Annotated in this window: 80 protein-coding genes and 2 pseudogenes; 36 read left to right on the top strand and 46 right to left on the bottom strand. The window is 71.6% G+C overall.

Translation table 11 applies throughout. From position 1 onward, the window contains the following. Positions 1-55 precede the first annotated feature (55 nt). From ACIBU0_RS30675 to ACIBU0_RS30665, 3 genes are all read right to left on the bottom strand, one after another. Entirely contained in the window at positions 56-1,318 is a 1,263-nt protein-coding gene (locus ACIBU0_RS30675; RefSeq protein WP_398824882.1) for a SufS family cysteine desulfurase, read from the bottom strand. Then, entirely contained in the window at positions 1,305-2,696 is a 1,392-nt protein-coding gene (locus tag ACIBU0_RS30670) for a family 2B encapsulin nanocompartment shell protein (protein WP_398824880.1), read from the bottom strand. The genes ACIBU0_RS30675 and ACIBU0_RS30670 overlap by 14 nt, the downstream gene beginning before the upstream one ends. Before the next feature lie 372 nt (positions 2,697-3,068). Further along, positions 3,069-3,668: a 2'-5' RNA ligase family protein gene (locus tag ACIBU0_RS30665; RefSeq protein WP_398824878.1), complete on the bottom strand. Its 600-nt coding sequence runs from the start codon at positions 3,666-3,668 to the stop codon at positions 3,069-3,071. 105 nt (positions 3,669-3,773) lie between these two features. Between ACIBU0_RS30665 and ACIBU0_RS30660 the strand changes: the two genes are divergently transcribed. The 3 genes from ACIBU0_RS30660 (at position 3,774) to ACIBU0_RS30650 (ending at position 10,671) form a co-directional block, all read left to right on the top strand. Then, on the top strand, positions 3,774-5,897 hold the full coding sequence (locus ACIBU0_RS30660) for a SpoIIE family protein phosphatase (RefSeq protein ID WP_398824876.1): 2,124 nt from the start codon (positions 3,774-3,776) through the stop codon (positions 5,895-5,897). A 267-nt stretch (positions 5,898-6,164) separates the two neighbouring features. Beyond that, complete coding sequence (locus tag ACIBU0_RS30655) at positions 6,165-10,196, top strand: SGNH/GDSL hydrolase family protein (protein WP_398824874.1); 4,032 nt, start codon at positions 6,165-6,167, stop codon at positions 10,194-10,196. 79 nt (positions 10,197-10,275) lie between these two features. Continuing rightward, complete coding sequence (locus ACIBU0_RS30650) at positions 10,276-10,671, top strand: hypothetical protein (RefSeq protein WP_398824872.1); 396 nt, start codon at positions 10,276-10,278, stop codon at positions 10,669-10,671. 27 nt (positions 10,672-10,698) lie between these two features. Here ACIBU0_RS30650 and ACIBU0_RS30645 read toward each other — a convergent pair whose 3' ends face one another. From ACIBU0_RS30645 to ACIBU0_RS30625, 5 genes are read right to left on the bottom strand one after another with little or no spacing between them, the layout of a single operon-like run. Further along, entirely contained in the window at positions 10,699-12,168 is a 1,470-nt protein-coding gene (locus tag ACIBU0_RS30645) for an HAD-IA family hydrolase (protein ID WP_398824870.1), read from the bottom strand. Between the two features lie 14 nt (positions 12,169-12,182). Next, a complete protein-coding gene (locus ACIBU0_RS30640) occupies positions 12,183-13,262 on the bottom strand; it encodes an ABC transporter ATP-binding protein (protein WP_398824868.1) in 1,080 nt (359 codons plus the stop codon). Positions 13,263-13,264: 2 nt separating this feature from the next. Continuing rightward, entirely contained in the window at positions 13,265-14,077 is an 813-nt protein-coding gene (locus ACIBU0_RS30635; protein ID WP_398824866.1) for an ABC transporter permease, read from the bottom strand. Beyond that, a complete protein-coding gene (locus ACIBU0_RS30630) occupies positions 14,065-14,961 on the bottom strand; it encodes an ABC transporter permease (protein WP_398824864.1) in 897 nt (298 codons plus the stop codon). The genes ACIBU0_RS30635 and ACIBU0_RS30630 overlap by 13 nt, the downstream gene beginning before the upstream one ends. Beyond that, on the bottom strand, positions 14,958-16,115 hold the full coding sequence (locus tag ACIBU0_RS30625) for an ABC transporter substrate-binding protein (RefSeq protein WP_398824862.1): 1,158 nt from the start codon (positions 16,113-16,115) through the stop codon (positions 14,958-14,960). Before ACIBU0_RS30625 ends, ACIBU0_RS30630 begins: the two co-directional genes overlap by 4 nt. A 227-nt stretch (positions 16,116-16,342) precedes the next feature. Between ACIBU0_RS30625 and ACIBU0_RS30620 the strand changes: the two genes are divergently transcribed. After that, a complete protein-coding gene (locus ACIBU0_RS30620) occupies positions 16,343-17,083 on the top strand; it encodes a GntR family transcriptional regulator (RefSeq protein WP_398824860.1) in 741 nt (246 codons plus the stop codon). A gap of 59 nt (positions 17,084-17,142) precedes the next feature. Here ACIBU0_RS30620 and ACIBU0_RS30615 read toward each other — a convergent pair whose 3' ends face one another. The 4 genes from ACIBU0_RS30615 to ACIBU0_RS30600 all read right to left on the bottom strand — a co-directional run bounded on the left by ACIBU0_RS30615 (position 17,143) and on the right by ACIBU0_RS30600 (position 23,187). After that, the gene (locus ACIBU0_RS30615) at positions 17,143-19,374 is read right to left on the bottom strand and encodes a peptidoglycan recognition protein (RefSeq protein WP_398825243.1); all 2,232 of its coding nucleotides are present in this window, start codon (positions 19,372-19,374) and stop codon (positions 17,143-17,145) included. Positions 19,375-19,563: 189 nt separating this feature from the next. Then, positions 19,564-20,415 carry a PaaX family transcriptional regulator C-terminal domain-containing protein gene (locus ACIBU0_RS30610; RefSeq protein WP_398824858.1) on the bottom strand — a complete coding sequence of 284 codons (852 nt, stop codon included), beginning with the start codon at positions 20,413-20,415 and terminating at the stop codon, positions 19,564-19,566. Positions 20,416-20,467: 52 nt separating this feature from the next. Beyond that, positions 20,468-21,847, bottom strand: coding sequence for an alpha/beta hydrolase family protein (locus ACIBU0_RS30605; RefSeq protein WP_398824856.1), 1,380 nt, complete (start codon positions 21,845-21,847; stop codon positions 20,468-20,470). Then, entirely contained in the window at positions 21,844-23,187 is a 1,344-nt protein-coding gene (locus ACIBU0_RS30600; RefSeq protein ID WP_398824854.1) for an MFS transporter, read from the bottom strand. Before ACIBU0_RS30600 ends, ACIBU0_RS30605 begins: the two co-directional genes overlap by 4 nt. Positions 23,188-23,316: 129 nt before the next feature. Between ACIBU0_RS30600 and ACIBU0_RS30595 the strand changes: the two genes are divergently transcribed. Then, positions 23,317-24,009 (top strand): hypothetical protein, encoded by a 693-nt coding sequence (locus ACIBU0_RS30595; protein ID WP_398824852.1) that lies wholly within the window; start codon positions 23,317-23,319, stop codon positions 24,007-24,009. Between the two features lie 352 nt (positions 24,010-24,361). Beyond that, complete coding sequence (locus ACIBU0_RS30590; protein ID WP_398824850.1) at positions 24,362-25,243, top strand: PhzF family phenazine biosynthesis protein; 882 nt, start codon at positions 24,362-24,364, stop codon at positions 25,241-25,243. Between the two features lie 14 nt (positions 25,244-25,257). Here ACIBU0_RS30590 and ACIBU0_RS30585 read toward each other — a convergent pair whose 3' ends face one another. Beyond that, the gene (locus ACIBU0_RS30585; protein WP_398824848.1) at positions 25,258-25,866 is read right to left on the bottom strand and encodes a hypothetical protein; all 609 of its coding nucleotides are present in this window, start codon (positions 25,864-25,866) and stop codon (positions 25,258-25,260) included. Between the two features lie 168 nt (positions 25,867-26,034). Between ACIBU0_RS30585 and ACIBU0_RS30580 the strand changes: the two genes are divergently transcribed. Then, positions 26,035-26,850 carry a methyltransferase domain-containing protein gene (locus ACIBU0_RS30580; protein WP_398824846.1) on the top strand — a complete coding sequence of 272 codons (816 nt, stop codon included), beginning with the start codon at positions 26,035-26,037 and terminating at the stop codon, positions 26,848-26,850. Between the two features lie 56 nt (positions 26,851-26,906). Here the strand turns inward: ACIBU0_RS30580 and meaB are convergent, their stop codons facing one another. From meaB to ACIBU0_RS30540, 8 genes and pseudogenes are all read right to left on the bottom strand, one after another. Continuing rightward, positions 26,907-27,899, bottom strand: a complete 993-nt coding sequence (gene meaB, locus ACIBU0_RS30575) for a methylmalonyl Co-A mutase-associated GTPase MeaB (RefSeq protein WP_398824844.1) — start codon at positions 27,897-27,899, stop codon at positions 26,907-26,909. Beyond that, positions 27,899-30,097 carry a methylmalonyl-CoA mutase gene (gene scpA / locus ACIBU0_RS30570; RefSeq protein WP_398824842.1) on the bottom strand — a complete coding sequence of 733 codons (2,199 nt, stop codon included), beginning with the start codon at positions 30,095-30,097 and terminating at the stop codon, positions 27,899-27,901. Before scpA ends, meaB begins: the two co-directional genes overlap by 1 nt. Continuing rightward, complete coding sequence (locus tag ACIBU0_RS30565; protein WP_398824840.1) at positions 30,097-31,905, bottom strand: methylmalonyl-CoA mutase family protein; 1,809 nt, start codon at positions 31,903-31,905, stop codon at positions 30,097-30,099. The genes scpA and ACIBU0_RS30565 overlap by 1 nt, the downstream gene beginning before the upstream one ends. A 281-nt stretch (positions 31,906-32,186) precedes the next feature. Beyond that, positions 32,187-32,579 (bottom strand): annotated as a pseudogene (locus tag ACIBU0_RS30560) (hypothetical protein); the annotation flags it as partial. 49 nt (positions 32,580-32,628) lie between these two features. Further along, complete coding sequence (locus ACIBU0_RS30555; protein WP_398824838.1) at positions 32,629-33,078, bottom strand: RDD family protein; 450 nt, start codon at positions 33,076-33,078, stop codon at positions 32,629-32,631. Positions 33,079-33,082: 4 nt separating this feature from the next. Further along, positions 33,083-33,736: a hypothetical protein gene (locus ACIBU0_RS30550; RefSeq protein ID WP_398824836.1), complete on the bottom strand. Its 654-nt coding sequence runs from the start codon at positions 33,734-33,736 to the stop codon at positions 33,083-33,085. Between the two features lie 94 nt (positions 33,737-33,830). Next, positions 33,831-34,085, bottom strand: a complete 255-nt coding sequence (locus ACIBU0_RS30545; protein ID WP_398824834.1) for an EF-hand domain-containing protein — start codon at positions 34,083-34,085, stop codon at positions 33,831-33,833. Between the two features lie 158 nt (positions 34,086-34,243). Then, positions 34,244-35,875, bottom strand: a complete 1,632-nt coding sequence (locus ACIBU0_RS30540) for a cellulase family glycosylhydrolase (protein WP_398824832.1) — start codon at positions 35,873-35,875, stop codon at positions 34,244-34,246. A gap of 265 nt (positions 35,876-36,140) precedes the next feature. Here ACIBU0_RS30540 and ACIBU0_RS30535 point away from each other — a divergent pair, with 265 nt between their 5' ends. The 4 genes and pseudogenes from ACIBU0_RS30535 (at position 36,141) to ACIBU0_RS30520 (ending at position 40,303) form a co-directional block, all read left to right on the top strand. After that, positions 36,141-37,298 (top strand): aromatic acid exporter family protein, encoded by a 1,158-nt coding sequence (locus ACIBU0_RS30535; RefSeq protein WP_398824830.1) that lies wholly within the window; start codon positions 36,141-36,143, stop codon positions 37,296-37,298. Positions 37,299-37,506: 208 nt separating this feature from the next. Then, positions 37,507-37,743, top strand: a pseudogene (locus tag ACIBU0_RS30530) (acetoacetate--CoA ligase); the annotation flags it as partial. Positions 37,744-37,970: 227 nt separating this feature from the next. Beyond that, the gene (locus ACIBU0_RS30525) at positions 37,971-39,605 is read left to right on the top strand and encodes a sigma-70 family RNA polymerase sigma factor (protein ID WP_398824828.1); all 1,635 of its coding nucleotides are present in this window, start codon (positions 37,971-37,973) and stop codon (positions 39,603-39,605) included. Between the two features lie 131 nt (positions 39,606-39,736). Further along, positions 39,737-40,303, top strand: coding sequence for a snapalysin family zinc-dependent metalloprotease (locus ACIBU0_RS30520; protein ID WP_398824826.1), 567 nt, complete (start codon positions 39,737-39,739; stop codon positions 40,301-40,303). A gap of 78 nt (positions 40,304-40,381) precedes the next feature. On the opposite strand, the gene ACIBU0_RS30515 is transcribed toward ACIBU0_RS30520, so the two are convergent. Both ACIBU0_RS30515 and ACIBU0_RS30510 read right to left on the bottom strand, forming a co-directional pair. After that, a complete protein-coding gene (locus tag ACIBU0_RS30515; protein WP_398824823.1) occupies positions 40,382-42,829 on the bottom strand; it encodes a SpoIIE family protein phosphatase in 2,448 nt (815 codons plus the stop codon). 178 nt (positions 42,830-43,007) lie between these two features. Continuing rightward, complete coding sequence (locus tag ACIBU0_RS30510) at positions 43,008-45,086, bottom strand: SpoIIE family protein phosphatase (protein WP_398824821.1); 2,079 nt, start codon at positions 45,084-45,086, stop codon at positions 43,008-43,010. Positions 45,087-45,228: 142 nt separating this feature from the next. Between ACIBU0_RS30510 and ACIBU0_RS30505 the strand changes: the two genes are divergently transcribed. From ACIBU0_RS30505 to hypA, 11 genes are all read left to right on the top strand, one after another. After that, positions 45,229-48,603 (top strand): pyruvate carboxylase, encoded by a 3,375-nt coding sequence (locus ACIBU0_RS30505; RefSeq protein ID WP_398824819.1) that lies wholly within the window; start codon positions 45,229-45,231, stop codon positions 48,601-48,603. Between the two features lie 167 nt (positions 48,604-48,770). Further along, positions 48,771-49,553, top strand: coding sequence for a cyclase family protein (locus ACIBU0_RS30500; RefSeq protein ID WP_398824817.1), 783 nt, complete (start codon positions 48,771-48,773; stop codon positions 49,551-49,553). Further along, positions 49,553-51,193, top strand: a complete 1,641-nt coding sequence (locus tag ACIBU0_RS30495; RefSeq protein WP_398824815.1) for a thiamine pyrophosphate-binding protein — start codon at positions 49,553-49,555, stop codon at positions 51,191-51,193. The genes ACIBU0_RS30500 and ACIBU0_RS30495 overlap by 1 nt, the downstream gene beginning before the upstream one ends. 146 nt (positions 51,194-51,339) lie before the next feature. Beyond that, positions 51,340-52,812: a hypothetical protein gene (locus ACIBU0_RS30490; protein ID WP_398824813.1), complete on the top strand. Its 1,473-nt coding sequence runs from the start codon at positions 51,340-51,342 to the stop codon at positions 52,810-52,812. A gap of 1 nt (position 52,813) precedes the next feature. Continuing rightward, positions 52,814-53,902 carry a hydrogenase expression protein HypE gene (locus ACIBU0_RS30485; protein ID WP_398824811.1) on the top strand — a complete coding sequence of 363 codons (1,089 nt, stop codon included), beginning with the start codon at positions 52,814-52,816 and terminating at the stop codon, positions 53,900-53,902. Positions 53,903-53,966: 64 nt separating this feature from the next. Then, a complete protein-coding gene (locus ACIBU0_RS30480; protein WP_398824809.1) occupies positions 53,967-55,760 on the top strand; it encodes a nickel-dependent hydrogenase large subunit in 1,794 nt (597 codons plus the stop codon). Beyond that, a complete protein-coding gene (locus ACIBU0_RS30475) occupies positions 55,753-56,319 on the top strand; it encodes a NifU family protein (RefSeq protein WP_398824808.1) in 567 nt (188 codons plus the stop codon). Before ACIBU0_RS30480 ends, ACIBU0_RS30475 begins: the two co-directional genes overlap by 8 nt. Next, entirely contained in the window at positions 56,316-56,912 is a 597-nt protein-coding gene (locus ACIBU0_RS30470; protein WP_398824806.1) for a DUF5947 family protein, read from the top strand. Before ACIBU0_RS30475 ends, ACIBU0_RS30470 begins: the two co-directional genes overlap by 4 nt. Before the next feature lie 40 nt (positions 56,913-56,952). Then, positions 56,953-57,159, top strand: coding sequence for a hypothetical protein (locus tag ACIBU0_RS30465; RefSeq protein WP_398824804.1), 207 nt, complete (start codon positions 56,953-56,955; stop codon positions 57,157-57,159). Between the two features lie 73 nt (positions 57,160-57,232). Continuing rightward, on the top strand, positions 57,233-57,382 hold the full coding sequence (locus ACIBU0_RS30460) for a hypothetical protein (RefSeq protein ID WP_398824802.1): 150 nt from the start codon (positions 57,233-57,235) through the stop codon (positions 57,380-57,382). A gap of 7 nt (positions 57,383-57,389) precedes the next feature. Then, the gene (gene hypA / locus ACIBU0_RS30455; protein ID WP_398824800.1) at positions 57,390-57,740 is read left to right on the top strand and encodes a hydrogenase maturation nickel metallochaperone HypA; all 351 of its coding nucleotides are present in this window, start codon (positions 57,390-57,392) and stop codon (positions 57,738-57,740) included. A gap of 55 nt (positions 57,741-57,795) precedes the next feature. Here the strand turns inward: hypA and hypE are convergent, their stop codons facing one another. The 8 genes from hypE to ACIBU0_RS30415 all read right to left on the bottom strand — a co-directional run bounded on the left by hypE (position 57,796) and on the right by ACIBU0_RS30415 (position 67,303). After that, positions 57,796-58,863 (bottom strand): hydrogenase expression/formation protein HypE, encoded by a 1,068-nt coding sequence (gene hypE / locus ACIBU0_RS30450; protein WP_398824798.1) that lies wholly within the window; start codon positions 58,861-58,863, stop codon positions 57,796-57,798. Continuing rightward, a complete protein-coding gene (gene hypD / locus ACIBU0_RS30445; protein WP_398824796.1) occupies positions 58,856-59,998 on the bottom strand; it encodes a hydrogenase formation protein HypD in 1,143 nt (380 codons plus the stop codon). Before hypD ends, hypE begins: the two co-directional genes overlap by 8 nt. Beyond that, positions 59,995-60,276: a HypC/HybG/HupF family hydrogenase formation chaperone gene (locus ACIBU0_RS30440; RefSeq protein ID WP_398824794.1), complete on the bottom strand. Its 282-nt coding sequence runs from the start codon at positions 60,274-60,276 to the stop codon at positions 59,995-59,997. Before ACIBU0_RS30440 ends, hypD begins: the two co-directional genes overlap by 4 nt. Positions 60,277-60,279: 3 nt before the next feature. Then, positions 60,280-62,613: a carbamoyltransferase HypF gene (hypF, locus tag ACIBU0_RS30435; protein ID WP_398824792.1), complete on the bottom strand. Its 2,334-nt coding sequence runs from the start codon at positions 62,611-62,613 to the stop codon at positions 60,280-60,282. Then, entirely contained in the window at positions 62,610-63,353 is a 744-nt protein-coding gene (gene hypB / locus ACIBU0_RS30430; protein ID WP_398824790.1) for a hydrogenase nickel incorporation protein HypB, read from the bottom strand. Before hypB ends, hypF begins: the two co-directional genes overlap by 4 nt. Before the next feature lie 48 nt (positions 63,354-63,401). After that, positions 63,402-63,989: a hydrogenase maturation protease gene (locus ACIBU0_RS30425; protein WP_398824788.1), complete on the bottom strand. Its 588-nt coding sequence runs from the start codon at positions 63,987-63,989 to the stop codon at positions 63,402-63,404. After that, a complete protein-coding gene (locus ACIBU0_RS30420; protein WP_398824786.1) occupies positions 63,986-65,695 on the bottom strand; it encodes a hydrogenase maturation protein in 1,710 nt (569 codons plus the stop codon). Before ACIBU0_RS30420 ends, ACIBU0_RS30425 begins: the two co-directional genes overlap by 4 nt. A gap of 162 nt (positions 65,696-65,857) precedes the next feature. Further along, on the bottom strand, positions 65,858-67,303 hold the full coding sequence (locus tag ACIBU0_RS30415) for a glyceraldehyde-3-phosphate dehydrogenase (protein ID WP_398824784.1): 1,446 nt from the start codon (positions 67,301-67,303) through the stop codon (positions 65,858-65,860). A 134-nt stretch (positions 67,304-67,437) separates the two neighbouring features. Between ACIBU0_RS30415 and ACIBU0_RS30410 the strand changes: the two genes are divergently transcribed. Together ACIBU0_RS30410 and ACIBU0_RS30405 are read left to right on the top strand one after the other, a co-directional pair. Continuing rightward, complete coding sequence (locus ACIBU0_RS30410; protein ID WP_398824782.1) at positions 67,438-68,397, top strand: LysR family transcriptional regulator; 960 nt, start codon at positions 67,438-67,440, stop codon at positions 68,395-68,397. 136 nt (positions 68,398-68,533) lie between these two features. Further along, positions 68,534-70,486, top strand: a complete 1,953-nt coding sequence (locus ACIBU0_RS30405) for a collagenase (protein ID WP_398824780.1) — start codon at positions 68,534-68,536, stop codon at positions 70,484-70,486. Here ACIBU0_RS30405 and ACIBU0_RS30400 read toward each other — a convergent pair. From ACIBU0_RS30400 to ACIBU0_RS30380, 5 genes are all read right to left on the bottom strand, one after another. Beyond that, positions 70,452-75,038: an FtsK/SpoIIIE domain-containing protein gene (locus ACIBU0_RS30400; RefSeq protein WP_398824778.1), complete on the bottom strand. Its 4,587-nt coding sequence runs from the start codon at positions 75,036-75,038 to the stop codon at positions 70,452-70,454. The genes ACIBU0_RS30405 and ACIBU0_RS30400 overlap by 35 nt on opposite strands. Before the next feature lie 109 nt (positions 75,039-75,147). Next, positions 75,148-76,422, bottom strand: coding sequence for a hypothetical protein (locus tag ACIBU0_RS30395; protein WP_398824775.1), 1,275 nt, complete (start codon positions 76,420-76,422; stop codon positions 75,148-75,150). After that, positions 76,419-76,988, bottom strand: a complete 570-nt coding sequence (locus ACIBU0_RS30390; RefSeq protein WP_398824773.1) for a sigma-70 family RNA polymerase sigma factor — start codon at positions 76,986-76,988, stop codon at positions 76,419-76,421. The genes ACIBU0_RS30395 and ACIBU0_RS30390 overlap by 4 nt, the downstream gene beginning before the upstream one ends. Before the next feature lie 272 nt (positions 76,989-77,260). Beyond that, positions 77,261-77,560: a hypothetical protein gene (locus ACIBU0_RS30385; protein ID WP_398824771.1), complete on the bottom strand. Its 300-nt coding sequence runs from the start codon at positions 77,558-77,560 to the stop codon at positions 77,261-77,263. A gap of 175 nt (positions 77,561-77,735) precedes the next feature. Beyond that, positions 77,736-79,604, bottom strand: a complete 1,869-nt coding sequence (locus ACIBU0_RS30380; RefSeq protein ID WP_398824769.1) for a hypothetical protein — start codon at positions 79,602-79,604, stop codon at positions 77,736-77,738. Between the two features lie 240 nt (positions 79,605-79,844). Between ACIBU0_RS30380 and ACIBU0_RS30375 the strand changes: the two genes are divergently transcribed. From ACIBU0_RS30375 to ACIBU0_RS30355, 5 genes are all read left to right on the top strand, one after another. After that, positions 79,845-91,856 carry a hypothetical protein gene (locus ACIBU0_RS30375; protein ID WP_398824767.1) on the top strand — a complete coding sequence of 4,004 codons (12,012 nt, stop codon included), beginning with the start codon at positions 79,845-79,847 and terminating at the stop codon, positions 91,854-91,856. Further along, positions 91,853-94,537: a right-handed parallel beta-helix repeat-containing protein gene (locus ACIBU0_RS30370; protein ID WP_398824765.1), complete on the top strand. Its 2,685-nt coding sequence runs from the start codon at positions 91,853-91,855 to the stop codon at positions 94,535-94,537. Before ACIBU0_RS30375 ends, ACIBU0_RS30370 begins: the two co-directional genes overlap by 4 nt. A 50-nt stretch (positions 94,538-94,587) precedes the next feature. Then, the gene (locus ACIBU0_RS30365) at positions 94,588-95,430 is read left to right on the top strand and encodes a hypothetical protein (protein ID WP_398824763.1); all 843 of its coding nucleotides are present in this window, start codon (positions 94,588-94,590) and stop codon (positions 95,428-95,430) included. Between the two features lie 156 nt (positions 95,431-95,586). Continuing rightward, the gene (locus ACIBU0_RS30360; protein WP_398824761.1) at positions 95,587-97,926 is read left to right on the top strand and encodes a molybdopterin cofactor-binding domain-containing protein; all 2,340 of its coding nucleotides are present in this window, start codon (positions 95,587-95,589) and stop codon (positions 97,924-97,926) included. A gap of 8 nt (positions 97,927-97,934) precedes the next feature. Then, positions 97,935-98,411, top strand: a complete 477-nt coding sequence (locus ACIBU0_RS30355; RefSeq protein ID WP_398824759.1) for a (2Fe-2S)-binding protein — start codon at positions 97,935-97,937, stop codon at positions 98,409-98,411. 51 nt (positions 98,412-98,462) lie between these two features. Here ACIBU0_RS30355 and ACIBU0_RS30350 read toward each other — a convergent pair whose 3' ends face one another. Beyond that, positions 98,463-99,425, bottom strand: coding sequence for an esterase/lipase family protein (locus tag ACIBU0_RS30350; protein WP_398824757.1), 963 nt, complete (start codon positions 99,423-99,425; stop codon positions 98,463-98,465). A 355-nt stretch (positions 99,426-99,780) separates the two neighbouring features. On the opposite strand from ACIBU0_RS30350, the gene ACIBU0_RS30345 reads away from it, so the two are divergent. Next, positions 99,781-100,992 (top strand): helix-turn-helix domain-containing protein, encoded by a 1,212-nt coding sequence (locus ACIBU0_RS30345; RefSeq protein ID WP_398824755.1) that lies wholly within the window; start codon positions 99,781-99,783, stop codon positions 100,990-100,992. A gap of 12 nt (positions 100,993-101,004) precedes the next feature. Here ACIBU0_RS30345 and ACIBU0_RS30340 read toward each other — a convergent pair whose 3' ends face one another. Continuing rightward, the gene (locus tag ACIBU0_RS30340; protein ID WP_398824753.1) at positions 101,005-101,979 is read right to left on the bottom strand and encodes a LysR family transcriptional regulator; all 975 of its coding nucleotides are present in this window, start codon (positions 101,977-101,979) and stop codon (positions 101,005-101,007) included. Positions 101,980-102,111: 132 nt separating this feature from the next. On the opposite strand from ACIBU0_RS30340, the gene ACIBU0_RS30335 reads away from it, so the two are divergent. From ACIBU0_RS30335 to ACIBU0_RS30320, 4 genes are read left to right on the top strand one after another with little or no spacing between them, the layout of a single operon-like run. Then, entirely contained in the window at positions 102,112-102,807 is a 696-nt protein-coding gene (locus ACIBU0_RS30335; protein ID WP_398824751.1) for a type 1 glutamine amidotransferase domain-containing protein, read from the top strand. 3 nt (positions 102,808-102,810) lie between these two features. Then, positions 102,811-103,374, top strand: a complete 564-nt coding sequence (locus ACIBU0_RS30330; protein WP_398824749.1) for a TetR/AcrR family transcriptional regulator — start codon at positions 102,811-102,813, stop codon at positions 103,372-103,374. Between the two features lie 47 nt (positions 103,375-103,421). After that, positions 103,422-104,924, top strand: coding sequence for a purine-cytosine permease family protein (locus ACIBU0_RS30325; RefSeq protein ID WP_398824747.1), 1,503 nt, complete (start codon positions 103,422-103,424; stop codon positions 104,922-104,924). Further along, entirely contained in the window at positions 104,921-105,469 is a 549-nt protein-coding gene (locus ACIBU0_RS30320) for a cysteine hydrolase family protein (protein WP_398824745.1), read from the top strand. The genes ACIBU0_RS30325 and ACIBU0_RS30320 overlap by 4 nt, the downstream gene beginning before the upstream one ends. Before the next feature lie 19 nt (positions 105,470-105,488). Here the strand turns inward: ACIBU0_RS30320 and ACIBU0_RS30315 are convergent, their stop codons facing one another. After that, positions 105,489-106,409, bottom strand: coding sequence for a peptidoglycan-binding protein (locus ACIBU0_RS30315; protein ID WP_398824743.1), 921 nt, complete (start codon positions 106,407-106,409; stop codon positions 105,489-105,491). A 120-nt stretch (positions 106,410-106,529) separates the two neighbouring features. Further along, entirely contained in the window at positions 106,530-107,876 is a 1,347-nt protein-coding gene (locus ACIBU0_RS30310; protein ID WP_398824741.1) for a phosphoribosyltransferase family protein, read from the bottom strand. A 185-nt stretch (positions 107,877-108,061) separates the two neighbouring features. On the opposite strand from ACIBU0_RS30310, the gene ACIBU0_RS30305 reads away from it, so the two are divergent. Continuing rightward, complete coding sequence (locus tag ACIBU0_RS30305) at positions 108,062-109,303, top strand: acyl-CoA dehydrogenase family protein (protein ID WP_398824739.1); 1,242 nt, start codon at positions 108,062-108,064, stop codon at positions 109,301-109,303. A 155-nt stretch (positions 109,304-109,458) separates the two neighbouring features. Further along, positions 109,459-109,860, top strand: coding sequence for an SseB family protein (locus ACIBU0_RS30300; RefSeq protein ID WP_398824737.1), 402 nt, complete (start codon positions 109,459-109,461; stop codon positions 109,858-109,860). Between the two features lie 83 nt (positions 109,861-109,943). Here ACIBU0_RS30300 and ACIBU0_RS30295 read toward each other — a convergent pair whose 3' ends face one another. The 6 genes from ACIBU0_RS30295 to ACIBU0_RS30270 form a co-directional block, all read right to left on the bottom strand. Continuing rightward, on the bottom strand, positions 109,944-110,333 hold the full coding sequence (locus tag ACIBU0_RS30295; protein WP_398824735.1) for a MarR family winged helix-turn-helix transcriptional regulator: 390 nt from the start codon (positions 110,331-110,333) through the stop codon (positions 109,944-109,946). Positions 110,334-110,464: 131 nt separating this feature from the next. Then, positions 110,465-110,815: a VOC family protein gene (locus ACIBU0_RS30290; protein WP_398824733.1), complete on the bottom strand. Its 351-nt coding sequence runs from the start codon at positions 110,813-110,815 to the stop codon at positions 110,465-110,467. 187 nt (positions 110,816-111,002) lie between these two features. Further along, positions 111,003-112,034, bottom strand: a complete 1,032-nt coding sequence (locus ACIBU0_RS30285; protein WP_398824731.1) for a LacI family DNA-binding transcriptional regulator — start codon at positions 112,032-112,034, stop codon at positions 111,003-111,005. Then, the gene (locus ACIBU0_RS30280; protein WP_398824729.1) at positions 112,031-112,939 is read right to left on the bottom strand and encodes a carbohydrate ABC transporter permease; all 909 of its coding nucleotides are present in this window, start codon (positions 112,937-112,939) and stop codon (positions 112,031-112,033) included. Before ACIBU0_RS30280 ends, ACIBU0_RS30285 begins: the two co-directional genes overlap by 4 nt. Further along, positions 112,936-113,859 carry a carbohydrate ABC transporter permease gene (locus ACIBU0_RS30275; RefSeq protein WP_398824727.1) on the bottom strand — a complete coding sequence of 308 codons (924 nt, stop codon included), beginning with the start codon at positions 113,857-113,859 and terminating at the stop codon, positions 112,936-112,938. Before ACIBU0_RS30275 ends, ACIBU0_RS30280 begins: the two co-directional genes overlap by 4 nt. Beyond that, positions 113,856-115,172 carry an ABC transporter substrate-binding protein gene (locus tag ACIBU0_RS30270; protein WP_398824725.1) on the bottom strand — a complete coding sequence of 439 codons (1,317 nt, stop codon included), beginning with the start codon at positions 115,170-115,172 and terminating at the stop codon, positions 113,856-113,858. The genes ACIBU0_RS30275 and ACIBU0_RS30270 overlap by 4 nt, the downstream gene beginning before the upstream one ends. Positions 115,173-115,343: the final 171 nt, after the last annotated feature.

The raw sequence follows: 115,343 nt of genomic DNA, 5'->3' as shown, positions 1-115,343 counted from the left end.
AAGGCGGTTGCTCCGGCCGGACGACCATCCGGCCGGAGCAACCGCCGCCCTGCTGTCAGCCGCTCCGTTGCAGTCTGCGCAGGGACGCGATCAGCTGGTCCACCTCCTCGTACGTGTTGTAGAGCGCGAGGGAGGCGCGCGCCGCCGACTCCAACCCGTAGTGGGCGAGGGCCGGCTGGGCGCAGTGGTGGCCGGCGCGGACGGCGATCCCGTCGCGGTCGAGCCAGTCGGCGACGGTGGCCGGGTCCTGCCCGGCGAGCGTGAAGGTGAGCACGGCGATGCGGTCGGGCGCCGAACCGATCAGCTCGAGTCCGGGCACCGTGGTGAGGGCCTCGCGGGCATAGGACATCAGGCCCTCCTCGTACACGGCCACGGCCTCGCGGTCGAGGGATGTCAGCCAGTTCAGGGCGGCGAGCAGTCCGATGACTCCGGAGATGTGTCCGGTGCCGGCCTCCATCTTGTGCGGGACGGCCGCGAACGTGGTCTCCGCGAAGTCGACGGACTCGATCATGTTGCCGCCGCCCTGCCAGGGCGCCATCTCCGCGAGGAGCTCCGGTTTGGCGTACAGGGCACCTGTCCCGGTCGGCGCGAAGAGCTTGTGGCCCGAGAACGCGTAGAAGTCCGCGTCCAGGTCCCGCACGTCGACGGGGAAGTGGGCGACGGCCTGCGCGCCGTCCACCAGGACCCTGGCGCCGTAGCGGTGGGCCAGTGCCGTCATCTCCCGGACGGGCGGGACCGTGCCGAGGACGTTCGAGGCGTGGCTGATCGCGACGAGCCGGGTGCGCGAGGACAGGAGGTCCGCGTACGCGTCCTGGTCGATCCCGCCGTCCGGCGTGAGCGGGACCGGCACGAGCCGGGCCCGGGTCTCCTTGGCGACCATCTGCCACGGCACGATGTCCGAGTGGTGCTCCAGGACCGGCACCAGGATGTCGTCGCCGGGACCGAGGTGGGCCCGGCCCCAGGTCTGCGCGACCAGGTTGACGGCCTCCGTGGTGCCGCGCACGAAGACGATGCCGTCCGGGCTCGGGGCACCGAGGAAGTCGGCCACGGCCGCCCGGCCCGCCTCGTACGCCTCGGTGGCCTCCCGCGCCATGGTGTGGGCACCGCGGTGGATGTTGGAGTTGGCGGCGCTGTAGTACGCGGTGAGCGCCTCGATGACCTGACGTGGTTTCTGGGTGGTGGCCGCGTTGTCGAGCCAGACGAGGGGGTGGCCGTTGACCGTCCGGTGCAGGATCGGGAAGTCCTGCCGCACCGACTCGGCCGTGAAGACGCCTGGTTGGCGCCAGGTCGCCGTACCCGGAACCTCAGACGTAGTCATGGTACTTGGACACCTCGACGTTCTGGAGTACGGCGATGGCGTCGTCCACCAGCACGGCGGTGTTGAAGTAGGCCGTCATCAGATAGGACGTGATGCCCTTGTGGTCCATGCCCATGTTCCGCATGGACAGGCCCGGTTCGACCTCGTCGGGCACGGCCGCGGGGCGCAGGCCCACGACGCCCTGCTCGGCCTCGCCGGTCCGGATCAGCAGGATCTCGGTGGTGCCGACGGCATCACCCGAGCCGCCCGGGCAGGGCACCTTGTCGGAGGGCAGCAACGGCACACCCCGCCAGGTCAGCAAGGGGCTTCCGAAGCGGCTGTCCGTCACCGGGGGCACCCCCCGTCGCGTACATTCGCGCCCGAACGCGGCGATCGCGCGCGGGTGCGCGACGAAAAAGGCGGGCTGCTTCCACACCCTCGCGAGGAGTTCGTCCAGGTCGTCGGGGGTGGGAGCGCCGGTGCGCGCCTGCACGCGCTGGCCGGCCGGGACGTTGTGGAAGAGCCCGAAGTCGGGATGGTTGAGCATCAGGCTCTCCTGCCGCTCGCGCAGGGCCTGGATGGTCAGGTTGGCCTGGGTCCGCGTCTGGTCCATCGGCCCGTTGTAGAGGTCGGCGACGCGGGAGTGGACCATCATCCGCGTCTGGGCGAGCGTCATGTGGTACTCGCGCGGCGCGTCCTCGTAGTCGACGTAGGTGCTCGGCAGGTCGACCTCACCCACATGACCGCCGCTGAGGTCGATGGGCGCCTCGCTCCCGGGTGCGGGCATGTCGCCCGACGCGTACGAGTCCACCGCCCCGCGCAGCGCCTCGTCGCGCTCCATGAGCCCGGCGAGCGCGGAACGCTCGGCCCGCAGGGCGACGCCGGGAGTGACGGCCTTGACGGTGTACGCCATGGGCTCGTCCTTGGTCCACGCCTCCAGGTCGAAGTACTGCCCGTCGCCGAGGACCTGGATCAGCGCCTCGTCGCCGTACCGCCCCGCGGCCCGCTTCTCGGCGCGGCCCCGGACGATCACCCACAGGTGTTCGGCGGTGTCGCCCTCCTGGACGAGCACCTGGCCGGCCTCGAAGCTCACCTCGGTGAAGGCGTCGGCCAGGTGGCCGAGAAGCGCGTCGTCGCTGTCGCGCAGGTAGGGGATCTCGCGTAAGTCGCCCGGAACGACGCGTGGCCTTCCCTCGTCGGTGTGGGTGCTGATGCGGTCGTCGCCCAGCACGTAGGTACGGCGCCGGTTGACCCGGTAGACACCGGATTCGACGTCGACCCAGGGAAGGGCGCGCAGGAGATAGCGCGGGGTGATGCCGCGCATCTGCGGGGTGGTCTTCGTGGCCGTCGCGAGTTGCCGGGCGGCATCGGGGCTGAGGCTGATGCGGTCGGTCGACACAGGGGCCTCCTCAGGCGGACTGCTCACGGATCGCTCACGGATTGCTCCGAGAGCGGACGTCTGTACGAGCGACGCCGATCGTGCAGCCGGTGTCCGGCCCTCACAAGGTGCGCGGAACACCGGTCGGCACGGCCCGGGCCGAAAACGCTCCACGTGGGAGGGGCGGGCGCGCCCCACGGCACACCCCGGCAGGCCGGTGCCGGCAAGGGCGAGCGGCGAAGGGAGGACGGCCCGGAGGGGGAGCCGGGGAGCGGCCGTCCACGCCGTCAATCGCCCATGGACGACTTGATGTGGCCCCGTATCACAGCTTTTGATCCCTTAAAGGCGTGCTTATACGAGCCCCCTTGGGGCCGTGTTTATCTGAACCCGCAATCATCCGTGGCCTTGGGGGCGCACCTCGCCCGTGCCCAGGATGATCACGGCTCGGGGCCGCATGGGCTCCTCGCCGCGTCGGGACAGCACGACGACCTCCTCGACGGACGCCGACAGGGTGCCCAGCCGGACGGCGCACTCGGCGGCCAGCGCCTTGGGGTCCTGGGTGCGGCCGAGGGACAGATGCGGGGTGAAGCGGCCGCCGCGCCCACGGCAGAGCGGAAACCGCAGGTGCAGTTCTCGGTGGAGGCGGGCCCATGGCGCCGGGTCCGCCGCGGCCGGATCGAGCCATACGGTCGCGTAGTGCCGGTGCCGGAAGTGCCGTACACCGGCCAGGCGCGCCGTGAAGGGCGTGCTCCGCGCCGCGACGGCGGAGAGCAGCGGCACGGCCCGCCCGAATTCCTCCTCCGGTACGAAGCCGAACAGCAGGTTCACATGCGGCGGCCAGCGCCGTACCTGTGGATCGTGCTCCCAGCGGATGTCCTGGATGGCAGGCCAGAGCTCTCGCGGAGGCAGCCACGCCACCGCCGTCCGGGCCGTCGGTGCCACCTCGAGCGCATCCACCGGCTCGGCCCCGCCGAAGACCGGGTCTCCGTCCACATCGTCATGCTCCCACTCGGGGCTGTCGAGGCGCCGGGTGGCGTGCCGGGTACTCGGTAGGGGCGTAACGTCCCCATAGGGACGAGGGTCCGCTGGAGGTGCCTCGTGACCAGCACGGGTGATCGGGCTGCCGCCACCGCTGAGCTGGATGCCGCGCTCGCGGAGACGGTACGCCGGACCGGTGCGGCCATCGGCGCCCTGTACCTGCTCACACCGGACGAGCAGGTGCTGCGGCTGGACGTGCTGTGCGGGGCCCCGGCCGATTTCGCCGCACCGTGGGCCAGGGTTCCGATGAGCGCTCCGGCCCCGGTGGCCGACGCCGTCCGCGACGAGCGCACGGTGTGGGTGAGCAGCCAGGAGGAGATGGCCCACTCCTATCCCCGCACCGCGATGGCGCTCCCGTACCCGCTGGCGCTGGCCGCCGCGCCGGTCACCGGCGTCCGGCAGTGGGGCACCCTGCTCCTGATGTGGCCGGCCACCCGTCCCCCGTACATGACCCGGCGGGAGCAGGGCCACATCGCGTCCAGTTGCCGCCGTCTGGCCCGGCTGCTCGAAGAAGCCGACCAGACCGGCACGTCCCCCGCCCTCGGCGACAAGCCCCGCGTGCTCCCCGCCCCCGCCGGCCGCCCGCCCACACCCCCGGCGCTGGCCGCCGCCGACTTCGTCGAACGCCTGCCCGGCGGCAGCTGCGCCCTGGACCTGACGGGGCGCATCACCTACCTCAGCTCGCAGGCCTGCGCTCTGCTGGGCCGCGACGCCGACCAGCTGCTGGGCACGCTGCCGTGGCAGTCCCTGCGCTGGCTCGACGACCCCACCTACGAGGACCGCTACCGCGCCGCGGTGATCAGCCGCGAGCCCGTCTCCTTCACCGCGTGCCGCCCGCCCGACCAGTGGCTGGAGTTCCACCTCTACCCGGACGCCAGCGGCATCAGCGTCCGCATCGTGCCCAGCGGCGCGCAGGCCCTGCCCTCCCCGGCGCCCGCACGGACCACGCGCACCACGACACCCGCCCGCGCGGGGCAGCTCTACCAGCTCATGCACCTGGCCGCGGGGCTCACCGAGGTCGTCGGCGTCCAGGACGTCGTCGACCTCGTCGCCGACCAGATCATGCCCGCCTTCGGCGCCCAGGGCCTGGTCCTGTCCACCGCCGACGCCGGCCGGCTGCGGATCATCGGGCACCGCGGCTACGCCGCCCACACCATCGAGCGTCTCGACGGCCTGCCCCTGGACACCGGGTTCACCCCGGCCGGGCGCGCCCTCAGCAGCGGCATCCCCGCCTTCTTCTCCGAGCCGGACGAGATGAGGCGGATCTATCCCGAGGCCCCGCAGGTCAGCGGCAAGCAGGCCTGGGCCTTCCTCCCGCTGATCATCTCCGGCCGGCCCGTCGGCATCTGCGTCCTCAGCTACCGGCAGCCCCACCGGTTCCCGGCCGAGGAACGCGCTGTCATGACATCCCTCGCCGGGCTCATCGCCCAGGCGCTCGACCGCGCGCGCCTGTACGACACCAAACACGAGCTCGCCCACCACCTCCAGCAGGCGCTGCTGCCCCGCACCCTTCCCACGGTCACCGGACTGCGGGTCGCCGCCCGCTACCTGCCCGCCACCCGGGGCATGGACATCGGCGGCGACTTCTACGACCTGATCCGGCTCGGCGACACCGCCGCCGCGGCCGTCATCGGCGATGTGCAGGGCCACAACGTCGAGGCCGCCGCGCTCATGGGACAGCTGCGCACCGCTGTGCACGCCCACGCGACCCTCGGCACGCCCCCCGACCAGCTCCTCTCCAGAGCCAACCGGCTCCTCATCGACCTCGGCCCCGACCTGTTCACCAGCTGCCTCTACGCCCACCTCGACTTCGTGGGCCGACGCGTGTGCCTGGCCAGCGCCGGCCATCCACCGCCCCTCCTGAGCCTCCCCGGCCGCGACCCCGGACCCCTCGACGTCCCGCCCGGCCCGCTCCTCGGGATCGACCCCGACGCGGCCTTCCCCGTCACCGAGATCCCGCTCACCGAAGGGCTGATGCTCGCCTTCTACACCGACGGCCTCGTCGAACGGCCCGGAGTCGACCTGGACGACTCCATCGCCGACCTCGCCGACCGACTCGCCCAGGCCGACGACCGCGACCTGGACCTGGTCATCGACGACCTGCTCAGTCAGGCGGGCTCCGTGGCGGGGCGCAGGGACGACATCGCACTTCTCCTGCTGCGCCTCGACACAGCCTCCGGCTGATCGAGATCTGCCGCGTACGCCGCGTACGCCGTAGGAACACGCCACCCCACGCCGCTGCCGTCACGCCGTTGCCGTCACGCCGCGCTCTTCATGCGCCGTCGCCCGCCCCGTAAGTGCGCCTGTTCCCCTGGTGGTCGGGATTGCGGAGGCGACGGAGACAGGCAGAAGAGGCTGCGCTGTCATCCTGACCCACGCCCGCCTCACCGGGTGGGCGCACGCGGTCACATGCCCACGGCGTGGGCACGATCTCCGAAAAGGGACAGGAAGTTGAGACGCAGACGCAGCATGTCGTATGCGCGCGTTCCGGTGACCATGGCCGCCGCACTGTCGGTGGCCTTCGGCGTCGGGACGACGCAGGCCTTCGCGAATCCTCTGCCTTCGGACCGGACGGCGACCGAGGAGCCGGCGCCCCGGGCCTCCTCCGCCAAGACCCCGGACCCGACGCCCAAACCCCACTCCATCCCCGAGAAGAAGCGCGCCGCGATCCTCGGCAAGGACTACCGGGCCTCCACGGACCGGGCGTTCACCACCTCCGGCGACGGCACGGGCTTCCATGTGATGGTGGCCGACGAGAAGAACGGCTACCAGTGGAAGACGGCCGCCTCGCTGTCGGAGCCCGGCTTCGAGGCGGACACCTGGATCGGCAACGCCTGTGTGACCGAGTCCGGCGCGTACGCCGCGGTGGCGTACGCGCCTCGCACGTTCACCAACAAGCCGGAGCTGATGAGCCGCGGCGCGTTCACCGCTCTGGTGAACCTCACCAACGGCGAGGTGCGCAAACTGCCGTTCACGGCCACGCTCGGCTACTTCTCGCCCGGCTGCGGCACCGGTGACCGGGCCGTGTTCACCCAACTCACCGACGAGACCACCTCCGAGAAGGTGGAGACCCGTCTCGTCACCACCGACGCCCGCACCGGCAAGGCGGCGAAGTCCACCGTGGCCGGCCAGGTCACCTCCGCCGTCCCGGTCGACGACCACATCGTGGCCGCCCGCGGCAAGGCGATCGTGCGGATCGACGGGGCGAGCGTGAAGCCCGTCGCTCCCACGCACGCCGTGCCGTTCCAGCTCAAGCCGGACGCCGACGGCGGTGTCACCTTCATCGACCGGCTGCCCGTCGCCGAGGAGGCGAGCAGGAAGTCCCCGACCGCCGACCAGGCCGCCGTCTCGCGCGTCACCGCGCAGGCCGTCGAGACGGCCGACGGCAAGGCGCGCGCCGCACAGCTCGCCCAGGGCGCGCTGACCCGCTTCGACCTCGCCCGCACCCCGGACGGCACCGTCTACGTCACCGGCGAGGCGAAGAACAGGCGCGCGTTACCGGGTGCCGTACACAACCCGGGCGGCCTCGCCAAGGACGCCCGTATCTCCAGCCGGGGCGCGGCCGCGCTGACCACGGCCTGGGCCGACGGCAAGGACTCACGGATCTCCCAGCGGGACGCCTTCTCGGCGCGCGCCGCCCGCGTCACCATGAAGGCCCTGGATACGGGCCGGACGACCGTGCTGGACGCGGCCCCGGGCAACCGGATCGGCAGCGCCGCCGCGCAGCGTGCCGCGACCGCGCCGAGCCCGGCGCTGAAGGTCAAGAAGACCGCCTCCTCCGGAGAGGTGTCGACGCTGGCGACGCCCGTCGACGAGGACCGCACCTGCTCCGTCCCGCGCAACGACCCGAAGAAGCAGGCGTTCCAGCCGACCCCGCGGCAGATCGAGTGGGCCGTGGACCAGGCGATCGTCGGCAACCTCAACGCGTCCGCGAGCAGGCCGGCGAACTGGAAGAACATGGGCATGTCGGCCTACGCGCCGCAGAGCCTGTTCCCGCTGACCCCGCTGAACGGCGGCAGCGGAGCCGACTGGCACGTCCCCGCCCAGGTGATGCTCGGCATCACCGCCCAGGAGTCCAACATGTGGCAGGCGACCCGGTTCGCCGTGCCCGGTGTCACCGCCAACCCGCTGATCGGCAACTTCTACGGCATCCAATACGCCGCCGACGGCCAGCAGACCGACCCCTGGGCCATCAACTGGTCGAAGTCGGACTGCGGTTACGGCGTCACCCAGGTCACCGACGGCATGCGGCTGCCCGGCAAGGGACAGCCCACCAAGACCGTCCAGCAGCAGGAGGCGATCGCCCTCGACTACGCGGCGAACATCGCCGCCGGGGTGAACATCCTGATCGAGAAGTGGAACCAGACCCGCGCCGACGGAATGATCGTCAACGACGGCGCGCCCAAGTACATCGAGAACTGGTTCTACGCGCTGTGGGCCTACAACAGCGGCTACTACCCGAAGGCCAACGCCGGGAACACCTCCGGCAAATGGGGCGTCGGCTGGACCAACAACCCGGCCAACCCGCTGTGGAAGGAGAACCGCACCCCCTTCCTGGAGGACGCGGCCGGCGCGGACGACTACAGCCACGCCGCGCACCCGCAGGACTGGCCCTACGAGGAGAAGGTGATCGGCTGGGCGGCCCGGCCCATCTCGGCGATGTTCAAGCCCGGCGACTTCCAGCCCGGCTACCGCGCCGCGTGGTGGAACACCAACGCCTACCGCACCAGCGCCAAGCCGCCGATCGGCCTGTTCTGCAACAGCAGCAACGACTGCGACCCGTCGAAGATCAGCGACGGCGCGACCAACAACACCGGCGGCGGCCCCTGCCTGCTGCCCGGCGATCCCAACGAGTCCGACCCGCTGTACCTGAAGTGCTGGTACCACCAGCCCGTCACCTGGAAGAACTGCACCTCCAGCGCCCAGTGCGGCAACCCCATCCACCGGTTCGACACCACCTATCCGGAACAGCCGGACGCCAACTCCTATCCGCCGCAGTGCTCCGCCGACGTCCCGTCGGGCACGTACATCGTCGAGGACCTCGCCAACGGCATCACACCCGCCGGGTCCAGTGGCCGCTCGTGCAGCTCGGTGTCGTCCGCCGGCTCGTTCGGCTTCGACTTCGGTTCGGCGTCGGCGCGCATCGACCTGCACCAGATCGGCGCGGGATACGGCAACCACTTCTGGTTCTCGCACACCAACAAGCAGGGAACCACGGACGCGAGCAGGCTGCAGACCACCGGTACCTGGACGCTGAACAAGTCCGACCGCGGCTGGATGCGCGTGTGGGTGCAGCTGCCCGACCACGGCGCGCACACCCGCCAGGCCGTGTACCGGGTGGGCGGCTCGGACTCCACCAGCCCCAACCGGGCCCTGCCGCAGCGGGTGCAGGCCAACAAGTGGGTGCCGATCGGGGTGTTCAACTTCACCGGCACGCCCACCGTGTCCCTGTCGAACGTGACCCAGGACGGCAAGGGCACCGAGGACGTGGCCTGGGACGCGGTCGGCTTCCAGCCGCTGGCGAGCAAACCCACGTACCAGATCGTCGCGATGGGCGACTCCTACTCCTCGGGTGAGGGCGCCTCGGAGAACGGCGGCGACGACTACTACCCCGAGTCCGACTACTACGACGCGCAAGCGCCGGACACCGAGAACAAGTGCCACCGCTCCAAGCAGGCCTGGTCGCGCCAGGCCGTGCTGCCGGGCAGGTCGAAGTCCATCGGTGCGATGGCGGACGACCGGGACTCGATCATGGACTTCCAGTTCATCGCGTGCTCCGGCGCCCGCCACTACAACATCCTGCGCAGCGGCCAGTACGGCGAACTGGGCCAGATCGACAAGGGGTACCTCGACCAGAACACCACGATGGTCATGCTGTCGATCGGCGGCAACGACGCCCGGTTCACCGACATCTTCATCCACTGCATCACGGCGCTGACCGTGTGCAACGACGACTCCATCGAGAACAAGGACCCCGACACCGGGCAGACGGTGGACGGGGAGACCGGACCGATGGACCAGTGGGCGCCGCGGTGGCTCCATGACCAGGTCCGGCCGCGGCTGGTCACCACGCTCAACGAGATCCACAAGCGGGCGCCGAAGGCGAAGATCGTCCTGATGGGCTATCCGGTGCTCCTGGAGGGCAACGGCCAGTGCATCCCGGGCGTCGGCACGGAGGAGGCGCCCTGGCTGAACGAGATGGCGAACGTCATGGCCGGCGAGATGCAGGGCGCCGTCAACGACGCCAACAGCCAGTACAACGCGGGCGCGGTCTTCGCCGACCCGCGCGACGAGTTCGCCGGGAAGGCGATCTGCGGTGACCCCGAGACCGTCCACGGGATCGTCCTGTCCGGTCACTCGAAGGCGGACAACCGCGACTGGGACTGGCTGCCGGGCAACGTGGCGCCGTCCATGAAGTCCTTCCACCCGAAGGTCTCGGGCGCCGGCGTGTACGCCGACGCCCTGGAGCACACGCTCGGCTGACCACCGGCGGGCGAGAACGGAACGGGGCCTGAGTACGCGTACTCAGGCCCCGTTCACCGCATCGTGAAACGGTGAGTACATGACGAAGACCAGGACCGCCCGCTGCCTGAAGGGCGTGGTGGTGTCGGCGGCGGCGGTCGCCCTCTGCTACTGGATCTGGACCTCGGCACGGGAGTGGGCCGACGACGCGCAGGCCGGCCCGGACTCCACCTTCGGCACCGGCTTCCTGGAGGCACTGCTCGCGCAGATCGCCGGAGTGGCGTCGATGCCGCTGCTGCTGTGGGCGGGGATGCGCGCGACGCGCGAGCGGGGCAACCACGTGCTGGTGCTCGGCGGGGCGCTGGCCTGGCCGTTCATCGGCGGCCACCTCGTCGAGGACGCGGGCGTGACCGCCACCGAAACCGTCCTGTACTGCGCCCTGTTCACCCTGCTCGGCGGTCTGCTGTCCCTGGCCGAGGTGCCGCCGCGGGACTGACCGGCGCATACGGGTTCCGCCTGGTCATCACTCCCTGTCCACCAGCGCGAACGTCGTGAGCACCGCCGCGTGGTCCGACGGCCAGTCGTTGTCGGCGACATCGGGCCAGTCCCGCGCCGCGCCGCTGACGACGGTACGGGCGTCGAGGGCTTTCAGGCCCCGGCCGTTGTGGAGGACGTAGTCGATGCGGTCCTGGGGTTCGGGGCGTCCGCTGCCGTCCTCGTGCTCCGGGTGGATGGGGGACCAGGTGTGGCCGGGGTCGGCGGCCGGGTCGGGGTGAATCTCACGGTAGGAGTCCCTCAGTCCGGCCTCTTCGGCGGCCCGCGTCACCGGCCAGGCGACATCCGGCCAGTCCAGGTGGGAGGGAGTGTTGAAGTCCCCGGTGAGCACCACCGGCGTGCCGTCACCGGCCGACTGCGCGATCCACTGCAGCGCCTCCCGCATCTGCGCGAGTCGGACCTCCTCGTGGGCGATCAGCTCGGCCGCGGGGAGCTTGTCGAAGGCGGCCTCGTAGGGACCGTACGGCGTGTAGTGGAGGTGGGCCGTCCAGACGTCGACCTCGCGGCCGGCCACCTCGATCCGGACCCCGGCCGCGCCGTAGAAGCCGACGCCGGGGTCACCGAGGCGGGCGGTGATCGGGTGGCGGCTGATGATGCCGAGGTTCTCGCCGGCCCGGTGGTGATGCCAGCCGAGGGCGTCCGCGAGTTCCTCGGCGGCGGTGCCGTACGTCTCCTGGAGGCCGACCACGTCCACGTCGGACTCCGTGATGATCTTGAGCTGCTTGGCCCGGTGGTCGCGGACCTTGGTGCCGCCGTACCAGAGGTTCCAGGACATGACGCGCAGTCCGTACGGCAGCAGGGCGCGCAGCCGCCGCGGGGTGACACCCTCCAGGCTGTCCAGCACGGTCCGGCCCGGTGCCGCCTCGATCGGGGCGAGGGACGGTACCGCGAGCACCGCGCAGCCCGCCGCCTCCGCCGAGGTGACGCCGGTCCGGGTGTCCTCGACGGCCACGCAGCGGGCGGGGGTGACGCCGAGGGCACGGCAGGCGGCGAGGTAGGGGTCGGGTGCGGGCTTGGTGCGGTCGGTGTCGTCGGCGGTGACGGTGACCGAGAAGCGGTGCGTGCCGAGCGCTTCGATCACCGTGTCGGCGACGGCCCGGGGGGAGGCGGTCACCAGCGCGGTGGGGACGCCTTCGCGGGCCAGGGCGTCGAGCAGGGCGAGGGCGCCGGGGCGGGGCACGATGCCGGTGCGGACGCGGTCGGCGAACTCGTGGTGGAGCGCCTCGGCGAGGTCCGCGGCGGGGATGCCCGTGTCCTCGGCCAGCCAGTGGGCGGTGTACTCGACGGGACGGCCGAGCACATGCGGCTCGTCCGCCGCACTCAGGGCCCGGCCCGCCACGCGCTCCACCGCCTCCCACCACAGCCGCTCGGTGTCGACGAGCGTGCCGTCCATGTCGAACAGGACGGCCTGGAGGGGGAGTCGGGGGTGGGGGGTCACGTCTCTCTCTTTCGTCACGGGGCAGTACGTTCCGCCACCAGCACCGGCCGCTCCGGCAGCGACACGCTCACCGCGGATCCGGTGCCCAGTCCGACCGCCTCATGCACGGGCAGGTCGGCCTTCACCTCGGTGCCGTCGCCGAGCCGCACGGTGACGCGGACGGCCGCCCCGAGGAAGGCGGTGGCCACGACCCGCGCGTCGCCCGTCTCCTCGGGCCGCACCCGAACGGCCTCGGGCCGCACCAGCACATCCACCTCGCCCTGGGCCGGCGCCTCCCCGTCGACCGGCAGCCGCCGGCCGAGCACCTCGACTTCGGCACCCTTGAGCGTTCCGGGAATCCGGCTCATCGTGCCCACGAACTCGGCGACGAAGGCGGTGGCGGGCCGCCCGTACAACTCGGCGGGCGCGGCGCACTGTTCGAGCCGCCCGGCGTGCATCACGGCCACCCGGTCGGCCATGGACAGCGCCTCCTCCTGGTCGTGGGTGACGAACAGGGTCGTGATGCCGAGCTCCTGCTGGAGCCGCCGGATCTCCTCACGGAGCGTGAGGCGCACCTTGGCGTCCAGCGCCGACAGCGGTTCGTCGAGCAGCAGCACGCGCGGGCGCAGCGCGAGGGCGCGGGCCAGGGCGATGCGCTGCTGCTGGCCGCCGGAGAGCTGGTGCGGGAAGCGCTCGCCCTTGTCGGCGAGGCCGACCAGGTCCAGCAACTCGGCTGCACGCGCCCGCCGTTCGGCGGTTCGCACCTTCCTCATCCGCAGCCCGAAGGCCACGTTGTCCAGCACGCTCAGATGCGGGAAGAGGCTGTACGACTGGAAGACCATCCCGGCGTCGCGGCGGTGGGCCGGGACCCGGGTGACGTCCTCGCCGTCCACCAGCACCTCGCCGGCGTCCGGGTGTTCGAACCCGGCGAGCATCCGCAGCGCGGTGGTCTTGCCGCAGCCGGAGGGGCCGAGCAGGGCGAGGAGCTCCCCGGGCTGCACGGTGAGGTCGAGTCCGTCGAGGGCGACGGTCGGCCCGAACTCCCGGCGCAATCCGCGGAATTCGACGGTGGCGGCCTTCTCGGTGGTCGTCTTCTCGAGCGTGGTGACGGTCATGTTCATCCCCGGGAAGTGGTACGGGTACGTCCGCCGAAGCCGGCGAGGACGAGGAGCAGCGCCCAGGTCACGAGCAGGCTGAGCACGGACACGGCGACGGACAGCTGGGCGTTGGAGCCGCTGACGGTCACGATCCACACGGCGAACGGCCGGAAGCCGAGCAGCTGGGCGACCGTGAACTCGCCGAGCACCAGCGCCAGCGTGAGGAAGGAGGCGTTGAGCAGCGCGCCGCGCAGATTGGGCAGCACGGCCTGGGCCAGCGCCTGCGGCCAGCCGGCCCCGCAGCTGCGGGCGGCCTCGACGAGGGTGCGCACGTCGATGGCGCCGAGGCCCGCGTCCAGCGCCCGGTACACGAACGGCAACGCCATCACGACGTACGCCAGCACCAGCACGACGGGAAAGTCGGGGTTCTGGATCGCCACGAACGTCTGGAACAGCGGCGTCCGCGAGAGGTGCTCGGGCCCCCACTTCAGCACGGTGACGATCCCGGCGACGAACGCGATCGGCGGCAGGACCAGCGGCAGCGAGCACACCACCTCGACGAGCGGCCGCAGCCGGGGCGCGCCGAGCCGCAGCGCGACCGTGGCGGGCACCAGCAGCAGGAGGACGACCACGATGGTGGTGGCGGCCAGCTCCAGCGAGAGCAGCAGGCTGGAGGTGAAGCCGTCGGCGGAGAAGATCTGCGTGTAGGCGTCGAAGGTGAGACCCTGCCCCGGCACGTCGATCGTGAAGATCACGGACGCGGCCAGCGGCAGCAGGAAGTACAGTCCGGCGAGGCCGAACACGCCCCACCGCCACAGGTTCAGGCGAGCCATCGCGCGCTCCGTCGTTGCAGGGGCAGGTACACGGCCATGACCAGGCCCGCGACCAGGACCATGTCGAGGCTGAGGGCGAGCGCCACGTTCTCCTGGCCGACCAGCACGTTGCCGGAGAGGGCGTCGGCGATCTGGAGGGTGACCAGCGGGACCGAACTGCCCACCATGGCCGCGGCGGTGGCGTACGCGGCGAAGGCGCTGCCGAACAGCAGCACCAGCCCGCCGAGCAGCGAGGGCAGCAGCACGGGCAGGGCGACGTGCCGCCAGTACTGCACCGTCGTCGCCCCGTTGTTCCGCGCGGCCTCGCGCCACTGGGAGCGCAGGCCGTCCAGGGCCGGGGTGATGGTGAGGACCATCAGCGGGATCAGGAAGTACAGGTAGACGATCACCAGGCCCCAGAAGCTGTAGAGGTCCCAGCCCTTGTCCGTCAGGCCCAGGTGCCGGGTCAGCACGCCCGCGTTGCCGAGCGTGGCGACGAAGGCGAAGGCCAGCGGGACGCCGCCGAAGTTGGCGAGCACCCCGGACGCGGTGAGGACGGCCTCGCGCAGCGCCCGGAACCGGGACGTCACCACGGCCTGCGCGAGCGGCAGCCCGAACACCGCGGCCAGGACGGCGGAGACGGCGGACAGCTTGACGCTGCCGAGGAGGGCCGTGAGGTAGGCGCCCTGGAGCGAGGTGCTCAGGTTCTCGGCACTGTACGCAGTCGCCGCCGTGGCCGGGTCCTTGACCGTGAAGGCGCCGTCGAGCATGGCCAGCGCGGGCAGCCCGAAGGCGATCGCGGTGAAGGCGAGCAGCGGGACGACGGCGAGCCAGCCGAGCGACCGGCGCCGCCGCTTCACCGGAGCGGCGGTCGCCGTGTCGACCCGCGGGAGGGTGGCCGTCATCCGGAGACGGCCTTCGCCCAGCCCTGTCCGAGCACCGTCTTGGCCTTGTTCTGCTGGGCCTCGGTCGGGAAGGCGGGCGTCCCCGAGACCTCGGGCAGCTTGGCCGCGGCCGTCTTGTCGAGGGTGCCGGCCTTCTCCATGGCGGGCATCAGGGCCGGGCGGGCGTACCCCTTGAGCCACAGGTTCTGGCCCTCGGCGCTGTACAGGTACTCCTGCCACAGGCGGGCGGCCGCCGGATGCGGGGCGTCCTTGTTGATGGCCTGCGAGTAGTACTGGGAGAACTTTCCGTCGGTGGGCACCGCCACCGTCCAGTCGACGCCCTTGGACTTGAACTCCTCGGCGTAGCCGGCGTTGAGGTAGTCCCAGTCGATGCTGATCGGCGTCTCGCCCTTCTCGACGGTCGCCGGGGTCGATTCGACGGGCGTGTAGTTGCCGTTCTTCTTCAGCTTGGCGAAGAAGTCGAGGCCGGGCTGGATGTCGTCGAAGGAGCCGCCGCTCGCGAGGGACGCCGCCCACACACCGCCGAAGGCGGAGCCGGACTTGGTCGGGTTGCCGTTGAGGGCGACCTGGCCCTTGTACTGCGGCTTGAGCAGGTCGGCGAAGGTCGTCGGGCAGGTCTTGACCCGCTTGGCGTCACAGCCGATGGAGATGTAGCCGCCGTAGTCGTTGTACCAGCGGCCCTGCGGGTCCTTCTGCCCCTCGGGGATGTCGGCGAAGGCCTGCACCTTGTACGGCGCGAGCAGCCCCTGCTGGGCCGCGCTCAGCGCGAAGGAGCTGCCGAGGTCCAGGACGTCGGGGGCGCGGTCCTGGCCCTTGCGCGACGTGACGGCGTTGATCTCGTCCTGGCTGGCGCCGTCCGGGTTCTCGACCTCGATCTTGATGCCGTACTTCTTCTGGAAGCCGTCGATGAGGGCGCCGTAGTTGGCCCAGTCGCGGGGCAGCGCGATGGCGTGCAGGGTGCCCTCGTCCTTGGCCGCCTTCACGAGGGCGTCCAGTCCGCCCAGGTCGGCGGCGGAGGTGGCGGTGGCGGCGTTCTTGCCGTCGGCGGTGGTCGACGCGTTGTCGGGGGCGGCGCCGCAGGCGCTCAGGGCGAGTGCGGCGACGACGGCGAGGGCGCCGCTCGCGGCGGCTGTTCTCGGCAAGGACACGGTCACGGCTTTCTCCAGGGGACGCGCGAGGGTGCAGGAGGATCTTGCCCACGTGATGCGGCGAACTTGTCTGAACAAGTTGGCCTCAGTACGCCGGGTGATGGTGACACGCTCGTAAACTCTGGCGAAAGCCTCTGCCCTGAATTTGTGCACAATCTCGACTGACACGCATCACCGGCGGGCCTCGATTAGGCTGGTCACGCTGTGCACAGCGACCGACTCAGAGGGGAAGCATGGCGGCGCGACACGAGGAGATCGCCGACGAACTGCGCCGGGCGATCGACCGCGAGGAGTACACGGTCGGCAGTCGGCTGCCCGCCGAGACGGACCTCGCGGCCCACTACGGCGTCTCGCGCGGCACGGTCCGCCAGGCCGTCGCGACCCTCACCGCCGAGGGCCTCATCGGGTCGCGCCAGGGCGCCCGCCGCGTCGTGCTGGCCGGCCGCCGCAGCCAGAGCTTCGCCGAACTGCGCAGCTTCGCCCAGTGGGCGCGGGCGATGGGGCGGGACGCGACGGGACGCGTGGTCGCGCAGGAGTACCGCCCGGCGACGCAGGAGGACGCGGTGCGCCTCCAACTGCGCGCCGGGACCCCGGTGTTGCACGTCCTGCGGGTACGCGGCCTGGACGGCGAACCGGTCCTGCTGGAACGCACGGTGTACGCGGACTGGATCTCACCGGCCGTCGAGGCGATCGAGCCCGACTGCCCCTCCGTCACCCAACGCCTCTACGACGACACCGGGCTGGTCTTCGCCTACGGCGAGCACGTCATCGACGCGGTCGCGGCCGGAGCCCGGGACGCGGAACTGCTCGGCATCCGCCGTACGAGCCCCTTGCTCCGGGTCCGCAGGGTGACGACCACCCGGGAGGGGCGACCGGTGGAGTGGTCGGACGACCGCTACCGCTCGGACGCCGTGAGCTTCAGCGTGCACAACTCCACGGGGAACAACGCGCTGGCACGCAACACGGCGGAGTAGCGAAAGGGCGGTACCGCGCCGGCCGGCCGGCGCGGTACCGCCCTCGTGGAGCGGCGGCGCTACTTGATGTAGACGAGGCCGTCGGTGGTGACGGTGGGCCGGCCGCTGGTGCCCACCACGACGATCTTGACGGTGTGCTTGGCGCTGCCGGACCAGGTCTTCGTCCAGATGGCCTGCCGGTACAGCGTGGTGGACGACTTCAGGTCGACGGTCGAGACCTTGACGCCGTCGACGTAGACGTACGCCTGCCCGGAGCCGGAGGCGCGGGAGACCACCCAGGCCGCCGAGCGACCGGTGAAGGTCCAGGTGAGCGCGGCGCCCTTGGAACCGCTGGAGTACGACCCCCCGCCGAGGTAGCTGCTGGAGGAACGGCTGGTCCAGCTGCCGGACTTGACGGCCGAGGTCTCCTGCAGGATCACCGGCGTGTAGGAGGGGGAGGAGGTGCGGTAGTTGCCGGCGTAGTCGTAGGCCCGCATCGACCAGGTGGTGGCCGTACCGGACTTGGCGGTCTTGGCCGAGCTGGTGGTGGTCGGACCGTACGTGGCCGTGGTGGGGGCCAGCAGCTTCACGGAGCTCAGCGCGGCGTTGTCGGTGGCCTTCCAGCCGAGCGTGACCGGGACGGCCGTCGTGTTGACGGTGCCGCTGCGCAGGGAGAGCTTCGGGGCGGTGGTGAAGGTCGGTGCCGTCGTCTCCGCGACGGCGTTCAGCGCGGTGGTGGTCGCCGTCCTGCCGGACTGGTGCACGGCCCGCACCGCGACGGTGTGGCTGCCCAGGGCCAGGGTGGTGCTCGCCGAGGTGGCGGTGCCCGAGGTGGTGGCGACGGTCTTGCCGTCGACCAGCAGCTGGAAGCTCTTGATGAGCGAGGACGGTGTGGTGGCCGTCCAGTGCACGGTGACGGCACCCTTGGTGTAGTACGTCGAGTTCGACAGGCCCGCGCCCGCGATCGAGGTGACCTTCAGGCCCTGCACCGGACCGGCCGCCAAGGTGCGGATGGCCGGCAGCTGGGCGTAGAGGGAGCTGCCGGGGCACTGGGTGTTGTAGCCGTCGCGGTGGCCGGAGATCCGGTTGAAGGTGTACTTGCTGCCCGCGGTGAAGCTGGTGGCGAAGTAGTTCTTCTGGGTCGCGCCCGCGGTGAGCTGGACGGTCCCGGCCGGGTCGGCGCCGTACTGGCCGAGTTTCCAGGCGGCCACGCGGGCGACCGAGGTCAGCGCGGCGTTGGTGGCACTGGTGGACGTGTACTCACCGAGCACCGCGATGCCCGCGGACTCCCGGTTCCAGCCGTAGGTGTGCGCACCCAGCACCGGCAGGTCGATGCCGCCCTTGCGGCCCTCGAAGACGGTGCCGCACTTGTCGACCAGGAAGTTGTAGCCGATGTCGTTCCAGCCGTTGACCTGCGTGTGGTACGCGTAGATGCCCCGAACGATCGACGCAGAGTCGGCGCACGAGTAGTCGTTGGCACCGTCGGTGTGGTGGACGAAGACGGCCTTGACGTCGGCGTTGTACTCCGACGGGTCCGGGCTCATCGACTCGTCCGCCCCCCAGCCGGCGCGCGAGGTGACCGGCGGCTGGGGCACGGTGGACGGCGGCGCGGAGGGCGTGGTGGCCGTCGGGCTGGGCGTCGTCGAAGGGGACGGGGAAACCGAGCCGCTCGGCGTCGGCGATGTCGAGGTCGGAGCGTCCGTCGGCGTGGCGGTGGTGCCGTCGGTCGGCGTCGCGGTGTCGGTGGGCGGGCTGGTCGTGGCGCCAGGGGTCTCCTCGGCGACGAACGCGGCGGGCTCGGCACCGTCAGCGCCGGCCTTGGCCTCGGCGTCGGTCACCACGCCCGGGTCGACCAGATTCACCTCGAGCCCTTTGGGCAGCGCACCGGTCGTGCCGTCCTTGCGGGCGACCTGTACCTGAACACCGTCGGAGGGGCCGACCCACAGCGGCTCGGACGCGCCGCGCACGCCGGGCTCGGGCTTTTCCAGCGGGTCGACGTTCACTTCAAGGTCCTGCCAGGCGCTCCACGCCCCGCTCTCCCGGCCGCGGGTGCGCACCTGCACCGTGCCGTCGAGCCGCACGGCGGCTCCCGTCCAGGAGACGCCGAGCAGCGAGAACTGCTCGGTGTCGGTGCGCGGCAGCTCCCGGCGGTCGCTGCGGGTCCCCTTCAGCGCGAGGTCGAAGACCTTCACCGGCCGCTTGTCCCGGCCCGCCGAGCCCGGATCGCCGGACGGACTGGCCATGGCGTAGGTCACCACGCCCCCGCCCCCCAGGACCACCGCACCCAGTGTCAACCACGCCCGCCGCTTCAGACCCAGCGGTCTGTATGCGCGCGACCTACGACGACTCACGACGTACCCCACCCCAATGAATGGCCTCGGAAAAGATCACATGAGCCACACCGGTCACAGTGGCGGCCCAACGTGTCCAGCGCGGCGTCGTCGTCGAACATCACTGCGAAGCGAGCAGTTGTGATCAAGGTCACCGAGGCGCGGCGGGTGCTACCGCGAGGGGATGGTCTCCAGCAGTCCGCGGGCCGACTTCCGTGCGGGCTGCGCCGTCTGTTCGGCGATGCGGCGGAAGGTCTCCTGGGCGGGGCGGGCCGGCCAGGCCGGGGGCAGGTGCCGGGCGGGGAGCCTCGGGTCCGTGCGAATGGTCCGGAGCCATTCGCTGACGAGCAGCAGCCGGGTTCCGATGGGATCGTCCCCGGACCCGGCGTTCAGATGAGCGGTCCACCGCTTGTCGAAGGCGACGTAACGGGCGGCGACGCTCTCCAGGTCCCACGTGTCGCGGATCATCAACTCGATGTCGGTGGCCTCGTCCGCCTCGGCGTGGAAGATCTTGACATGGGCGGCCAGGCCGAGTTCCGAGACGATACCGGCGACGTCGACCTTCCCCGGGGCGATCCACAGCCCGCTGTACAGGGCGCCGAACCCGGACCAGGTCAGCCGGGAACGCAGGTCGTGGCGCTGGCGTTTCCAGGAGTCGGGCAGGGAGAAGCCGAGCAGGGTCCAGGAGCCGTCCCAGTCGTCGTTGACCGCGCCCTGCTGCCAGATGCGGGTGCGGCCGTCCTCAAGGACGCGCAGCGCCTGCGGGGTCAGGCCGAAGAACATCTTGCGGCCCTCGCGCCGGCGCTGCAGCAGGCCGCGGTTGACCATGCGGGTGAGGGTGGAGCGTACGGCCTGTTCACCGATGCCGACGCGGCCGAGCACGTCGATGATGCTGCCCGAGTAGACGCACAGGTCGCCCTCGTCGAGGACGTGGTTTCCGAAGAAGGCGAGCATGAGCGACTGGGGGCGCGGCTGCGAGCCCTCCGAAGTGTCCCGCGTGTCCGGGATGTCGTCGTCCTCCACGGTGCACAGCGTACGACCGCCCACCGACAGCGCGGCAGGCGGTCGTGCGGCGTCACCGGCCGTCGGCGGGGTGGGCAAGGTCGTACGGACGCGGGTACGGGGCCGGGCGGTACGGCACATAGCGGGCGGGCGTGGTCGGATCGGCCGCCGCGGCACGGGAGTTGAGGGCACCCGGGCCGGTGCCGACCCACTTGCCGGTGCGGATGCGGTCCTCCAGGGTGTGCAAGGCGGCGAGCTGTTCGGCGGGGCTGAAGGCGCAGTGACCGGCGTTGTCGACGTACGCCTGACGCAGCAGGGCCGCGGAACCCGCGGCGGTGACCGCCCGCTTCAGCGCGCTCTCCGCCTGGACGGGGACGAGGGCGTCGCCGGTGGTGTGGACGGTGAGCTGCGGTTTGGTCAGCCTGCCCGTGAAGGAGCTCGTACTGCTCATCCACGCCACGGCGGCCGGGTCGGCGCTGACGCGCGGGGCGCGGTTGAGGGCGGCCAGATCGGCGCGCAGGGACAGGCCGGCCTTGCGGTACAGCTCGGTGACCTCCTTGCGGACGGAGGACCGGCCGAGCAGCTTCGCGTAGTCGACGCCGGTGTTCCAGGACATGGTGCCGCCCGCCCGGGCCTCTGCCTCCTGCCGCCAGCTGAAGGCGGGGAACTGCACCAGGCCCTTGACGGCCGTGTACTGGTTGGCCTGCTGGGCGTCCCAGTCGGTGGCGGCGGGCCGAGGCTGCGCCGGATCGTTCCAGCCCGGGATGTTGTGCAGGGCGGCGGCCAGGGCGATCCGGGCACGTCCGGCGGTGGTCGACTGCGCCGAGTCCAGGGCGGCCGTCAGGGTGTTCGCCGCGTCGGCGGCGGTCTTCTGGTCGGGGAGGTCCACCAGCGGGACGTCGGCGTCGGGAGCGAGAAGGGTCTTGAGGGCGAAGACCGGGTCGAGGGTGTTGTTCCAGTTGGCGACGCCGCCGTGCACCAGGCCGCACATCGCCAGTGAGCCGTCGATGCGGGCCGGGTGGCGCTCGGCGAGGGCGGTGGTGACCAGTCCGCCGTACGACTCTCCCCAGGCGATGGTCCGCCGGGCCGTGCCGAAACGGTCGGTGAAGGCCGCCAGGGTGGCGAGTTGGTCGGGTACGGCGTCCGTCACGGCCCAGCCCGTGGAGGCGTACGAAGAGCCGATCAGGGCGTAACCCAGGTCGAGGAGCCGGGACTTGGTGGCGTCGTCGGCGGCGTTCTGGGCGGGGTTGGGCGCGCCGGACGCCCGGTAGCCGTGGCTGAAGAGGAGGACGGTGCCGTTCCAGGAGGCGGGGACATCCATCACGTACGTGGCGCCGGAGGGCAGTCGGCCTTCGACGTGGCCGGGTGCCGTGGCGGACGCCGTCGCGGTGGGGAGGGTGGTGACGGCGAGCAGGAGGGCTGCCACGAGGGCGGTGCGGGTGCCGCTCGTCATGCGGTGATCTCCTCGGTGTGGGGGGTGGCGGGGAGTTCGGCCGGGGTGTCCGAGAGGGACGTGCGACTCGTCTCGCGGACGAACCAGACGGTCAGTGCGGTGATGAGCGAGCCGCCGCACAGCAGCAGGGACACCGGAGTGCTGTTGCCGCTGTCGGCGACCAGGCTGCCGGCGATCATGGGGGAGAAGCCGGCGCCGACGAGGGTGGCGCCCTGGTAGCCCAGGGAGGCGCCGGTGTAGCGGACCCGGGTGCCGAACATCTCGCTGAACAGGGCGCCCAGCGGGCCGTACATCAGGGACTGGGCGATGCCGTGGCCGAGAACGACGGCGAGGATCAGCGCGCCCGGCGACTTCGAGTCGACCAGCGCGAGCACCGGGAAGGCGGTCGCGGCCGACAGGACGGCTCCGGTGAGCACGACCGGGCGGCGGCCGATGCGGTCGGAGAGCGCGGAGGCGCAGGGGAGCACGACCAGGGCGACGGCGGCGGAGACCGTGAGCGCGGTGAGCACCTGCGGGCGGGGGTAGCCGATGCCGGTGGCGTACGCGATGAGGTAACTGGTCAGCAAGGACTGGGCGGTGAAGGCGCCGATGCCGACACAGCAGGCCAGCAGCACCGGACGCGGGCGGCGCAGGACGTCGAGGATCGGCAGCCGCGCCTCGGCGCGGTCCTTCTTCACCTCGGCGAAGAGCGGGCTCTCCACCACCTTGAGGCGGACGAAGAGCCCGACGCCGAGCAGGACCACGCTCAGCAGGAACGGCACGCGCCAGCCCCACGCCGCGAACTGGTCCTTGGGGAGGGTCGACACGAGGGCGACGACGGTGGCGGAGATCAGGGAGCCGAGCGGGGCTCCCATCTGCGTGAAGCTGGACCACAGGCCGCGGCGCCGCTCCCCGGCGTGCTCGACGACCATCAGCGTGGCGCCGCCCCATTCACCGCCGATGGCGATGCCCTGGACGACGCGCAGGGTGATCAGCAGGACCGGCGCCCAGACGCCGATCGTGTCGTACGTCGGCAGCAGCCCGATGAGGAAGCTGGCGCCGCCCATCAGGCCCATGGTGAGCAACAGCATGTTCTTGCGGCCGAGCCGGTCACCGAAGTGCCCGAAGACGACACCGCCGAGCGGTCGGGCGACATAGCCGGCGGCGAAGGTGCCGAACGCGGCGATGGTGCCGACGGCGGGATCGGCACCGGGGAAGAACAGTTCGCCGAAGACCAGGGCGGCGACGGTGCCGTAGACGAGGAAGTCGTAGAACTCCACGGCGGTACCGAGCAGCCCGGAGAGGGCGACGCGGCGCAGCCGGCGGTTCTGCTCGGGTGATGCGACGGGGGACGGGGGCATCGCGGTCTCCCTTGACCGGGGGAAGGACACCGCGAAGGTAGGCTGTGGGATGACCGCCGTCAATAAAGTGCACAACATTGACAGCCTTCGCAGGCCGCTGAATCAACTGCGCTGCATAGGATCGACGCCATGACCCGCAGCAGGCTGGGCGAACTGATCGCCACCGGTTCGACCGATCACCTCGACGCACGCGACAGGGCACTCCTGGAACGCCGTGCGCGCCTCAAGTCCGTTGATGACACGCCCTTTCCTCTCGACACCCGAGGCTGGTGGTACGCGGTCCCCGGCGCGACGTACGAAGGGCTCTTCGAGGCGCTCGGCCTCCACGACCGGTTCCCGGTCACGCTGGACGAGGGAGCCGACGTCGGGGACCTGCCGTTCCGCGACGATGCACTCCCCACCTTCATCACGCCCGAACTGGACGGCTGGCGGCTGATCTTCGGCAACCTGCCCGACCTGGTGGGACTCGACTGGGACGAGTGGATGGGCGCGGTGGAGCGGTTGAGCTCCCACTGCGGCGAGGCGCAGATGTTCTTCGAGGACGCGGCCGGGGGATCCGATGTCTGGGTGGTCGCCGAGAAGGGCCGCATCCGTCGGCTGTGCGCGGCGGAGAGCGGCGCGGAGCCGATCGGCGACCCGCTGCCCTGGGAGGAACTCGACGCCGACGGCGAGAGCATGACGGGCGTGGCCGACGCCTGCGGGCGGCTGTCCGTCGATCCCGGCACCCTCGGCACCACCACGCTCATGCGCGACCACGGCTGGCTCGCACTCCACCGGCCGGGCATCGGCCACGAGAACCTGAACGCTCTGGTGCAGCTCTGAGCCTCCGCCCCCGGCAGTCGGTCACAGCGCGAGGCTGATGACCTGTCCGTCGGCTTCGACGGTGGCGCCGCATGCGACGGCCCATGACCTGGACCCACTGGGTCCGGGTCATGACCGAGTCGCCCTCGGTGCCGGTGCCGGTGCCGGTGACGCGGAGGGGGCGGTGGCATCGGCCTGGGCCGCGGCCCAGGCGGGCGACGCGAGGGTCAGTGCGCGGGCTGCGGCGTGCGATGCGGCCCGGGCAGACGCATGTTCCATATCTCCACCCGCCGCACCGGCTTCGGCCACGTTCCGGCGCAACGGCGGACGCAGGCCGGGAATCCGCGCCCCGGTGCGCTGGTTGTCGTCAGGCATGACGATGAATGAGCCGGATGTCGATGTGCTGCACTACACCGCGTTCTCGTCCCAGCCGGACGGGGGCAATCCGGCGGGCGTGGTCCTGGACGCCTCCGGGCTCGACGACGCCGCGATGCTGGCGATCGCCGCACGGCTGGGATACAGCGAGTCGGCGTTCCTGACCGGGCCGCCCGACGGGTTGGCCGGGGAGCCCGGACGGGCCTTCACCGTGCGGTACTTCAGCCCTCGGGCGGAGGTGCCCTTCTGCGGCCATGCCACCATCGCCACGGCCGTGGCCCTGGCCGAGCGGATCGGCCCGGGAGATCTGGTCTTCGCCACACCTGCCGGCACGGTGCCGGTGACCGTCAGCGGCGCCGCCGACGGCACGCTCCGGGCGACGTTGACGAGCGTGGAGCCCCGGATCGAGGACATCGCCCCGGAGGAACTGGCCGAGGCGCTGGCGGCGTTGGGCTGGCCGTCGGCCGACCTCGACCCGCTGCTGCCGCCCCGCATCGCCTTCGCCGGCGCCCGGCATCTGGTGCTGGGCGCCGGAACCCGGGAACGGCTCGCGGACCTGTCGTACGACTTCGAGCGGCTCGCCACCCTGATGCGGAAGCTCGACCTGACGACCGTTCAGCTGGTGTGGCGCGCCGCGGACACCGTCTTCCACGTCCGCGACCCCTTCCCGGTCGGCGGCGTCGTCGAGGACCCGGCCACGGGTGCCGCTGCCGCCGCGTTCGGCGCCTATGCGCGTGAACTCGCCCTGGTGCCCCCGGAGTCGGTGCTCACCCTGCACCAGGGCGAGGACATGGGCAGGCCCGGTGTACTGACCGTGACCCTGCGCGCCGGTGACCCGAAGGTCCGGGTCGGCGGCACGGGTACGCGCATGCCGCGCTGACGGGCCCCCTCACCTCACAGGCCGTCGCGGACCATCGCGGCGACGATCCGGACGTGGCGGTCGGCCGCCGTGTTCGAGAACTCGTTGTCGTAGTTCAGGCCGTAGGGCCAGAAGTGGCCGCCGCCCGTGGATATCCTGGCGCTCGCACCGTCGAACTGCCGGACGAGCGCCGTGGCCTGCGCGCCGGTCCAGGTGCCGCTCCCGCCGAGCCTCGACCAGCCCGCGCTGGTGCCCACGCCGATCGTGTGGGCGATCTCGTGCAGAGCGGTCCGCTCGGTCATGTAGCCGCGGTTGCTGCCGAAGCGGATGGTTCCGTTGAGGTTGCCGTCGGCGGTGGGCACACCCGGGTCGTAGCGGACGGTGATGGTCTTGCCCAGGTCGCTGAGGTTGTTGTAGCGGGCAACGGCGGCGTTCATGGCCCGCGTGATGAGGTCGTAGGCGCTCTGCTGGTCCTGGGTGGGGTTGCCCGCCCGCTCCAGGGTCCAGGTGATGTCGGCCGCCGACACCCGTTCCTGGGATGCCGGTGCGGGGGTGAGCGCAGCGGCCTGCGCGATGCCGGGGGCGGCCAGCAGGGCGGCCGCCAGCGCGGCCACGACCGCCTTGTTGCGCCAAGGGGTGCTCATGGAGGGTTCCTCCTGTGGGGGGTGAGCGTGGTGGGGGTTGGCCGTCGTGGGGGCGACGGAACAGGGCTAGCGGAAAGCGCTTTCTCGTAGGCCGGATGGTAAAGGGGGTGTTTTGAACATGTCAACGACATCTCCGGCGCCCCCGTGCCCCCGTGCGATGATCGGCCCATGGAACGGAACGCACAGGACACTTCCGGCAAGGGATACCTCCTGGACAATCGGCAGGCCGAGGCCGGGCTGCGGTTCACCGCGCTGTCGGTGCTCTTCGACCCGTCGACGTTCCGCCATTTCGAGACGGTCGGCGTCGGTGAGGGGTGGCGATGCTGGGAGGTCGGCGCAGGTGGGCCCACCGTGCCGGACTGGCTGGCCGCGCGCGTCGGTCCGACCGGGCACGTGGTGGCCACCGACATCAACACCTCCTGGATGAGAGAGTCCGCGGGCTTCGACGTGTTGCGCCATGACGTGGCGGCCGAGGCGCCCCCGGCCGGGGGGCCGTTCGACCTGATCCACGCCCGCCTCGTCCTGGTCCATGTCGCCGAGCGCGACAAGGCCCTGCGGTCCATGGTCAAGGCGCTGCGCCCCGGCGGATGGCTGGTGCTGGAGGACGCCGACCCGGCGCTGCAGCCCTTGATCTGCCCCGACGAGTACGGTCCCGAGCAGGAGCTGGCCAACAGGATGCGCCGCGGCTTCCGCGAACTGCTGCGGCAGCGTGGCGCTGATCTGGAGTACGGACGCAAGCTGCCGCGGCTGCTGCGCGAGGCCGGGCTGGTCGACGTCGAGGCCGACGCCTACTTCCCGGTTACCTCACCCGCGTGCACCGTGCTGGAGGAGGCCACCGTCCACCAGGTCCGCGACCAGCTCGTGGTCGCGGGGCTGGCCACCGACGACGAGATCGACCGCCACCTGGCCAACATCGCGGCGGGCGGCCTCGACCTGGCCCTTGCGCCGATGATCTCCGCCTGGGGGCGCCGCCCGGAGGACTGAGGTCCGGACTCCGCGATCAGGCTCAGGTACCGGGGGCTGAGGAGGCCCTGAGAAGCTCAGCAGGACTCCGGGCTCCCGAGCGCCCCCAGAATGCGCTCGGCCGCCAGAGTGGGCGTCAACTCGCCGTCCCTGACCTGCTGTTCGAGGAGCGGTGCGACGGCCTTGACCCCCGGGTCGGCGTACAGGCGGCCGAGCAGTTCGTCACGGACCATGCTCCACGTCCAGTCGACCTGCTGGTCGCGGCGCTTGGCGGTGAGGCGGCCGGTGGAATCGAGGAGCGTGCGGTGCTGTTCGAGGCGTTCCCACACGGTGTCCAGGCCGGTCGACTCGCGGGCGCTGCAACTCAGCACGGGCGGCGTCCAGTACGCGTCCTTGCCGTGCATCAGCCGTAGCGCGCCCGCCAGTTCGCGGGCCGCCGCGCGGGCGTCGCGCTCGTGCGGGCCGTCCGCCTTGTTGACGGCGACGACGTCGGCCAGTTCCAGGACGCCCTTCTTGATGCCCTGGAGCTGGTCGCCCGTGCGGGCCAGGGTGAGGAGGAGGAAGGAGTCGACCATGTTCGCGACCGTGGTCTCCGACTGGCCGACGCCGACCGTCTCCACCAGGATCACGTCATAGCCCGCCGCCTCCATCACGATCATGGACTCCCTGGTGGCCTTGGCGACCCCGCCCAGCGTGCCTGCGCTGGGGGAGGGGCGTACGAAGGCGGCCGGGTCCACGGCCAGGCGCTCCATGCGGGTCTTGTCGCCCAGGATCGACCCGCCCGTACGGGTGGAGGACGGGTCCACAGCGAGCACGGCGACCCGGTGACCGAGCGAGGTCAGCATGGTGCCGAACGCGTCGATGAACGTGGACTTGCCCACGCCCGGCACTCCGCTGATGCCGATCCGCCGGGCCCGGCCGCTGTGCGGCAGCAACTCCGTCAGCATCTGCTGTGCCAGCGCCCGGTGGTGCGGGCGCGTGGACTCGACGAGGGTGATGGCGCGGGCCACCAGGGCCCGCTTGCCGTCGAGAACACCCTTCACATACGTGTCGAGATCGATGGCTGCCATCAGCTCTGCAGGTCGTGACCGAGGTCGGCCGCCAGCCGCGTGATCAGATCGTGTGCCGCGTCCGGAATGACCGTGCCGGGCGGGAACACCGCCGCCGCGCCCATCTCCAGCAGCGTCGGCACGTCCTGCGGCGGGATCACCCCGCCGACCACGATCATGATGTCCTCGCGTCCCTCCTCGGCCAGCTGCTCCTTCAACGCCGGTACGAGGGTGAGGTGACCGGCCGCCAGCGAATTCACGCCGACGATGTGCACGTCCGCCTCGACGGCCTGGCGGGCCACCTCGGCCGGGGTCTGGAACAGCGGGCCGACGTCGACGTCGAAGCCGAGGTCGGCGAAGGCGGTGGCGATCACCTTCTGGCCGCGGTCGTGGCCGTCCTGGCCCATCTTGGCGACCAGGATGCGCGGACGGCGGCCCTCGGCCTCCTCGAAGGCGTCCACCAGGGCGCGGGTGCGGTCCACGGACGGGGACTCTCCTGCTTCGTTGCGGTACACGCCGGAGATCGTACGGATCTGGCTCGCGTGCCGACCGTACACCTTCTCCAGGGCGTCGGAGATCTCGCCCACGGTCGCCTTCGCGCGGGCCGCGTTCACCGCCAGCTCCAGCAGGTTGCCCTCGCCCCCGGCGGCCCGGGTGAGCGCGTCCAGCGAGTCCTGGCACGCCTGCTCGTCCCGCTCCGCGCGCAGCCGGCGCAGCTTCTCGATCTGCTGGGCGCGCACGGAGGAGTTGTCGACCTTCAGGACCTCGATCGCCTCGTCGTTCTCCACCCGGTACTTGTTCACGCCGATGACCGGCTGGCGCCCGGAGTCGATACGGGCCTGGGTGCGGGCCGCGGCTTCCTCGATGCGCAGCTTGGGGATACCGGCGTCGATCGCCTTGGCCATGCCGCCCGCCGCCTCGACCTCCTGGATGTGCTGCCAGGCCCGGCGCGCGAGGTCGTACGTCAGCCTCTCCACGTAGGCGCTGCCGCCCCAGGGGTCGATGACCCGGGTGGTGCCGGACTCCTGCTGGATCAGCAGCTGCGTGTTGCGGGCGATGCGGGCCGAGAAGTCGGTGGGCAGCGCGAGCGCCTCGTCGAGGGCGTTGGTGTGCAGCGACTGGGTGTGGCCCTGGGTGGCCGCCATCGCCTCGACGCACGTGCGCGTGACGTTGTTGAACACGTCCTGCGCGGTCAGCGACCAGCCGGAGGTCTGCGAATGGGTGCGCAGCGAAAGGGACTTGGTGTTCTTCGGGTCGAACTGCTTCACCAGCTTCGCCCACAGCAGGCGCGCCGCCCGCAGCTTGGCGATCTCCATGAAGAAGTTCATGCCGATCGCCCAGAAGAACGACAGCCGGGGCGCGAACGCGTCCACGTCCAGGCCCGCCTCACGGCCCGCCCGGATGTACTCCACGCCGTCCGCGAGCGTGTACGCCAGCTCCAGATCCGCCGTCGCACCGGCCTCCTGGATGTGGTAGCCGGAGATCGAGATGGAGTTGTAGCGGGGCATCCGCTGCGAGGTGAAGGCGAAGATGTCGGAGATGATCCGCATCGACGGCTTCGGCGGATAGATGTAGGTGTTGCGGACCATGAACTCCTTGAGGATGTCGTTCTGGATGGTCCCGGCCAGCTTCTCGGGCGCGACGCCCTGTTCCTCGGCGGCGACGATGTAGAGCGCGAGCACCGGCAGCACGGCGCCGTTCATCGTCATCGACACCGACATCTTGTCCAGCGGGATCCCGTCGAACAACTGCCGCATGTCGTAGATGGAGTCGATGGCCACGCCCGCCATGCCGACGTCACCGGTCACCCGCGGATGGTCGCTGTCGTAGCCGCGGTGCGTGGGCAGGTCGAAGGCGACCGACAGGCCCTTCTGACCGGCCGCCAGGTTGCGCCGGTAGAAGGCGTTGGACTCCTCGGCGGTGGAGAAGCCCGCGTACTGGCGGATCGTCCAGGGCTGGTTGACGTACATCGTCGGGTACGGGCCGCGCAGATACGGCGTGGCACCCGGGTACGTGCCCAGGAAGTCCAGGCCCTCCAGGTCCTGCCCGGTGTACAGCGGCTTGACCGGGATGCCCTCCGGGGTCTCCCACAGCAGGTCGTCCCCACCGGCCGCCCTCTTGACGGCCGTACGCCACTCGTCGGCGCCGCCGTCGGCGGAAGGCGTCCCCAGCTCGATCCCGGAGAAGTCGGGGACGGAGGGGCCAAAGGGGGCGGTCATCAGGACACTCCCATGCGGTCAAGGGTGGCGGACAGTACGGCGACGGCGTCACAGCCCGCGAAGACGTACGCGTCGACACCGGCGTACTCACCGGGACGGCCGGCCAGGAACACGTGCGAGGCACCGGCCGCCTTCAGGTCGGCGGCCACGGTCGCCGCCTGCTCCTCGTACAGGGCGTCACTGGAGCACAGGCAGACCTCCGAGGCGCCGCTGTCCTCGAACGTGCCCTCGGTGACGGGCTCGATGCCCCCCGCCTGGAAGAGGTTCGAGGCGAACGTGAGGCGCGCGGTGTGCGCGGCCGCCGGTCCCAGGGCGGCCAGGAAGATCCGCGGACGGGAGCCCGTCGCGGCGAGGTGGGCGTCGGAGCGGGCGCGCAGTTCCTCGTACGCCTCGTCGCGGCGCACGCGCGGCAGCCCGCCGGACGGCGGCTCGGGGGCCGGCTGCCGCTCCACGGGCTTCTCGCCCAGGTGCGGGAACTCGCTGACGCCGGTGACGGGTTCACGCCGCTTGGCGAGCTTGCCGCTCCGGGCCTGCCAGGTGTCGGCGAGGTCCTGCCCCAGCTGCCCCGAGCGAAGGGCGGTCGCGAGGCCGCCGCCGCGCTCGATCCGCTGGAAGAACTCCCAGCCGGCCCGCGCGAGTTCGTCGGTCAGGCGCTCCACGTACCAGGAGCCTCCCGCGGGGTCGATGACCCGGGCCAGGTGCGACTCCTCGATGAGGATCGTCGAGGTGTTGCGGGCGATGCGCCGGGCGAACCCGTCCGGCAGACCGAGGGCGTGGTCGAAGGGCAGCACGGTGACGGACTCGGCACCACCCGCTCCGGCGGCCAGCGTGGCGATGGTCGTGCGCAGCATGTTCACCCACGGGTCGCGGCGCGTCATCATCACCGGCGACGTCACGGCGTGCTGGAGCTGCGCCCCCGCCTGCGGCGCCCCGCAGACCTCGGCGACCCGCGCCCACAGTCGGCGCGCGGCCCGCAGTTTGGCGATCGTCAGGAACTGGTCGGCGGTCGCCGCGTACCGGAACTCCAGCTGCCCACAGGCCTGTTCGACGCTCAGCCCGGCCTCGGTGAGCTCCCGCAGATACGCGACACCGGTCGCCAGCGAGCAGCCCAGCTCCTGCGCGGCCGAACCGCCGGCCTCGTGGTACGGCAACGCGTCCACGGTCAGCGCCCGGAGCCCCGGGTACTCCTCGGCGCACAGCCGCGCGAGAGAGGCCACCGCCGGGAAGTCGTACGACTGCCCGGTACGGGCCTCGTGACCCAGCGGATCGGCGCCCAGGTTGCCGCGCGCCGCGTCCTTGGCGACACCGCGCTCCTCGTACAGCCGCAGCAACGCGCGCGCGGCGGGCTCGGCGTCGCGCCCGGCGTCGAGGACGACGGGGGCCAGGTCGAGGTAGACACCCTCCAGGGTGCCGCCGAGCGACGACACCGGGATGCCGCCCTCGCCGACGACCAGCCACAGCGACGTGACGCCGTTCTCCAGGTCCCCCAGGACCGCGGCGCCGTCGGCCGTGGTGTGCCGCTGGCGTACGTCCCAGCCGCCCACCGTGTTCCCCTCGGCGCGGCTCCCGCGTACGAAGGGGGCGAATCCGGGCAGGCCGGCATCGGGCGCGGCGTCGTGCGCGGTGTACAGAGGCCGGGTGCGCAGCCCGTCCTCCAGCGCGGTGGACAGGGCTTCCTCGGCCTGGGCTCCCTCGACGTCCTTGCCCGACTTGCGCAGCACGCCCGCAACAAGGCGCTGCCACTGCTCGTGGGACACGTCAGGGAACTCGGCGGCCAGCTCAAGCCCGTCGTCAGGCAGGACCGTCATGCTCGGATGCTAGGCCAGAGGCGCAAAGGAGCAGCAGGGGGCACGGCTGTGACCTTGCCCTCTCTGTGGCTGTGACCTCGGCCTCTTCGCGCTCCGCAGCCCGGAGTTGCGAGGTGTCGCGTCCCGTCGGGGAAGGGTGGGGGACCCGGCGAGTTCGCCCAGTATCCGGGCCGCCGATGCCGGGTCGGTCGGCCAGGCGTCGCCCTCGCGGATCAGCCGCTCCTGGAGGGCGAGGGGCGGGCTCATGCTGTCGGTCGGACGCACATGCCGGGTTCCCGGCCGTGGGCGATGCGGTCGACGAGGTCCGGGCGTGCGTTGGCCGTGGCGGTGGCTGCGTCGGCCGCGGCGGTGGCCGTGATGCCGCCGCGGCTGCGCGAGCCGAGGATCACCGGGCCCTTCCGCCTGGCCCGGTCCAGGATCCCGATCAGGTGCGCGGCGTTGTCGGCGAGCGTGACGCCGTTGATCGCTCCGGGTGCCGTGGCGAGCCCTTCGGGATCCCGGGGCGTCTGCCGGGCGCGCGGGCAGGTGGCGCCGAATCCGTGGCCGGGCCGGTCCACCGCGACCGAACGGTGGCCGAGGAAGCCGAGTTCGGCCTGGAGCGGTGCGCAGGACCTGGTTCGAGCGGGCGGCGGCTGTACCTTGGGGCCGAAGACCCGAAGGTGACTCGCTCTCAAGAAGAGGGTCGAGCGCGGACCGACGTACGCGTCATGACACCACCGCGCGTCAGTACCGGTGGTACCGGACGGCGCTGGCGACGACCAGGTCCTGGAGCGACGCGCGGCGTCTGCTGAGCGGGATCCACAGCAGCCCCACGGGAAAGGTCACGCACAGCGCGGCACGCAGCAGCGCGCGCGGCGTGCCGAGCAGCCGCCCGGCACGCCGGGCGACCCGCAGGCCCAGCAGCCGGTCGCCTGCGGTGCCTCCGGTCACGGCCCAGCAGACGCCCAGATAGAGCACGGCCAGGACCCAGCCGCCGACACCGGTCAGCCAGGAGGGCGGGTCCGGGACCCGGAAGGGGGGCCCGTCGACGAGCAGCCGCACACCGCCGATGGCGACCTGCACGGCGAGACCGATCCCGACCACCACGAAGGCGTCGACCACACCCGCCAGGCACCTCGACACGACTCCCGCCGTGTCGCTCTCCGGGTCCCGTTCCCGGTGGTCCTGCGGCACGGCGTCAGCCCGTGAGGTCGGTCCGCTCGGGGGCGGTGACGGGTCTGTGCAGCAGCCGGTCGGCGACGCGGTTCACCGCCCGGTCGGCCCGTACGGTCCGCGACCGGAGCGCGTCCACCGTCTCCTCGGCCATCCCGCCGCTCGTCTCCCGCACGATCCGCCCCAGGTCGATCTCCTCCAGCACGGCTCTGGTGAGCGTCACCAGATCGACCCGGGCGATCACTGCGTCGACGTCCACGCGTGCGGCGATCCGGTCGACGTCGATCCGTGCCGCGATGGCGTCCACGTCGATGCGTGCGGCGATGGCGTCCACGTCGACCCGTGCCGCGACGGTGTCCGCGTCGACGCGCTCGGCGACGCGAGGCACGTCCACGCGATCGGCGACGCGGTTCACGTCCACGCGGTCGGCCACGCGGTTCACGTCCACCTGGTCGGCCATCGCGTCGACGTCGACGCGGCCGGCGACGCGCATCACGTCCACCCGGTCGGCGACCCGGTTCACGTCGATGCGGGCGGCCAGGCCGTCGAGATCCAGACGGTCCACGACCGCGGCGGTCACCGTGCGGAGCGCAAGGTCGGCCACGAAGCCGGCGGATCCCAGCGCGTACCGCGTCACACGCCCCGCGATGTCGAGGGGGTTCACGACAGACCAGCCCATCTCACCAGCGCAGCACGGTGCCGACTCGGTCGCATCACCCGCCGGGGGTGAACCGCACCGTGTCGAAGGGCGCCCGGCCGTGGCCGGTTCGGTGTCAGGACCAGCCGAAACGACGGTCCACGACCGCCGCGAACTCCTCCAGCGTCAGCACCTCGTCGCCGTTCTGGTCGGCGGCGTCGAACAGCGCCGAGGAGGCGTCGTCGTCGCCCACCGCCCAGACCGGCAGATCTCCTGAGGCGGCCAGAGACGGGCCCTTCGTCCGCAACGCGGTGATCACCTCTATGCGGGTCAGGGTCCCGTTGTGGTCGAGGTCGAGCGCCTCGAACAGCTTCCGAGCCTTGTCGCTCATCGTGTCGCCTCCGTTCCTGTCGGCAGGCGAGCCGGCCCACCCCGTCACCAGACAAGAACGCCTCCGCGGCCGCGCGGGTTCCCTCGATGCCCAGATCATTCGGATCAGAGGGTGCGCGATCCGCGGAGTGAGTGGGGCGGCTCAGGACCTGGGGACGGTCAGGACAGCGAGCAGCTGGAGCCGTTGAGTGTGAAGGCCGTGGGGATGGGGTTCGCGCTGCCCTTCGTGGCCGTGAAGCCGAGCGTCACCGAGCTCGCCGGGGCGATACTCGCGGTGTACGACACGGAGGCGACGCTCACCTCGGTGGCGCTCTGCGTCGCGGTGCCGCCCCACAGGTTGCTGATGCGCTGGCTGTCCGGGAAGGTCCAGCGCAGCGTCCAGCCGTTGATCGCGGAGCTGCCGGTGTTGCGGATGACGACCTCGGCCTGGAAGCCGCCGGGCCATTCGTTCGTCACCCGGTATCCGACCCCGCACGTCGTGGGCGAGCCTGCGGAGGCCGTCGTGACGGTCACCGTGCCGGAGCGTGGCGAGCGGTTGCCGGCGGCGTCGCGGGCGTAGACGGCGAAGGTGTAGGAGGTGGCGGGGGCGAGGCCGGTGACCGTGGCGGAGGAGCTCGTCGTGGAGGTGGCCGCGGTCTCCGTCGCGCCGCTGACGCGGACCACGTCGTAGCCCGTGACCCCGCCGGCGTCGGTCGCGGCGGTCCAGTTCAGGGTGACGGACGAGGAGGTCACGGCGGAGGCGGTCGGTGTCCCGGGCGCGGTCGGGGGAGTGGTGTCGCCCCCGCCCGAGGCGTAGACGGTGGCTTCCTTCGAGGTGGCGGCGATGCCGTTGGCGCCGTTGAAGACGCGTCGGCCCCAGGAGCTGAGCCGGGTGGGGTCGAAGTCGATCGCCAGGTCGAGGACCGGGTCGGTGTTGCCGCTCCAGGACCAGGCCAGGTAGCCGAGCCGGAGCTGCTGGGCGGCGGCCATCATGGTGTCCTCGTCCGGGTCGCCGTACTGGTCGGGCGGTCCTCCGAACTCGCCGATGACAATGGGCAGTCGGGCGTTGACGAAGGCGTTCAGATAGTCCGTGATCTCCTGCGCGGTGTCGTAGACGCTGTACATGTGGATCGAGAAGATCAGGTTGCCGGTGGGGTCGGCGTCGTGGACGGCCTGGGCGTTGGCGCGCATGACGCCTTGCCAGTCCTGGCCCCAGTTGGGTGCGTCCACCATGATCGTGTGGGCGAACCCGGCGTCGCGCAGCTTCTCGACGGCCGCGGTCGTGGGCTCGGTCCAGCCGGCGGGATCGGTATTGCCCCAGGGCTCGTTGCCGATGTTGATGATGACGTAGTTCTCCTGGCCGGTGAGCACGTCCTTCAGGCCGATCCAGTAGTCGGCCGCGTGGTCGAGGGTCCCGGCCGCGGACTCCTCTCCGTAGCCGGTGGTGTCGTGCACCTCCAGCACGCAGATGAGCCGGTTGGCCTTGCACTCGGCGATGATGCCCGCCACGTCCTCGGCGCTGTTCCTGGTCCAGCGGTGGCCGTCGGAGAGGACGACGCGGACGGTGTTGGCACCCAGCCTCTTGACGTCGGCCAGCGACTGCGTCTCGCCCGGGTACCAGGTGTGGGCGTGGTTGACGCCGCGCATCACGAAATCGCTGCCGTTCGCCTCCAGCAGCCGGCCGTTCTGAATGTGGAGACCGGTGGCCGCCGCCTGGGCGGGCGTCGCGAAGGAGAGCAGGGGGACGAGCAGGCCGAGAAGGGCGGCCACGACGACGGCCAGCCGTGGAGCGGTGGGGGTGCGCGATCTCATGGCGGCTCCGAAGGGTGGGATGGATTCGAGGGGTGAGACGGTGCGTGCCGTGCGGGTGACAGCCGCCGACGGGCCGTCGGCGGCCGGTATCACGGGTCCCCCGGATCACTCGTATCGCCGGAATCTCCGGGCCCCGGGGCATACGGAAGTGCATGACGGGTGGGAGCGCTCCCATGAGCTATCAAGCCATCCTTGTCATTGACGCGTCAAGACGCGGGTGGAGGGTGGGGGAATCCTTCTCGGCACAGGTGGCACTTGGCTGGGGATGCGAGGGACGCGAGGAATTCGATGGGCGGTGCTGGTTGCCCGGCGCCGCGGCAGGGCGGCGGGAGAGACGGTTCGGCGGGCGTGGGAGGAGCCCGGCCGTGAACGGGATCTGGCGGTGCAGGCGGTCAAGGCGGCTCTGGCGGCGTGCGTGGCATGGGCCGTGGCGGGCTGGTGGCTGCAGGCGCCGATGGCGTTCGTCGCGCCATGGGTGGCGGTCGTGCTGGTGGAGTCGACGGTGTACCGGTCGATCGCGCACGGGCTGCAGCAGGTGGCAGCCATCGCCGTCGGGACGGTGGTGGCGACAGGCGTCGTGCTGATGATCGGCTCCCCCTTGGGGGCCATGTGCCTGGTGCTGCCGGCGGTGGTGCTCCTCGGCAACTGGCGGCGCCTGGGCAGCCAAGGAATCTACGCGGCCACGGGCGCCTTGTTCGTTCTGACCGCTGGGCCGGTCACCGTCGCGGCGTCCGCGGCCCGGATCGCGGAGGCGGTCTTCGGCGCGGTGGTGGGCATCGCCGTCAATGCTCTCATCCGGCCTCCGGTGTATCTGCGCAGCACCCGTGCCGCGCTGGAGGACGCGGCCTGCGAAGCGCGGCAGATTCTGGACGCGGTCGCCGACCGGCTGGCCGCGGACGACTGGGATGCCCGTGTGGCCGGCTCCCTGCACGAGCGTGCGCTGCGACTTTGCCGTCTGGTGGACCAGGCCCGTGCCGCGGTCGGCTGGAGCCGGGAGAGCCTGCGCGCCAACCTCCGCCGCGGCGTCGTCTCGCCGCCCGGACAGGGCTACGACGACGCGGTCACCGTCCTGGACTACGTGGCCGTCCACACCACGGGCGTGACCAGGCTGGTGCTGGAGGCCTGTGACGGCGACGGGAAGAAACCACGGCCGGGCCCGCACATCACCAAGCCGTACGCGGAGTTCCTCTACTGCAGCGCCCGCGCCATACGGTTCTACACCCGGAGCCGGTTCGCTCCGGCCGGGCAGGACGTGGAAGCGGGCCGGGAACTGCGCGAGGTCGTCGAAGAGCTGGTGCGCAGCCTGGACGATCTGCGGCAGCGGTTGCACGAGGCGATGCCGGCCGATCCCGACGGGCTGGCGACGTACGGCACGTTGCTCACCCAGGCGCGTCGTCTGACCGAGCAACTGGTCAGGCACTGACCGGGCGGGGCGTGCGGGTGCAGCGGTCTGGCGTCAGCCTTTTCGTCGGTGCCGCGTGGGCATCACCAGAACACCTGCCAGGGGCGCGGATTGGCCCGCTGCCGGCCCCGGCGGGCGCCTGGGGGCCGCATGCAGTCCGGTTCACGCCCTGCGGCGGGCAACACCCCCGTGTGGGCGGGGAGTTGGCCGCACCGCACCTGGGTGTGTCGTGACCCTCGCCGCCGGGGCGCCCCTGGACGACGCCCCCCCCGCGAGAGGATCCGCGACGGCATCCGCGCCGGCGCCTCACCCCGCCACGTCCCCCGACGAGATCCTCGAAGTGCCGGGCGCCCCGTACACCCGAACCGGCAAGAAAGTGGAGGTCCCGGTCAAACGACTCCTTCAGGGCGCTCCCGTAGGGCAGGTCGTCACCCCGGCCGCGGTCGACGTGCCCGACCTCGTCTGAAATGAGGGTGAATCCCCTTATTGCCTGCCCGATATGGGCGTGTCGGACTCATGGTGACGTTCTGAAGCGCTTCTCGCTGCAGATGTGATGTCCCCCATTGCGCAGCCGTGCCGATGCCGTGAGGCTCTCGTGGAACTGGCGTCCGAATAACTGTTATGCGAGGCCCATCGAGCGATCTCCCATGCATCGGACAGCACCGTTCGGCGTCGAGGACAGGGAAGCTTGTGATGAGTACAGAGCGCGCGAGGGAGTCGGCGGCACTGGTGACCGCTGCCCGAGGAGGCGATCCGGAGGCTCAGGACGCCCTGGTCAGTGCGTACCTGCCGCTCGTCTACAACATCGTGGGCCGGGCGCTGAACGGTTCGGTCGATGTCGACGACGTGGTGCAGGAGACCATGCTGCGCGCCCTCGACGCGCTGGGCGGTCTGCGCACACCCGAGAGCTTCCGCTCCTGGCTCGTGGCGATCGCGATGAATCAGGTCCGGGCCCACTGGCAGGACCGGCAGTCGGCACCGGACGCCGTGGATGAGGCCGAGGACTTCGCCGACCCGGGCGCGGACTTCGTCGACCTGACCCTGGTGCAGCTCCAGCTGTCCGGCCAGCGCCAGGAGACCGCACGCGCCACCCGCTGGCTCGACCCGGACGACCGGGGACTGCTGTCGCTGTGGTGGCTGGAGTGCGCGGGTGAGCTGACCCGGACCGAGGTCGCCGCGGCCCTGGAGCTGCCGGCGCAGCACGCGGCGGTCCGGGTGCAGCGGATGAAGGCGCAGCTGGAGGCGGCCCGCGTGGTGGTGCGGGCGCTGGACTCGCGGCCGCTGTGCGAGGAACTGCGGGGCCTGCTGGCCTCCTGGGACGGCCGGCCCTCGGCGCTGTGGCGCAAGCGAATAGCCCGGCACGCCCGCGGATGTGTGCGCTGCTCCGGACTGTGGAGCGGGCTGATGCCCGCGGAGGGACTGCTGGCCGGCCTGGCGCTGGTCGCGGCGACGCCCGTGCTGCTGGAGCGGGTTCTGTCCGCCTCCGGCGGGATGGCGGCGGTCGCCTCGGCGCCCCGGCCGGCCGTGTCCGCAGGCCATGGAGCATCGGGTTCACGGGCCGGGCGCGGCCGTTCGGCCTCCCGCAGTGAGGTCCGCCGACGTCGCCGCAACCGGCGCCGGGCCGTAGGCGGTGCCGTCGTGGCGGCCTGCGTGGCCGGTGGCGGACTCTGGTACTTCGACACGGACCCGGGGACCGGAACCGGCGTCGAAGAGGCGACCGCCGCGCGGACCGCCGGGGCCCCCGCGGTGGACCTCGGGGAACCCAGCGCTGTCGGGACCTCTCCGTCGGCGTCCCGATCGCCGTCGCCGTCGCCGTCCGCGTCCCCGTCGAAGAAGGCGAGCCCTTCGAAGGCCCCGCGCCCTGCCACGAAGAGCCCGACGCCGCGGCTCTCCCCTCGCCCGGTTCGGAGCGCGTCCGGTACGCCGCAGTCCCAGCCGGCCCCGACGGACACGGTGGCGCAGGTGGTCGCGCTGGTGAACAAGGAGCGGGCGGACGCCGGTTGCGGGCCGCTCACGGAGGATCCGCTCCTGAACAAGGCGGCGCAGGGCCACTCCGACGACATGGCCGCCCGCAACTTCTTCGACCACACCAACCCGGACGGCGCCGACCCCGGCCAGCGCATCACCGCCGCGGGCTACACCTGGTCGACGTACGGGGAGAACATCGCCCAGGGCCAGCAGACCCCGGAGGCCGTGATGGACTCCTGGATGAACAGCCCCGGCCACCGTGCCAACATCCTCAACTGCTCGTTCAAGGACATCGGCGTGGGCGTCCACGACGGCTCGGGCGGACCTTGGTGGACGCAGGACTTCGGCGCCAAGCAGTGAGGTCGCGAACCGCTCCTTACCCGATGGACGGATTCACGCCTCCGATGGACGGATTCACTTCTCCCTCCGCTGGGCAGTGACCCGAGAAAGTGTCATGAGCACGACTCCCTTCCCCCACGAGGAGGTCGCACATGCACGTCCGTAGCCTGACCGTCAGCCTGGCCACCGCCCTGGCGGTGTCCTTGTCCCTGGTGGGCAGCCAGGCCGTGGCCGCTTCCCCCGACGCCCCGGACCACCCCCTGGCCGCCCGTGTCCTCACCTACGACGCAAGCGGCTCCGCGGAGTTCAGGAGCGCGGTGGACCGGGGCGCGGCAATCTGGAACGAGAGTGTGAACGCTGTCGAGTTGAAGCCGGTCGCCACCGGGCAACGCGCCAACATACGGGTCCTGGCGGACAACGGCTGGCCGCGTGCGCTGCCCACCACCTTGGGCAACGGAACCGTCTACATCGGACGGCAGGCCGTGGACCAGGGCTACGACACGATTCGTATCTCCGCCCACGAACTCGGTCACATCCTCGGCCTGCCCGACCGCAAGCCCGGGCCCTGCTCCAGCCTGATGTCCGGCTCCAGCGCCGGAACCGCGTGCACGAACCCGTATCCGGACGCGGCGGAGAAGGCGGAAGTCGAGGACAACTTCGCCGGTGCGGTGGTCCGCCGAGCTCCGCTGCCCGTGCGTGCCGGCGTGATCGTGGACTGACGCGCGTCGCGCTTCGAGGCGTGCGGAACGAGAGGAAAAGAGGGGGGCGTCCCGGCGTCCCCCTCGCCCCTGCGCGCGTCAGGTACCTGACTCCCTCTCAGGTACCGAGAGCGGTTGCTCGGTCCAGATCGTCTTGCCGTTGCGGCCGTACCGCGTGCCCCACCGCTCGGACAGCTGAGCCACCAGGAACAGGCCGCGTCCGCCCTCGTCGGTGCTGCGGGCCTGGCGCAGATGGGGGGAGGTGCTGCTGGTGTCGGAGACCTCGCAGATGAGGTGGCCGTCCCGGATCAGCCGCACCAGCACCGGGCCGCCGGCGTACCGGTAGGCGTTCGTGACCAGTTCGCTCACGATCAGTTCGGTGGTGAAGGCCAGTTCCTCCAGCCCCCACTCGGTCAGCCGCTCACTCACCAGGGTCCGGGCCCGGCCGGCCGCGGTGGGCTCGGCCGGCAGCTCCCAGGTGGCCACCTTTTCCGCGGCCAGTACCCGGGTCCGGCCCAGCAGCAGTGTGACGTCGTCGGCGGGACGGTCGGGCAGCATCGCGTCCTCGACCGCCTTGCACAGGTGCTCCAGTGAGGGGGCCGGACCGGTCAGTGTGGTGCGCAGCAGGGACAGACCCTGGTCGATGTCCCGGTTGTCGGCCAGCAGGAGGCCGTCGCTGTAGAGGGCGAGCAGGCTGCCCTCCTCCAGTTGGAGCTCGGCCGACTCGAACGGCAGCCCGCCGAGGCCCAGGGGCGGTCCGGCGGGCGGGTCGATCGGGCGCACCTTGCCGTCCGGTCCCACCACGGTCGGCGGCGGGTGCCCCGCGCGCGCCATGACGCAGTGCCGGGAGACCGGATCGTAGATCGCGTACAGGCAGGTCGCGCCCACGATCTGGGGGGTGTTCCCATCGGTCTGCCGCTGTTCGGTGGCCAACTGGTCCACCAGGTCGTCGAGCCGGGAGAGGACCTCGTCCGGGGCCAGGTCGAGGTGCGCGAGGGTCTGTACGGCGGCACGCAGCCGGCCCATGGTCGCCGAGGCGTGCATGCCGTGACCGACCACGTCGCCGACGACCAGGGCGACGCGCAGCCCCGACAGCGGGATGACGTCGAACCAGTCGCCGCCGACTCCGGTGGAGGCCTGCGCGGGCAGGTACCGGTGGGCCGTCTCGACGGCCGGATGCTCGGGCACCTCACTCGGCAGCAGGCTGCGCTGGAGTGCCTCGGCGGCATGGTGCTGCTGGGTGTAGCGGCGGGCGTTGTCGATGCAGACCGCGGCCCGGCCGGCGAACTCCTCCGCGAGGGTGAGGTCGTCCTCCTCGAACGGCTCCGGCCGCTCCACCCGCCACATGCAGACCACGCCGAGCACGACACCGCGGGCGACCAGCGGCACCACCATCAGCGAGTGGACACCCAGGGCGAGCACCTTCTCGGCCCGCACCGGGTCGGCGGAGAACCATGCCGGGTCGAGGTCCAGGGTGGGCTGCAGGATCGGACGCCGCTCGGCCAGACAGCGTTCCTGCGCTGTCCCCTCGGGGAACGAGAACAGATGGTCCACGGGGCGCATCACCCGCAGCCCCTCGGCCAGAATGCTGCGGGCCGCCATCCTGCGCAGCGGGCCCGTGGCGTCGGGGGCCGGCTCCTCCCCGTGGGTCACGGGTTCCAGCAGATCCACCGAGAGGGCGTCGGCGAGCGCGGGAACCGCCGCCTCGGCCAGCTCACGCGCCGTCGTGCCCACGTCCAGGGTGTTCCCGAGCCTGGCGCCGACCTCGTTGAGCAGCGCCAGCCGCCGACGGGCCCGGTGGCGGTCGGTGACATCCTCGACGATCTCGGTGACGCCCAGTACCCGGCCGGACGGGTCCTGCATGCGGAAGGCGGAGACGGAGACGATCAGTTCCTTCGGGGGGTTGCCCATGATGCGGCAGTGCTGCTCGGCGAAAATGAGAGGCTCGCCCGTCTCCAGCACCCGCTGCAGCCGTCCCTCGATCAGCTCCGCGTCCGGGCCGACGAGGTAGTCGGTGGTCCGGCGCCCGTGATACGCCTCGCTCGGCAGCCCGCCGAACCGTGCGATCGCCCGGTTCACCCGCAGGATGCGCAGGTCCGGGCCGAGCACCGCGACCCCCACGGGGGAGCGGCGGAAGAAGCCGTCCAGCATGGCCCGGTCGATGTTCCACTGGACGACGTCCTCGGCGCGCGAGCCGACGAGGAGCCACTCGACGGTGGAGTCCAGTCGTCGCACCCGGCGGGCCCTGAATCCCACGAACACGCGGTGGCCCGCGCCGTGCCGCACGGGCAGCAGTCCGAACCAGCCGCCCTCCCGCACGCACGTGGCGGCCGCCTCGGCGATCAGGGGCCTGTCCCCGCGTTCGATCAGGACATCGCGCACCCGCCGGCCCAGCACCTCCTCGGCCCGGTGGCCGAGGAGAGCGCTGGCCTGGTCGCTCCAGGCGACGATCCGTCCGTGGTCGTCCAGAACGGCGGACGCGGACTGGTGCACCGAGAACGGATCCTCGGGACTCTCGCTGAGTGTCGTCGGGGATGTGTCGTGCATCGCCCACCCATCCGGCGCCGTTCGCGGGAGTCCTGGTGCGGCGCCCCCGGGGCGCTCATGCCGTTCCATTCCGTATGTCTGGCTTTGCAGTGGCTCATTTCAGTATCGGCTGGCCGGGCACCGCGTGCCTCGTCGTTGCGGCTGACCTGGACTGTCCGTCGGCCGTGCGACGGCCGGGTCACCGGGGCAGCGCGCGGGCCAGGAGGACCGCCACGTCGTCGTCCGCCGCCTCGGGCATGACGTGCGCCAGGAGGTCGTCACAGATGTCCTCCAGGGGATGCTCGGGATACCGCAGCGCCTGGGCCAGACGGCGCATGCCCTGGTCGAGGTCGGTGCCGCGGGTCTCGATCAGGCCGTCGGTGTAGGTCACCAGGAGGCTGTGGGGAGGAAGGACCACCTGCTGCACCTCGCAGTCCTGCCCGCCCACGCCCAGCGGCGGGCCCGCGGGTCCCTCCAGGAAGGCGACCGCGCCCCGCCCGTCGGCGACCACGGGCGGCGGGTGGCCCGCCCTGGCGATCAGACATTGGCCGGTGACCGGGTCGTGAACGGCGTACAGGCAGGTGGCCATCTCGTTGTCGCCCAGGTCGGCGACGGCGGCGTCCAGGAAGCGCAGCACCTGGTCGGGCGCGGTGTCCCGGCGTGCCAGGGTCCGTACGGCGGTGCGCAGCTGCCCCATGACGGCCGCGGCGTGGATGCCGTGCCCCATCACGTCCCCGATCACCAGGGCGGTCCGGTCGCCCGACAGGGCGATGGCGTCGAACCAGTCGCCGCCGACCTCGTGGTCGCCGGCCGGCAGATAGCGCCCGGTGAGTTCCAGTCCGCTGACGGTGGGCAGGGAGGGGTTCATCAGGCTGCGCTGGAGGGTGAGGGCCGCGTCGCGTTCCCGGCTGTACATGCGCGCGTTGTCGATGTTCAGCGCCGCCCGGGCGACCAGTTCGTCGATCAGCAGCGTGTCCTGTTCGTCGAACGGCTCCCGGTCGCGGGTCCGGGTGACCGATACCGCGCCCAGCACGGTGCCACGGGCCACCAGCGGGACCAGGCGCGCCGAACCCACGCGGGTGCGCAGATAGTCGTGCAGCCGGTCGGCGCCGGGAATTCTGATCAGCGGGTCGATGTCGCTCCGGTACAGGTTGATGGGACGCCCGGCGGTCATGATCTGCTCGTACACCGAGCCGGGCGGCACCTGCAGGGTCATGCCGACCGCGAGGAGGTCGGCCGGCGCGGCCGGATCGGTGAACACGGCCGCCACGCGGCGCACCACGCCGTGCGCCGAGGCAGCGGTCTCGTCCGGGGCCACCGCCTCCTCCAGCAGCTGCACATCGGCGGAGTCGGCCAGCCGGGGCACCAGGACGCGGACCACCTCCTGCGCCGTCTGGGTCAGATCCAGCGTGGAGCCCATCTGCGTACCCGCCTCCGCCAGCAGCGCCAGGCGATGCCGGGCCCGCTCCGCCTCCAGGTGGGCCCGCTGCCCCTCCGTGACGTCGATCAGCGAGGCGATCACTCCCACCCGCTGGCCGGCACCGCCGATCAGCGGGGCGTAGGAACAGGACCACGTCCGCTGCCGCGCCGGGTCCGTCGTGCCGGAGGAGGTGTGGCGGAAGTCCACCACCGCCTCACCCCGCTCCAGGACCTGCCGCATCACCGACTCCAGCCTGCCCGCGCCGGGTGCGATCTCGGTCACGCTTCGGCCGACGTGGTCGGCCACCGGGACGCCGTCCATCCGCGCCAGCGCCTCGTTGACCCTGAGGAAACGCAGGTCCGGGCCGAGCATGGCCAGGCCGATCGGGGACTGGGTGAACAGCCCCTCCAGCGCGGCCAGCGCATCGCGCATCCGCTCCACGGCGGATGTCTCCGCCGCGATGGCCAGCATGCCGGTACGGCCCTGCGCATCCGCGACCGGACAGTGCCACATCTCCATGTCGACCAGGGACCCGTCGCGATGCCGGACCGGCAGCCGTGCGACGACCGCGGCCCCAGCCCGCACCTTTTCCCCCAGCCGGTCGGCCAGTTCCTGGTTGCCCTCGGGCACGAGGACGCGCTTGGCGTCCTGGCCCACCACCTGCTGCGGCGTGTGACCGAGCAGATCCTGCGCGGCGAGCGACCACTGCACCAGGCGCCCCTCGGCGTCGACCATCCACAGCGCGAGCGGGAGCAGATCCTGGAACACCCCCGCATGCCCCACCGCGGGCGCGCCCGGACCCGGCGTTTCGCCGATCGCATCACGGGCACGTGCACCGCGGTGACTCGCGCTGGTCATGAGGGCACCTCGCTCACACACCCTTGACCACAGGAAGCTCAAGGACAGCGTAGGCCGCAAGTGGCCCGGCTCACATGGCGTAAGCGGGATGCCGCCGACACCATGGGTGCTCTCCGTCACCGGCAGGCTGAAGGGATCAAGAATGTTCCGCAAGGTGCTGGTCGCCAACCGCGGTGAAATCGCGATTCGGGCGTTCCGCGCAGGCTACGAGCTGGGCGCGCGCACCGTCGCCGTGTTCCCGCACGAGGACCGCAACTCCCTGCACCGGCTGAAGGCCGACGAGGCCTACGAGATCGGCCAGCCGGGACACCCGGTGCGCGCCTATCTCTCCGTGGAGGAGATCGTCCGCGCCGCACAGCGGGCCGGAGCGGACGCCGTCTACCCGGGCTACGGCTTCCTGTCCGAGAACCCCGACCTGGCCAGGGCGTGCGAAGAGGCGGGCATCACGTTCGTCGGGCCGAGCGCGGAGATCCTGGAGCTGACCGGGAACAAGGCGCGCGCGGTGGCCGCCGCACGCGCGGCCGGCGTACCGGTGCTGGGTTCCTCGGCGCCGTCCACCAACGTGGACGCCCTGGTGAGCGCCGCGGAGGACATCGGCTTCCCCGTGTTCGTCAAGGCGGTCGCGGGCGGTGGCGGTCGCGGCATGCGCCGCGTCGAGCACCCCTCCCAGCTGCGCGAGTCCATCGAGGCGGCCTCCCGTGAGGCGGCGTCCGCGTTCGGTGATCCCACCGTCTTCCTGGAGAAGGCGGTCGTCGAGCCCCGCCACATCGAGGTGCAGATCCTCGCCGACGGGCAGGGCAACGTCATCCACCTCTTCGAGCGGGACTGCTCGGTGCAGCGCCGCCACCAGAAGGTGATCGAGCTCGCGCCCGCCCCGAACCTCGACCCGGACCTGCGCGACCGGATCTGCGCCGACGCCGTGCGCTTCGCCCGGCAGATCGGCTACCGCAACGCCGGCACGGTGGAGTTCCTGCTGGACCGCGACGGCAACCACGTCTTCATCGAGATGAACCCGCGCATCCAGGTCGAGCACACAGTCACCGAGGAGGTCACCGACGTCGACCTGGTGCAGGCCCAGCTGCGCATCGCCGCCGGCGAGACCCTGGCCGACCTCGGCCTCTCCCAGGAGACGGTCACCCTGCGCGGCGCCGCCCTGCAGTGCCGTATCACCACCGAGGACCCCGCCAACGGCTTCCGCCCGGACACCGGCCGCATCAGCGCCTACCGCTCGCCCGGCGGCTCGGGCATCCGTCTCGACGGCGGCACCACGCACGCCGGTACGGAGATCAGCGCGCACTTCGACTCGATGCTGGTGAAGCTCACCTGCCGGGGCCGGGACTTCGACGCCGCGGTGGGCCGCGCCCGGCGTGCCGTGGCCGAGTTCCGCATCCGCGGCGTGGCCACCAACATCCCCTTCCTGCAGGCGGTCCTGGACGACCCCGACTTCCAGGCCGGCCGGGTCACCACGTCGTTCATCGAGAAGCGCCCGCACCTGCTGACCGCCCGCCACTCCGCCGACCGCGGCACGAAGCTGCTCACCTACCTGGCCGACGTCACCGTGAACAAGCCGCACGGCGAGCGGCCCGACCTGCTCGACCCGCTGACCAAGCTGCCCGCGCTGCCCGCCGGCGAGCCCCCGGCCGGCTCCCGCCAGCGGCTCGCCGAACTCGGCCCCGAGGGCTTCGCGAGCTGGCTGCGCGCCTCGCCGACCATCGGCGTCACCGACACCACCTTCCGCGACGCCCACCAGTCGCTGCTCGCCACCCGGGTGCGCACCAAGGACATGCTCGCCGTCGCCCCGGTCGTCGCCCGCACCCTGCCCCAGCTGCTGTCCCTGGAGTGCTGGGGCGGCGCGACCTACGACGTCGCCCTGCGCTTCCTCGCCGAGGACCCGTGGGAGCGCCTGGCGGCCCTGCGGGAGGCCGCGCCGAACATCTGCCTGCAGATGCTGCTGCGCGGCCGCAACACCGTCGGCTACACGCCGTACCCCACCGAGGTCACCGACGCCTTCGTGCACGAGGCCGCCGCCACCGGCATCGACATCTTCCGCATCTTCGACGCCCTCAACGACGTCGACCAGATGCGGCCCGCCATCGAGGCCGTACGGGAGACGGGGACGGCGGTCGCGGAGGTGGCCCTGTGCTACACCTCCGACCTGTCCGACCCCGCAGAAAAGCTCTACACCCTCGACTACTACCTGCGTCTGGCCGAGCAGATCGTGGACGCGGGCGCCCATGTCCTGGCCGTGAAGGACATGGCGGGCCTGCTGCGGGCACCGGCCGCGGCGAAGCTGGTGTCGGCGCTGCGCCGGGAGTTCGACCTGCCGGTCCACATCCACACCCACGACACCGCCGGCGGCCAGCTCGCCACCTACCTCGCCGCGATCCAGGCCGGCGCGGACGCGGTGGACGGAGCGGTGGCGTCCATGGCCGGTACGACCTCGCAGCCGTCGCTGTCGGCGATCGTCGCCGCGACCGACCACTCCGAGCGGCCCACCGGCCTGGACCTCCAGGCCGTCGGCGACCTGGAGCCGTACTGGGAGAGCGTCCGCAAGGTCTACGCCCCCTTCGAGGCGGGTCTCGCCTCGCCGACCGGACGCGTCTACCACCATGAGATCCCCGGCGGGCAGCTCTCCAACCTGCGCACCCAGGCGATCGCGCTCGGCCTCGGCGACCGCTTCGAGGAGATCGAGGCGATGTACGCCGCCGCCGACCGGATCCTCGGCCACCTGGTGAAGGTCACCCCCTCCTCGAAGGTGGTCGGCGACCTGGCCCTGCACCTCGTGGGTGCAGGCGTGTCCCCGGCGGACTTCGAGGCGGAGCCGGACCGGTTCGACATCCCCGACTCCGTCATCGGCTTCCTGCGCGGCGAGCTGGGCACCCCGCCCGGCGGCTGGCCCGAGCCGTTCCGCAGCAAGGCGCTGCGGGGCCGCGCCGAGGCCAAGCCGGTGCAGGAACTGAGCGCCGACGACCGCAAGGGCCTGGCGAAGGACCGGCGGGCGACGCTCAACCGGCTGCTGTTCCCGGCACCGACGCGCGAGTTCGAGACGCACCGCGACTCCTACGGCGACACCAGCGTGCTGGACAGCAAGGACTTCTTCTACGGGCTGCGCCCGGGCAAGGAGTACGCCGTCGACCTCGAACGCGGTGTGCGGCTGCTGATCGAGCTGCAGGCCATCGGCGACGCGGACGAGCGCGGCATGCGCACCGTGCTGTCGTCCCTGAACGGCCAGCTGCGGCCCATCCAGGTCCGCGACCGGGCGGCCGCCTCGGACGTGCCCGTCACCGAGAAGGCCGACCGGTCCAACCCCGGCCACGTCGCGGCGCCGTTCGCCGGCGTGGTGACCCTCACGGTCGCCGAAGGGGAGGAAGTGGAGGCCGGTGCCACGGTCGCCACCATCGAGGCGATGAAGATGGAGGCCTCGATCACCGCCGCGAAGTCCGGCCGGGTGGCCAGGCTGGCCATCAATCCCATCCAGCAGGTCGAGGGCGGCGACCTGCTCGTGGAACTCGCCTGACCACAGCCGGGAACGCCGTCACGCCCCGCGCAGGGGGAAGCTTCTGCGCGGGGCGTCGGCGTGCTGGGGCGGCGTCGACGAAACGCTCGGTCTGCCGGACAGTATCTGAATGGCCGTCATGACGGCCTGCGATGCCGCGAGTTCCAGCACCGACCCAGGAGGCGCCCATGTCCGAGCCGTCCGTCCTCGCCGCGCTGGTGTCCGGGTTGCGGGGCGGGTCGATCGAAGTCGTCGACCTGACCTCGCCGTTGTCGTCGTCGACGCCGGTGATCCAGCTGCCGCCCGAATTCGGCCAGACCGCCGTCTTCGAACTGGAGGAGATCAGCCGGTACGACGACCGTGGCCCCGCCTGGTACTGGAACAACTTCCGCAGCGGCGAGCACACCGGCACCCACTTCGACGCCCCGAACCACTGGGTCACCGGCAAGGACCGCACCGACGTGGCCTCGGTGCCGGCCCGCAGACTGATCGCACCCGCGGCCGTGCTGGACTTCACCGCCGAGGTCGCCGACAACCCCGACTTCCTGGTCGAGATCGACCACGTGAAGGCATGGGAGACCGAGAACGGCCCCTTGCCCGAAGGGGGTTGGCTGCTGCTGCGCACCGGCTGGGACGCCCGCGCCGAAACCCAGGAGGCGTTCCTCAACGCCGACGACAACGGCCCGCACACTCCCGGCCTGTCGCCGGAGTGCGCCCGCTGGGTGGCCGAGGAGTCGCCGGTGATCGGCCTCGGCGTCGAGACGGTCGGCACGGACGCCGGACGCGCGTTCTCGTTCGACCCGGCCTTCCCCTGCCACGCCTACCTGATGGGCAGCGACAAGTACGGCCTGACCCAGTTGCGCAACCTCGCCGCGCTCCCGCCAACCGGGTCCGTCGTCGTCGCGGGACCGCTGCCCATCGTCACCGGCTCCGGTGCTCCCGCGCGCGTGCTGGCCCTGGTGGAGCGCTGATGAAGGTCGCGGAAGCGGTCGGCCGGGCAATGTGCGCGGCCGGGGTGGGCCAGGTCTTCGGAGTGGTCGGGTCGGGCAACTTCCACGTCACGAACGCGATGGTCGCGGCGGGCGCGCGGTTCGTCGCCGCACGCCATGAGGGCGGCGCGGCGACCATGGCCGACGCGTACGCCCGGACCTGCGGCACGGTGGCCGTGGTGAGCGTGCACCAGGGCCCCGGGCTGACGAACGCGATGACGGGGATCGCGGAGGCGGCCAAGAGCCGTACTCCGCTCGTCGTGCTCGCGGCCGAGGTGACCGAGCGAAAGTCCAACTTCCACGTCGGCCAGGAGGAGTTGGCCCGCGCTGTGGGCGCGGTCGCGGCCCGGGTCACGTCGGCGCGGAGCGCGGTCGAGCAGGCGTGTGCGGCGGTAGGGCTGGCGGTGCGGGAGCGGCGTACCGTCCTGCTCAACCTCCCTCTGCCGGTGCAGGCCCTGGACGTGCCCCACGGAGCTTTGGCGCACGCCGCTCCGCCGCACGAGCGGGCCGCCGTCGAGCCGGACGCGGACGGTGCGACGGCCCTGGCGGACCTGCTGGCCCGGTCCCGGCGGCCGGTCTTCGTGGCCGGCCGGGGAGCGCGGGGACCCGGCAGCCGGCAGGCGCTGGAGGCACTCGCCGAGCACCACGGCGCGCTGCTGGCCACCTCGGCCGTCGCGCACGGGCTCTTCCACGGCAACCCCTGGTCCCTGGGCATCTCCGGCGGGTTCGCCTCGCCCCTGGCCTCCGAGCTGATCCGGGGCGCGGACCTGATCGTCGGCTGGGGCTGCGCCCTGAACATGTGGACGATGCGGCACGGCGGTCTCATCGGCGCCGGCGCCACCGTCGTACAGGTCGACGACGAGCCGTCGGCACTCGGCGCGCACCGGCCGGTGCACCTCGGCGTCCTCGGCGACGTCCGGCTCACCGCACGGCAGGTGTGCGAGGCGGGCGGCGCACCACGGCAGGGCTACCGCGGCCCGCAGACCGGCGAGGCCCTCAGGGCACGCGTGCGCCTGCGCGACGTGCCGTACGAGGACACCGGCACCCGGGAGCGGATCGACCCGCGGACGTTGAGCATCGCGCTCGACGACATCCTCCCCGCGGAGCGGGTGCTCGGCGTGGACTCGGGCAACTTCATGGGCTACCCGAGCGCGTACCTGTCGGTGCCGGACGAGAAGGGCTTCTGCTTCACGCAGGCGTTCCAGTCGATAGGGCTGGGGCTGGCCACCACGATCGGGGCGGCGCTGGCCCAGCCGGACCGGCTGCCCGTGGCCGCGCTCGGGGACGGCGGAGCGTTGATGAGCGCCGTCGAGCTGGACACGGTGCGGCGGCTCGGGCTGCCGATGGTGGTCGTCGTGTACGACGACGAGGCGTACGGCGCCGAAGTGCACCACTTCGGTCCCGACGGGCACCCACTGGACACGGTGCGCTTCCCGCCGACGGACATCGCTGCCGTAGGGCGGGGTTATGGCTTCGAGGCCGTGACCGTCCGTACGCGGGCCGATCTCAAGGCCGTGGCGGACTGGGTCGCCGGACCGCGATCCGCGCCGCTGCTCATCGACGCCAAGGTCGTCGCCGACCGCGGGTCCTGGTGGCTGGAGGAGGCGTTCCGCGGCCACTGAGCGCGGGTGGGGCGGCGGCGGAGGCGCCACATCGGCCCGGCCACCCCTCGAACGGCCCAGTGGCGCTGTGCCGGAGGAGCGAGGGTGAGTGACTGATGTGACCGTGGTGGAAGGGATCGGTGGGCACACCGGGACGAGGAGGCGCGATGGAGGGACTGGCCCAGGGCGGAATGGCTTGCGCTGCCCCGAGAGGTGGCGCGGACCCGCTGCCGGACCGGCCCCCGTGCGCCTTCGAACGGCTGAGCGCCGTGGCCGACGCCGTTCTCTACGAGGGCTACCTCCTGTATCCCTACCGGCGGTCATCGGCCAAGAACCGCGTCCGGTGGCAGTTCGGGGTGCTGTTCCCCCGGGACTGGGTGGCGTCGGACGGCCCGGTCGTTCCCGGCGTGTCCGGCTCCGCCGACTCCTGGTACCAGCAGACCGAGTGCCTGCTGAGGATCCGACGGCCCGGCGCGTCCGTACGGGTGAGGCTGCGCTACCTGCAGATGCAGCGGAAGCAGGTGCTGCAGGAGACCCGCCCGGACGGCGGCCACCGTGCCGTCGAGTCGCTGCGGACCGACGACGGCACGGTCCACCTGACCTTCGACGAAGCAGTACCGCGCGAAGTCGACGTCGCGTTCTTCCTGGACGCGCTGCTGCAGAGTGAACACACGGTTCCGGTGGGAGCGCCGGCCGGTGTGGAGGCCGAGCCGCTGGCAGGCGGGGCCGGGCGGGTGGAGCGGCGCCGCGAGGAGGTACGGGCGAGTACGACCGTCGCCGCCGAACCGCTCTCCGCGGATCTCTGCCGGCTCCGGGTACGCACCGCCAACACCGGACCCGCGCCGGATCCGCGCACCGCGCGCGACGAAGCGCTGCGCCATGCGCTCATCGCGACCCACACCCTCATCGGCGGTGACGGCGTCGAGTTCGTCTCGCTGACCGATCCACCGGCGGAGCTGTCCGCCCCCGCGGGCGGGTGCCGCAACGAGTTCACCTTCCCCGTGCTCGGCGGGGAACCCGGCACCGCGGACGTCCTGCTGTCCGCACCGATCATCCTCCCCGACCATCCGCAGGTGGCCCCGGAGAGCCCGGGGGATCTGCACGACGCCGCGGAGATCGACGAGATCCTCACGCTGCGCACGCTGCTGCTGACCGACGAGGAGAAGCGCGAGGCGCGCGCCACCGACGAGCGGGCCGCCGCGATCCTCGACCGGGTCGAGACCATGCCCCCGGAGGTCTTCGCACGGCTGCACGGCGCCGTCCGCTCCCTCGCCCCGGTCACTGAGGCACCCCCACCCGGCGAGCGCCCGGCCTGGTGGCAGGAGGGCGCCGACGACGGACTCTCCCCGTCCACCGACACGGTGCTCGTCGGCGGCGTGCCCCTCGGCGCCGGCAGCCGGGTACGGCTGCGCCCACGACGGGGCGCCGACGCCCAGGACATGTTCCTGGAGGGGCGGACCGCCGAGGTGGCCGCCGTCTTCCACGACGTGGACGGCAGCGTGCACCTCGCCGTCACGCTCGACGACGACCCCGCGTCCGAACTGCACACCTGGTACGGCCGCTTCCACTACTTCCGGCCCGGTGAACTCGAGCCACTGGAGCCCGCCCCATCCGAATCCCCCCGCAGCGGAGGCCGATGACATGACGACTCACAGCAGCACCATCGAGGTCAGCGGCGAACCCGGTCGCGGCGAGGACCGGCAGGGCATCGACGAGATCCACATCCTCTGGATCTCCGAGGGCATGAGCTGCGACGGCGACACGGTCTCCCTGACCGCCGCCGACCAGCCCTCCATCGAGGACCTCGTGCTCGGCCTCATCCCCGGTCTGCCGAAGGTGAACCTGGTCAACAAAGTGCTCTCACCGAGCCTGGGCGGCGAGGACTTCCTCGCTCCCTACAGGGCGGCGGCTCGGGGCGATTTGTCACCGTTCATCCTCGTCATCGAGGGTTCGATCCCCAACCAGAACATCATCAAGGGCGACGGCTACTGGACGTCGTTCGGCAACGACCCGGAGACCGGTGAGCCGCAGACCCTGAACTGGTGGATCGACCAACTGGCCCCCAGGGCCTGGGCGGTGGTGGCCGCCGGCACCTGCGCCACCTTCGGCGGCATCCACGCGATGGCCGGCAACCCGACCGGGTGCATGGGCCTGGCCGACTACCTGGGCTGGGACTACAGGTCCCAGGCCGGCCTGCCAGTCGTCAACGTCCCCGGCTGCCCGATCCAGCCCGAGAACTTCATGGAGACCCTGATCTGGGTCCTCTACCACGCGGCCGGTTCGGCGCCCCCGCCCCCGCTGGATCACATGCTGCGCCCGCAGTGGCTCTTCGGGAAGACGGTCCACGAGGGCTGCGACCGCGCCGCGTACTACGAGCAGGCGGACTTCGCACGGGACTACAACTCGCCCAAGTGCCTGGTGAAGACGGGCTGTTGGGGCCCGGTCGTCAACTGCAACGTGCCCAAGCGCGGCTGGATGGCCGGCATCGGCGGCTGCCCGAACGTCGGCGGCCTGTGCATCGGCTGCACGATGCCCGGCTTCCCCGACGCGTTCATGCCGTTCATGGACGAACCCGCCGGCGCGACCTTCTCGTCGCTGGCCATCAAGCCGTACGGGGCCGTCATCCGCCGGCTGCGCGGCATGACGAACGAGCTGGTCAACCACGAGCCCAAGTGGCGCCACAACAAGCGCAAGCTGACCAGCGGCTACAACCCGCGCTGGCGGCCCTGAAGCCGGGCGAGGCGCACCCCACCACTCACCCACGGAACACCGACAGCGAGGGGCATCACCGCACATGACCACCACCGAGGCCCGGCCGACGGAGCGCAAGCCACCGCAGCTCGTGGACATGTCCTGGGATCCGATCACCCGGATCATCGGGAACCTGGGCATCTACACGAAGATCGACTTCGCCAACCGGGAAGTCGTGGAATGCCACAGCACTTCGTCGCTGTTCCGCGGCTATTCCGTGTTCATGAAGGGCAAGGACCCACGCGACGCCGGTTTCATCACCTCCCGCATCTGCGGCATCTGCGGCGACAACCACACCACCTGCTCCGACTACGCCCAGCAGATGGCCTACGGCGTCAAGCCGCCCCCGCTGGCCGACTACATCGTCAACCTCGGCGAAGCGGCGGAGTACATGTTCGACCACACGATCTTCCAGGACAACCTGGTGTTCGTGGACTTCTGCGAGGCGATGGTCAAGGCCACCAACCCCGGTGTACTGGCCCGCGCCGAACGCACCGAGGCACCGCGCGGCGACATCCACGGCTACCGGACCATCGCCGACATCATGCGGGCCTTCAACCCCTTCGAGGGCGCGGTGTACAAGGAAGCCCTGAAGATGAGCCGCGTCACCCGTGAGATGTTCTGTCTCATGGAAGGGCGCCACGTCCACCCCTCCACGCTCTATCCCGGTGGCGTCGGCACCATGCCGCAGCCGACCACCTTCACCGACTACCTCAGCCGACTGATGCGGATCATCGACTTCGTCAAGAAGGCGGTGGCCCTCAACGACGACGTCTTCGACTTCTTCTACGAGGCGCTGCCCGGCTACGAGGAGGTCGGCCGCCGCCGCATCCTGCTGGGCTGCTGGGGCGCCTTCCAGGACCCCAGGACCGTCGACTACCGGTACGAGACGATGAACACCTGGGGCAAGCAGATGTACGTCACCCCGGGCATCGTCGTCGACGGCGAACTGGTCACCAACAACCTCATCGACATCAACCTCGGCCTGCGGATCCTGCTCGGCAGCTCCTACTACGAGGACTGGACCGGCGAACAGCCCTTCGTCACGCACGACCCGCTCGGCAACCCCGTCGACATGCGCCACCCGTGGAACCAGACGACCGTCCCCGTGCCGCAGAAGCGCGACTTCGACGACAAGTACAGCTGGGTGATGAGCCCGCGCTGGTACGACAAGAAGACGGATCAGCACCTCGCCCTCGACACCGGCGGCGGTCCGCTCGCCCGGCTGTGGTCGACCGCGCTGAGCGGACTGGTCGACACCCCCTACGTCAAGGCCACCGGCAGCAGCGTGCGCATCTCGCTGCCCAAGGGGGAGGAACTGCCGGAGACGACCCTGGAGTGGCACATCCCGCAGTGGAGCAACACCATCGAACGGGACCGCGCCCGGCCGTACTTCATCGCCTACGCGGCCGCCATGGCCCTGCAGTTCGTCGAAGAGGCCATGGGGCTCGTCCGGGCGGGCGAGACCAAGGTGTTCCAGAACTACGAGGTGCCCGACGAGGCCATCGGCTGCGGCTTCCACGAAGCGGTGCGCGGCGTCCTCTCGCACCACCTGGTGATCAAGGACAAGAAGATCGCCAACTACCACCCGTACCCGCCCACGCCGTGGAACGCCAGCCCCCGCGACATGTACGGCACCCCGGGCCCGTACGAGGACGCCGTCCAGGGCCAGCCCATCTTCGAGGAGAACGGGCCGGACGACTTCAAGGGCGTCGACATCATGCGCACGGTGCGCAGCTTCGACCCCTGCCTGCCGTGCGGCGTCCACATGTACGTCGGCAAGGGCAAGACGCTGACCACGCTGCACTCGCCCACCTACGGAGCGAACCATGGCTGAGGCCGGGCAGGAGCCCGGCGCCCAGCGGCTCGCGGACCCGGCCGTGGAGGCCCGGCTCGCCCGTCTCGACGAGCTGCTGGAAGGCCTCGAGTCCGCTCCCGGCCCCACCACGCGCTCCGCGGTCGAGGCGGTACGGCTGCTGACCGAGGTCTACGGCGAGGCGCTGGCCCGGGTCCTGGACCATGCCGACGGGCAGCTGGCCGCACGCCTGGCCGACGACGAGCTGCTGGGGCACCTGCTGGTGCTGCACGCGATCCACCCGGAGCCCGTCGAACGCCGGGCGGCCCGCGCGGTCGAACGGCTGCGCCCCGCCGTGCGCGAACGCGGCGGTGACGTGGAGTGGGCGGGCGTGGACGGGGACGTGGCCCGGGTGCGGCTGACGGCGGGCGGCGGATGCGGTTCCGGATGCGGCGGCGGATCGGGGGACGAGGTCGGCGCGGCCGTCCGGGAAGCGGTGCTCGCCGTCGCTCCCGAGCTGACGGCGGTGGAACCACTGCCGAGCACGCCGGCCCCCGCGTTCGTACCGCTGGCCACGCTGACGCACCGAGGCACACGGTGACCACGGACGGCGCGCTGGCCCGCCTCATCGCCTCCTCGGCCGACCGCACGGCGGCGGCCGAGGAGGAGGCGTGCGACCTGTGCGCCGCGCCGGTGCCCGACGAGCACGCCCACCTGTACGACACCGAGCGGCAGGAGGTGTGCTGCGCCTGCGGCCCCTGCTCGGTGCTGTTCGCCCAGGGCGGCGCCGGCGACGGCCACTACCGGCTCGTGCCGCGGCGCCGCCTGCGGCTCCCCCGGGTCGACACGGAGGTCCTGGGCGTACCCGTCGGGCTGGTCTTCTTCGTGCCCCGGACGGACGGCACGGTCACCGCCGAGGGCCCGAGCCCGGCGGGGGCCATGCGCTGGGACGTGGAAGCGGCGGCCTGGCAGCGGCTGGCCGAGACGTGTCCGCAGCTCGCCTCCGTGGCACCCGACGTGGAGGCACTGCTGGTCAACACCGTGCACGGCCTCGACCACCACTGGATCGTGCCGATCGACGACTGCTACCGGATGGTCGCCGTCGTACGCCGGGAATGGCGCGGCCTGTCCGGAGGCGGCCGCGTCTGGTCGGCCGTCGAGCGGTTCTTCGAGGACCTCACCGAGCGGTCATGAGCACGCACTCCGCACGTCGGAGGCGAGGAAGGAGACCCCCATGGGCAGCATCAGAGTGGGCCGGCCCCAGGCGAAGCCCGACACACCCCGGCACGTCCGGGGCATGCACCAGGGCAACCAGGGCCGGTACGAGGACGAGAGCGGGCACCACGAGGACGGCACCGCCGACGCGCGCCGCTCCACCGGGATCCGCGCGAAGCGCCACGACGCGCTGACGGAGACCATGCCGAACATCTCGCCCGGATGAGAGACAGCTGGGAGTCACCGCAATGAACGTTCAACTTGCACGAGGGTCCGCCGACACGGGCGGACGAGCCGGGATGACAGGACAGCGGGTGCTGATGGCCGAGGCCGCCCTGGTGGGCGGGCTGGCGCTGGCGCTGCTCGTCTGGGAGCTGCCCAGCCTGAGGCGTGAGATGCGGATCTGGCGGATGGCCGGCGGTTTCCGCGCCGGCCGCCGCTACCCGTGAGCCGGCCGTGCACGAGTTGTCGATCGCGACCGCGATCATCGAGCGGGCCGGCGAACTGGCCCGGGCGGACGGGACGGACGCCGTTTCGGCAGTGACCGTCCGGGTCGGCGAGCTGGCGGGGGTCGTCCCCGACGCCCTCGACTTCGCCTTCGAGGTGGCCCGCGACGGCACCGCCCTCGCCGCGGCACGGCTCGTCGTCGAGCAGATTCCCGCGCAGGCCTACTGTGAGCCGTGCGCCGAGGAGTTCCCGGTGGGCATGCCGCCGTTCTTCTGGTGCCCGCGCTGCGACCGTCCCTCCACGGAGCTGCGCAGCGGCCGGGAACTGGAGATCACCGGGATCGAGCCGGCCCTCGCCTGACGCAACCGGGCCCCGCCGGTGCAGGCAAAGCACCGGCGGGACCCGAGCGCACGCATCAGCAGATGCGCGGCAACTGCTCGCCCAGGGGCAGGTCCACCACCCTCGTGCCGCCCAGGCCGGTGGAAACCACGACCATGCCCGGATGGTCGGCGACGCACTCGCCGATCACCGTGGCTCCGGAGCCCTGCGGATGGGCGCGCATCACGGCGAGGACCTCCTCGGCCGCGGCCGGGGGCACGAAGGCGACCAGCCGCCCCTCGTTGGCGACGTAGAGCGGATCGAGCCCCAGGAAGCCGCAGGCGTTCGCCACCGCGTCCGGCACCGGGATGGCGCGCTCGGCCAGCCGGACACCGGTTCCCGAGGCACGGGCGATCTCGTTGAGGGACGCGGCGAGGCCGCCCCTGGTGGGATCGCGCAACACATGGATGTCCGGCGTGGCGGCCAGCATGGCCGCCACCAGGTCGGCCAGGGGCGCGGTGTCACTGGCGACATCGACGCCGAACTCCAGTCCCTCGCGGACGCTCATGATCGCCACACCATGGAGGCCGATCGGGCCGCTGACGATGACGGCGTCTCCGGGCCGCGCCCGCTGGGGACGGATGTCCACCCCGTCGGGGACCAGCCCCACACCGGCGGTGGTGACGTACACACCGTCGCCGTGCCCCGACTCCACCACCTTGGTGTCGCCCGTGGCGATGGTGACCCCGGCCGCCCTGGCCGCCGTGCCCATGGAGCGCGCGATCCGTTCGACCACGGTCAGCTCCACGCCTTCCTCCAGGACGAAGGCGGCGGAGAGGTACGCGGGCCTGGCGCCGCTCATCGCCAGGTCGTTGACGGTGCCGTTGACCGCGAGGTCGCCGAGGCTGCCGCCGGGAAAGAACAGCGGCCTGACGACATAGGAGTCGGTGGAGAACGCCAGCCGCGCGCCGCCCAGTTCGAGGACGGCGGAGTCGGTGAGCGCGGCCAGGGTGGCGTTGCCGTAGGCAGGAGTGAAGACCTGCTCCATCAGCTCCGCCGACAGCGCTCCGCCTCCGCCGTGGCCCATCACCACGACCGGCTGGTCGCGCAGGGGAGCGGGACAGGTCCAGTTGGCCGGATCGACCGTTTCGGCGAGTTCAGGCAACGGGGTTCATCTCCTCCCGCGCGGCCCGGTCGGCCTGCGGCGTCGGGGCGTTCATCCGGCGGTACAGGTAGTAGGCGGCGCAGGCGCCCTCGCTGGAGACCATGGTGGCGCCGAGCGGGGTGCGCGGGGTGCAGGTGGTGCCGAACGCCGCGCACTCGGTCGGTTTGATCAGCCCCTGGAGCACCTCGCCGCTGCGGCACTCGGCGGGCTCCTCGGTACGGATTCCGGAGACGTCGAAGCGGTGCTCGGCGTCGTACGCGCGGAACGCGTCGGTCAGCCGCCAGCCGCTCGAAGGGATGCGTCCGATGCCGCGCCAGTTGCGGTCGGTCACCTCGAACACCTCCTCGATCATGCGGACGGCGGCCGGATTGCCGTCCTCCCGCACCGCCCGCGGGTAGGCGTTCTCGACCCGGTGCTCGCCGCGTTCGAGTTGGCGGACGGCTCGGCGGATGCCCTCGAGGATGTCCAGGGGCTCGAATCCGGTCACCACCATCGGAACGCGGAACCGCTCGGCGAGCTCCGGGTACTCGGCCGTGCCCATCACGCTGCACACATGCCCGGCGGCCAGGAATCCCTGCACCCGGCAGGTGGGGGCCGTCATGATGGCCTCGATGGCCGGGGGTACCCGCACATGGGAGACCAGGAGGCTGAAGTTGGCCAGACCCAGACGGCGTGCCTGGTGCACGGCCATCGCGTTGGCGGGGGCGGTGGTCTCGAAGCCGATGGCGAAGAACACCACCTCGCGGTCGGGGTGGCGACGGGCCAGCTCCAGTGCGTCGAGCGGGGAGTAGACCACGCGGACGTCGCCGCCCTCGCCCTTGACCCGGAACAGGTCGCGGTCCGTGCCCGGCACGCGGAGCATGTCGCCGAAGGAGCAGAAGATCACCTCGGGGCGCGCGGCGATGGCCAGCGCCTTGTCGATGACGTCCAGGGGCGTGACGCACACGGGACAGCCGGGACCGTGGATCAACTCCACCTGCTCGGGCAGGAGTTGGTCGATCCCGTGCCGGATGATCGAGTGGGTCTGGCCCCCGCACACCTCCATCAGCGCCCACGGCCGGGTGGCGGTGGCGCGGATCTCGTCCAGCAGCCGCCGGGCCAGCTCGGGGTCGTTGAACTCGTCGATGTACTTCATGCTGTTCCCGCCTCCTTCGCCGCCTGCTCCCAGGCGTCCGCGAACTCCTCCTCCAGCAGCCCCAGTTCCTCGAAGAGCTTCAGCGAGGCCAGCGCCGACTCCTCGTCCAGACGCTGGAGCGCGAACCCGACGTGCACGATGACGTACTCACCCACCCGCACGTCGGGCACGTACTCCAGGCACGCCTGTTTCTGCACTCCGCCGAAGTCGACCGTCCCGGTGAGCGGGTCGGCGCTGCCGTCGATGGCCACGACCTTGCCGGGCACTGCCAAACACATGCGTCACTCCTCCAGTCGTCGGTGCGCCGCGACCACCAGCTGGCCGAGGGCCAACCCGCCGTCGTTCGGCGGGACTTCGCCGTGCCGCAGTACCGCGAAGCCGTCCCCGGCCAGCAGCCGCGTGCACTCCTCCTCCAGCAGCGCGTTGGCGAAGACCCCGCCGCTGAGGGCGACGGTGGTCAGACCGGTGTCCTGGCGCGCCCGCCGGCAGATCTCCACGACGGCCCGCGCCACACCCCGGTGGAAGCGCGCGGCGAGCACCGGGACCGGGGTGCCGCGCCGCAGGTCGGCGACCAGTGCGCCGAGCACGGGTGCCGGATCGCAGGCGCCGCCGGCGATGCCGAAGGCGTACGCCGAGGTGTCGGTGCCCCAGACCGATGCGGCCGCGGCCTCCAGTTCCAGGGCCGCCTGGGCCTCGTATTCCGCGCGGTGGCACACGCCCGCGAGGGACGACACCGCGTCGAAGAGCCGGCCCATGCTGGAGGTCGCCGCACAGGCCAGGGCGCGGTTCAACTGCCGTTCCAGCAGCGTCAGTTCCCCGGGGGTGCAGGCGGCGACGCAGGGCAGGTCCGCGTCCCACGGCACCCCTGCGGCCCACAGCCGGGCCAGGGCCAGCCGGCAGGGGTTGGCCACCCCCGCGTCCCCGCCGGGCAGCGGGGCGGGGGTCAGACGGGCGAAGCGCCGGAAGCCCGCGTAGTCGGCGAGCAGGATCTCGCCGCCCCAGACGGTGCCGTCGTCGCCGTAACCCGTGCCGTCGAAGGCGACGCCGATCACGGGCCTGGTGCCGTCGAGGCCGTGCTCGGCCATGGCGGAGGCGATGTGCGCGTGGTGGTGCTGGACGAACACGGGCGTGCGCCCGGGCAGCGGCGCCACCCGCCGACGGGCCCACCGGGCCGAGTGGTACCCCGGGTGCCGGTCGGCGGCGACCAGCTCAGGGGTGACGCCGGTCAGGCACCGCATCCGGGCCTCCGCCCGCCCGGCCGCCTCCAGGGTGGCCAGGTCGCCCATGTCCCCGATGTGCGGGCCGAACCAGGCCTGGTCACCCTCCCCGACGCACAGTGCGTTCTTCAGGTCCCCGCCCACGGCGAGCGTCGGCCGCACCGCCACCGGCAGGCGCAGCGGACGGGGTACGTACCCCCGGGACCGGCGCAGCACCTGTTCGGTGCCGTCGGGGCGCACCCGCAGCAAGGAGTCGTCGCAGGGCGAGGCGATGGGCCGGTCGTGGGCGAGCCATGCGTCGGCCAGCCCGGCCAGCCGGGTCAACGCCTCGTCGTCGTCCGTGACGATCGGTTCCCCCGAACGGTTGCCGCTCGTCATGACCAGCACGCGCGGGCCCGGTGGATCGCCGGGCAGCCCGAACAGCAGGGCGTGCAAAGGGGTGTAGGGCAGCATCACGCCGAGGTGCGGGCTGCCGGGGCAGACGCCGGGGGCGAGCAGCTCCTGAGAGGCACGTCGGCGCAGCAGGACGATGGGGCGCCGGGGGCTGGTGAGGGCGGCCACCTCGGCCGGGGACGGGGTGGCGATCCGCCGTACGGTCTCGAGATCCGCGCACATCACCGCGAACGGCTTTCCGCCGCGCGCCTTGCGGGTGCGCAGCGTGTCGACGGCCCGTGCGTCGGTGGCGTCGCACGCCAGGTGGTAGCCGCCGAGGCCCTTGACGGCGACGATCCGTCCGCCGGTCAGCAGCGCCCGGGCCGTCGCCGGCGCGCCTGCGTCCCGCGCGGGGCGGACACTGCTGCCGGCGGCGGGCACCAGACGCAGCCGGGGGCCGCAGTCGGGGCAGGCCACTGGCTGGGCGTGGAAGCGACGGTCGCCGGGATCGCCGTACTCCCGGGCGCAGGCGGAACACAGGGGGAACCCGGTCATGGTCGTGAGCGCCCGGTCGTACGGCATTCCCGTGGCGATGGTGAAGCGGGGCCCGCAGTGGGTGCAGGTGACGAACGGGTGCCGATGGCGGCGGTCGCCCGGATCGGCCAGCTCCCGCAGGCAGTCGGCGCAGGTCGCCGTGTCGGGCGGGAGCAGGGTGCGGCCCTGGGACCGCTCGGTGGAACGGATCGTGAAGGCGTCGTCGGCCCCGGTGGTGATCAGGTCCTCCACCTCGACGCCGGTGACGGTGGCCAACGGAGGCGGCTGCGTGGCCAGCCGGTCGCAGAAGCGGGCGACACCGTCCGCCGGGCCCTCCACCTCGATGAGCACACCGCTCGCCGTGTTGCTCACGAACCCGGCCAGTGTGAGGTCGGTGGCCAGGCGGTGCACGAACGGGCGGAACCCGACGCCCTGCACCGTGCCGCGCACGGTGACGCGGCGGCGGACCGCTTGCGCGGCGGGCGCCGTCACGAGACGCGGCCGGCCGCGACGCCGGATGCGGCGTTGTCGTGGGAGTGCGGGTGCGGCGCCAGCGGCGGGCGGTGAACGGGGGCGCCCTCCCGCGCGGTGAGCACCCGCTCCAGGAGCGTGTCGACGCCGTCGCCGCTGCGGGCACAGGACCGCACCACCTCCACCCCGGGATTGACCCGCTGTACATGTGCCTCGAAGGCGGCGGCGTCGAAACCGGCCGGCTCGGCCAGATCGGTCTTCGTCAGCACCACCAGATGGGCGGACCCGAAGGCCGTCGGGTACTTCAGCGGTTTGTCCTCGCCCTCCGTCACCGCCATCAGCACGATGCGCAGGCTCTCGCCGAGGTCGTAGGCCGCCGGGCAGACGAGGTTCCCGACGTTCTCCACGAACAGCAGCGAGGTGTCCCGTGGCAGCCAGCTCTCGACGTGCCCGCGCAGCTGCCGGGCCTCCAGATGGCACAGTCCGTCGGTGAGCAGCTGTTTGACCGGTGCCCCCGAGCGCGCCAGCCGGTGCGCGTCGTTCTCGGTCGCCAGGTCGGCGGTGAGGGCGGCCACCGGGATGCGCCGCTCCACCGCCCGGGCCAGCACCCGGCCGAGCAGCTCCGTCTTGCCGCTGCCCGGGCTGGACAGGAGGTTGACCACGCAGACCCCGCGCCGGGTCAGTTCGTCGCGCAGGCTCGTGGCCAGTCCGTCGTTCTTCGCCAGGACGGCCTGCGTGACCTCGTCCACGGACTCACACATGGGCGCTGCTCCTCGCCGTCGGTGGGGGCGGACCGGGCTGCCGGTCCGTCACCGATCCTCCGCGCCGCCGCTCGCCGTGGGCCGGAGCCCGGCCGGGGACAGGGCGGTGGATTCGTCCGGGCGGCTCAACGGGGGAGTGGCCGCGGGGTCCGCGAGCAGCACCGGCACCATGGTGTGCAGGGCCGCGACGGCCCGCTCGACCGCTTCGCGTACCGTCGCGCTCATGCCCGGGGCGATGTCCTCGTCGCCGCGGGGCCGCAGCTCGGGTTCGCAGGCCAGGACGAGGACGCGGGGCAGCGGCTCGTCGCCCAGATGGGTGGCCAGGGCCAGGACCTTCGCCGGGTCCATGCCGTGCGCCTCGGGCGGGGCGGCGCCCCGGGTGCCGTCGGGGAGTTCCGGCTCGACCAGCGACAGGGTGCCGGGACGGTGGCCCCGCGCCGCCGCGTCGACCAGGACGGCCGTGTCGTAGCCGTCCAGCAGCTCGTACGCGAGATCCATCCCGCGGATGCCGAAGTCCCGTACCCGCACCTCGGGCGGCCACGGGTGCCGGTCCAGGGCACGGATCACCTCGGGGCCGAAGGCGTCGTCCGCGAGGAAGATGTTGCCGACCCCCGCCACCAGCAGACGCGCGCTCACCGGGCACCGCCCGTGGCCGGTGCGGGATGCGAGCCGCTCGGTTGCTTGCGGACGAAGGCCGCGCGCAGGGCGTGGTACGGGGCCTGCGGATCGAAGAAGATCTCGCGCATCCGGGCGAGTTCGGCCCGCCGGTACTCGGCCAGCGGACGGCGCGCCTCGGCGGCCTGCCGTGCCGCGGCCTTCGCCGCGAGCCGTCGCGCGAGGTCCGGATCGTCGGCGACGGCGGCGGCCAGGTGCCCGACCTCGACTCCGAACTCCTGCGCCGGTACGGCCACCAGACGGTCCGCCAGCCCGATCCGCACGGCGGTCGCGGCGCTCACGGGCAGCGCCTCGGACGTCAGCCGCTCGGCTGTCTCGGATCCGACGCGGCGCGGGAGCGTGTAGGTCCAGAACTCCGACCCGTACAGGCCCATCTTCCGGTAGTGCGGGTTGAGGACGGTGCCAGCGCGGCACCACACCTCGTCGGCGGCCAGGGCGAGCATGACCCCGCCGGCCGCCGCGTTGCCGCCGAGCGCCGCCACCACCAGCCGGTCGGTCGTGCGCAGCACCGCCTCGACGACGTCGTCCATGGCGTTGAGGTTGGTCCAGGACTCACCCGCGGGGTCGGCGGCCGCCTCGATGACGTTCAGGTGGATGCCGTTGGAGAAGAAGTCCCTGGATGCGCCGAGCACCAGCACCCGGGTGGGTCGGGTGAGCGCGAACCGGTAGGCGGCGAGCAGCCGACGGCAGTGGTCCGTGCTCATCGCCCCGCCGGGGAAGGAGAACGTCAGGAAGCCGACGTCGCCGTCCTGCCGGTAGCGGATGTCGGTCCAGGTGCGCCGCTCGGGGGGCAGTTCGAGAGGGGCGGCTGCTTCCGGGAGCCGCGGCTCGGCCGGTCGCCGGCACGAGGCCAGCACGGAGGCCGCCGGGCGGCGGAACGGTGCCGGGTCGCCGGAGCTCTTGCGGGGGCGCAGTTCCGGGATCCAGACCGCGCCGTCCACGGTGGCGCGGCAGATCGCCCCGGCCCGCGTCGCGAGCAGCTCTCCGGGGCGTCCGCGCAGCCGGTCCTCGGGATGCCCGCCGTGCAGGAAGACCTCCCGGCCGAGGAGTTCGTCCAGGACGCCCGGCTGCGAGTCGGCCCCGCGCAGCTTGCGCAGCACCGCCGAGGTGGTGTCGCCGTCCCAGTCGATCCGCCGCTGCTCCTGTCGGAAGAAGTCGCGCCACCTCACGAGGACGTCCGGATCGCGCTGGGACTGCGGCTTGAACGATCCTTCGGCGAACCGCTCCACGGCCGACAGGACGGCGGCCGAGGCGGCGTCGGAGACCTCGTTGCGGTACAGGTCGCTCTTGCCCACCGGCGGCACCGGGAAGCTCTGGGTCGCCCATACGTCGCCCGCGTCCATCGCGGCCTCGGCTTGGAGTACCGTCACTCCCCAGTGCGATGCCTCCTCGGCGATCGCCCAGTCCAAGGAGGACGGACCGCGATCGCCGGGCGGTCCCGGATGCACGATCAGGCAGGTGTGCTCCCGCCACACGTCCTCCGGGAGCGCCGTCCTCAGCATCGGAGCGATGATCAGGTCCGGGTGAGCCGTGCGCACGGCGGCTCGGACCGCTTCGGCGCCGTGCGAGGCGAGAGAGACGTCGACCCGGTGCCCTCGGTCGGACAGTTCCGCGTACACGCGCTGGGACAGGCTGTTGAACGCGCTGACGACGAGCAAGATCTTCATGGTCCGGCATGCTCGTCGCTTTGCGGAGGGGCGAGAAGGACCCGGGCGGCGTTTCGCCGGCCGGCGTCCGGTCTCTTCCTCCATCCGGATCCCCGAGTACGGGGCGAGCGCCGACCGGCTTGCCGTCCCGCGGCGGACGGCAAGCCGGTCAGGGCGTCGGGATCAGACCGCCGGAGCCGGGTAGGTCGGGTACTCCACCCCGGAGACGTGCTGGACGACGCGGATGACCTGGCAGGAGTAGCCGAACTCGTTGTCGTACCAGAGGTAGAGGATCGCGTTGTCGCCCTCCACCTTCAGCGCGCCCGCGTCGACGATCGAGGCGTGCCGCGACCCGATGAAGTCGCTGGAGACCGCGTCGGGGGCCGTGATGAAGTCGATCTGGCGGCGCAGCGGCGAGGTGAGCGAGACGTCGCGGAGGTAGTCGAGGACCTCCTCGCGGCTGGTCTCACGCGCCAGCTGGAGGTTGAGGATCGCGATGGAGACGTCCGGCACCGGGACGCGGATCGAGCTGCCGGAGATCTTCGCCTTGAGGTCGGGCAGCGCCTTGGCGACGGCCGAGGCGGCACCGGTCTCGGTGATGACCATGTTCAGCGGCGCGGAGCGGCCGCGGCGCTCGGACTTGTGGTAGTTGTCCAGCAGGTTCTGGTCGTTGGTGAACGAGTGGACGGTCTCCACGTGCCCGCGCAGCACGCCGTACTCGTCGTCCATCGCCTTCAGCGGCGGCACGATCGCGTTGGTGGTGCAGGAGGCGCAGGACAGGATCTGCTCGTCCGGCTTGACGGTGTCGTGGTTGACGCCGTGGACGATGTTCGGGACGTCGCCCTTGCCCGGCGCGGTCAGGACGACCTTGTCGATGCCGGGGCGCAGGTGCTGGGACAGGCCCTCGCGGTCGCGCCACTTGCCGGTGTTGTCGATGAGGATGGCGTTCTTGATGCCGTACGCCGTGTAGTCGACCTCGGACGGGTCGTTCGCGTAGATCACCTTGATCGCGTTGCCGTTGGCGAAGATCGTGCTGCTCGCCTCGTCGACGGTGATCGTGCCCTGGAACTGGCCGTGGATGGAGTCACGGCGCAGCAGCGAGGCGCGCTTGACGATGTCCTGGTCGCCGCCGCCGCGCACGACGATGGCACGCAGCCGCAGCCCGTTTCCGGAGCCGGCCTTCTCGATCAGCAGACGGGCGACGAGGCGGCCGATGCGGCCGAAGCCGTAGAGGACGACGTCACGTCCCTCGCCGCCCTCGATCTTGTTGGCGCCGGTGGCACCGGCGACGGCCTCGGCGGTGAACGCCTCCACGGACAGACCGCGGTCGTCGGCCTTGTACGTGGCGGCCAGCATGCCGATGTCGATCTGGGACGGGCCCAGGTCGAGCGTGGAGAGGGCCTGGAGGAAGGGCAGCGTCTCGGTGACCGAGAGCTCCTCGCCGGCGATCTGCCGGGCGAACCGGTGGGTCTTGAGGATGCTGACCACCGACTTGTTCACCAAGGAGCGGCTGTGGAGGAGGACGGTGACGTCCCGCTCCCGGTGCAGCTTCCCGATGAGCGGGATCATCGACTCCGCGATCTCCTCGCGGTTCTTCCAGTTGGTGAACGAGTCGTCGTTGACAGTCACGGGCCTATCTTTCGAGCTAGGTGGCGCTCATATGCTAACCATGCGGTGCGGCGGGCCTTCACAGGGGGGTCACGCATGGGTGAGATGACCGATATTGGGGTGTATGTATGGCGTGCGGGCCGGGGAAGTGACGGGTGGAGCTGGAGCTGCGCCATCTGCGCGTGCTGTGTGCGATCGCCGACGCGGGGAGCGTGGGCCGGGCCGCGGCGGACCTCGGCTACTCGCAGCCCGCCGTGAGCACCCAACTCCGGCGCATCGAAGGGCACTTCGGCGAGCCGCTGTTCGAGCGCGGGCCGACCGGGGTGCGGCCGACCCCGTACGGCGTCGAGGTCGTCGCCCAGGCCCGCGACGTCCTGGACCGAGCTGCCGCGATCGGACGCCGCCCGGCACCCGGCGCGACGCCGGCACGGCGGACCCTGCGGGTGGCGGCGACGAACTCACCGATGCTCGTGGGCATGATGTCGGGGCTCCGCGCCCGGCTCCCGGAGCTCTCGCTCGCGGTGAACAGCGTGTACGCCTCCTCGCGGATCGTCGAACTGCTGGAGGAGGGCGCCGTGGACGCGGCCATCGCCGCGGACTACCCCGGCAGGGAACTGGAGCACTCGGACGCGGTGGACCACCGGGGGATCGTCACCGAGCCGAACTTCGTCGCCCTGTCCTCCCGCCACCCGCTCGCGCGCCGCGCTCAGGTCGGCCTCGCGGAACTGGCCGAAGAAGCCTGGTTCCTGACGCCGGACGACGGGGCCGGATGGCCCGGCGTCTTCTACGCGGCCTGTGCGGCGGCCGGCTTCACTCCGTCGGCGGTGCACGAATTCCTGGGCGACCGGCTGGAGTTGCAGGGAATGATCGCCGACGGGCTCGGCGTCGCCGTCGTACAGGCGACGACGCGGCCGATCCCGCAGGTCGTCGTGAAACCGCTGACCGGCACGCCGCTGTGGTGCCGCTATGTGCTGGCCTGGCGGCGCGACACGGTGAGTGAGGAGACGGCCGACGCGCTGCTGCAGTCCGCCACCGCCGCCTACCGCCAACTCGTCGGCCGGTCCCCGCACTTGAGGACCTGGGCGGCGCGCACATGGAGCGTGCCCAAGGTGTAGACGACAGCCGGGCGTTATGGCCCCGCGGCGCGATGTGCTATGTCACACACCATTGTTGAGGGTGGCGGGCGTTGAGACAGTGCCTCACACGCCTCAGCACCCCAACCGAGGCGCATCCATCCGTGGAGGACACCAGATGCGCTACCGCTCCGTGCTGCCCGGACGCGTGGCCGCCGTGCTCGCCGTATGCGTCACCGTCTCCGGACTGCTGTCGACGCCCGCGCTCGCGACACCCGCGGCCGAACCCGGCCCGGCCACCACGGCGTCCGCCAAGACGCCCCCGCCACCGACCGGCCCGACCACCGACACCCTCTCCGCCGTCCGGGACCGGCCGCGCACCCCGGCCACCCTGCCGCCCCTGACGCCGACACGCCCGCCCACCCGTCCGCACTCGGAAGCCGCCTCGAAGGCGGCCCCGTGCAGTCCGTCCGACTTCGGCGGCAGAACCGGCGCCGCACTCGTGGACTTCGTCAAGGCCTCGACGACGGACTGCGTCAACAGCCTGTTCGCGGTCACCGGCACGGACGCCCGCGCCGTCTTCCGCGAGTCCCAAATGGTCACCGTCGCCCAGGCGTTCACCCGCACGGCACAGCGCTACGCCGGCGACAACTCGTCCCGCGTGTGGCAGCTCGTCCTCTTCCTGCGCGCCGGCTACTACGTGCAGTTCAACCACCCCGACGACGTGGGCCCGTACGGCACATCGCTGGCCCGGAACACCACGCGCGGCCTGGACACCTTCTTCGCCCGCCCGCACTCCCGTGACGTCACCGCGGCCAACGGCGACGTGCTCGGCGAGGTCGTCGTCCTCACCGACAGCGCCGACCAGCAGGCCCGGTATCTGAAGGTCTACCGACGGATACTGACCGGCTACAACAGCTCGTACGACGCCATCCGCAGCATGCTGGCAGCCGTCAACGCCGTCTACACCCCGCTCTGGCGCGGCAACTGGAACCCGGACTACGTCAGGGCCGTCACCGCCGACCCGGCCGTCGTCCGGACCCTTCACACGTTCGCGCTCGACCACCTGGACCTCCTCGCCACCGACCGCGCCTACCTGGCGTCCAACGCCGGGATGAACCTGGCCCGTTACGTCGAACACCCGGCACTGCGGACCACCGTCCGGCCCCTGGCCAAGGAACTGCTGGACGCCTCCCGCATCACCGGTCCCACGGCCGGCCTGTGGGTGACGGTGGCGACGCAGGCCGAGTACTACGACGGCGCCAACTGCTCCTACTACGGCGTCTGCGACCTGCCGGGTCAGCTGACGAAGGCCGCCCTGCCCATCACCCACCCCTGCGACGCGACGCACAGCATCCGCGCCCAGGCCCTCACCCCGGGCGACCTCGACGCCGCCTGCGCCAGCGTGCTCGGCCAGGACTCCTACTTCCACGGCCTCGTGAAGGACGACGGCCCCATACCCGGCCAGTACCTGTCGACCATCGACCTGGTCGTCTTCGCAAGCCGCGCCGACTACCGCACCTACGCGGGGGCGATCTTCGGCATCAGCACCGACAACGGTGGCATGACGCTGATCGGAGACCCCACCGACGCCGCCAACCGCCCCCTCTCGGTCATGTACCAGAAGAGCCAGGACGACGGTCACGCGGCCCGGATCTGGAACCTCAACCACGAGTACACGCACTACCTCGACGCCCGCCACGACATGAAGGGCGACTTCACCCAGCAGACCTCGGTGCCCGACGTGTGGTGGATCGAGGGCGTGGCCGAGTACGTCTCCTACGGCTACCGACACATCACCTACGACCAGGCGGTCACGGAGGCCGGCAAGCACACGTACCGGCTGAGCACGCTCTTCCAGAACACGTACGCCAACAGCGACGTGACCCGCACCTACCCGTGGGGCTACCTCGCCGTCCGGTACATGGTCGAGAAGCACCCGGCCGACATCGACCGCATGCTCGCCCGCTTCCGCGTCGGCGACTACACGGGCGGCCACGCGGTCTACGCCACCGACATCGGCACCCGTTACGACGCCGACTTCGACCAGTGGCTGACGGAGTGCGCCGCCGGTGCCTGCGCGGCGCCGCCGGCCGTCAGTCGAGCGTCGTCTCCGGGATCTGCACGTTGATCGGCTCTCCGGAGCGCGGGTCGACGGTCAGCCCCCGGCCCGGCCTGCGGTTGCGCAGCTGAGCCTGGGTCAGGCGCACGCCGAGGATGTCGCCCTCCATCACGCTCTGGGGGTCGAGGAGCATGCCCCGGCGGTGCCGCTTCAGGGCACTGAGCCAGCCCATGGCGCCCGCCATCGTCTCCCCGGTGACACCGGCGGCCACGCCGATGCCGCGGTCCCGGCCGGACTCGACCAGGGCGCGCAGATCCTGGTCGATCTCCGGCAGGATCAGCAGGTCGGCGTCGTCGACGAGCACCACGCGAGGCTCGTCGCCGCCGCGCAGCGCGGCGGCGAGCTCCTGCGCCGTGGGGGACGGCGAGGCCAGCAGGCGCACGCCCGGATGACCGTTCAGCGCACGCAAAGGCGACTCCCGCGGCGTGAGGACGACGAGCCGGGTGCCGGAGGAGAGCAGGGACACCGCCAGGCTCGCCAGCGTGGTGCTGCGGCCCGAGCCGGGCGGCCCGGCCACCACGAACGTCGGCGAGGAGCCCGCGAAGTCCACCCCGACCGGTGCGACGTCGTCGCCGCCCAGCCCCAGCAGGCCCCACATGGGCCGGCGCAGCTCCTTTGGCACCTTCTCGTACGCGTCCGTGAACGCCACCTTCGCCGGCAGCGTGCCGATCCGCACGGGCCGGCGGGCGGCGGGCAGCCCGGCGTCGCGGCGGGTCGCCTCGGCGCCGATGGCACGCAGCGCCTCCGCCTGCTCCTGACCGGTCGCCCCGGGTGCGAGCAACGCCACCTGGATCTCGGTCCCGTCGGAGGTCCAGCCCTGCCCGGGCCTGATCACGTCGGGCAGGTCGCGGGGACGCATCCCGACGACGTGGTAGTCGGAGCGGTCGTTGAGCCGCAGCAGCAGCTTGTTGTCGTTGAGCGCGGTGGCCCGCCCGGCCAGCAGGGCCCGTTCGGACGTGGCCACGACATGCAGCCCCGAGGCGGCGCCTTCCCTGAGCAGACGGTTCAACTGGTCCATCTGCCGCCCGCCGTTGTGATCGGCGACGAGGTCCACGAGCGCGTCCCAGCCGTCGATGAGCAGCAGCACGTGCGCCGGGCGGGAAGAAGCGGGGACGATCTCACGGAGTTCCGACAGGTTCGCCGCGTGATGCCGGGTCAGCAACTCCTGGCGCCGGTGCAGTTCGGCGTCGAGCCGGGTGAGCAGTCGCTCCAGCCGCTCGGCGTCGCCGCGCGGTACGACCGCGCCGCAGTGCGGCAGCACACCCAGGGCCGACAGCGCGCCGCCCGCGAAGTCGATGCCGTACAGATGCACGTCCGCGGCGGTGTGGGCGCGGGCCAGCGCGCCGGCCATGGTCCGCAGCACCTGCGAACGGCCCGAGCGCGGGATGCCGATGACATACAGGTGGCCGAAGGCGGCGAGGTCCAGCCGCACCGGCTCCTGCGCCTGGGCGCCGGGCAGGTCCGACAGGGCCCAGGGCACCGGAGCCGGACGGGCGTCGCCGGTCGGCTCGGGCTGCGGCAGGTCGTCGACCAGCACGGACTGGCCGAGCGGCGGCAGCCACGGGCTGGGCTGCGGGGCGCAGCCGGTGAGCTCCGCCGCCTCGCGCACCGCGTCCACCAGCGCGTTGAGGTCGGTGGGGGAGCCGTCGTCCACGGCGGAAGCGGTGGGCTCGGCTTCGGCGCTCGGTATGCCGACCGCGCGGCCGAGGCGCTGCCAGGGCAGTTCGGTGCCCCAGATCCGGGGTGCCCCGGCCTCGGTCGCCGGCTGCGGCTGCCGGGCGGGAGCCGCTCCCGGCCGGACGGCTCCGGAGTAGGCGGTCTGGAACGGTACGACCGTGCCGTGACCGAGGCGGGCCAGCGCCCGGCCGGGGGTGCTCGGGGAGATGCTGACGGCGTCCTTGCTGTCGATGACGTCCTGGCTCTCGGCGGCGTCGGTCACTCGCAAGGCGATCCGCAGGTTGGTGTTGGCGCGGATGTCGGCGTTGACCACACCGGCCGGACGCTGGGTGGCCAGGATCAGATGGATGCCCAGGGACCGGCCGCGCTGGGCGATGCTCACCAGGCCCGGGATGAAGTCCGGGATCTCCCGGTAGAGGGTGGCGAACTCATCGATGACGATGACGAGCCGGGGCACGGGTGCGAGCGCGGGTTCCCGGCGGCGCATGCTCTGGTACTCGGGCAGGTCCTTGGCCCCGGCGGCCGCCAGGATGTGCTCGCGGCGCACCAGTTCGGCCGACAGCGAGGTCAGTGCCCGCTGGACGAGGTGGCTGTCGAGGTCGGTCACCATGCCGAGGGTGTGCGGCAGCCGCACACAGTCCTTGAAGGCGCTGCCGCCCTTGTAGTCCACCAGGACGAAGGTCAGCTCGTCGGGCCGATTGACGGCGGCGAGGGAGGCCACGAGGGTCTGGAGCAGTTCCGACTTGCCGGATCCGGTGGTGCCCGCGACGAGGCCGTGCGGTCCGTCCTTGACCAGGTCGAAGGCGGCCGGACCGTCGTAGCCCGCGCCGAGCAGCACCTCGGTGGACGCGGGGCGCCCGGCCCAGCGTGCCGCGACCGCCTCACCGCTCGGTTCCGGCAGGCCCAGCAGATCCAGCAGGCCGACCCGGTCGGGCAGACCCTCCGAGGCGTCGGGGGTGACGTCGTGGATCGGGGCGATGCCCCGCGCCAGGCGCTCGCACCAGGCCGGTTCGACCAGGTCCGGGCGGATGTCCGCGATGGCGGGCAGACCGGTGCGGCGCAGGGTGAGCCGGTGGTTCTCGTACCGGACCACCGCGGTGCACTCCTCGGGCAGGAGCCGCTCCTCGTGGTCCAGGCAGAGCGGGAAGATCCGTACGGCCGGGCCTTCCTTGAGGATGGACACGACACCGGGGACGTCACGCAGACGCCGGGCGCCGTCCATCACGACCAGCACGTCCGGCTCGCTGAGCAGCGCCTTGCTCATGGTCGACTCCGCGGCCCGCTGCCGGGTGCGCAGGGTGGACACCAGCTCGGCGACCCGGTTGGCGACCGTCTCCGGGTCGTTGCCGATGAGGGTGACGGCGCCGCCGCGGGATCCGGGCAGATCGTCCCGGGAGTGCGGCAGCCAGCGGGCCCAGTCCCAGGACTCCTCGGCCGACTTGTCGGTGAGGACGACGATCCGCAGATCGCGCGGGGTGTGCAGCACGGCGGCCTGGGCCGTCATCCAGCGGGCCAGCGCCTGCACGGAGGCGGTCTCACCGGCCAGACCCACCACTCCGCAGTGTTCGAGGTCCACGCTGACGGGCGCGTCCGGGATGGTCCAGTGCACGGAGGTGTGGTTGTCCTCGCGCGCCGCGTCCTCGATGCCGAGCAGGGACGGCTGGCTCGCGGTACCGATGCGCAGGGCCAGGTGGTCGGGGTCGCCGCGCCGGCGCTCCCACAGCCGGCGGCCGGGGCCGACTCCCCACAGCCCCGCCATCGCCGGGTCGGGCGCGCTCTCGGTGCGCAGCCGTTGCTCGGTGACGACCTTCTGCCGGACGTCCTCCTCCAGCGAGGCCCGGCGCAGCCGGTAGGTGCGGGACTTCTCCTCGAAGTCCTTGCGGGCCGTGCGCCGACCGCTGACGTGGTTCGCCGCCATCAGCATCGGCGACATGAACATGAAGAGCAGGTAGTAGTACGAGTGCCAGATGAGCACCATGCCGAGGCCCATGAACATGGGGGCGAACGCCACCATGAACGGGATGGGCCTGCGGCTGGGCGGCTCGGGCGGTGCGGGGAGGCGGAAGCGCTCCGGTTCGAGGTGCGGCAGGATGCGCGGCGGCCGGTTGTAGTCCAGCCCGCCGCCGCCCTCGGACGGCACCACTGCTGCGTCCCGCTGCGTCGGCTCGGTCAGCCGCAGCAGGTACTCGCCGAGGGCGAGCTCACCGCCGAGCGGCCAGGGCACCCAGCCGTCGGGGAGGGCGGCGGTCTCGGTGACCTCCTCCTCCGACTCGTCCCGCGTGTCCTCCTCGTCCTGCTCCGCGAGGGGGAGCAGGGCGACGTTCGGCCTGCCCCGGTGCTCCGGCGGCTCCGGCACGGACAGACGCGCGCCGGCGTCCCGTGGCAGTTCGACGATGGCGGATCCGTCCGGGCGTACGGAGATCCGTATGCCCTCGGACGGGAGGCCACGGCCCTGAAGCGGCACGGCGGAGCCCTCCAGCGGGCCGATGCCATGGGTGGCGACGCCGAGCGCGTACACCCGCCCCGCGTCCGGACCGCCCACCACCTGGAGTTCCACCACCGGTGAGTGGTCCACCCGCTGGGGTTGCGGCATGGCGAAGCGCTGGGGTCCGTACTGCGCGCAGGACCGGGGGACGGGCGTGCCGAGGCCGATGACGCTGCCGTCCATCACGGGCGTTCCGGCCAAGGGAGCTCCGGGGGACAGCGGGTCGTCGCCCAGGTAGCAGACGGGCGCCTGATCCGGCGTCGAGGCCGGGTCGTCGGCGCGCAGCCGGGCCAGGTGCTCGGCGATGTCGCGCACGGGGGTGGCGGCATCGGCGCTCAGCACGACGTCCTGACGGTTTGCGGGATCGCCGTCGACGACGGTGGTGATGAGGAGTTTCATGTCTCCCCTTCAGGGGTGGTTCGCGGGGCGAGCAAGGGGCAGCGGTGCCGGACTGCGGACTCAGGACCGGACTCGGGGTCACGGACTACGGTCGAGCCCGGCGGGCGGGTCACTCCCCGCCGGTGGACGACGCCTCGGCGGAACGCGCCCGGGCGGTGGCCGGTTCGGACAGGAGGTCGGAACCGGCGATGGTCCGGGCCGGAGAGGTGGCCGGGTGCCGGGATTCCTCGACGAGCTCGGGCAGTGCGGACCTGTCGGGCAGCTCGGCCGTCTCGGGCGCCTGCCGCTCCGGTTCCGTACGCGGTTCGACGGCCGGCTCGATCGGCCACTGCCGCGCCGGCGCCCGGCGTGCGCGGCGCCGGTCCGCCCGGACGGCCGCGGCGACGGCCCTGCCCAGCGGGGCCGAGTCCGCGTACAGGTCGAGTTCCGGGGCGGTCACCCGGCCGCGGCCGTTGACGCGCAGCGCCCAGCTGTGCCCGGCCGCCGGGCCGTCGGCGAGACAGACGACGGTGCCGGTGGCGGCGAGCGCGCTCAGCCGCCGGGCCTGTTCGCGGGTGGGGGAGGAGCAGACCACGACCGTGATCGTGGAGGCGACGGCTCCTTCCCTCTCCGTTGTCGGGGCGGGCGTGTTCTCCAGCCGGCGCAGCACGGAGTCGAGCGGCTCCCCACGGTAGTGCGGGTGGACGCCGTCCGTCACGGTGACCGAGGCTCCGCTGCCCGGCCGGTCCAGCTGCGCGGCCAGTGCCTGGAGCAGCCGGGAACGAGTGGCGGCATCGCCCTCGACGGTGATCATCCGGGGCCCGGCGGCCAGGTCGAGGTGCACGCACAGGTCGTCCGCCATGCCGACGGCGACCGGCAGTGGCCGTACCCGGGAGCCGGCGCGGGGCGCGGCGTCCGGCAGCGACTCCTCGTCGTCCAGGCTCAGACACCAGGACTGCGCGCCGAGCCCGTCGGCGACCCCCCACGGGGCGGGCGGGTCGGGCAGCCCGCGGGCCGCGATCTGGACGGCGGCCCAGCCGGGCTCCGTGCGCAGACCGTACGCGAAGGCTCCGGGGACATCGCCGAGCGCCGCTCCGGCCGCGTCCAGCAGCCGGCGCACGAGCAGGCCGGACCGGGGGTCGCACAGGTGGCGGGACAGCGCCCGTACCCCGCGACGGTGGCGGCGGAAGGCGCGCAGCGGCTCGCCGAACGCCCGCCTGGTCAGGGTGAGTTCGCGGGCGACGCCCCGCCGGAACCGCCGCCAGCCGCCCCGCTTGCGCACGACGTGCCGGAGGAGCAGGAACAGCAGCAGGAGCACGGCGACGGTGACGAGCAGCGCCGTCACCAGGGACGAGTCGGGCCTGGCCAGCGAGATCTGGTGGCTCTGGGCCGGGGCGGGCGTCATGCGGCCACCAGCGCGTCTTCGGGATGGCGTCGGCGCAGCTCGCGTATCGCGTGATGCGTGCGCGACTTGACCGTGCCCGGCGGGATGGACAGGGCGTTTGCGGCATCCGGGCCGGTCCAGCCCAGCACGTAGACGTAGAAGAGCACCTCGCGGTGAGGCAGGGACAGGTGGGAGAGGGCGTGCACGAGGAAGCGGCGGTGCACCACCTGGCCGATCGGGTCGACGGGCTCGGCGTGCGACTCCAGGAGTTCCTGGTGGTACTCGGGGCGGACCTGCTCGCGTCGCGTCCAGTCCACCACCAGGTTGTGCGCCACGCGGAACAACCAGGTTCGGCAGGGCGACCAGTCCGGCGGCTGGTCCGCGCTGCTCAGCCAGGCGCGCAGCAATGTCTCCTGGACGAAGTCCTCGGCGCGCTGCCGGTCGCCGCCCATCAGGCGGGAGACGTAGCGCAACAGGGGACCGTGGTGCCGCTCGAAGAGCTCACGGAAGGATGCGTCGCTCGTGGGAGCGCTCCCGTCGCGTCTGTGTGAGTTCTCGGCGTCGTGACAGGTGGCGGACGTACTCATGTGGTGCCTCCCCCAGAACCGGCGTCCGTGTCATGAGCCGGTCCGTTCGGGCGCCGCGGGCGCGGCGAGTGCTGAGCGGAGTGAATACGAGAGTTCAGGTGACACCGCCACCACAAGCGGAAGCGGCAACTCCCTTTATGGCGGCGAGTCTATGGGTGTTGTCGCGAGCTTCAACCCCCTTTAGGTGAACGTGACGTTTGACTTACGCACACGACCAGGGCGAATGGGGGCTATGTCCCATTCGCCCTGGTTCAGTCTTCACTTGTTGAGCATCAGGCAGGGATGCCGCCGGCGATCTGGCTGTCCAGGTCGCTCACGGAGTGCGCGATCTGCTGGAACTGCTTGGCGAACTCGGTGATGTTGTTCACCGCCTGGGTCACCGACGTGTTGAAGTTCGCGTAGGACTCGCGCAGCTTGGGGCTGGTCTGCGCCAGTACCAGGCCGTCGCCGAGCAGCCCCTCGACCTCTCGCTGGAGGTCCGACAGCTGGGGGACCAGCGTGGAGCTGACAGCGTTGTTGAGCTTGGCGGCTGTCGCGTTGACCTGCTCGTCGTCGACGTGGGTCTTGGCCATGGGGGCCTCTTTCTGTTGCGGTGCGCCCGGTCGCGACCGGATGTGCACCTGGGTGATGGAACTGCCGGGCCCGCAGATGCGGGCCCTGGGGACCCTGCGGGCGCCGGGGGGGGGTGGGCGCCCGCAGGGAGCTCAAGGGGTGGGCCGGAGGCTGTCCGGCCCTGGCCGGGAGCGATCAGCGCCAGTTCTCGCCGATCATCCCCAGCGGGGGTTCGTCGCCGTAGCGCTCGTGCTGGGTGATGGAGTCCTTCAGGTACCAGTCGCCGTACCGGTTCTTCTGCCAGACCTCCTGGATCTCGCCCTTGTCGTCGGCGACATAGCGGCTGATGCCCGCGGTGACGACGTGCAGGCCGGAGCCGTCCGGGCTGGTGTAGTCGGTACGCGAGGCGTTGCCGGGCAGGTCGGAGGTCGTTTTCCCCGGCGAGAAGGCGCCGTCGGCCGGTTTCCCGGTCGCGTCGACCATCGGCTTGTCCACGGTCAGGTAGGCGGGCGGCCGCTCCAGGTACTGCATCGGCCGCTGCCCGAATTCAACGTAGTCGTAGATGCCGAGGGGGTCGTCGTCCCGCTCCGGCTCCTCCTGTTTGGCCTCGTTCTGCAGTGTCCAGTCGCCGTCGGGCGCCTTGAGCCAGACCTGCAGGGTGTTGCCCTTCTCGTCGGTGACGTACCGCCTCATGAACCCCTTGCCGTAGAACTCGTCGTTCGCGTCCTCGTAGACCTTGGTGACCTTGCCGTCGGAGCCCTGGGTGGTCGTCACGGAGTCGCCCTCACGGGCGAGTGATCGGTGGGTCTCGGTGTACGTCAGCCCGTTCTTGTTGGTGATCGTCGTTGTCGTCTCGACCGGGTTGCCGTTCTTGTCGACCTCGATCTCACCGTTGGCGTTCAGCTTGTACTCGATCTTCGTGTGGCCGTTGTCGTCGTCCCGCTCGTAGGTGGTGGGTACGGGGGGCGGTGGGGTCTCCGCCGGGCCGTCCCCGCCGAGCTCGCGGTTCATGTGCAGCGGGTTGGGTTCGCCGCTCTCCGGGGTCCAGGCCGGCTTCTTCGCCAGCTCTTCCTGCTCCGCGGCGTAGGCCTTCTGCATGTCCTCGGCCCGCTGCGTCAGCGGTTCCTGGTCCTCGTCGAGCTGCTTCTGCGCCTCTTCGGTCGCGGCCTGGTCCTTCCACAGGTCGTGCTGCTTCTTGTCCAGCGCGTCCCATTCGGGGGTGAAGGCGTCCTGTTCCTTGCGCAGGGCGTCCCGCTCCCGGTTCAGGTCGTTCTGCTCCGTCGCCTGCTTGCCTTCCAGGGCCTTCTGCGCGGCGTCCTGCTCCTCCCAGAGGTCCTGCTGTTTGCGCCGCAGCTCGTCCATCTGCTCGCGGGAGGGTTCCCGCCCCGCGGTGAGCGCCGCCCGTTCCTTGTCCAGGGCGTCTTGCTTCGCCGTGAAGCCCGCCTGAAGTTCCGCGCGCTCGGCCTTCTGCCGCCGCCACAGCTCCTGTTGCCGCTGGGTGAGTTCGTCCTGGCGCTGCCGCAAGGGCTCCTGCCGCTTCTGGAGCTCTTCCTGCTGCTTGGTGAGGTCCTCCTGGCGCTTCGCCTGGGCGTCCTGCTCCTTCTGCAGAGCCGCCCGCTTCTTCTCCAACTCCTGCTGCTGTCGCTCCAGGTAGAGCTGCCCGGGTCTGTGCCGCCGCTCCAGGTTCGCGGCCTCGGCCTGTTTGTACATGGCGTCCTGCCGCTGCTTGTAGCCGTCGTTCGCCGCTTTGATGTTCTGCCGCTGGTAGGCCGCCGCCATCGACGCGGCGCCGGCCGCGGTCTGCGCGTCGGAGTCGTAGAAGGCCTTCCCGATCTCGTCGAGGAGGTTGCCGAGGTCGGTCATGACCTGCCAGCCCTCGGTGAACGCCTTCTTCCAGGTGGTGGAGAAGTTCGCCAGTTCCTCGGCCGTCTCCTGGCGGGGCCCGATGTCACCGGCTTCGAAACTGTGCTTCACCCCTGCGGGGACATCCATTTCATCGCGGAGATGCCAGACCTGGCGGGCGAGGACGTACATCAGATCGTAGTCGATCGAAATGCGGGTCACGTATTCCCATCCTTTCTTCCGGCATTCGGCTGACGAGGCAGCGATGTTCGTGATGCCGAACAAGTGGTGGCATCGTGTCCGACCTGTAGACGCAGAGACGGACCCGAAAGGTTCAAAAGAATTTCGGCCGGAACCTTACTGACCAGCAAGTATGTGGCTTCGGTCACTTCATTGAACCGCTGATCCCCTTGAATGCGTCACCAGGAAGTCATCCGCATGCAAAGGGTCGACCCTTGCGCCGTGGACATCTTGGAGGACCTTGTGGCCAGCCCTGGCGACTGGAATCAAGTGGGGTACGGCGGAAATCCCGTCGCCGGGAATCCTCGTGTCCTCGACGGCTTCACACGGGATTTCCGTCTGCTTCGGGATCTGGCAGGTGATGTCGACGCCGGCCTCGACGACATGCTGCGCACCGCGTCGGACGGCGGCTTCGAGGGGAAGACGGCGGACGCCCTGCGCACCTATGTGAAGCAGTCGCTCAAGAAGTTCATGGCGAACGCCCACAGCGCCTTCGACCTCGCCGCCTCGGCCACGGCCAGATACGCGAACGCCCTGCGGGAGGCCCAGGGCCGGGCCGAGAGCGCCGCGCAACGGGGCGGCGCGGTGGCGATCCCCCCGGCCGGCCTCGTGGGCAAGGACGCCCCGCCCCCCGCGGAACTCACCGCCGCGAAGAACGACATCGAGGCCGAGGTCGACTTCATCACCGGCGAGGCCAAGATCCTGGAGGACGCCCTTCGGACGGCGGCCGACATGGTGTCCTCGCCCATCGCGCCGCCGAAGAAGAGTTTCAAGCAGAGGCTCATCGAGGGGCTCTGGAAGGCGCTGGAGGTCGTCACGATCGTGGTCGGGATCGTGGCGATGATCATCGGCGGCCCGATCGGGCTGCTGGCGTGGGGCCTGGGCGCCGTCCTCTTCGCCAAGGCGCTGGTGGACTACAGCCAGGGCAAGATCAACGGCGTCGGCCTCGCCCTTGCCTTCCTCGGCGTGCTCTTCCCGTCGACCAAGGGCCTCACCACGGCCGGCGGACTGCTGCGTCTGCTGAAGTCCGGCGCCAGTGCCGGCCTGAGGGGCGCCGGCAGGGCCCTCTCCGCGGGGGGCCGCCTCATGATGCAGGGCGGCAGGCTGCTGATGGCGCCCCGGACGCTCGCCGCCCTGACCGGCCAGGGGCTGCTGAGGCTGTCCCAGGCCGGCGGGCGACTGTTCGCCACCGGCATGTCTCGGCTGCCCGGCCTCCTCGCCGGCACGCCCCGGGCCTTCGCGAGCGCGATGCGGATGGCCGGCGGGCTCGCCAGGGGCGCGGTGCGATGGGGGCGGTTCGCACTGCGCCGCGACTTCTTCATGACCACCGCTTTCGTCGGCGGAGGCATGGCCCGACGGCTGGGCGTCTATGCGATCACCAACGTGGGCCGGGCCTTCGACTTCGTGCTGTCGGCGCTCCTGCCGCTCCGCTACGCCGAGCTCGCCAAGTACGGCTTCCGGGGGGCCTGGCGCATGGGCATCCTCGAACGCGGCCTGCTCAGGAAGCCCTCGATCGGCGGTGCCCTCGGCAGGACGGCGGGCTCCGTCGGCGACCTCGCCGCCAGGACCGGCCGAGGGCTGAGCACCCCCGACGCCGCGAGGCCGCTCGGGGAACGCGGCAAGCTGGTCGTGCCCGGCACCCGGGCCTGGGACAACGCGCTCGACGAGCTGACGGAGTTCATGCCCCCGCCTACCGCGCTGCCGCGCTCGACGGGCGCGAGTTCCCTGCCCCGCGTTCCCGGGATCCCCATGGGCCGGTTCTCCAGTGCCTTCGACGACCTCGCGGAGCCCGTCGCCTTCAGGGACCTGGACGCCCTCGGCTCCCGTTCCGGCCCCCTGCTGCGGGGCGGCGCCATCGATGTGGCGGACCTGGGCGCCGGTGGACTGCTGCCCCCGCAGATCCGCAACGCCCTCGACGCCCTGGACGACCTCGACGAGTTGGCCGGGACCGGCACGGCCCCCCGGCCCGTCCTGCTGGAGCAGCCGCAGAGCGCGGTGACCCGACTGCGGGACCTGGACGCCTTCGCGGGCCTGGACCGCACCGGAACCGGCCTGCTGAAGCCCATGGACGAACTGGCGGAGCTGGCGCCCTTCAGCATCGACGGCAAGTTCGGCGGTCTGACCACCGGCCAGCTGCGCAAGGTCCTCGACGGGGAGATCGACCTCGTGGACGTCGCACCGGGCGGGGTGATCCTGCGCATCGGCAAGACCGACCCGGTGAACGTCCATGTCGGACTGAAGGACGAGGTGACGATCCGCGTCCTCGACCCCGACGAGCCGGCCACCGGCCCCCTGGCGGGCAAGTTCACCGGACCGGACTCGCCGACGAGCCCCGGCTTCAAGCTCGACGAGCTGGCCCGACTGCTTCCGGACAGGCCGGGCGAGCTGGGCCGCGCACGGGAGTTGCTGGGGCTGGGGCCGCTGAAGACCGACCTCGCCACCAAGCCGGTCACCACGCAGCCCGGGTTCCCCCCGCTCACCCTGCGCGAGATCATCACCGGCGGTGCCGTCGGCAAGACCGGCGCCGAACGCTTCCAGGCCTGGGTCAGGGCGCAGAACGCCGCCGTCGACCTCGACACGGCGGGCCAGAAGCTCGCCCAGGTCGCCGACCTGCCCGAGGTGCCGGCGCTGCACCGGGCCGAGGCCGAACTGGACCTGAGCGCGGCCGAGTTGAAGTTCAACCACGCACGACTCGAGTTCGACCGGCTCGGCATGAACCTGAACACCGTCCGTCAGGACATCACGGTGATGATGGCCCGCCTGGACGGTCCGGCGGCGCACCTGCCCACCGGCGAACTCCGGCTGCTGGACGACCTGGCACGGCCCACCGGGCGATGGATCACGATGGAGCCCGGAGAGCAGCTCACCTACGTGCTCAGAACGGACGCCGGGATCGTCCCGGACGTCAGGGTGGATATGGTCGACGGCCACTTCACCGTCACCGCCCCCGACGGCATCGTCACCAGGTTCGGCCCGGACGGCGCGCCCCTGCGCGTCGACGTCCCGGTGCGCCCGGAGATGCCGGCGGGCCCGTCGACGGCCCATGGCGCCGATCCGGTGCAGGTGGACGTACCGGCCCTGCCGCAGGTCCACTGGCTGGTGCGGCAGGACATGGACTTCGCGGCGTCAAGCCTCAAGTCCGGCATGAAGAGCCACCTGACGCCCGACGGCCTCGCACCGGTCAAGATCGACGGCACCATCACACCGCTCCAGGCGGTGTCGACGGCCAACGCCAAGGCGTTCAAGGCGGAAAGCCCGTTCACGGCCTTCTCCCCGCCCGGCAGCATCGTCAAGAGTTACGGCAACCAGGAGCTCGGACTCGATCTGATCGCCCTCCGGAACGACATCCACGCCGGGGTCGAGAACGTCAGGAACATCGAGATCCTGTCCGCCACCAGGGTCCAGGACGAGATCCTCGATGAGATCCGGATCAAGACCGGCGTGCCCGACCTGGAAGTCCCGTCGACGTTCACCCACACGACCGGAAACAAGGAGATTCAGGAGTTCCTGACCAGGAACGGCGTCACCAAGGGAACGGCCACCAAGGTCACCGCCGACATCAAGACCCTGTTGCAGGTACGCCGGGACAACACCTGGCTGATCAAGGGCACCATCCCGTCGAACTACCTGAAGGGGCCGTATCCGACGGTCGACTCCCTCAAGCACATACCGGCCGCACCGAGCACACCCCTCACCGCCGCCACGAACACACTGGAGTCGGCGGGCCGCGCCTCCGGCTCCGGGCTGCCTCCGGTGGAGGTGCCGAAGCCGGTCCTCAAGTCGGACGACTTCTACATGTCCCACGTCGATCTCGAAGACCTGCGCGGGGTCAAGCTCGTCCGGCAGGACGACTTCCACATGGTCCAGCAGGACCTCAAGGGGCTGCGCAAGTCGTACTTCGATCCGGACGTCGGCATGATCCCCGCCAACCCGGAAGGAAGGACGACCGCTTTCCAGCATGTCGCCGGTGCGGAGAACGCCACGCGGAAGAGCAACAGCCCTTTCACCTCCTTCGCCGAAATCGGCAACCACAAGGTCTACGGCGACATGGAGTTCGCCCTCGACGCCTACAAACTGGGCGTGGACATCAAGGCCGGACGGCTGCCGGGTGTGGGCATCCTCCCGGCCCGGGACCTGCAGCGGCTGATCGCCGACCAGATCGAAAGGACCATCGGCAAGCGCCTGGACTTCACCTCCGCGCTCACCGGGAACAGCTCCCGGCAGGACGTCCTGAACTTCCTCAAGAGCCACGACGTCAATCCGGCCAAGTCCAACAAGTTCGTCTCGGATGTCCGGGTCCTGCTCAACACCACCCGTGACCAGGAATGGCTGATCAAGGGCACCATTCCCAAGAGCTATCTGGAGGGTCCGTACCCCAGGGCGGCAGCCTCCTTCGGGATCGGTGACGCGCTGTCGGCCGGCCCGCTCAGGGGCCTCGACGAGGCCGCCGGCAAGCTCCGTCTGTCGGACACGTTCAAGACGGACTTCGAGGCGAAGCCCGTCTTCGCCGAACTGCACAACCCCGAGGGCGTGAACTCCGGCACTCTGCGCATCGGCGAGGCCGGCACGACCGGTGAGCGCGCGGCCTTCGACGGCCCGGCGGTCCCGGCCGCTCCCGTCACCGCCACGACCCTGCCTCCGGCTCCGCTCGCACCGCCGCGGCCTCCCGCCGTTCCGCCCGCTCGCCCGGTTCCTCATGCTCCTTCCGCTCCCCCCGTTCCGCCGCTCGGCAAGGGAATCGGGGCAATGGCACCGGTTCCACCGCCCTCCGCGGGCAAGCACGGGTTGGGGTCGGGACTGGATGCCGGGACCCCCGTGATCCGGCACGCACCGGACGGGGACACCTCGCACTGGGTGATCGACGGCAGGGCTCCGTTCGGACGCTACAAGATCAGGAACACCGAAGACGGCTCCGTTTCCCTGGTCTCCACCAGCGATCGCGCGTGGGCGACCCTCGACAACGCCGCCGCCTCACGCCAGATGTTCGAGGCGGAACAGCTGAAGAGGGCGGCCGAGCAGCTGAAGAAGGCGGATCTGCAGGAGGGCGGGAAGTACCTGAGCTCCGGGTACCGGTCGATCAATCCGCTGCTGGCCGCGTTCGAGGAGGCCGGGTACAAGGCGGCACAGGTCCGACAGGTGGGCTTCGACTTCTCGGACCGGGCCGCGGACGTTCTGGAGAACTGGAAGCGGGTGGCCACCGAGCGAGGGTACGCGTCGCGGGAGGTGACGGATTCCTGGGACATGCAGGACCTGCACAGGTGGCATGACAGCATCAAGGCCATCCATCGCGCGTGGGACGACTTCCCGTCCCCGGCGATTCCGGGCAACACCGTGGTGCGCGGCGACAGCCAGCAGATCTTCTCGTCGTTCGACGGGATCCTGGATCCGGCGCACTACCCGGGAGGCGGATACCACGACGTCGGGAGGACCATCTCCTGGCCGGGGATCATGTCAACGACCACGGGGAGTGCCACCACGCACAACTTCGTGAACTCGAAGGCCGTGATCTGGAAGTTCGACGTGCCGGAGCAGGGGAATCCGGGCCGTGTGCTGGGGTCGGAGAACCCGGCCGAAGCGGAGGTGACGTTCCCGGTCAACACCCAGATCAAGATCAACCAGGTGCTGGTGCGGGACGGCCACTTCGCGCACGAACTGACCGGCGAGTTCGGCGACAAGGCCAAGGTGATCGTGTTCGCCGACATCCTTCCCGCCGGCGGTGCGGTCCGCGGGACCGTTGACGAGCTCGCCGGCAGCCTCCGCGCAGGCGACACGTTCACGATGAACGTGCCACGGCTGGACCGCTTCGACGCTCCAGCGCCCCGCAGCGAGACGGTGCTCCTGCGTCCGGAGCAGGTCGCCGGGACGTCGCACATGCGGGTGGAGTGGGACCGGGCTGCGCTGGAGGGGGGCGGTTTCACGCTCACCGACGAGGCGGGCGGTGTGCGCCTGGTGTTCGGTGCGGACGAGGCTCTTCAGTTCCGCGACTACCGGGTTCCGGGGACGGACGGCTTCCTTCGGTTCGAGGCCGCACCGGGTCCGGACACGCTGCCCCGGTGGGTCGGTTCGGACGGGCTGCCGTTGTCCGGGGGTGTGGCGACCGAACCTGTCAGGGGCGCGCTCGGTGTCGTCACCGGTGTGAAGGCGGGGACGCCGGACGGGGCCTGGGTCGCCCGGTTCGACCTCGACGGCACACGGCTGTCCGAGGAACTGCGGCTCTCCGGGCACGCCGACGGTGCACTGACCGACGCACGGCTGGTCACGACGTTCACCCGAGGGCCGGGCGGTGAGATGGTGCCGACCCTCCGGTTGACCGCGCCGGGGCTGGGCGACGGGGCCTTCTCCGTCGTACGGCTGCCGGGTGGTGAAGCGGCCGGGCGGCTGCCGGCCGGGGGCTTCGCGGTGACCGATCTGGCGAGCGGCAACCGGTTCTTCTTCGACCGCGCAGGCCGGTTCGTGGATGTCCCCGCGGACGCCCCGCCGATACGGCTGGACCCGGCCGGGACGACCCTGCCGGATCCGAACGCCGGCCCGCTGACGGCCCTCGACGACTTCGGCGGCCCGCTGTCCGAGCGGTTCCCGCTGCACTCCGTCCCCGAGCACAACTCCCTGGACGGCGCCGCGACCGACCTGCCGCGGATCGAGCTGCCGGGTGCCGACGCGCCGGCCGTCGCGCGTGCGGCGGACGTCGCGATGCCCGCCGACCTGTCTCTCACGCGTCTCACCGAGTTCCGGGACGTGCCGCTGTCCGGCGCGGGCGACCTGGCCGGGCTGGAGTTCCGGATCGTCGGCGGTCCCGCCACCGACGGCGTTCCCGGTACGTTCCGGCTGGACGTCACGCAGGCCGCCCCGAGACCGCACGGGGCGGGAGGGCAGCCGCGGTTCACTGTCGAACGCCTGGACAGCGGCGCGTTCCGCGTCACCGACCCGGCCGGCACGACACGCTGGGAGTTCAGCGCCGGCGGAGACTTCCTCGCCCGCGAGACGGCGCTCGTCGACCACGATCTGGGGCTGCCCTCCGGGCTGTGGTTCAGGACCACGGCCACGACCACGACGGACGGCATCACGTCCAGGATCGTGGGGCTGGTCGGTCCCCGCGAAGTCACCGATGCGTTCCCGCTCACCACCATCGACCGGATGCTTCAGGACCGTCTGCCGGGCGGCTTCACCCTGACGGACAGCGTCACGGGCAGCCGCTTCCACTACGACGCCGACCTCAACCTCGCATTCCGCGACCTGCCGGCCCATGACGGCCCCGGATTCCTGCGCTTCACGGAGGGCGCGTCCGACGTCCCGCCCGTCCGGCTCGACGACCTGGGCGGCTCCCCGGGCCCGGACGACCTCGCCGGGATCTTCCAGCGCACCCTGGACGAGGCATCGGGCGGCACGCGACCGCTGTCCGACGTCACCGACCTGTCCCTCGGTGCCGCCCTGCGCCTGCCCGGCCTGGACGAGTCCGCCGCCCTGCGCCTGACCGACGCCGTGGGAGAGCACGGCGAGCAGTGGCTCACCCGGCTGAGCCCGGGTGACGCGCCCGACCTCGACCTGCGCGCGGTCTGGCGAACTCTGGACGAGCACTGGACGGGGCTCCTGGAACGGACGCCCGGGATCCGGCTTTCCGGTGCGGACGACCTCGCCGGTCTTGAGATACGGGTGGTGCGCGTACCGTCCACCGACTCGGCAGAGGGCTCGTTCCGCCTCGAACTCCTCGACCGTGCCCCGCAGGCGGACGGAACCGTCCGCGGCGCGGACTTCACGGTCGAACGGCTCCCGGACGGCGGGTTCACCCTCATCGACCCGACCGGGAACACGACGTGGTTGGTCGCCCAGGACGGCTCCCTCCTGGGCCGCGAGACCCTGCTCACCGGGGAGGGACTCCCCTCCGGTCTGCGGGTCTCGGCGACCCACAACGAGGCGGATGGGTTCACGCAGGTCGATCTGATCGGTCCTGACAGTGCCGTCAGGTCGCTGCGGGTCACCGCCCCGGAGGGCGCGCTCGCCGGGCGACTGCCCGGCGGCTTCACCCTTACCGACACCGTCACCGGCAGCCGCTTCCACTTCGACCGGACCGGGGCCCTCGTCTTCCGCGACCTGCCGGCCCATGACGGCTCGGGCTTCCTGCGGTTCACGGAGGGCGCGCACGGCGCGCAGCCGACCCGGCTGGTCGACCCGCTGTCCGAACGCTTCCCGCTCAGCGCCATCCCGGAGGAAGACGTCCTCGACGAGGGCCTCACCGACATCTCCCAGATCTTCGACCGCACCCTCGACGAGGCGTCGGCCATACGGGCTGCCCTGCCGGAGGACACGGCAGCAGCGGACCTGTCGTCCATCACCGGAGCCATGGAGTTCCTGCACGCCGCACCTGACTCCCACGCCCTGCAGAACCTGGACCTCCTGCGCGTGGGTCAGCTCGCGAACGACGCCACCGACTCGCTGAACCGGTTCCCCGGCCTGCGGCCCGAACTCCTCCACGACCAGCTCCGTCAGATGACCGCACAGGCCCACGAGGGCATCCGGCAGGGCGCCGCCACCGTCCTGCGGGAGTACCAGAACCTGCCCCTGGCCGCACGCCTGGAGGACCTCCAGGGCGGCGCCGGCCGCGTCTTCGGCGACTTCACCGTCACGCCGACCCCGCACGGCGGCCCTGGCGGCAGCCGCTTCACCGTCACGCATACGCCGACCGACCTCACCACGGGCTTCGGCCCGAACCGCGAGTTGCTTTACCGGGAGGTGTTCGTCAGGGGCGGCCCCGCCGAACTCGACGGGACCAAGCTCGGGCTCACCGGCCGTGCGGCCGAGGGTGGTTGGGCCCCCGACTCCTTCCAGTTCGCGGGCACACACGGGGCCGACGACGCGTTCACCGTCACGCGTCTCGACCCGAACCTCCCGGCCGACCTGCGCGGCGGCTTCACCCTCACCGACGCCGCCGGCACGACGAAGTGGCACTACGGCCCCGAGGGCACGCTCGCCCTGAGGGACGTCCAACTCGCCGGAGACCGGGGCGTGTTCCGGTTCGAGGCGGGCGCTCCGGACGGGGTGCCCCGGGTCCTCGACACGTCGGGCAACGCGTCCCTGACCCTGCGCGCGGAGCGGCTCGACGACGGCCGTATCGCCCTGATCCACACCGGCCCGGGCGCCCCACCGCTGGAGCGGACCGTCTTCGACGCGAGCGGCGGCAAGCTGCTGGAGGAGACCTTCGCCATCCGCGGCAAGGGCGGCAGGCCCACCGGCTCGTACTGGACCCTCGACCACGCGACCGGCAAGGGCGTCCGCGTCAACGGCGACAACACCCCCTTCACCGGACGCTTCGACACCGCCAAGCTGGAGACGTCCCCCACCGGACAGGTCAAGCTCACCGGCAAGGAGCCCGGCAAGGTCACCCTGTTCGAGCGCGAGGTCCTCAAGAACGGCAACACCCTGCATATCGCCCGGGACCGCTTCGGCCACGCCCGCTGGACCGAGTTCGACGACGCAGGCAACCGGGTCCGGTCCGGCGAGCGCATCGGGGACCCGGACCAGCGGACGTACCACGACGTGCCGGACGGCTCCTGGCGCCTGCTCAACAACGTCGACGTGCGCACCTACCACAAGGCCATCGACGGCGGCCTCGTGCGCGCCGAGAAGGGCGCCGACGGCCACTGGACCTGGCAGCGCTTCGACAAGGACGGCGTGGAGGCTCTCTCCGGCACACGCCACTGGAGCGCGAACCACGTCGCCTTCAAGGACACCTTCCCCGACCCCGCCACCGGACTGGAGACGGTGGCCCAACAGCGTGGCCAGACCTGGCCGTTCGGCGGACTGCACGGCTCCCGGATGTACCAGGAGCACTCGCTGCTGCCGGGCCACGCCCCGGCCGGGACACGCATCGACCCCGACACCTACCTCGGTCACGGTCCGGCGAACGCGCAGATCGAGAGCCTGGAGACACTGGCGGACGGCGGCAGCCTGCTCGTCAAGCGGTTCGCCGACATGCGTCCACCCGCCTTCCTGTGGAAGGGCGCGGCGGGCCGCAACCCGTTCGACGGCTTCTTCCGCGACCTGTTCGCGGGCGACTCCCTGAACCGCGTGAGCCACTGGACCCAGACCGCCGCCGACGGCACCACGGTGACGGGTGTCCGGCTCAACCCGTCGGCCGCCAACTGGGTCGACGTCGACCAGTTCGGCCGCGTCGTCCGGGAGAGCCGCAAGCTCGACGACGGAAGCGTCATCGAGATCGGCCGCAGCGCCGACGACGCCACGCGCTGGGCGCCGCTTCCCGAGTACCGCGAGGGCGCCCCGTACGAACTGCACTGGCGGAACACGACGACCGGCGAGACCGGCACACGGCACGCCGACGGCGTCGGGGGCTGGCGGGACGTCTTCACCGACAGCGAGGGTGTCGAACGCGTCCGGCTGCGCAGCGAGGGCGCAGGGACACGCGAGTACCTCTTCGACGCGCCGACCCCGCACGACCTCGCCCGCAACGACCGCGCGGGCATCTGGGTCGACAGGAACTCGCTGCTGCACATCACCGGTCGGCGGGACCTTGTGGGCGACGTGTTCGTCGAGTCGTCCGGCAGCCCCTACCGCACCAGCTGGACCTGGAAGGCGTACGACTCCGCCGACCCGGCCACCGTGCTCGACGAGGGCATCCGAAGGCAGAACCGCGGCTCGCTCTACTCACGCACCTGGGACGACTCGTTCGTCGACCTCGACCGGTTCGGCAACGTGGCGCGCGAGCGCAACGTCACCGACATCGGTGCCTCCTGGATCGACGCGGTGCGGCAGCCCGACGGCACGTACACGTGGACGAAGACCGCCGCCGACGGCACGGTCCACTCCGAGGGCGTCCGGGTGTACGACGACGTCGCGAAGGGCCGCTGGCGGGACCTCGTCGACGACCAGGTGGTGCGCAGCAGGGACGGCGGCCGGGTGCGCGAGTACGCGTACGAGATCGTCACCCCGCAGCCGCCTGCGGCCGAACTCACCCGTGCGACGACGCTGCGCGACCTCCTCGACCAGTCCGCGCGCCACTTCGAGCCGCCCCGCACGGTCCGCGTGGACCGGGAGGCCTGGAAGGAGTACGACCTCGGCAAGGTCTACCGCGAGCGCGTCAAGGTGGACGGCGATCCCGTCCGCTACCGCGAGGTCGACAAGCAGTGGGGCCAGTGGCGGGAGTACCAGAACGGCCATCTCGTCGAGCAGCGCGTCTTCGACGGACGGGTCTACAAGACCGACGCCTTCGGCCGGCTGAGCATGTCGGGCCCGGCCGTCATCCCCCACCACCTCGCCGGGGTCCTGCCCAAGGTCGGCGGCGAGGTCGGCCTGCCCGGCGACCGGGCCTGGCAGCTCATCGGCCGGGAGTTCGACTACCGGGGCGCCGATATCGAGGCCCTCGGCTATCTGCGCGAGGTCCAGGACCCGTGGCACGGTCTGTTCCAGGGGGTCAGGAACGGCGAGTCCGTCGAGATGCCCATCTGGCAGCGCGAGCTCCGCGGCTTCCTGACCTCGTTCAGCACCGGCTTCGTCACCGACTTCACCGCGAGCCTGCTGATCACCGAGCTCACCAACAACGGCAATCTCAAGCCGGAGGACGTCTTCAAGGCGCTGCTGTCCGGCACGGTCGGCGGCACCTTCAGCGGCGGGCTCAACACCCTGTACAACCACACCCGGCTCGGGTACTTCAAGACCAGCATGGGTGCGCGCGACTGGGGCGGGCATCCCAAGCAGTCGATGGCGAGCAACACCGACGACTGGGTCACCGACTGGGCCGCCTTCGAGAAGCCCACCCGCTGGCGTAACGCCACCTACGCCAACACCGTGGGCCTCGCGACCGGCGCGCTCAGCGGCTTCGTCAGCAACGCCATCAGCGCAGCGGTGTTCGGGGTCAACGGCAACGAGGTCAAGGGCACGGACGCGCTGCTGGCCGGCGGATGGGGTGCCGCGGGCTCGCTGTTCGGTGGGGTGAGCACCGGCCTGGCGCGCAACGCCTGGCACCTGGCCACGGGCTCCCGGGTCTTCCACAAGGGCGGCCTCGGCGAACTGGGCATGAACTGGGTCGAGTCCGCGCTGTCCCGGTACATCGCCGCCCAGATCGCCAAGGCGGACAGCGAGAACGGGAACAACCTGCCGGCCCCCGGCCGGGCGTTCCCGAAGCCGACCACCACGCCCGCGGCGACACCGGCATCGCCCCCGTCGGCCCCGGAGCCCCCGGCCGATCAACCCGCAGCACTCACCGAGGGATTGGAGCTCCCGTGACCGCCACCGCCATCCCTGCCGTGCACCGGGTCGCCCCCAAGGGCCGCGGCGCCCACCGCAGCATCACCGCCGCCGTACGCGCCGCGGCCGACGGCGACGAGATCCGCATCGCCCCCGGCGACTACGTCGAGATGCTGGTCCTGGACCGCGCGGTCAGCCTGCTGCCGGACGAAGGGCCGGACCACGCCGTACGACTGCTGGCGGCGGACCCCGGCCGGCCCGTCCTGGAGATCACCGCATCGGACGTCCGCGTCGACGGAATCGCGCTGACCGGCCAGGACCCGGCCATACCCGCGGTACTGGTGGCGGCCGGCGGCCTGGAGCTGGACGGCTGTGAGATCTCCGGCGGCCGCATCGAGGCCGGCGGCGACGCCTCGCTGGCGCTGCGCGACTGCCGGGTCTTTGGTGCCGCACTCGCCGGAGTGCACGCGAACACCACCGGCCGGACCGAGCTGACCGACACGCTGGTCGAGGACGTCGACGGCACCGGAGTCGTCCTGGGCTCCGCCACCACGGCGGACCTCCTCGGGCTGACGGTCCGGGACGTCACCGGATCGGGGGTCCGCGTACGGGGCCGGGCCGCGGCCGTGCTCCGCGACTGCCGGATCACCGGCCCCGGCCGCAGCGGGCTGCTGACGGAGGACGAGGCGTCCGTGGCCGTGCTGGACTGCCGGCTGGAGGAGACCGGCGCGGAAGGCGTACGCGTGCTGGGAAGTTCCCGCCGCCCCGAGGGGAGTCCGGGGCGTCCCGAGGCCGCCGAGGGCGGTGTGGTCCTCGCCGACTGCCAGGTGCTGCGGACCGGCACCGACGGGGTCGCCGTCTCCGGTAGCGGGGACGTCCTGCTCCTGACCACCGGGATACGGGGAGGCTCCGGGGCCGGTGTGAGCGCGGACGAGGACAGCACGGCCGTGCTGGTCGACTGCCGGGTGGACCGGCCGCACGGCTCGTGCCTGGTGGCCCGGGGCACCGCCCGGCTGTCCGCGCAGGGCACCTCGGTGCACGGCAGCCGGGCCAACGGCCTGCTGGCGGGCGGCCGTTCGCAGGTGACCCTGGCGTCGAGCGACGTGACGGACTGCGGTTTCAGCGCCGTCCACGCCAGCGACGACTCCCGGCTGTCGCTGGCCGACTGCCGGATCGGCTCCACCCCGGAACACGGCGTCCGGGCCACCGACCGGGCCGAGCTCACCGTCGAAGGCGTGCGCATCAGCGACTGCGGACTGTCGGGCCTCCAGATCGACTCGGGGGCGGCCGCGCGGGTCCGCGGACTGTCCGTGCTGCGCGGCCGCACCGGGATCAACGCCGAGTCCAGCGGCACGGTCGTCCTGGAGGAATGCGACGTCACGCAGGCCGAACGCGCCGGCATCACCTGCGGCACCGGCACCTCGGCCGTGCTGCGGGACTGCCGGATCAGCGGCACCGGCACCGCGGGCCTCGTGATCGGCGAGGGCGCGACCCCCAGCATCGAGGACTGCACGGTGCGCGACGCGACCGGCTCCGGACTGGTACTCGGTCCTGCGGCCGAACCGCGCGTCAAGGCCGTCACCGTGGCCCGCACCGGCAAGAACAGCCTGTTCGTCGGCGAGAAGGCGCGCGGCACCTTCGAGGAGTGCGTCTTCGCCGGCGCCGGCCACGACGGCGAGGCGTTCCCGGCCGTCCACATGGCGGCGGGCAGTGCGCCCCTGCTGCGCGGCTGTGTGGTGCGGGACGCGGAGGAGGACGTCGCCGCGGAGAAGGGAGCCCGCCCGGTGTTCGACGGCTGCGTCTCACGCAACGTGACCCACCCCGCCCTGCCCACCGGCCGCGCCGAGGCGCTCGCGTCCGCCGAGGGCGGCGACCCGGCCGCGGCGACCCGGGCGCGGGAGACCGAAGCCCCCTCCGAGGACACCCTGGAGGACCTGCTCGCCGAACTCGACGGACTGGCAGGTCTGGACAGGGTCAAGAACGACGTGTCCTCGCTGGTGAAACTGATGCAGACCGTGCGCCGCCGCGAGGAGATGGGCCTCGCCGCGCCCCCGCTCAGCCGCCACCTGGTCTTCACCGGCAACCCCGGCACCGGCAAGACGACCGTCGCCCGTCTCTACGGCCGTATCCTCGCCGCCGTCGGCCTCCTCGACCGCGGCCATCTGGTCGAGGCCGACCGCTCCGCCCTGGTCGGCGAGTACGTCGGCCACACCGGCCCGAAGACCACGCGCGTCTTCGAACAGGCCCGGGGCGGTGTCCTCTTCATCGACGAGGCCTACACCCTCACCCAGTACGCCGGCACCAACGACTTCGGCCAGGAGGCCATCGCCACCCTGCTGAAGCTGATGGAGGACCACCGCGACGACGTGGTGGTGATCGTCGCCGGATACCCGCGGGAGATGGAGGTCTTCGTCCGCTCCAACCCCGGCCTGGCCTCCCGCTTCAACCGCACGCTGCTCTTCGAGGACTACGGCTCCGCCGAACTGGTCAGCATCGTGGAGCACCAGGCGGCCCAGCACCAGTACGAGCTCACGCCGACCGCCCGCGAGGCCCTGACCGCCCACTTCGACACGCTGCCCCGGGAGCGCGGATTCGGCAACGGCCGCGCCGCCCGCCAGCTGTTCCAGGCGATGACGGAGCGTCAGGCCTACCGCGTCGCCGAGCTCTCCGACATCTCGGAGTCGGACCTGATGACCCTCACCCCGGAAGACGTCCCGTAGGGCGACCCTGCCCGCCCCCTCTCGAAGCCCACTCCTTAAGGACCCGCCTCATGCCGCAGACCCCCGTTCGACCCACCCGCTCGGACGGCGAGTTCGCCGACCTGTTCGCCCGCAAGGCGCGTACCCCGCTGCGCGGCTTCCTGCCCGGCCGCAGGGTCTGGAACGCCGTCGGGGGTTCCGCGGCCGTGGTCCTGGTGATCGCGGGCGCCACGGCGGTCGTTTCCCGGATCGACTTCAGCAGCGGCAGCGAGGACAGGGTGGCCACGGCGGCCGAGAAGAAGGACGCCGTTCAGGGCAGGACCCCCGCGGACAGCGGTACGCCGAGCGCGTCCGCGTCCTCGGCCGCACCTGAGCGGCAGGAAGGGGACAAGGGCCCGGCGGTGGTCTATCTCCCCGCCCCCGGCGGCGACGGGAACGCAGGCTCCGGCGGCTCGGGCAGGACCGACGACGGCGGCACGACCGGCACGACGCGGACCTCCGAGCCCCGGTCGACGGCCCCGACGCAGCAGGCGTCGACCGGCTTCCTCTGGTCCGACGGCACCGTGGAGGGCGACTCCAACCCCTACTGGGACCAGAGCGCCGTCACCGTGCAGACCACGAAGACGCTCAAGAGCCTCAAGGTCGTCGTCAAGATCACGCAGACGGGCGGCGTGGCCGGCACCGGCACCTGGACCAACCTCGGGGACAAGGTGTCGGTGGCCTCCGCGTCGAGCAGCGGCGAGCTGGACTACGTGGTGACGCTGAAGCCGGGCATCACGGTCGACCCCGGCACCTACATCTTCAGGTTCCAGTACAACCACAACCAGGGCGCTCGTGACGCCGGCGGCGACCGCTACAACGTCACCGCCACCTCCACCGCCGGGGCCACCGAGTTCCGCAAGGGCGGTTTCTGAGCCGGGAGCCGTCGCGGGGCGCCGGCTTCACGAGTGAGGCGCGATGTGGGTGTTGCGTGTCGAAGTGCTCCAGGGATCTTCCGGAACGCGCGCCGGCCGTGCACAGTCAGGAGCCGCCCTGCACGGTCGCAGGCCACGTCGTCGGGAGGACAGCCGATGGGAGCACACCGCCGGGAGCGGCCGGACACCGCGTCCGCCCCCGCCACCGACGGCATGGGCCGACGCAGGTTCCTGGGGTATGTGGTGGCCGCCTCGACGCTGACGGTGGCCGCCCCGCTCGCCGAGACGCTCCTCGCCCCCGCCGAGGCGGCCGCGGCCGTCCCCTCGGCGCCGGGCCCGGCCGAGATCTACGACCTCAACGACATGCTCACCCACGCCGCACTGCCCACGGCCGACCTGATCACGATCCGCCTCGACCCGGACGGCACGGCCTCCTTCGCCCTGCCCCGCGCCGAGGTCGGCCAGGGCATCACCACCTCCAGCGCCATGCTCATCGCCGAGGAACTGGAGCTGCCGCTGGAGAAGATCCGCGTCACCCTCGCCGACGCCCGGCCCGAGTTGCTGTTCAACCAGCTCACCGGCGGCTCCAACACCACCATCTCCACCTACACCCCGATCCGCGTCGCGGCCGCCGTGGCCCGTGGCCGCCTGCTGCGGGCCGCCGCACTGGAACTGGGGGAGGCCCTCGACACCCTGACCGCGAAGGCGGGGGTGATCACCTCGACCGTGACCGGCAAGAGCCTCACCTACGGCGAACTCGCCGGGAAGGCCGCCTCGGTGGCCACCGGTCAGGTCTCCGTCACCCTCAAGGAGCCCGCCGACTTCAAGGTCATCGGCACCGCGCGGCGGCGCATCGACGCGCTGGAGGCGGTCACCGGCCGCAAGAGGTTCGCCATGGACGTGCACGTGCCGGGCGCGCTGCCGACGATGGTGTGCCGCCCGCCGACGATCAACGGCACCGTCCGCTCGGTGGAGAACCTGGACGAGGTGCGGGCCATGCCCGGCATCACCGACGTCGTCCGCGTCTCCACCGGCGTCGCCGTGCGCGGCCGTACCTTCGGGCAGTGCATCGACGCGGTCCGCGCGCTGAAGGTCACTTGGGGGCCCGGAACCGCGGAGGGCGCCTCCGACGACACCATCACCGCCGAACTCCGCAAGGCCGAACCGCCCCTGCCCGCCCTCGACCTGCTGACCAAGTCGGTCGACGCCCGCTTCACCTTCCACTTCGCCAGCAACAGCGCGCTGGAGACCAACTGCGCCATCGCCGACGTACGCGAGGACTCGGCCGAGATCTGGGCGAGCCTGAAGTCCCCGATCACCGCCCAGGAGGACATCGCGACCAAGCTCGGGCTGCCGGTCACCGCGGTCACGGTCCATGTGACCGAGGGCGGCGGCTCCTTCGGGCGGAAGCTCTTCTACGACGCCGCAGCCGAGGCCGCCGAGATCTCGAAGGCGACGGGCAAGCCGGTCAAGCTGATGTGGCACCGCACCGACGACTTCCGGCAGGGCCGCACCCACCCCATGTCCACCTCCCGGGTGCGCGCCGGTTACGCCCTCGGCCAGGTGCTCACCTACGACCAGCGCCACACCTCCGTGGCCACCGACTTCGGTCACGGCGTCGGCGAGATCATCACGGCCGAGGCCGCGCGCCTGCCCGTCGGCGACCTCACCTTCTCCGAGACGATCTTCACGCTCACTCAGCAGACGCCGTACGACTTCGGTGTCGTCACCCAGCTCCTCAGTGAGACCGACAAGCGCTTCAACACGGGTTCCATGCGCAACATCTACTCGCCCAACGTGCGGTGCGCTCAGGAACTGGTGGTGGACGAGCTGGCCAGACGCATGGGCAAGGATCCGTACCGGTTCCGCCGTGCCTTCCTGAAGGAGGAGCGGGCGCGTGCCGTCCTCGACAAGGTCGCCGAGGTGGGGGAGTGGGGCCGCAGCATGCCGGCGGGGACGGCGCAGGGCATCGCGATCCACCCCGAGTACCACGCGTACGTCGCCGTCCTCACCGAGATCGACTGCCGCCCGGAGACCACCGGACGCGAGATCCCCGACGCGTACGCGGGCCCGCGCGTGACCAAGGTCGTCTGTGCCGTGGACGTGGGCCTGGCGGTGAACCCCCGCGGCCTCCAGGCCCAGATGATGGGCGGCATCATGGACGGCATCGCGATCACCCTGAGCTCTGGACTGCACCTCAGGGACGGGCATTTCCTGGAAGGCAGTTGGGACAACTACTTCTACACCCGGCAGTGGAACACCCCGCCGGAGCTGGAGATCGTCGTCATGCCGCCGACCACCGACACCCCCGGCGGCGCTGGCGAGTTGGCCGTCGCGGGCGCGATGGCGGCCGTGGCCTGCGCCTACGGACGCGCGACGGGCACGATGCCCACGACCTTCCCGATCAACCACGGCGAGCCGCTCGGCTTCGAGCCGCTGCCCACCAGCCCGTCCATCCCCGCGTCGCCCACCGACGGCCTCAGCCGCGCCTTCTAGGAGCCACCGTGCCGGAACACACCTTCATCCTCAACGGCGAGTCCGTGACCGTGGACATCGAGGACGACGTACGGCTGCTGTGGGTACTGCGGGACGTCCTGGGCGTCACCGGACCGAAGTACGGCTGCGGCCTCGGCGTCTGCCAGGCCTGCACGAGCCACATCAACGGCAAGGCGTTCAACCCCTGTTCGGTCCCGGTGAAGGACCTGCGCCCCACGGACGAGGTCACCACCATCGAGGGCCTGCCCGCCACGGTCGGCAAGGATCTGCACCCGATGCAGGAGGCCTGGCTGGAGCACGACGTCGCCCAGTGCGGCTACTGCCAGCCAGGCCAGATCATGACCGCCGTCGCCAAGGTCCGCCAGGCTCGCGCGGAGGGCCGCGACATCAGCGAGGCCGACCTCGACGAGATCCGCAACGTCTGCCGCTGCGGGACGTATCACCGCATCCGCGAGGCGATCGTGGCGGGCGCGAAGAAGTACTGAACACGTCCGGTGTCCGCGCGGGGTGTCCGCGCGGACACCGGATCGTATGCGTCAGCAGGCGGGGCGTCGGGCGTGAGCCGGGTCGAGGGCGTTCAGGACGAGGCGCGTGGCCAGGTCGTTGTAGCTGATGTTGATGTGCTCGACGACCTCGGCGGGGCACAGGTCCTGGAGTTTGATGTTGGTGACGTTCGGGGCGGCCGCGAGATAGGCCGAGGTGTACGGGGTGACGACCTCGTCGTACCGGGTGGTGATCACCGTGTAGGTGACGTCCGGATCGGTCTCGCCGCCCGCGTTCAGCCCCTTGAGGAAGTCCGAGCCGATGAGCTGCTGGCTGCATGCGGGGCAGGCCACGCCGAGGAGTTCGTCGCCGCCCGGGATCGCGCGGGCGAGGAGGCCGAGGCCCGAGAACGTGGTCCCGTGGTTGGACGGGGTGAGGGCGACCAGCTTGTCGACCGCGTCCGCGCCGCCGAGGTTCTTGATGTAGTAGCGCGGCATCATGCCACCCTGGGAGTGCCCCACCAGGTCGACCTTCGCGGCGCCGGTGGCGGAGCGGACCCGGTCGACGAAGTCCGCCAACTGCCGGGCCGAGGCGGCCTCGTCGCCGGTGCCGAGCAGGGGGCCCGACTCGCCGCCGTGGTTGAGGGCGAAGACGCAGTACCCGGCCTCCTTGAGCAGGGGAGCCAGCGCCGCCCAGTTGTCGTAGCGATTCTCGAAGGTGCCGTGCACGAGGACGACGGGACGCGGATGCTCGGGGCCGGGGCGGCAGGTGAAGTCGTTGGCGCCGGAGGGTACGGCCGTCGGGTGGGCGACGGAGTAGGCGAGTGCCGAAGCGAAGTCGTCCTGGGGCGGACCGACCGGGTCGGCCGCCACCACCGGCGCGGCGTCGCTCGTGTCCGGTGCCGCCTGAGACCGGGCGACGCCGGACACGCCGATACAGACGGCCGCCGTGAGCCCGGCGAGAGACGTGGTCAGAAGGCGTCGGCGCGGCGTGCGCCGGAGTCTGCGGCTACGCATGAGGGGTCTCCTCTGCCTGGTCGTGGGGTGCGGCAGTGGATCCGCGCGGCCTGGTCACAAGGGGATGGGTCAGGAGGGTGTGAAGCCTTGTCACAGGGGAGAGACACGGAAGCTACTGGCGCGTAACGTCAGATCCACACTCGCTTCGCCCGCGGGAGCCGACCAGGAGAGCCGCGGGGGCGACGGGAAAGGTGTCATGAGCGTGACACCTTTCCGGGGCTGTGCCTCACCGGGGGCAGCCCTGTGCGCACCGCACCGCTGCCGACCACCCCACGGCGGGCACCCCTGTCACGCGCGCCCGCCGTGCCCGCCACCCCTTCCCCCCTCACCCGCCGCCCGAGACGGAGCCACCGCGATGACGTCACAGGCCGAGACGTTCACGCGTCAGCCCTGGCACGAGCTGCACCCCGTACTGGCCGCGCTGATCCGTTCCCGGACCGAGAACATCGTCGCCGACATGATCAAGGCGATCCGTGACGAGGTGCCCGCCTACCGCCGGCCGCTCGACTCCGCCGTCGGCCGCGATCTGACGGAGTCGGTACGCCGGGCCGTGCGCCAGTTCGCCGAGCTGATCGAGCACCCCGACAGCCCGCAGGACCATCACCTCCACCACTTCCGGCACCTGGGCCGGATCGAGTTCCTCAACGGCCGTACGACGGACGGTCTCCAGGCCGCGTTCAGGGTCGGCGCGCGCGTGGGTAGCCGGCGCTACGCCGAGATCGTGCAGGAGGCCTCGCTGCCGCCGGAGACCGTCCTGACGCTGCACGAAGCCGTGCTGATCCACATCAATGCCCTGTCCAACGAGTCGGTGAAAGGTTTCCTCGCTGCGCAACTGCGCTCGGAGGGCGACGTGAAGCGTGCCCGCCGGGCCTTGGTCGAGCGGCTGCTGGAGCCACCGAGAGGGCGGGAGCGTGCCCCGCTGGGACCGCTCGCCGAACGCGCCCGCTGGGCGCTGCCGGGTGCCGTCGCGTGTGTGGTGGTGCGGTCGGCCGGGCGTCTGTCCGTGCCCGGCGCGGACGGTGAGCTGCTCTGCGTCAACCGGGGGAGCGATCTCGTTCTGATCGTGCCCGAGCCGGCGACGAGCGGTCTGATCGAGCGGGTGAAGGGCGCCGCCCGCGGCCGTGTCGCCGCCGTGGGTCCGGCCGTTCCCGCGCATGAGGCATGGCTGTCCCTCCAGTGCGCCCGCCTCGCACTCGACCGTCGACCGCATTTACCGGCGGAAGAGGGCGACGGGACCTTCCTGCACGTCGACGACGAGCTGGCCGATCTCCATCTGCTGCGCAGCGCACCCATCGGGCAACTGCTCGGGCGACGCGTGCTGGGCGTCTTCGCGGACCTGCCCCGGGGGAGGGCCGCCCGGCTCGCCGAGACCCTGGACGCCCTGCTGATGTCCTGGGGGCGTACGGCTCCCGAGGTGGCCCAGGCGCTGGGCATCCATCCGCAGACGGCCCGCAAGCGACTGCGCCAGCTGGAGGCGCTGTTCGGCGACCGGCTCGGCGACCCGCGCTTCCGGTTCGAGGCCCTGCTGGCGCTGCGCACGCATGCCCTGCGTCCCCAGGAGGGCTGAGCGGCAGGGCGGTCACCAGTCGCGGGCGATTTCCATCAGATGGTCGCGGACCAGGGCGACATGAGGGTTGCCGGAAGAGCCGGGGCGCTGGACCAGGAAGCCGGTGTTGATGGGCGGGTCGTCCGGGTCGTGCAGCAGGACCAGCGCGCCCGAGGCCAGCTCGGCGGCGCACAGGTAGCGGGGGAGCACGCTGAAGCCCGTACCGCCCGTCACCGCGGCCTTCACCGCGTTCAGGTCGGGCATCGTGACGGCCGGATGGCACACCAGACGCTTGCCGAAGACATGCCGCCAGTAGCGGCGCACGATCGGCACGTCCTCGGCGTAGGCGACCAGCGGCACGCCGTGCAGCGCGGCGGGCCCGTCGCCCGCGATACGCGCGGGCCCGCCGATGCGCTCCGCCCAGGCGGGGGCCGTGACCAGGACGAACTCCTCGTCCATCAGCGGCACCGAGGCGAGGGCGCGACCGCGCGGCCGGTAGGTCGAGAGCACCAGGTCGTAGTGGCCGGCGCGCAGTTCCTCCAGGAGCGGCTCGGTCAGGCCGGGCGTGATGCGCAGCCGTACGCCCTTGTCGACCAGGGGCGCGAGGGCGGGCATGACGCGGTGGGTGAGCAGCTCGGTCGGACCGGCGAGGTGCACCGGCTCCGCCGGGTGGACGTCCGCGGAGCCGCCCGGTCCCGTGACGGTGGCGAGGGCGTCCAGTGGCCCGACGATCCGGGCCGCGAGCTCGTCCGCATACGGAGCGGGCGCGACGCCGCGCGCCAGACGCTGGAACAGCTCCCGGTCCAGCTGCCGCTCCAGCGTGCGGATCTGTGTCGTGACCGTCGGCTGCGACAGCCCGAGCAGGCGGGCGGCGGCGGTGAAGGAGCCGGTGCGGTACACGGCGAGGAACGTGCGCAGCAGGTTCAGGTCCACCTGCGCCGCGCCGCCGAGCCGGTCTCCGTCCGTCTGGGCCACCTCCGCGATCTCATTGGAATCCCTATGTCTCATATGCGTGAGCCTATTGGATTCCAATGGCAGGGTGCGCGTACGGTCAGGGCATCGACGTACTGACGATCTGCACGCACAGCGTCAGGACGCCCAGGAATCCCCAGGAACCCCTGACACGCGAAAGAGCACCCCATGTCGAAGATCCTTTTCGTGATGACCGGCGCGGACCACTGGACGCTGGCCGACGGCACCAAGCACCCCACCGGCTTCTGGGCCGAGGAGGCCGTCGCCCCGTACGAGGCCTTCAAGGCCGCCGGTCACGAGGTCGTCGTGGCCACGCCCGGAGGCGTCGTGCCGCCCCTGGACAAGGCCAGCCTGGCGCCGCAGTTCAACGGCGGCGAGGAGGGCGCGCAGAAGATCGCGGACGCCCTCGCCTCGATCAGTGAGCTGCAGCACCCCATCAAGCTGGAGGACGTCGACCTCGACGACTACGCCGCCGTCTTCTACCCCGGGGGCCACGGCCCGATGGAGGACCTGGCCGTCGACGCCACGTCCGGCAAGCTCCTCGTCGACACCCTCGCCTCCGGCAAGCCGCTCGGCGTGGTCTGCCATGCCCCGGCGGCGTTGCTGGCCGCCACCCTGGCCGACGGCGGCAACGCTTTCGCCGGCTACCGGCTCACCGGCTTCAGCAACGCCGAGGAGACCCAGGGAGGTCTCGCGGCGGGCGCCAAGTGGCTGCTCCAGGACCGCCTGGTCGAGATCGGCGCCGACTACCAGGAAGGCGAGCCGTGGGTGCCGAACGTGGTCGTCGACCGCAACCTGGTCACCGGCCAGAACCCGGCCTCCTCCGGCCCGCTCGCCGCCGAGCTGCTGAAGAAGCTCGGCTGAACCATGGCCACCGACCGGCTCGACGAGGTCCTCGACGCCGCGTACGACTGCCTGACCCGGTACGGCGTGCGGCGCACCACGATGGACGACATCGCCCTGCGCATGGGCGTGTCCCGGTCGGCCGTCTACCAGTACGTCCGCAGCAAGGACGACGCCTTCCGGAAGCTCGCCGCCCGCCTGCACACCCAGGCGCTGGAGCGGGCCCGGGACGCGGCCGCGGCCGAGGACGCCCCGTGCGCGACCCGTGCACGAGGCGTCCTCGCCGCCAAGCTCGACCTGGTCCACCGGCTCACCGGAGACTCCCCGCACACCGCGGAACTCCTCGACGAGAAAGCCCGGTTGTTCGGCGACATCTGCGCCGCCTTCACCGCCGAACTGCGACAGCTGCTGACGGCCCTGTTCACCCAGGCCGGTACCCCCGCCGGACTCGGGCCCGCAGAGGCCGCCGACGTCTGTCTCGCCCTGGTCACCGGCCTCGAATCGGTGCCGGACGGAGAGCGGCTGCTCGGCCCCGCGTCGGACGCACTGCTGACCGGCCTCCTGGGAGCATCGCAGGCGTCCCACTGATCGGTGACCGTCTTTCCAGGCGGAGTGAGCGGTGCGACGATGCCGGGATGATCACACCCTCGGACCCCCTCGACGGCGGACCCACCGGCCGAAGACTCCAGGTGGAGACCCACGGCCTCGACGTGATCGCCGACGCCGAACGCAAAGGCACGCCCCGCACCCTGTTCTGGCCCTGGTTCGGAGCCAACGTGTCCGTCCTGGGCCTGAGTTACGGCGCCTTCGTCCTCGGCTTCGGGATCTCCTTCTGGCAGGCGCTGGCCGCCGGGGTCGTCGGCATCGTGTTCTCGTTCCTGCTGTGCGGGTTCGTCGCCGTGGCCGGCAAGCGCGGCTCGGCGCCGACCATGGTGCTCGGCCGCGCCGCGTACGGCGTGCGCGGCAACCGCCTGCCGTCGGTGATCTCCTGGATCCTCACCGTCGGCTGGGAGACCGTGCTGTGTTCCCTGGCCACGATGGCCACCGCGACCGTGTTCGGGCGGCTCGGCTGGGGCGGCGGCACCGGGACCAAGGTGGTCGCGCTCGTCCTGGTCGGGGCGCTGACGGTCGTCGTCGGGGTCATGGGCTTCGACCTGATCATGCGGCTGCAGACCGTGATCACCCTCGTCACGGGCGTCCTCACCGTCGTCTACGTCGCCCTCGTCGCCGACCACGTCCACTGGTCCACCGTCAGCGCTATACCGGCGGGCTCCGCCCAGGAGTTCATCGGCGCGCTCGTGTTCATGATGACCGGCTTCGGCCTCGGCTGGGTCAACGCGGCCGCCGACTACTCCCGCTACCTGCCGCGCACCGCCTCCACCCGGGGTGTGATCGGCTGGACCACCTTCGGCGCGTCCCTCGCGCCGCTGCTCCTGCTGGTCTTCGGCCTGCTGCTGGCCGGCTCGTCCAGCAAGCTCAATACGGCCGTGGCCGCCGACCCCATCGGCGCGCTCACCACCATCCTGCCCACCTGGTTCCTGGTGCCCTTCGCCGTGGTCGCCGTCCTCGGCCTGGTCGGCGGCGCGGTCCTCGACATCTACTCGTCCGGCCTGGCCCTGCTGTCGGCGGGCCTGCGCGTGCCGCGCCCGGTGGCCGCCCTGGTCGACGGCGTATTGATGATCGCGGGCTCGGTCTACATCGTGTTCGTCGCCGACGACTTCCTCGGCCCGTTCATGGGCTTCCTCACCACGCTCGGCGTGCCCATCGCCGCCTGGTGCGGCATCATGCTCGCCGACCTGGCCCTGCGCCGCCGCGACTACGACGAACCCGACCTCTACCGCCCGGCCGGCCGCTACCGCGACGTACCGCTGATCCCGCTGCTCCTGACCGTCACCGCCACCGCCCTCGGCTGGGGTCTCGTCACCAACTCGGCCGCGAACCGGCTGGACTGGCAGGGCTATCTGCTCGGTCCCCTGGGCCTCGGCGGCAGATCCGGGGACTGGGCGTACGCCAACCTCGGCGTCCTCGCGGCCCTCGCGCTCGGCTTCCTCGGCACGCTGGTGCTGCGGCGCGCACGCGTCCGTGCACAGGAGGCGCAGGCGCCGACTCCGACGGCGGACGAGGGGGCGGCCGTATGACCCCCGGGTTGCTCGCCGTCATCGACATGCAGCGTGTCTTCGCCGACCCCGGCAGCCCCTGGGCCGCACCCCGGTTCGCCGATGCGGCGGCGGGCGTACGGCGTCTGCTGCCGGCCTTCGGGGACCGGGTCACGTTCACCCGCTTCGTGGCACCCGGCACACCGGAAGGCGCCTGGCGGGCGTACTACGAGCGGTGGCCCTTCGCCCTGCAACCGCCGGACGCCGGGCTCTGGCAGCTGGCGGACGAGTTCGCCTCCGACGCACGCCACGTGCTGGACGCCACCACCTTCGGCAAATGGACCCCCGAACTGGCCCGACGTACCACCGCGTTGGGCCGCCTGGTGCTGGCCGGTGTCAGCACCGACTGCTGCGTCCTGTCGACGGCCCTGGCGGCCGCGGACGCGGGCGTCGAGGTGCTGGTCGCCGCCGACGCCTGCGCGGGAGCGGACGACGACTCGCACGCCAAGGCGTTGCAGGTGCTGGACCTGTACCGGCCGCTGGTCCGGGTGACGACGGTCGACGAACTGCTGGAAGAGGCGACCTGAGGCATCCCCGCACAGCCGGTCACGGCTCCGAGGTCTCCGATTCGAGTGACGTCCGGGTCGCCCGGCCGTAGACGCCGGACTCGTCCGCGAGGAGGAAGCGGGCGAGCTGGTAGCCCCGCACGGCGTTCTCCACCTCACGGTCGTAGTCGCCGTCGGCGTCGCCGCTGTAGAAGCCGATCTGCCGCAGGCGGAGCTGGAGTTCGCCGACCTCCGGTCCCCGGTCGCCGAAGCGGAGGACCGGGGGCTCACCCTCGGGGGCGCTCGGCCCGGTGGTGGGGGAGGCGCTGCCGGTGGCGACGGGGGTGGACGGGGCGCCGGTCGGGGTCGTGGAGCGGGCCGGGCCGGCCGAGCCGTCCGTCGGTGTCGTACTCGGCGACGGCGTCGGGCTCGGGGATGCCGAAGCGGACGACGTGCTGTGGGACTGCTCCCCGGGGGAGTTGTCGTCCCCGGCCGAACCGTCGGGCACGGGAGCCCGTACGTCGTCGGGCAGGGCACCGTCCCGGGTGGGGCTGTCGTAGGAGAAGAGCCCGCCGACGAAAGCCCCCGTCAGCAGGACCGCCAGGGCGGCCCCCGCGCCGGTGATCAGAAGGGCGCGGCGCCCGCGCCGGGAAGCCGCCCGCGTGCCCGTGTCCTGCGGTTGCCGTTCGGTTTCGGCGAGTTGAGGGATCCCGGCGACGACGTCGGGCTCGGTGTCACGTGTCGCCGACGAGGAGATGACGGACAGGGGCGCGTCCGTGTCGTCGGGTTGCCCGGTTTCCTCACCGAGTTCCACGAACGGCCGTATCCGCAGCGGATCGAAGTCCTCCGCGGCCGCCGCCTCCGCCGTGCGCGTCTCGCGATGGGCGTCGGACGCGAGGCGGCCGCAGGAGCAGGCCGGTGTGCCGTCCGAGGCCCGGGGAGTCCCGCACTCCGGGCAGACAGGGCCGTTCGGTTCGCTCACGTGGAGTCCCTCTCCGTAAAGATGTTCGGAATTAAAACAGAGGTCCTCCACGCAATCTCCATGCACCCGGGAATTGACGGAACGAGCCCCTCCGGACCGTCGAGAACGAGCCGCGCCGGCTCAGGCGGACCGGCGTGGTGTCCCCGCGGTGGGCCGGTCGAGGTGGGTGGTGAACCAGTCCCGGGCCAGTTCGGCGACCGTGGTGAGGGTGCCTGGCTCCTCGAAGAGGTGGGTGGCGCCGGGGACGACCGCGATCCGGTGCTCGCAGTGCATCCGGTCGGCGGCGAGGCGGTTGAGGCTGAGCACCTGCGTGTCGCGGCTGCCGACGATCAGCAGGGTCGGCGCCCGCAGACGGGTCAGCGCCGCCGGGGTGGCCAGGTCGGGACGGCCGCCGCGGGAGACGACCGAGCGGACGTCGGAACCGGACAGCGCGGCGGCCTCCAGCGCGGCGGCGGCTCCGGTGCTGGCCCCGAAGTAGGCGACGGGCAGGCCGGTTTCACCGCGCAGCCACACGGACGCGGCGTGCAGGCGCCGTGCCAGCAGCAGGATGTCGAAGACGTTGTGCCGGTCGTGCGCCTCGTCGTCGGTGAGGAGGTCCAGCAGCAGCGTGGCCAGGCCCGCGCCGTTGAGGGCGGTGGCGACGTACTGGTTGCGCGGGCTGTACCGGCTGCTCCCACTGCCGTGCGCGAACGCCACGGCCGCCTGCGCCCCGTCCGGCACGACCAGGCGGGCGCCGACCCGCGCGCCGGCCGCCGGGATCAGCACCTCGCGGTCCGACGGCGTCGCCGGTGCCGTCGCCCGGGAGGCGGGCGCCGTGGGGGAGCGGGACGTCGTGCGGGCGGCCTCCGCGAGCAGGGACGTGACCTCGGCGTCGGAGACCTGGGCGAAGTCCCGGTACCAGGCACCCACCGAGCCCAGGATCCGGTGCGTGTGCGGGCAGACCACGTCGTCGGCCACCTGCCGCAGCCGGGCCACGCTGTGCGCCGCCCCGACGGGCACGGCGAGCACGATCCGGGCCGCGCCCTGACCTCGTACGACCCGACAGGCGGCCTCGGCCGTGGCGCCGGTGGCGAGCCCGTCGTCCACGACGACGGCCGTCCGCCCGGCAACCGGCAGCGCGGCCCGCTCCTGCCGGTAACTACGCACCCGCCGTTCCAGCTCGCCCCGCTCGGCCGCCTCCACGGCCTCCTGCTCTTCGGCGTCCAGCCCGGCCGCGTCGATCACGTCCTGATTGAGGACCCGGACCCCGTGCTCGCCGATCGCCCCGAAGCCCCACTCCGGCTGCTCCGGGACCCCCAGCTTCCGCACCACCAGCACATCCAGCGGGGCACCGAGACGCCGGGCCACCGCGGCCGCCACGGGCACCCCGCCCCGCGGCAGTCCCAGCACCACCACGTCCTGACCGCGCAGCTCCGCAAGCTTCTCGGCCAGCAGCTGTCCGGCCGTCCTGCGGTCGTCGTAACGCATACACGCCTCCCGCGCCCAAGAGGACGGGAGCCTGTCCCTTTCCCTTCAGGCTACGACTGTTCGTCCGCGCCCTCGGCACTTGGCGATATCCGGTCGGTACCCCCGCGGCGGTTGCCGTGTTCAATCACTCGTATCGCGTCACCCGTCACGGCACGACGGGACGGCCCCCCACGTCAGGAGGCATCGTGATCGCCCCTCCCGAGCCCGGTCTGACCGAACGCGACATCGTCGAACGCGCCGTGAACCTGCGGCCCGTGCTGCTCGAACGCCAGCCGGAGACCGAACGGCTGACGCACTACCCCAAGTCCACCCACGACGACTTCCTGCGGGCCGGCTTCTACCGGATCCTCCAGCCGCGCCGGTACGGCGGCTACGAGTTCGGCCTGCCCACCTTCTACCGCGTGGTCACCGAGATCGCCCGCGGCTGTCCCTCCACCGGCTGGGCGCTGTCCCTCACCGCCGCCCATGTCCTCCAGGTCGCCAGCGTCTTCGAGGAGCAGGCGCAGGCCGAGATCTTCGGCACCGACGGCGACTTCCGGGCCGCGTCCACCGTCACGCCCATCGGCGTCGCCCAGCCCGACGGCGACGGCCATGTCGTGCTCGACGGCACCTGGCCGTACTCCTCGGGCGCCCCGTACTCCACCCACTACGTCGGCCAGACCCTGCGCGCCCCCGACCGGCCGGGCGGCCCGCCGGGACCGCCGGTGCTGTTCGTCGCGCCGCGCTCGGTGTGGACCGTGCTCGACGACTGGCACGGCGTCCTCGGCCTGCGCGGCAGCGGCTCCAACAGCGTGCACATGGACCGGGCCCGCATTCCCGCCTGCCTCACCCGCGAGACCGGCCTGCTCGACCTGCCCGTCGAGGGCGGCAGCGTCGGCTCCGAACTGCACGGGAACCCCATGTACGCCGGGCGCGCGCCGAGCTTCTACCACGGTGAACTGGCCGCCATCATGATCGGCACCGCCTACGCCGCCGCCGACGAGTACGCCCGTGCCATCGCCGACCGCCCTCTCATCCTGGAGCCCGGCCGCACCCGCGCCGACCTCCACGACTACCAGCGCCACCTCGGCGAGGCCCTCGGCGTCATCCACACGGCCGAGGCGGCACTGCACCGCACCGCCGAGGAATGGATGGAGACCTGCCGCCGCAACACCACCGGCGACGCCCCCTTCACCCTCGCCGAGGACAACCGCCTGGCGCTGATGTTCCTGAACGCGGGCCGCATGACCTGGGACGTCCTCCAGGGCACCCTCTTCCGCACGGCCGGCTCCCGGCACGCGCGCGACGGCGAGCGCATGCAGCGCTACTTCCGGGACGCGGCCACGTACTGGACCCACGTGGGCCCCACGATGGCCGAACCCCTCGCCCGCCGGGTCGGCTGCGACCGCCTGGGGCTGCCGTCCGAGCACATTCCGTTGATTCCCTGAGTCCCGAGTGATTGCCCGAGACCCGAGTGACCTGCCTGAGACCCGCGAGGTCACGCGACCACCCGCGCCGATCCCCTGCCCGGCCATAGGAATGCTCGCGTCCGGATCGGGTACGTGAGCAGGACCGCCTGACCGCCGCTACCAGGGGATCTGCCATGGAAACTCCCGCGAACGACAACACCACCACACCGGCCCGGCGGGCGCTGGACGCGCTGGCCGACAACACCGAGGACAGGGCGGCGATGGACACGCTCGCGAGCAGCGAGGTCCTCGTGCCCGTGCCCGACGACGCCAGCGAGGAGGACGCCACCGACCCGGGCGCCGTGGCGCTGCCGGTCATCGAGCGCGCGGGCGGCGAGCCCGTCGTCCCGGTCTTCACCTCCGAGCCCGCGATGGCCGAGCTGCTGCCCTTCGTCTCCCGCTACCGGCTGGTCCCGCTGGGCGCCCTCGCCTCGCAGTGGCCGGCCGACGACTTGGCGCTCACCATAGACGCCGGCTCGCCACACCCGCTGACCCTGACCTCGGAGGGCGTACGAACGCTGCTGGCTCGGCCGTAACGCCGCAGGACGACGCCAAGGGGGGATGAGCGGCACCGCCTCCGCTCGTCCCCTTCGTGCGGTCGCGGCCCTGTCGTCCCGAGTCAGTCGCCGAGCATCCGTGCCAGCACGCCGCGCTGCAGGGGCAGGACCTCGGCGTGCAGATCACGGCCCTTGCGGGTCAGGGTGACGAACACACCGCGCCGGTCCTCGGCGCAGACGGAACGCTCCACCAGACCGTCCTTCTCCAGGCGGCCGATGAGCCGGGACAGGGCGCTCTGGCTGAGATGGACCCGTCCGACGAGGTTCTGAACCCGGCACTGGGCGCCTTCCTCGGGTACCTCGGCAGCGAGGATGTCGAGGACTTCGAAGTCGCTCGCGCCCAGGCCGTGGGGGTGCAGCACACGGTCGATCTCGGTCATCGTGCGCGCGTGCACCGACAGAATGTCCCGCCACCGTTGTTCGAGTCCGGCGTCGGCCGTCTTCACTGCCATACCGGCACGGTAGCACCGATCCGGCCACTCATTGACTGTGCAACTAGTGCATGTGCAAGGGTGTTGCGCAGGGGGCACGGACGCCATACGCAGGGGGCGCGGACAAGAGGGGAGCGGCCGACGGCCGGGACTCAGGCGGCCGGATCCTGGAGGATCCCGACGAGATTGCCGTCCGCGTCCTTCACGGACGCGATCAGCCTGCCGCCGCCGACGTCCTTGACGTCCTGCAGCGTCTCGGCACCCGCGTCCACGAGGGCCGTGAGGGTCGCCCTGATGTCGGCCACGTGCCAGTAGGGGACCGGGCCGGTCATGCCCTTGGCGTGCCCGTTGGGGTCCAGGCCGACGTCCTGCCCGCCGTCCTTGAAACCGACGTAGTACGGCTCGTCCGCATACGGTTCGGTGCCCAGCAGAGCCCTGAACAGGGCCTTCGACCGGTCCAGGTCCTTGACGGGATAGATGATCGTGTTGAGTCCGGCGGTCATGGCGTCCTCCCGGTGCCGTGTGCTCCGACGCGTTTCGTCGGTGGCTTCACGCTAGGACGGGGGCGCGGCCCCGGACTTCTCGATTCCTGACCGATCGCACGCCGACCCCACGCCGATCGCCCGCCCCGAGGGCACACCGACGGCTGCATCACCCGTGCGGCGCGCCCTCGCGGCCCGTGTACGCCGACTACGTCGAGTCCCGCTTCACCAGCTCCGTCGGCAGGATCACCGCCGCCGGGTCCTCACCGCCGATCTGCGCCAGCAGCAGCCGCACCATCTCGGCGCTGATCCGGTCGTAGGGCTGGCGGATCGTGGTGAGGGCCGGGCTGGCCTCCGTCGCCGCCACGGAGTCGTCGAAGCCGCCCACCGACACATCCTCGGGCACCCGGCGGCCCGCCCGGTGCAGCGCGGCCAGGGCGCCCTGTGCCATCAGGTCGGAGGCCACGAACAACGCGTCCATGTCAGGAGCCTGCGCCAGCAGCCGGTCGGCGCCCGCCTCGCCACTGGCCCGGCTGTAGTCGCCGGAGACGATGAGCCGCTCGTCGATCTCGACGCCCGCCTCCGTGAGCACCTCCTTGTAGCCGGCGAGGCGATCGACACCACCCGGGGTGTCCAGCGGTCCGCTCACCATGCCGATCCGGCGGCGGCCCAGCGACAGCAGGTGGCCCACCATGTCCCGGGCACCGTCCCGGTCGTCCGCGGCCACATAGCTCACCTTGGAACCGAGCCCCATGGGCTTGCCGCACTGGACGAGGGGCACCCCCGCCGCACGCAGCTCCTCGGCCACCGGGTCACCGGAGTGGCTGGACACCAGCAGCACCCCGTCGACGTGCCCCGCCGTGATGTACCGCGTGATGCGCCGCCGCTCGTCCCGCGTGCCCGCCAGCATCAGCAGCAGTGGGATGTCGTGCGCGGCCAGCGCCTGTGTGCAGCCGCTCAGCAGGACGTTGAAGTTGGGGTCCTCGAAGAACCTCTCCTGCGGCTCGGTCAGCAGGAAGCCGACCGAGTCCGAACGCCCCGTGATCAGCGAGCGGGCATGCCGGTTGACGACGTAACCCGTCTTGCGGATCGCCGCGTTGACCGCCTCCTGGGCGGCCGGGCTGACGTAGTGCCCGCCGTTGAGCACGCGCGAGACCGTGCCCCGTGAGACTCCGGCCTCGCGCGCCACGTCGTGGATCGTCGGCGGTCTGCGTCGGCCCCCCGTGTTGCTCATGGTCATGACTTTACGGCCCCGGAGAGCAGATCCAGGCTCCAGAAGCGCTGGATGACCAGGAAGAGCGCGACCAGCGGAAAGACCGCGAGGAACGCGCCGGTGATCACCAGCGTGTACAACGCGGGCGTGTTGGCGCCCTGTTCGAGGAGCGTGTACAGACCCAGCGTGATCGGGAACTTCTCGTCGTCGCTGAGCATGATGTACGGCAGCAGGAAGTTGTTCCAGATCGCCACGAACTGGAACAGGAACACCGTCACCATCCCGGGGATCATCATCGGCAGCGCGATCCGGGTGAAGATCCGCCACTCGCTCGCCCCGTCCATCCGTCCGGCCTCGACCACGTCACCGGGGACGGCGGCAGCGGCGTAGATCCGGGAGAGATACACGCCGTACGGCGAGAGGATCTGCGGCAGCAGCACGGACAGGTAAGAGTCCGTCAGGTCCGCCTTCGCCAGCAGCAGGTACTGCGGGACGGCGAGGATGACCGGTGGCATCAGCACGCCCGCGAGGAGGACGTTGAAGATCGTCTCGCGGCCGCGGAAGCGGTAGGTGGCCAGCGCGTAGCCGCTGAACGCCGACACGACCGTGGACAACAGGGCACCGAGACCGGCGTACAGGGCGGAGTTGCCCATCCACTCCCAGTACACGCCGTCCCGATAGGCACTCAGGTCCGAGAAGTTGTCCGCGAAGCCCGTGCCCGGCAGGAAGGTGAACGTGGAGAACAGCTCACCGCCGGACTTCGTCGCCGCGATCACCACCCACGCCACCGGCAGCAGGCAGTAGAGCGCGCCGAGCAGCAGGGTGACCGTCGGGACCAGCGCGATCCGGCGGCGCAGCGGTGGCCGGTCCTGGACGGTGCCGGGCGCCGGACCGGCTGCCGCTCCGGTCTTGCTGACGGCAAGAGAACTCATCGCGCTGCCTCCTGCCTGTTACGACGGTTCGCGGCCCGCAGGAAGCCGAAGGACAGCAGCAGCGTCGCCAGGGCGATGATCGTGGCCTGGGCGGCCGCCGCGTAGATGTCGTTCTTGCCGAAGGCGTCCTGGTACACCTTCATCAGCGGACTCCAGGTGGTGGACACGGAGTTGGTGAGCGGCTTGAGGGTGGTCGGCTCGTTGAACACCTGGAGCGTGGCGATGATCGAGAAGAAGAAGGTCAGCACCAGCGAGGGCGCCACCATCGGGATCTTGATCTTCAGCGCGATCTGCAGCGGCGTGGCACCGTCCAGCTTGGCCGCCTCGTACACCTCGGCCGGGATGGCCTGGAGCGAGGTGTAGATGACGATCATGTTGAAGCCGGTGCCGCCCCAGACCGCGATGTTGGAGAGGGCGAGGTAGAGCGGCCCGCCGTCGAGGAGGTCCGGCTGCGGCAGGCCCAGCTTCTCCAGCACGTAGTAGAAGGGGCTGACGTCCGGCAGGTACAGGAAGCCCCACAGCAGCGCCGCCACGACGCCGGGGATGGCGTACGGCAGGAAGATCGCGAGCCGGGTGAAGGGCGCCAGCCGCACCTTCTCGGAGTCGAGCATCAGCGCGAACAGCAGGGCGAGGCCCAGCATCACCGGCACGACGATGCAGCCGTAGCCGAGCACGCGCAGCGCGCCGCTGACCAGCTCGTTGTCGGTGAGGGCGTCGGTGTAGTTCTCCAGCCCGGCCCAGACCTCCTTGCGGGCACCGGAACCGAGCCCGAGCCCGGAGACCTTCACCTTGTGGAAGCTGAGCCAGACCGCGTAGCCGATGGGCAGCGCGAAGAAGAGCAGAAACAGGAGCGTCGCGGGGAGGAGGAAGGCGTACGGGGCCCCCTTCACCCCGTACGCCTTCCGGCTTGTGCCGGTCACTCGGAGACCTCGAAGCCCTGCTTCTTGAGGTCGGCGACCGTGTCGTCCTGCATGGTCCTGAGGGCGGCGGTGAAGTCCGACTTGTTCTTGGCGGCCTTGCCGAAGGCGTCCTTGAAGGTCGTGTAGGCGACGTTCACGTTCGGGCCCCAGGCGGACGGCGCCGTGCTCTCGGCGATCTCCGCGGCCTTCGTGTAGAAGTCGGCCTGGTGGGAGAAGTAGTCCGGCGGCGTGGTGAAGGCGCCGCTGAGCTGGGCCGCGGTGGAGGCCGGGTAGATGCCGCTCTCCTTGGCCAGCGCGTTGAGGGCGTCACCGTCGGTGTTCAGCCACGCGGCGAACTTCGCGGCGGCGGCCTTGTGCTTGGAATCCGTGGTGACGGCGGTGGAGGAGCCGCCCCAGCTGCCGGTGACGTTCTCCGACTGCGACCACTGCGGGAGCGGGGCCATCGCCCACTTGCCCTTGGTGTCGGGTGCGGCCGTGGTCAGCGTGCCCGGGGCCCACACGGCGCTGACCCAGGCGATCTGCTTGCCGGTGTTGAGCGCCTTGTTCCAGGCCGGGGTGTACATCGGCTGGTTGTCGATGGCGCCCTCCTTGACGAGACCGCCCCAGAACTGGGCGACCTTCTCGGAGGCGGCGTCGTCGATGCCGACCTTCCACTTGTCGCCCTCGGTGGTCCACCACTTGGCGCCGGCTTGCTGGGCCAGGCCCGCGAAGAGGCCGGAGTCGTTGGCGGAGAAGGTGGTCAGGTCCTTGTCCGGGGCCTTCTTCTTCAGCGCGCGGGCCGTCTCGGCGAACTGCTCCCAGGTGGTCGGGACGCTCAGGCCGTACTTCTTGAACAGGTCCTCGCGGTAGTAGAACATCATCGGCCCGATGTCCTGCGGCACCGCGTAGACCGCGTCCGTGCCCAGCGTGGTCTGCTGCCAGACGCCCTCGGCGAACTTGCCCTTCGCGTCGCCGACCTCGCTCGCTATGTCCGCGACCGCGTCATTGCTGACCAGCGTCGGCAGCGCCTGGTACTCGGCCTGGACCAGGTCGGGGGCCGTGCCGGCCTTGTGCGCGGTGAGGATCTTGGTGACCAGCGTGTCGCCGGACGCCTGCTTCTTCACCGTGACCGTGATCCGGTCCTTCTTGCCCGGGCCCTTGTTCCACAGGTCGACGACCTTGTCCATGCCGGGCGTCCAGGTCCAGTAGGTCAGCGAGACCGGACCGGACTCGGTCTCGTCTGCCTTCTCGGAGCCGCAAGCGGCGAGGGCGGTGGCGCCGAGGGCCACGGCGATGGTGGATGCCACGAGGCGGGTGCGCTTCGTGATGGGCATGGATCTCTCCCCTGACCTGGGTCTTCGCCTGCTGCGAAGACCTGCCATGCTTCTGTGAGCGTTCACAGTAGAGAAACATCCCGGACACTTGTCAATGGTTGTTGCTGTGCGGTTATGTTGGGCTCACACCGCCGACGATGTGTGTGCACGTTCCCAACTGATCGATAATCG

The organism is Streptomyces sp. NPDC049627, from assembly GCF_044465645.1.
Classification (GTDB): Bacteria; Actinomycetota; Actinomycetes; order Streptomycetales; family Streptomycetaceae; genus Streptomyces.
This window is presented reverse-complemented; position numbering and strand designations above follow the sequence as displayed.

Excerpts from the sequence above, each read along its gene's own strand:
- ACIBU0_RS30595 (WP_398824852.1), top strand. The coding sequence starts at position 23,317 with ATGACCCGCAGCAGGCTGGGCGAACTGATCGCCACCGGTTCGACCGAT.
- ACIBU0_RS30500 (WP_398824817.1), top strand. The coding sequence starts at position 48,771 with ATGTCCGAGCCGTCCGTCCTCGCCGCGCTGGTGTCCGGGTTGCGGGGC.
- meaB (WP_398824844.1), bottom strand. The coding sequence starts at position 27,899 with ATGGCAGCCATCGATCTCGACACGTATGTGAAGGGTGTTCTCGACGGC.
- ACIBU0_RS30400 (WP_398824778.1), bottom strand. The coding sequence starts at position 75,038 with ATGAAACTCCTCATCACCACCGTCGTCGACGGCGATCCCGCAAACCGT.
- ACIBU0_RS30330 (WP_398824749.1), top strand. The coding sequence starts at position 102,811 with ATGGCCACCGACCGGCTCGACGAGGTCCTCGACGCCGCGTACGACTGC.
- ACIBU0_RS30605 (WP_398824856.1), bottom strand. The coding sequence starts at position 21,847 with ATGACGAGCGGCACCCGCACCGCCCTCGTGGCAGCCCTCCTGCTCGCC.
- ACIBU0_RS30580 (WP_398824846.1), top strand. The coding sequence starts at position 26,035 with ATGGAACGGAACGCACAGGACACTTCCGGCAAGGGATACCTCCTGGAC.
- ACIBU0_RS30285 (WP_398824731.1), bottom strand. The coding sequence starts at position 112,034 with ATGACCATGAGCAACACGGGGGGCCGACGCAGACCGCCGACGATCCAC.
- ACIBU0_RS30465 (WP_398824804.1), top strand. The coding sequence starts at position 56,953 with ATGGGCAGCATCAGAGTGGGCCGGCCCCAGGCGAAGCCCGACACACCC.
- ACIBU0_RS30640 (WP_398824868.1), bottom strand. The coding sequence starts at position 13,262 with ATGACCGTCACCACGCTCGAGAAGACGACCACCGAGAAGGCCGCCACC.
- ACIBU0_RS30485 (WP_398824811.1), top strand. The coding sequence starts at position 52,814 with ATGACGACTCACAGCAGCACCATCGAGGTCAGCGGCGAACCCGGTCGC.
- ACIBU0_RS30280 (WP_398824729.1), bottom strand. The coding sequence starts at position 112,939 with ATGAGTTCTCTTGCCGTCAGCAAGACCGGAGCGGCAGCCGGTCCGGCG.
- ACIBU0_RS30565 (WP_398824840.1), bottom strand. The coding sequence starts at position 31,905 with ATGACGGTCCTGCCTGACGACGGGCTTGAGCTGGCCGCCGAGTTCCCT.
- ACIBU0_RS30310 (WP_398824741.1), bottom strand. The coding sequence starts at position 107,876 with ATGCGTTACGACGACCGCAGGACGGCCGGACAGCTGCTGGCCGAGAAG.
- ACIBU0_RS30520 (WP_398824826.1), top strand. The coding sequence starts at position 39,737 with ATGCACGTCCGTAGCCTGACCGTCAGCCTGGCCACCGCCCTGGCGGTG.
- ACIBU0_RS30590 (WP_398824850.1), top strand. The coding sequence starts at position 24,362 with ATGACGATGAATGAGCCGGATGTCGATGTGCTGCACTACACCGCGTTC.
- ACIBU0_RS30335 (WP_398824751.1), top strand. The coding sequence starts at position 102,112 with ATGTCGAAGATCCTTTTCGTGATGACCGGCGCGGACCACTGGACGCTG.
- ACIBU0_RS30320 (WP_398824745.1), top strand. The coding sequence starts at position 104,921 with ATGACCCCCGGGTTGCTCGCCGTCATCGACATGCAGCGTGTCTTCGCC.
- ACIBU0_RS30635 (WP_398824866.1), bottom strand. The coding sequence starts at position 14,077 with ATGGCTCGCCTGAACCTGTGGCGGTGGGGCGTGTTCGGCCTCGCCGGA.
- ACIBU0_RS30585 (WP_398824848.1), bottom strand. The coding sequence starts at position 25,866 with ATGAGCACCCCTTGGCGCAACAAGGCGGTCGTGGCCGCGCTGGCGGCC.
- ACIBU0_RS30325 (WP_398824747.1), top strand. The coding sequence starts at position 103,422 with ATGATCACACCCTCGGACCCCCTCGACGGCGGACCCACCGGCCGAAGA.
- ACIBU0_RS30550 (WP_398824836.1), bottom strand. The coding sequence starts at position 33,736 with ATGGGCTGGTCTGTCGTGAACCCCCTCGACATCGCGGGGCGTGTGACG.
- ACIBU0_RS30650 (WP_398824872.1), top strand. The coding sequence starts at position 10,276 with ATGACGAAGACCAGGACCGCCCGCTGCCTGAAGGGCGTGGTGGTGTCG.
- ACIBU0_RS30475 (WP_398824808.1), top strand. The coding sequence starts at position 55,753 with ATGGCTGAGGCCGGGCAGGAGCCCGGCGCCCAGCGGCTCGCGGACCCG.
- ACIBU0_RS30295 (WP_398824735.1), bottom strand. The coding sequence starts at position 110,333 with ATGGCAGTGAAGACGGCCGACGCCGGACTCGAACAACGGTGGCGGGAC.
- ACIBU0_RS30600 (WP_398824854.1), bottom strand. The coding sequence starts at position 23,187 with ATGCCCCCGTCCCCCGTCGCATCACCCGAGCAGAACCGCCGGCTGCGC.
- ACIBU0_RS30405 (WP_398824780.1), top strand. The coding sequence starts at position 68,534 with ATGCGCTACCGCTCCGTGCTGCCCGGACGCGTGGCCGCCGTGCTCGCC.
- hypD (WP_398824796.1), bottom strand. The coding sequence starts at position 59,998 with ATGAAGTACATCGACGAGTTCAACGACCCCGAGCTGGCCCGGCGGCTG.
- ACIBU0_RS30495 (WP_398824815.1), top strand. The coding sequence starts at position 49,553 with ATGAAGGTCGCGGAAGCGGTCGGCCGGGCAATGTGCGCGGCCGGGGTG.
- ACIBU0_RS30675 (WP_398824882.1), bottom strand. The coding sequence starts at position 1,318 with ATGACTACGTCTGAGGTTCCGGGTACGGCGACCTGGCGCCAACCAGGC.
- ACIBU0_RS30420 (WP_398824786.1), bottom strand. The coding sequence starts at position 65,695 with ATGAAGATCTTGCTCGTCGTCAGCGCGTTCAACAGCCTGTCCCAGCGC.
- ACIBU0_RS30395 (WP_398824775.1), bottom strand. The coding sequence starts at position 76,422 with ATGACGCCCGCCCCGGCCCAGAGCCACCAGATCTCGCTGGCCAGGCCC.
- ACIBU0_RS30345 (WP_398824755.1), top strand. The coding sequence starts at position 99,781 with ATGACGTCACAGGCCGAGACGTTCACGCGTCAGCCCTGGCACGAGCTG.
- ACIBU0_RS30365 (WP_398824763.1), top strand. The coding sequence starts at position 94,588 with ATGCCGCAGACCCCCGTTCGACCCACCCGCTCGGACGGCGAGTTCGCC.
- hypB (WP_398824790.1), bottom strand. The coding sequence starts at position 63,353 with ATGTGTGAGTCCGTGGACGAGGTCACGCAGGCCGTCCTGGCGAAGAAC.
- ACIBU0_RS30390 (WP_398824773.1), bottom strand. The coding sequence starts at position 76,988 with ATGAGTACGTCCGCCACCTGTCACGACGCCGAGAACTCACACAGACGC.
- ACIBU0_RS30490 (WP_398824813.1), top strand. The coding sequence starts at position 51,340 with ATGGAGGGACTGGCCCAGGGCGGAATGGCTTGCGCTGCCCCGAGAGGT.
- ACIBU0_RS30525 (WP_398824828.1), top strand. The coding sequence starts at position 37,971 with ATGAGTACAGAGCGCGCGAGGGAGTCGGCGGCACTGGTGACCGCTGCC.
- ACIBU0_RS30505 (WP_398824819.1), top strand. The coding sequence starts at position 45,229 with ATGTTCCGCAAGGTGCTGGTCGCCAACCGCGGTGAAATCGCGATTCGG.
- ACIBU0_RS30630 (WP_398824864.1), bottom strand. The coding sequence starts at position 14,961 with ATGACGGCCACCCTCCCGCGGGTCGACACGGCGACCGCCGCTCCGGTG.
- ACIBU0_RS30440 (WP_398824794.1), bottom strand. The coding sequence starts at position 60,276 with ATGTGTTTGGCAGTGCCCGGCAAGGTCGTGGCCATCGACGGCAGCGCC.
- ACIBU0_RS30620 (WP_398824860.1), top strand. The coding sequence starts at position 16,343 with ATGGCGGCGCGACACGAGGAGATCGCCGACGAACTGCGCCGGGCGATC.
- ACIBU0_RS30480 (WP_398824809.1), top strand. The coding sequence starts at position 53,967 with ATGACCACCACCGAGGCCCGGCCGACGGAGCGCAAGCCACCGCAGCTC.
- ACIBU0_RS30545 (WP_398824834.1), bottom strand. The coding sequence starts at position 34,085 with ATGAGCGACAAGGCTCGGAAGCTGTTCGAGGCGCTCGACCTCGACCAC.
- ACIBU0_RS30360 (WP_398824761.1), top strand. The coding sequence starts at position 95,587 with ATGGGAGCACACCGCCGGGAGCGGCCGGACACCGCGTCCGCCCCCGCC.
- scpA (WP_398824842.1), bottom strand. The coding sequence starts at position 30,097 with ATGACCGCCCCCTTTGGCCCCTCCGTCCCCGACTTCTCCGGGATCGAG.
- ACIBU0_RS30510 (WP_398824821.1), bottom strand. The coding sequence starts at position 45,086 with ATGACCAGCGCGAGTCACCGCGGTGCACGTGCCCGTGATGCGATCGGC.
- ACIBU0_RS30290 (WP_398824733.1), bottom strand. The coding sequence starts at position 110,815 with ATGACCGCCGGACTCAACACGATCATCTATCCCGTCAAGGACCTGGAC.
- ACIBU0_RS30385 (WP_398824771.1), bottom strand. The coding sequence starts at position 77,560 with ATGGCCAAGACCCACGTCGACGACGAGCAGGTCAACGCGACAGCCGCC.
- ACIBU0_RS30540 (WP_398824832.1), bottom strand. The coding sequence starts at position 35,875 with ATGAGATCGCGCACCCCCACCGCTCCACGGCTGGCCGTCGTCGTGGCC.
- ACIBU0_RS30270 (WP_398824725.1), bottom strand. The coding sequence starts at position 115,172 with ATGCCCATCACGAAGCGCACCCGCCTCGTGGCATCCACCATCGCCGTG.
- ACIBU0_RS30340 (WP_398824753.1), bottom strand. The coding sequence starts at position 101,979 with ATGAGACATAGGGATTCCAATGAGATCGCGGAGGTGGCCCAGACGGAC.
- ACIBU0_RS30535 (WP_398824830.1), top strand. The coding sequence starts at position 36,141 with ATGCGAGGGACGCGAGGAATTCGATGGGCGGTGCTGGTTGCCCGGCGC.
- ACIBU0_RS30350 (WP_398824757.1), bottom strand. The coding sequence starts at position 99,425 with ATGCGTAGCCGCAGACTCCGGCGCACGCCGCGCCGACGCCTTCTGACC.
- ACIBU0_RS30460 (WP_398824802.1), top strand. The coding sequence starts at position 57,233 with ATGACAGGACAGCGGGTGCTGATGGCCGAGGCCGCCCTGGTGGGCGGG.
- ACIBU0_RS30300 (WP_398824737.1), top strand. The coding sequence starts at position 109,459 with ATGGAAACTCCCGCGAACGACAACACCACCACACCGGCCCGGCGGGCG.
- ACIBU0_RS30515 (WP_398824823.1), bottom strand. The coding sequence starts at position 42,829 with ATGCACGACACATCCCCGACGACACTCAGCGAGAGTCCCGAGGATCCG.